Raw genomic sequence first — 115,343 nt, 5'->3', positions numbered from 1 at the left:
CGAATCATCTGCGGACGATTATTCGCGAAGAGTTATTACCTTATGTAGATAACAAGTTTGCGGCGTATAAAGTGATCGGTAAAGAGCTGAAAAATACAACGCCATCACAACGAGATCGTTTTGTTTCAGCATTTACCGATTACATCGTAGCGACTTACGCCGATGCACTGGGAAAATATGATAAACAGACTATCAAGGTAGAACAGAGCCAGCCGCTGGATACCAAGAAAGAGGTCTCTGTAAAAGTGACGGTCATTGATCCGGGTAAACCTGAAATTAATGTGGTTTTTCAGCTACGGAAGAACAGCAAAACCGGCGAATGGAAAGTGTTTGATATGGTTGCTGAAGGTGTAAGTCTGCTTTCTTCCAAACAGTCTGAGCTGGGTGGTTCTATCCGTCAGAAAGGGATTGATAGTGTCAGCAATATGCTGGAACAACATAATTTAAAACCGGCTACTTTACCGGGTAAACAGTCATGAAACTGACTGGCAATCTTGATGCCGTCCAGGTGACACAATTGTGGCCGGGAAGGGAGGAGCTGTTCCGACAGAATGAGCTTGATGTCAGTTCCGTCAATAAGATTGACTCGGCGGGCGTCGCTTTTCTGGTCAAGTGGGCTCAGGCTTGTCAGGCAACCAATCAGCGTCTGTTAGTACAGGGCGCATCACCCGAATTAGTGCAGCTGATTTCATTATATGGCGTCAGTGCATTATTCGATCTGGCCTCATCGCAATAAACGAGAAATGATTATGCATCCAACCGAGATTGAGAGTATTCTTCGGGCCGCTCTCGCGCTGGACGAGTTATATGTACAGGGTGAAAACGGTCACTATAAAGTCATTGCCGTTTCTTCCCTGTTTGCCGGTATGAGCCGGGTGAAAAAACAGCAAACCGTTTATGCTCCGCTGAAGGAACATATTGCCAGCAATGCCATCCACGCCCTGAGTATCAAGGCGTTCACTCCGGAAGAGTGGCAACGTGATCGTAAACTGAACGGTTATTGAGTCAGCGCGGATTGCCGCGCTATGAAGTCTGAATATTGAGAAATCGTCATTATGGATAAATTTCGTGTGCAGGGGCCAACCCAGCTCACCGGAGAGGTTATTATTTCCGGTGCCAAAAATGCTGCTCTGCCCATCCTGTTTGCTGCTTTGCTGGCCGAAGAACCAGTAGAAATCCAGAACGTGCCTAAGCTTCGTGATATCGACACCACCATGAAACTGCTGAGCCAGTTGGGTGCCCGTGTCGAACGAAATGGCTCCGTACATGTTGATGCCGGTCCGGTAAATGTGTTCTGTGCGCCATATGATCTGGTGAAAACCATGCGTGCATCCATTTGGGCGCTGGGACCTCTCGTTGCCCGCTTTGGTCAGGGACAGGTATCTCTGCCGGGTGGCTGTGCTATCGGTGCCCGTCCTGTTGATTTACATATCAATGGACTGGAGCAACTCGGTGCCAAGATCACGCTGGAAGAAGGTTACGTTAAAGCATCGGTGAATGGTCGGCTGAAAGGCGCTCACATTGTCATGGACAAAGTGAGTGTCGGCGCTACCGTGACTATCATGTGTGCCGCAACGCTGGCTGAAGGCAAGACCATTATTGAAAACGCGGCCCGCGAACCGGAGATTGTTGATACAGCAAATTTCCTGAATACCATGGGTGCGAAAATCAGTGGTGCCGGCAGTGATAAAATTATCATTGAAGGTGTTAAACGACTGGGTGGCGGTGTCTACCGCGTGTTGCCGGATCGTATTGAAACCGGAACATTCCTGGTTGCGGCTGCAGTTACTGGCGGTAAAATTGTCTGCCGGAATACGCGTCCGGATACACTGGATGCGGTACTGGCTAAACTGACCGATGCCGGCGCTGATATTGAAGTCGGCGAGGACTGGATCAGTCTGGACATGCAGGGCCGTCGGCCGAAAGCCGTGAATATCCGCACTGCTCCGCATCCCGGCTTTCCTACCGATATGCAGGCTCAGTTTAGTCTGCTGAATATGGTTGCCGAAGGAACAGGGGTTATCACGGAAACTATCTTTGAAAACCGCTTCATGCATATTCCGGAGCTCATCCGTATGGGTGGTCATGCCGAAATAGAAAGCAATACTGTCATCTGTCAGGGTGTTGCCCGTTTATCCGGGGCTCAGGTCATGGCGACCGATCTGCGAGCTTCAGCCAGTCTGGTGATTGCCGGTTTTGTGGCGCAAGGTACGACAATAGTGGATCGTATCTACCACATTGATCGTGGTTATGAGAGCATCGAAGAGAAATTCCGCGCTCTGGGTGGCCAGATCGACCGTATTAAGGGTGAGTAAAGTCACTCCTTAGTGAAAACAAAGGCACCGTCGGGTGCCTTTTGTTTAACTGTTTCCTGATTCACTGAAACGCACGTCTTCTTCTACGGTAATGGTACAGACCAACTGTTTGCCATTGCGCAGCACGGTGAATTTAGCCTTCGTTCCGGGTGGCATCTCAGCAATGATATCCATGGCATCCCTGACATTATTGATGGGTTTATCATTGATCCGGAGCAGCAAATCACCCCGTTGCAGACCGCCTTTGACTGCCGGGCCATCACTGTCCATATTCTCAATGATTAATCCTTTAGAAAGTTGGGCGTCCTGTAATTTGGCAGTGACGGAATCAATCTGTACGCTGGAAATCCCGACATAGCCACGCTTAACCCGCCCGTGAGAGATCAGTTCATCCATAATCCGCTTCGCCAGCTGGTAGGGGATAGCAAAGCTGATACCGTAACCTTCCTGAGATGTCCCCATATGATAGGCTCCGGCATTGATACCGACCAGTTCACCGCGGGTGTTGACCAGTGCACCGCCAGAGTTACCGGAGTTAATGGCTGCATCGGTTTGCAGCAGATCCTGCCGACCGTTGCTGTCTGGTCCCATGGTGCTCAAACCAATGCGGCCGGTGGCACTGATAATGCCTTGGGTAATGGTTTGCCCAACGTTATACGGGTTGCCAATGGCCAGAACCACATCACCGACCAACGGAGAAAGTTGAGGATCCTGCGGGATCTCCGGCAGATTGTCGGCAGAGATAGAGAGCACCGCCAGATCCGTGGGAACATCGGCACCTACCAGCTCAGCAGTGAGTACCCGGCCATCCTGTAGTGCGACAATGATCTGGTCGGCATCAGAGATCACATGAAAATTCGTCAGCACATAACCTTTCCGGCTCATGATCACACCGGAGCCCAGATTCTGGGGTAACAGCTCTTTGCTGTCATTTAAGGCGGAGTGCTGAAAACTGCGGGTATAGATATTAACGACCGCCGGACCGGCCCGGCTGGCAGCATAGGCATAACTCAGCGGCGGCGCCTCTCTGGGATCATAGCTGTCGGAAGTAAACTGGCGTAAATGGGGAGCCCAGATGAGCAGACCTGCAAGCAACAGCCCTAACAATACGGCTTTGCCGATGTAACGTAAGGCTGCAATCCACATAAGTCCTCTCTCCATTCAAAACGAATGAAAAGAATAGCATATCTTTCAGAAGGATGGCCTGCTGACAGAACGCCAGCAGGCGTATTTGTTAACGCAGTACCAGATACAGGGTTGCGTCACCACGGCGGATATTCAATGCCAGAATATCGGCCCGGTTCTTCATTGCAGTCCGCAGCTCCTGCAGATTATTGATGCGGGTCCGGTTGACGCCGACAATCACATCATCTTTCTGCAACCCGGCTTGTGCGGCCGGAGAGCGTTGTTCCAGTTTGGTAATGACGACGCCGGTAACCTTTGAGCCGGGCTCACTGTTACCTAAAGTGGCGCCTTCCAAAGCCGGATGCAGCACACTGGCTTTGGTTTCGGAAAGATCAGCTTGTTTCAGTGTGACACTGACTTCCTGCTCTTTTCCATCCCGGATCACACCTAAGATGACCGTTTTCCCGGCGCCCATGGTGGCAATATTGGCGCGTAATTCACCGAATGAACGCACTGCTTTGCCATTCAGTTTCACGATAATGTCTCCGGCTTTTATACCGGCCACATCCGCGGCGGAATTTGGCATGACCTGATTAACAAAAGCACCCTGCTGTTTATCGGTACCAAAGGCTTTTGCCAGATCCGAGGTCAGTTCGCCACCCATAATGCCGAGTACACCGCGACGCACTTCACCATATTTCAGGATCTGCTCTGACAGGTCACGTACCATATTGGATGGGATCGCAAAGCCGATACCGATATTACCGCCGTTGGGTCCCAGAATTGCGGTGTTGATACCAATCAGCTCGCCTCTCAGGTTAACCAGCGCACCACCGGAGTTTCCGGAGTTAATCGCGGCATCCGTCTGAATGAAGTTTTCAATATTTTCGATATTCAGCCCGCTTCGTCCCAGCGCACTGATAATACCGGAGGTAACCGTTTGTCCCAGACCAAACGGGTTCCCGATCGCGATAGCAAAATCACCGACCCGCAGCTGTTCTGAGTTCGCCAGTTTAATTTCGGTTAAACCATCCGCTTTAATCTGCAGTAATGCGATATCGGATTGCTGATCCTCACCAATCTTTTTCGCTTTGACTTCCCGACCATCCTTGAGGGTAACTTTGATTTCATCTGCACCATCTATGACGTGATGGTTCGTGATCACATAACCTTTAGCGGCATCAATGATGACACCGGAACCCAGAGCCTGAAACGGCTGCTCCTGAACCTGAGCATCAGGCATATCCGGTCCGAAGAAGAAACGGAATTGCTCCGGGATCTCCTGTCGGGTGACCTTTTTACCTGAAACCAGAATGTTCACCACGGCCGGGGTAACCTGTTCGACTACCGGGGCCAGACTCGGCATATCCTGTCCGTCGACGCTCAACGGCAAGGCTGCCTGGGCAGGTAATACAGATAAAGCCATACTCAAACTTAATGCTAAAACACTCAACATGTGTCGGGTATTGCTCATGCGCTACAGCTCCTTACAACAAGACCAGGTAATTACCAACTCATTGTTATATGACAAGAATCATAGAGAAGAGTTCACGACGATTTGTGATCATTTAACAAACCAGATGGTTCACCGGAATAATCACGTGGCTGATGTACGCCTTCATTAACCGGTGCTGTCTGTTCGGTTTCTTCTGCCGGCACATCCGGCTGGATGCTATAAATCGTCTGACTGTTAGTCAGTTTTTCGCTCTGTTCGGACATATGCTGTGACATCCGCTGATATTGCGTACCCAATTGCTCCATCAGACCGGAGAAGCCAATAAAGTGATCCTGCACATCACGTTTATATTGTTCAAATTCTTTGCGTGTTTTGGTCAGTTCTTTGTGTAACTTGGCCGCATCACCGGCTCGGGAGGTGGAACGTCCTGCGACAAAGCCAACAATCAGGCCAATCAGTACAAACAGGATCATGGTGAATTCAGTCGTCATAACAACACCTTATACATTTCAGGACACGGCCTCACTATAGCCGCAGACTTTGAGTAAGTGTATCGCTTTTGCTCAGTGGACACTACGGAGTGTGACTTCGCAATAAAAACCTGGAAATCAGCTGAAACGAAGAGAATATTTATCCACAGATAAAATGAAAATCAAGATGCTTTTCTCGTCAGCTTCTCCTATAATCTTGCGGCCCACGTTACAGGCCACCTCCGTAGACGGTGCCCACGCCGCTACGCGTGGACTAGCAACTCCTGCAGGTCTTGTATTCGAAGGGGTACAAGCGAAAGCATTCACAGATTGCGTCTCAAGATAGACGTGATTGTTTTTTTTATTTAGGTAATTTGGGTTTACTCGATGAAAACTTTCGTTGCCAAGCCAGAAACCGTAAAGCGTGACTGGTACGTTGTTGACGCAGAAGGCAAAACTTTAGGCCGTCTGGCTACTGAAATCGCTTCCCGTTTACGTGGTAAGCATAAAGCAGAATTTACTCCGCATGTTGATACCGGTGATTATATCGTTGTTATCAATGCAGAGAAAATCACTGTGACAGGTAATAAAGCTGCGGCTAAAACTTACTACTCCTACTCTGGTTTTCCAGGTGGTTTGAAGTCTATTACTTTTGACAAACTGATCGTTCGCAAGCCAGAAATGATTCTTGAGATCGCAGTCAAAGGTATGTTGCCAAAGGGCCCGCTGGGTCGTGCCATGCTTCGTAAACTGAAAGTTTACGCAGGTACCGAGCACAATCACGCTGCTCAACAACCTCAAGTACTGGACATCTAATCGGGAGCTGGCAAATGGCTGACAATCAATACTACGGCACTGGCCGTCGCAAAAGCGCTACCGCTCGTGTGTTTGCTAAAGTAGGTAGCGGCGATATCGTTATCAACAAGCGTTCACTGCAGGACTACTTCAGTCGTCCTACCGCTCGTATGGTGGTTATGCAGGCTCTGGAACTGGTCGATATGACTGGTAAACTGGATCTGTATATCACTGTAGCTGGTGGTGGTATCACTGGTCAGGCTGGCGCTATCCGTCACGGTATTACCCGTGCACTGATGCAATATGACGAATCACTGCGTCCTACTCTGCGTAAAGCAGGCTTTGTTACTCGTGACGCTCGTCGCGTTGAACGTAAGAAAGTGGGTCTGCACAAAGCGCGTAAGCGTCCACAATACTCCAAACGTTAATTTTTACGTTATACAGTATTTGTGTTGCGAAAAACCGTCTGGCGAAAGCCGGACGGTTTTTTTTTATCCGGGAAAAAGCGGATCCTGTGCTATAACGAATGTTAATTGTTATCAGATCGTGTCACAGTACAATCCTCGGAAAAGCTCGGGTAGTAGAAATTATCAGCGACAGGTATCATGCTGATAACAGGATATGATTTGGCAGGAGAACAGTAAAAATGAAAAAAATTGAAGCAATCATTAAACCGTTCAAACTGGATGATGTGCGTGAAGCATTGGGTGAAATCGGTATCAGCGGCATGACCGTTTCTGAAGTAAAAGGCTTTGGCCGTCAGAAAGGGCATACCGAGTTATACCGTGGCGCTGAATATGTTGTTGATTTTCTGCCAAAGGTAAAACTGGAGCTGGTAGTCAATGACGAGGATGTTGAAAACTGTATTGAAGCCATCAATCGCAGTGCCAAGACCGGCAAGATCGGTGATGGTAAGATTTTTGTCACTGCGGTAGAACGCGTCATTCGTATTCGTACCGGCGAAGAGAACGAAGAAGCCATTTAATCTCTTCCTGCGACCACATCGTTGCTGTTTTCAATAACAGATGGCGGTGTGGTTTTGTTTTTATGGATAGTTGTACCATGTTAAAACCGTTTTTCCTGCTGACGCTGTTATTGCTGACAGCCTGTAGTTCCACCACAACCAACCGTCCGGATAATCCGGAGAATATCTGTGATATTTTCCGGCAAAACAGTGACTGGTATGAAGCTGCGCTGGATATGCAGACGCGGTGGCGAGTGCCGCTCACGGTATCGATGGCGATGATGTATCAGGAATCGAGCTTCAGGCATGATGCCAAGCCGCCGATGGATTATTTCCTGTTTATTCCGCTGGGTCGTCGCAGCTCGGCTTATGGTTATGCTCAGGTCAAAGATGAGACCTGGGGCGATTATAAAGATCAGACCGGAAACAGCTGGGCGGATCGCGATGATTTTGCCGATGCCATCGATTTTATGGGTTGGTATTCGTACAAAACCAGCCGGGTGAACAAGGTGGCTCCGTCTGATGCGTATAATCAGTATCTTAATTACCATGAAGGCTGGGGCGGTTTTCGCCGTGGTACCCATTATCAGAAACGCTGGTTGCTGAAAACCTCACGGGTTGTGGACGCACGGGCAAAGCGGTATGCGGTACAGTTTCAGCAATGTCGCAGTTCGCTGTGAGCTTAGAATTTTAAAGGAGGCAGCATGCCGTTATTAGATAGTTTTACTGTGGATCATACCCGGATGCAGGCGCCTGCTGTACGTGTGGCCAAACAGATGCGGACACCACATGGTGATCCGATTACCGTGTTTGATCTGCGTTTCTGTGTGCCGAATCAGGAGATCCTGCCGGAACGTGGCATTCATACGCTGGAGCATCTGTTTGCCGGCTTTATGCGTGATCATCTGAATGGCAGCGATGTGGAAATCATTGATATTTCCCCGATGGGCTGCCGAACCGGTTTTTACATGTGCCTGATTGGTACGCCGGATGAGGCCCGCGTTGCGGCTGCCTGGAGTGCTGCCATGGAAGACGTACTGAAAGTCGTGGATCAGGCGAAGATCCCGGAGCTGAATGAATATCAGTGCGGTACCTATCAGATGCATTCGCTGGAAGAGGCGCATGAGATCGCGCGCGCGATTCTGGCGCATGGTGTTGGTGTTAATAAAAATGCGGAACTGGCATTGCCATCCGATAAACTGGCTAGTCTGTAACTATGAAACATGAAAAATCAGCGCCGGCGAAGCAGGAAGTCTCGCGGCATAATGGTTCGGGGCAAGGAGCAGAAATGAATCAGGAATTACAGGAATGGCAGGAAGAGACGGCCGAGATTATTGCTGAACTGGTCGAGGACGGCAGTAATCCGGATGCGGAATATCCTATCGAACATCATTTCGCGGCAGTGGATTTTGACAGTCTGGAAAAGCTGGCGGTGGATCTGTACAAAGCCGGTTTTGAAGTCGAAGATGCGGAAGAGGTTGAGCTGGATGACGGCGCGATCGTGTTCTGCTTCGATGCCACGAAAGAAGGTTCGCTGGACGTTGAGCGTATCACTGCCGAGATCTCGACGCTGTTACCGTTGTGTAAGAAGTACCACGTTGATTATGACGGCTGGGGCACTTACTTCGCGGAATAACCCTATTTCAGTATCATGAAAATCAGAAGGCGGCTAACTTGAAACTAGCCGCCTTTTTTGATCTCAGGTGAATTAAAGCTGCCCAGACTGATAATCGCTGATCGCTTGCTCGATTTCGCTGCGGGTGTTCATGACAAACGGTCCCCACTGGACGATCGGTTCACCTAACGGCTGCCCGGATAACACCAGCAGCTGATCACCGGCTTGCCCCTGCAATAAAACCCCAGTCGCTTGCGAGTCATTGCTCAGAATAGCCATCCGTCGTGGAGCAATAGTCTGACCGGCTACGTGCGGTTGGCCCTGTACCACATACACAAACGCATTATGCCCGGCAGGGATCGGAACAAACAGTGGCTGCGCGCTGGTCAGCTGAATATCCAGATATACAGGGTTCGTATCCGGGCGTTGCAGTGGCCCGACAATGTCATTCCACGACCCGGCAACCACTTTCACCCGATGACCTTCGTCAGTCGTGACAACCGGAATTTGTGCCGCAGGTACTTCGGCATAGCTGGGTTTCGCCAGTTTGTTTTTTGCCGGCAGGTTGATCCATAACTGAAAACCATGCATCAGACCGGCCACCTGCTCCGGTGTTTCGGAATGCAAAATGCCTTTGCCTGCGGTCATCCATTGCACATCGCCGGGACCGACAACACCTTCATGGCCGGCATTGTCTTTATGCCGCATCTGGCCAGCCAGCATGTAGGTGACGGTTTCAAAGCCGCGGTGTGGATGCTCTGGGAAGCCGGCAATATAGTCATTCGGATCGTCGGAGCGGAATTCATCCAGCATCAGGAATGGATCAAGACGACGTTGCCATTGCTGGGTTAGTACACGGATCAGATTTACACCAGCACCATCGCGGGTTGGCTGACCTTGTACGATATGTTCTGTTTTACGGCTGCTCTGAGACATACTTCCACCTGTTGCTACATTTTGTTTACAACTACAGTATGGCTTCAACTCAGTCGAAAAATAAGCGGATTATTTGGCTTGGTTTGTTCGATTTAATCGAATGATTTAACGCTATTGCCGATCGGAGAGAGTGAGCCAGCGCCAGCTGGTGGACGAGGCTCAGTCAGACAAGAAAGCGACGGATTAATCTTTTTTACTGCTTCAGTGCGGCAAGGATTTGTGCGGTATTGTAACGCATCATCTCCAGATAGGTTGGCGCGGGACCTTTGTCATCTGACAACGCATCAGAGAACAGAGGTTGTCCCGGTTTCACACTGGTTTCTTTGCTGATTTGCTGCATCAGTCGCGGATCAGAGATGTTTTCCACAAACAGTGCTTTGATATTTTCCTTGCGGATCTGTTTGATAATCTTGGCAATGTCACTGGCAGAGGCTTCAGATTCGGTGCTGACACCCTGAGGTGCAATCGTGGTGATCTGATAGCGGGCTGACAGATAACCAAAAGCATCATGACTGGTGATCATCTTGCGTTTTTCCGCCGGAATGGCAGCAAATTCCTGCAGCAGTGATTTATCCAGCTGTTCCAGTTGCTGAATATAGTTGCCGGCATTCGTCTGATAATCAGCTTTATGCGCCGGATCAATCTGGCTTAAGCCATCGGCAATGTTGCGGACATACTGAATGGTATTCGGAATGCTGTGCCAGGCATGAGGATTCTGACTGCCGTGCTGATGCTCATCTGCTTCGTCATGATGCTCATCGGCATCATCAGGCTGGTTTTGCTCTTCGTCACCAAAGGCTAAAACGTGAATACCGGCACTGGCGGTGATCACTTTGCCTTTGTAGTGACTGGCAGAGACCAGACGCTCCATCCAGCCTTCAAAGCCCAGACCATTGACCACAAACAGCTGTGATTTGGTCAGGCGGATAGTGTCCTGTGGCGTTGGCTGATAAACGTGAGCATCGCCATTCGGGCTTACCAGGGTCGAGACGGTGACATGTTCGCCGCCAACCTGTTGCACCAGATCGCCCAGAATAGAAAAACTGGCGATAACCGGAATTTTATCGTCGGCCAGTACGAACGGCGAGCAGAGGCTGCTGCTGAGCAATACCGATGTGAGGCAATGAGAAAAACGCATGAAGACTCCTTAAGCTTGCAGATGAGCGCGTCGCACATAACGCCAGAGCAGACCACTGCGGTGACCGGCAATGATAGACAGAAAATAGCAGACCCCCAGCGTCAGAATGATCGCCGGACTGGTTGGCCATCCCAGATGATAGGAAACCAGCAAACCAGCCAGACTGCTGAACATTGCCAGCACCACCGAAATCATCAGCAGATGACTGAGACGGTTGGTCCAGTAGCGGGCGGTGATCGCCGGCAGGATCATGATCCCGACCGCCATCAGCGTGCCAATGGCGTGGAATCCGGCAATCAGGTTCAGTACTGCCAGCAGCAGGAAGGCGATATGCGCGACCGGCCCCATGCGGCTGACGCTGCCAAGGAAGTCGGGGTCGAGACATTCCATGACCAGCGGACGATACAGGAGTGCCAGCAGCAACAAGGTCAGTGATGTCACGCTGCCGAGCAGCCACAGTGCGGCATCGTTCAGCGCCAGTGCCGAACCAAACAGCACGTGCAGCAGATCGACGCTGCTGCCATTGACGGAGATGATCATCACCCCGAGGGCCATCGAAATCAGATAAAAGGCAGCCAGACTGCTGTCTTCACCGCTTTCGGTCAGGCGGGCCACGAAACCGGAGAGGATCACCACCAGTCCGCCAGCCAGCAGACCGCCGATGGTCATGGCTTCAACCGATAATCCGGCGACCAGATAACCCAGTGCCGCACCTGGCAGAATGGCATGTGCCATGGCATCCCCGGTCAGGCTCATGCGACGCAGCATCAGGAAGACGCCGACCAGCGGCGCACTCAGTGACAGGGCAATACAGCCGGCCAGTGCCCGCAGCATAAAATCAAATTCGGCGAATGGCTCGATCAGCCATTGCCAGAGCAAAGCTAACATCAGGCAACATCCTTTTCTGATTGGTGACAGACCGGTGCATGTTCATCGAACGACTCGATCTGGTGACGGGCGCGTTGCCAGTTTTCTGGTGTGAGCACCTCGGTGGTTGCACCATATGCGACTAACTGGCGAGCCAGCAGCAGACTGTACGGAAAATGGTGACGCACCTGTTCACTGTCATGCAGTACCGCCAGAATGGTCCGGCCCTGCTGATGCCAGTGTTGCAGCAGTTGCAGCAGATCCTGGCAGGTCCGGCTGTCGATGGCATTAAACGGCTCATCCAGCAGGATCAGTTCGGCATTCTGCAGATAGAGACGGGCAAACAGGGTGCGTTGCATTTGTCCGCCGGAAAGCGACGCTATCGGCCGGTTAGCAAAACCCTGCATACCGACAGCCTGCAGTGCATGTTCGATCTGATGCCGGTGCGCTTTGGTGAGACGGCCAAAACTCCCCAGTTTATGCCACAATCCCATACCGACCAGCTCGGTAACACTGATAGGGAACTGTCGATCAATCCGCGATTGTTGCGGCAGATAGGCGATCTGTTCGCGCTCTATTCCGTTCAGCTGCAGGTGTCCCTGTAGTGGCTTGAGTTGTCCCATAATGCCTTTCAGCAACGTGGATTTGCCGGCACCATTAGGGCCGACGATTGCCAGCAACTGCCCGGCCGGGACATCCAGATTCAGATGATGGATTGCCGGATGGCGGTCATAGCCCAGTGTCAGATTTTCACAGTGCAACATATCAGCTCATGCTCCATAACAGTAAAGCCCAGATGGGCAATAACACGATGGCAGCCACGAATAAGCGTTGCCAGACCGACCAGAACAGACTGGCCGCCGGACGTACGGTGGAAGAGTGATGAGAATGCGGCATAAACAATAACCGGAGGTTACAAATTGCTGCGGATGTTATAACATAACACCCGAGATGAAAAGGGTTATCAATAAGACTTTTTGCTGCTGAACAGGCAATGATTCGGTATCCTTAGTGAGTATCAGGTTATTCAGGAGAGTTGGGTTCATGCAGCATGCCTCACCACATTGTGAACACAATCAGGCGGGATTAACGACCAATCGCAAGCTGGTGCTGGATGCGTTATTACAGGCTGATCGTGCGGTCAGTGCCTATGATGTGCTGCAATTGTTGCGGGCAAGAGAAGTGCACTGGCAGCCACCGACGGTTTACCGCGCACTGGGGTTTCTGGTGGAAGCCGGCATGGTGCATTATATCCAGTCGATCCAGAAATACATGGTTTGTCATCATCAGCACTGCGGCCATGTCACTCAGCTGCTGATTTGTCACCAGTGCGGGCTGGTGCAGGAAGTGCCGATTGCGGAAAGTCTGGTGGCTGAGCTGGAGCAGCAGGCCGCGACACATCAGTTTGAACTGATCCCGCAATTTCTGGAATTGCAGGGTATTTGCAAGACCTGCAAAGACGCAAAAGCCAGCTAATCATCCCATCAGCAGCAGAGTCAGTTGAGGGCGTTCAGGTAGCAGAACGCCGACACGCCATAAATACATCCCTGTAGGCTCGGGCGGCGGCATCCTTGCCGCCAACGGTCGCTTATCTGTTACCTGAATGCCCTCACGGCAGCATGATTTAAAAGTCACAGATTGACTATCCCATCATCCCGCAGTCGTATGGATGCTGTTATGCTTTAGGTATTCACTGTCAACGGATTGCCTGAAAATGACTTCATCTACTGCCATTCCTTTACCTGCATTACTGTCTGAACTGGCGGCAAAACAGTGGCGACGTCTGCTGGAGCGCGCTGATGCACAGCAGCAAGCGCTGTTTTTATCTCATCAGCCGATGTTGCTGCGTTTGCTGGCGTTATCTGATTTTGTCGCCGAGTCATTTATTTATTCTCCGGCCATGCTGGCTGAACTGCTTACCAGTGAGCGATATTTGCAGGCAGAACGCAGTGCGGCGTATCCGGCTCTGCTGCAAACCGCCTTACAACACGTGGACAGTGAGGATAGTCTGAAGCGGGTGCTGCGCCAGTTCCGTCGGGAGCATATGGTGCTGATTGCCTGGCGTGAGTTGCTGGGCTTATCCGAAGTAGAAGAAAGCTTTAAACATCTCTCAGTGCTGGCGGAAAGCCTGATCATGGCAGCCTATGACTGGCTGTATACCAAAATGTGCCGTGAAGCCGGTACGCCGATCGGCAGGGAAAGTGGCGAACCACAACGCATGCTGATCTTTGGTATGGGTAAGCTGGGCGGAGGGGAGCTGAACTTTTCGTCCGATATTGATCTGATTTTTGCTTATCCGGAACGGGGCTTCACGCAGGGCGGACGACGGGAACTGGATAATCAGTCCTTCTTCACCCGTCTGGGCCAGCAACTGATTAATGCGCTGCATCAGCAGACCGCGGATGGTCAGGTGTACCGGGTCGATATGCGGCTGCGGCCATTCGGCGATTCCGGTCCGCTGGTGGCAAGTTTTGCGGCGCTGGAAGAGTATTACCAGCAGCACGGCCGTAACTGGGAACGTTATGCGATGGTGAAGGCGCGTATCATGGGACCGGAAAATGATGACAGCCGCTACCTGATGCAGATGCTGAAACCGTTTATTTACCGCCGCTATGTGGATTTCGGGGCGATTGATGCGCTGCGGAAAATGAAAGGCATGATCGTCGCTGAAATACGGCGCAAAGGGTTAAAAAATGACATCAAGCTGGGGGCCGGTGGTATCCGTGATGTCGAGTTTATTGTCCAGGCTCATCAGCTGATCCGGGGTGGCCGTGAACCAGAGCTGCAGGTGCGGCATATGCCGGCGGCACTCCGGGCGTTACAGCAGCATCATGTGCTGACGGATGAGGAATATCAGACACTCTCGTCCGGTTATCACTATCTGCGGCGGGTAGAAAATATCCTGCAGGAGATCGCCGATCAGCAAACCCAGACATTACCGGATAATGACCGGGATCGGCTGCGGGTGACGGTCGCCATGGGATATCACTCCTGGGAAGAATTCGCTCAGGCCTTACAGCAGGTACACGCGGCGATTCACCAGTTATTCAGTCAGGTGATTGGTGAGCAGGAAGAGCAGGAATCGGATGTGCCTACTGCCTGGCAGGATATGTGGCACAGCCATTTACCGGCGGAAGATCTGGTGCCGTTATTGCAGCAGCAAAATGTGGCGGAAGCAGAGAAACTGGCAACGGAGCTGACACACTTACGCGATGAATGTCTGCACCGGCCGATCGGCCCGCAGGGACGGGAAGCATTGGGGAAACTCATGCCGCGTCTGCTGAGCCTGCTGGTGCAGGATGCCGCCCCGACGGAGCTGCTGAACCGGATCCGCAAAGTGCTGCTGCATATTGCTACCCGTTCCGCCTATCTGCAGTTGCTGGCTGAAAATCCGGGCGCACTGAAACAGTTACTGAAACTGTGTGCGGCCACACCGCTGGTGGCTGAGCAGCTGGCGCGATATCCGGTGTTGCTGGATGAACTGCTCGATCCGGCACAGTTGTACAACCCGACCCCCCTCAATCAGTATCGGGATGAACTGCGTCAGTATCTGCTGCGGGTACCGGAAGATGATGTCGAGCAGCAGATGGAAGCGTTGCGCCAGTTCAAACAGATCCAGTTACTGAAAATTGTCGCGGCGGATATCGCGGGTGCCTTACCGCTGATGAAAGTCAGTGATCACCTGACCTGGCTGGCGGAAGCGTTGCTGACGGAAGCAGTCAATCAGGCATGGGGTCAGCTCACGGCCAGACACGGTTTACCACCGCTTTCCGTAAAAAACGGCGAGAAAAATTTTGCGGTGATTGCCTATGGCAAACTGGGTGGTATTGAGCTGGGTTATGGTTCGGATCTGGATGTTGTGTTTATCCACGCGACCGAAGGGGAAGGGTATACCAACGGGGATAAACCGCTGAGTGTACGGCAGTTTTATGTGCGTCTGGCACAGAAAATCATTCATCTATGTGAGACCCGTACGACGTCCGGCATTCTGTATGAAATTGATATGGAACTGCGCCCGTCCGGTGCTTCCGGCATGCTGGTTTCTACGCTGAATGCTTATGAGCATTATCTGCAACATGAAGCCTGGGTCTGGGAACATCAAGCGCTGGTGCGTTCGCGGGCCGTGTATGGCGATGCTGCGCTGCTGGCCGGTTTTGAGCGGGTGCGGGCTGAGATCCTGAGTCAGCCGCGGGAAATCCACTCACTGGCGAAATCGGTGGCGGATATGCGCAATAAGATGCGCAAACATTTGTTGCGCGGTACGGCGGATCAGTTTGATCTGAAACAGAGCGCGGGCGGCATGATAGAAATTGAGTTTATTGCTCAGTTTATGGTGCTGGCCTATGCGGCGCAGAATCCGGCATTACTGACCCGCTGGTCGGATAACGTGCGTATCTTTGAATCTTGTGTGGAAGCCGGATTACTCACAGAAGAGGAATCGATTACACTGAAAAAAGCCTATCTGGCAATCCGGGATCGGGCGCATCGTTGTACTTTGTCCGGCGTAACCCGGATTATTGATGGTCAGGAATTACAGGAAGAACGCGCAGCAGTAGTGGCTTTGTGGCATAAGCTGATTGATCGGCAGTTACCTGCACCGGATCAGCCGATCCAGTAAATATGACCAACAGGGGGATGATACCCCCTTTAATTCCCTCTAAAAATGTAATCGTTTACATTCATTTTATGACGGGAATCACGCCATGAATAAAATCTGACAGTCAGTTTCATATCTGCTCTTTATGATGAAATTTATAACCCATCATTTCTGCTGAATAAGGAGGAATGATGTATGAAAATAGTCATCAAGAGGAGTGTCTATGCAACTGGCTCAGTGTCTGGCGCGTCGTGATTGGGAAAATCCGGCGGTTACCTCTCTGCATCGTCTGGCGGCTCATACGCCGCAATCCAGTTGGCGTGATTTGGATGCAGCCCGCAAGGAATTACCATCGGACTCAGTTGTCAGCCTGAATGGTGACTGGCAGTTCAGTTACTTTGCTGCGCCGGAAATGGTGCCGGAGGCATGGTTACAGGCGGATTTGCCTGACAGCAACGTGCTGCCGGTGCCATCGAACTGGCAGATGCATGGCTATGACATTCCTATCTACACCAATATTAAATACCCGTTTCCCTGCACTCCGCCGTTTGTGCCGAAAGAAAATCCGACCGGTTGTTATTCCACAACCTTTGATGTTTCCGCGGAATGGCTGAGTGCTGGCCAGACCCGCGTTATTTTTGATGGTGTCAATTCAGCGTTCTATCTCTGGTGTAATGGTCACTGGGTAGGGTATTCGCAGGATAGCCGTTTACCGGCGGAATTTGATTTAACCCCTTATCTGCAGGCGGGAAGTAACCGGCTGGCCGCGCTGGTATTGCGCTGGTCTGATGGCAATTATCTTGAAGATCAGGATATGTGGCGCATGAGCGGGATTTTCCGCGATGTGTCACTGCTGCATAAACCGGCGACCCGGCTGGCCAATGTATCTGCCCGTCCGGAGCTGGATGCCTGTTACCGTGATGCACAATTACATCTGCAGGTGGATGTCAGCGGCGAATGTGCGGCACATCAGGTGGCAGTCTGGTTGTATGACGGTGACGAAGCACTGGTGTGCGAGCGCCGGGCGATCGGCACCGCCGCGATCGACGAAAAAGGGGTCTATCACGATCGGTTGTTACTGTCGCTGCCGGTAAAAGCACCGCGTTTATGGTCGGCGGAGGAGCCGAATCTGTACCGGTTGGTGGTCGCCCTGGAAACAAACGATGGCGTGCTGGTGGAGGCCGAAGCCTGTGATGTCGGTTTCCGCAGTGTGGAAATCAAGAACGGTTTGCTGCTGGTCAATGGCAAGGCAGTACTGATCCGTGGTGCCAACCGGCATGAGTTTCATCCGGAGCGCGGACAGGCGGTACGTCCGGAGGATATGCTGCAGGATTTGCTGCTGATGAAGCGCTATAACTTCAATGCGGTACGCACTTCGCATTACCCGAATCATCCTTACTGGTATCAGCTCTGTGACCGCCTCGGTTTGTATGTGGTGGATGAAGCCAATATCGAAACGCATGGCATGACGCCGATGAGCCGTCTGTCGGACGATCCGCTCTGGGTGGGCGCGTTTACCGAACGTGTCACCCGCATGGTGCAGCGCGATTTTAACCATCCGTCGATCATCATCTGGTCGCTGGGGAATGAATCCGGTCATGGCGCAGTGCAGGACAGCATGTACAGCTGGGTGAAATCACGTGATCCGAGCCGTCCGGTACAGTATGAAGGCGGTGGTTCAGATACCGCCGCAACCGACATTGTCTGCCCGATGTATGCGCGGGTGGATGAGGATCAGCCATTCCCGGCCGTGCCGAAATGGGCGATTAAAAAGTGGATCGGTATGCCGGGTGAAGCGCGGCCGCTGATCCTCTGCGAATACGCACATGCGATGAATAACAGCCTCGGTGGCTTTGCCCGTTACTGGCAGGCATTCCGCCAGTATCCGCGTCTGCAGGGCGGCTTTGTCTGGGATTTTGTCGATCAGGGCATCAGCCGCATCAGTGCGGACGGTAAGCCTTACTGGGCCTATGGCGGTGATTTCGGTGATACCCCGAATGATCGTCAGTTCTGCCTGAACGGCGTGTTCTTCCCGGATCGCACCCCGCATCCGTCGCTATACGAAGTACAGAAGGCGCAGCAATTCTTCCAGTTTAAACTGCTTTCCACTTCACCACTGAAAATAGAGGTCAGTAGCGAATATCTGTTCCGTCATTCCGATAATGAACAGTTGCGCTGGCAAATCATGCAGCAGGGAGAGCGGAAGGCCTCCGGCGAGCAGGCATTATCAGTCGGGCCGGAAGGCACAATCATGCTGACCCTGAGCGAGCAGTTACCACCGCTGACCGCAGGCATCGAAGCCTGGCTGGATGTTTCGGTGCATATGCTGCACGATACGCCGTGGGCAGAAGCCGGCTTTGCGGTAGCCAAAGAGCAGTGGCCATTACCGGTGGCGCTGGCTGCTCCGGTCTGCGAACACCATGCTGCAGAGATTACACCGCTGCTGGAAGACAAAGGCGATAAATGGCAGATCTCGGCTGGTGAACAGTGCTGGTGGCTGGATAAACAGTCCGGTCTGCTGACCGACTGGCAGCAAGCCGGACGCGCGTTGTTGCTGTCACCGCTGCAGGAGCAGTTTGTCCGGGCGCCGATTGATAATGATATCGGTGCCAGTGAAGCGGATCATGTTGATCCGAATGCCTATATTGCCCGCTGGCAGGCAGCCGGACTGAATCAGCTGCAGGATCGTTGTTTCTCCGTACAGACGTATCAGAGTTCCGATGGTGTGGTTATTCAGGTGGAGCGCGGGCATTTTCATGCAGAACGATTATTGCTCCGCTCTCTCTGGCAATATCATTTTACGGCACGGGGTGAGTTGCAGCTGAACATTACCACCCAGGTGGCAGAAGGTTTGCCATCACTGGCGCGTATCGGCATGGTGCTGCATCTGGATGAGCAAAGTGATCAGGTGAACTGGTTTGGTCGCGGCCCGCATGAGAACTATCCGGATCGTCAGACATCCGCGCACATTGGCTACTGGCAATTGCCATTAGCCGAACTGCATACGCCGTATATTTTCCCGTGTGAGAATGGTCTGCGTTGCGACACGCGTGAACTGCAACTGGGCGGCCTGCAGGTCAGCGGCCAGTTCCATTTCCGGGTCAGCCCGTTCAGTACCCGACAGCTGGCGGATACGCGTTATCAGTATCAGCTACAGGCAGAAGACGGTTTGTTCCTGCATCTGGACGGCTTCCATATGGGGATCGGCGGTGATGACTCCTGGAGCCCGAGTGTACATCCCGATTATCAGCTGGGGGCGGGGACGTATCGCTATCAGGTGACGCTGAAATATCAGGCGTAACCATAAAAAGAAGGCCGCAAAAGCGGCCTTCTTTGTCTCGGCAGAGCAGGATTATTTATTGTTATCCCAGATCCCCGGTTCGATTTTCGCTTTCATTTCCGGGAACTGATTCACATCAAAAGTCGGTAATTTACCGGCTTTACGTTGTGCGTTGTAATCTTTCGCCAGTTTGGATGCGGTACCGGACAACAAAATGATGGCAATCAGGTTGGTCACAATCATGAATGCCATGGAGATATCAGCCAGTGTCCAGACAACCGGCAACTCAGCCACCGCGCCAAACATCACCATCCCCAGTACACACAGACGGAAAAGTGCCAGACGGGCCGGGTGATTGTGTTCCAGGAACACCAGGTTGTTTTCGGCGTACGCGTAGTTAGCGACAATCGAAGTAAAGGCAAAGAAGAACACCGCAAACGCGATGAAATAATTGCCAGCACTGCCGATGTGCTCCGACAATGCCGCCTGCGTGAGTTGGATCCCGGTCAGGTTATTACCCGGCACATACTGATTGGAAAGCAATACGATTGCCGCAGTACAGGTACAGATCACGATGGTATCGATAAATACCCCCATCATCTGCACATAACCTTGTGATGCTGGATGCGGCGGATAAGGACTGGCGGTTGCAGCAGTATTTGGAGCTGAACCCATCCCTGCTTCGTTAGAGAACAGACCACGCTTGATGCCATTCATCATTGCCTGGGCGATGGTATAACCCAGCGCACCGGCGCCCGCCTGTTCCAGACCAAAGGCAGAATTGATAATGGTCATGAACACATCTGGTAACTTCTCCAGATTCATGCCGACAATAACAACAGCCAGAAGCAGATAAGCGATAGCCATAAATGGCACGACCAGCTCGGAAAAACGCGCGATGCTGCGTAGGCCACCGAAAATAACGATGCCACTCAGAACGGCTAATACAACGCCGGTGATCCAGTTTGGAATACCGAATGCAGACTGCATGGCGCCACTGATCGAGTTGGCCTGCACCGAGTTAAAGGCCAGACCAAACGAGATGATCAGGAAAATGGAGAACAGCACGCCCATCCAGCGCTGACCCAAGCCTTTTTCCATGTAATAGGCCGGACCACCACGGTAGCTGCCATTATCGTCTTTCACTTTGTAGAGCTGCGCCAGCGTACTTTCTACAAAAGCGGATGCCATTCCAATCATCGCGATCAGCCACATCCAGAAAATAGCACCCGGACCGCCGAGGTAAATGGCGACTGCGACACCGGCCAGATTACCGGTACCGACGCGTGCTGCCAGACCGGTACACAGTGCCTGAAAGGAGGAGATCCCGGCGGCATCACTGACGGTACTGTGTTTCAGTACGGTGAACATGTGACCGAAATGACGGAATTGAATGAAACCTGTACGGATAGTGAAAAAAATCCCTACGGCCAGCAGCACATAGACGAGCTGGCCCCATAAGAGGTCACTCAGTGCATTAATTATATTTTCCATTTCTGGCTTCCTTGTTTGACATGAACCGCGTTTAAATCTGCCCATTAATTATAATGGCCATATGAATTCTTATGCGTATGTGGCGGTGAATTATATAAAAATTGAGCAGAAGGCATAGTAAAAATACTACTTAGGATCATTTTAGCGGATTTACGGATGGATTTTTGTCCTGTTTGCAGAATAACAGCCTGATATTCTGCCGGATAAAAAAGCCCTCAGCTTAGAGGGCTTTTTCAGAGATAACGGAATTATTTACTCATCATCATGCAACGCTAATGGCGCAACGGATTCATCAAATTCCTGTAATGGTTTATGTGTTTTACCGACATAGGTATAAATCACCGGCAGCACAAACAGCGTAAAGAACGTACCGATGGTCAGACCGGCGACGATCACGATACCGATACTGAAACGACTGAGCGCCCCGGCGCCCATCGCCCCCAACAGTGGTAACAAACCGGTCACCATCGCCGCGGTAGTCATCAGGATCGGACGCAGACGCACGCGGGCCGCGATCTTCACCGCATCCATCTTGCTCAGGCCTTTCAGCAATTGCTGTTCACGGGCTACTTCGCAGATCAGGATACCGTGTTTACTAATCAGCCCGACCAGCGTGATGATCCCCACCTGGGTGTAGATGTTCATGGTCGAGAGCCCCCACGCCAGCGCGACCAATGCACCGCTGATGGCCAGCGGTACCGACATCATGATCACCAGCGGGTCGCGCCAGCTTTCAAACTGTGCGGCCAGCACCAGGAAGATCACACACAGTGCCAATAGGAAGGTGTACATCAGTGCACTGCCTTCCTGCACATACTGACGCGCTTCGCCCATATAATCATGCTGATAACCCAGTGGCAGTTCCGAGACCACATTCTCTTCCAGCCATGTCACCGCATCGCCCATCGGCATGATCGGCACAATACCGATCGTGGCCGAGTTCAGCTGGTTGAAATGGGGCAGGGCGCGGATTTCGCTTTTCAGATCAACCGTGACCAGATTACTCAGCGGGATCGACTGACCGTTTGCTGCGGTCACATAGTAGTGTTTGATCGATTCCGGATTGAGACGGAACTGACGCTCCACCTGCGGGATCACTTCGTAGCTGCGGCCATTCAGTGACACCCGGTTGACGTTGCCATCGCCCATCAGCGTGCTCAGTGTCTCCGCAATAGCCAGCATCGAAACACCATAGGCACCGGCTTTATCGCGGTTGATCGCGATATGCATGGTGGCCGAATCAAAGGCCAGATCCAGATCGGTATACACGAACTGACGGTTGGTTTTGATTTTTGCCAGCGCATCGCTGGCCACTTCAAACAGACTGCGGAACTCGTTTGGTGTAGTGATCACCAGCTGTAACGGCAGACCACCGCCGGCGCCCGGCAGTTCCGGGAACTGGAACGAACTGATCGCCACGCCCGGCATATCCTGCAGGGCAGCGTTAGTCCGTTGCACGATCACCGGTGCTTTCTCACGTTCACTCCATGGTTTCAGGATCGCAATCGCCAGCCCCTGGTTATTGTTCGGAATACCCGCCAGCGCCAGATTGGTCGACATGGCCGGATCTTTCATCAGCGTTTCACCCGCCGCGGCCATATTGTTCTGTATGTAGTCGAGGTTCGCCGTATTCGGCGCCTTCGCCATCATCAGATACGCACCGCGGTCTTCTGAGGGTGCCAGTTCGGCCGGGATCAGTTTAAACAGCAGCGGCATCACGGCCAGCACGATAATACCAAAGATAATAATCACTGGCCGGCGGGTCATCACCTTATCCAGCATCCGGCTATAACCGGAGGTAATGCTGTTCAGGGTGTTTTCTACCCCGCGCTCAAAGCGGTTCGGGTTGATGTGAGGTTTTAACATTACCGAACACATCATCGGCGACAGTGTCAGTGCGATAACCCCGGAGATAAATACCGCGCCAGCCAGCGTCAGCGCGAACTCCTTGAAGATCGAACCGGTCACGCCGCCCATCAGTGCAATCGGGGTATATACCGCCGCCAGCGTGATGGTCATCGTGATAACCGGGCTGGCAATTTCGCGTGTCCCGATGATCGCGGCACGGAACGGTGGCTCCCCGGCCTTGATGTGCCGGTCGACGTTTTCTACCACCACGATAGCGTCATCCACCACCAGACCAATCGCCAGCACCATGGCCAGCAGGGTGATCAGGTTGATGGAAAAGCCAAACATCTGCATCAGCATGACCACACCAATCAATGACAATGGAATGGTCACAATCGGGATCACCACCGCGCGCATCGAGCCGAGGAACAGCGCTATCACCACCAGTACGATCGCCGCCGCTTCTACGATGGTTTTCAGCACTTCATGGATGGATTCGTTGATCGCCTGCGTCGAGTCATACAGCAGTTTCATGTTCATGGTATTCGGCAGGTTACGCTCAAAATCCGGCAATAACTTGCGTACATTGGCCGCAATTTCCAGCGGATTCGCCGACGGAGCGGAGTCGACAGCCGCGATCACGGCTTCTTTACCATTTGCCAGCGCACGATATTGGTCGTGGTTTTTCTCCAGCGAGACTTTCGCGATATCCCGCAAGCGGATCACCGCGCCGTCATGGCTGGCGACGACCAGCTCCTCCAGTTGTTCGGTACTGTTAACCTGCGTATCCGCTTCGGCGTTATACAGCACAAAATAGCCGGTCGCCTGACCGGGTGCGGATTGGTAGTTATTCGACTGCAACACAGACAATACCTGCGTTGATGAGAGGTTATACGCGCCCATTTTCAACGGGTCTAACCAGACACGCATCGCGAACTGAGTACCGCCGTACAGGTTAACTTTAGCCACACCGGGAACCGTAAACAGCTGCGGTTTGATCACCCGTTCCAGATAATCGGTGATTTGGGATGAATTCAGTTCGGCACTGGAGAACGCGATATAGACGATGGAAGTATTACTACCGGTGGAGGAGGTGATACTCGGATCATCCGCTTCTCTCGGCAGCTGTGAACGTACCGAGTTCACCTTGGCCAGTACATCCGCCAGCGCCGCGTTCGGATCGGTATTCAGACGCATATTCACCGTAATGGTGGAACGCCCCAGCTGACTGCGCGAGGTCATGTAGTCAATGTTTTCCGCCTGCGCGATAGCCTGTTCGACCGGCTGGGAGATGAAGCCCTGAATAACGTCAGCACTGGCACCGTAATAGTTGGTGGTGACCGTGATCACCGTATTGGTGACTTTCGGATATTCGCGGATCGCCATGCCACGCAAGGCTTCCAGTCCGAATAACACCATCATCAGACTGATAGTCACGGCCAACACGGGCCGCCTGATAAAGAGATCAGTAAAACGCATATTCGGCTCCGTTACAGTGCAGGAACAGTAGCCGGTTTCGCCAGTGTGTTATCTTCCACTGCCTTGACCTGACTGCCGTTGGATAAACGGATTTGGCCGGAAGTGACCACCACGTCACCGGCTTTCAGACCACTCAGTACATGAGCGACCTCCGCTTCACGTTCACCGACATTCACGACGACCTGTTTCGCGATGTTCACCGGCTGACCCTTGGCGTCTTTACCCTGTTCCACGACATACACGGTCTGGCCGTAGAGGGTAAAGTTAATGGCCGTCTGAGGAACAATGATCTGCTCTCGGATCACCGGCAGCAGCACCTGAACTTTGGCGTACATACCGGAACGCAGCAGCCCTTCCGCATTCGGGATCGCAGCCTGGACTTCGATCACACCGGAGAGCTGTTTTACCGCCGGTTCAATCGCGGCAATCGTGCCTTTGAACGGACGTTGCGGATAGGCATCGACCATGATGTCCAGTTGCTGGCCGACTTTGATTTTTGCCAGTTCGGTCTGCGCAACCGTAAAGCGGATCTTCATCACTGAGGTGTCTTCCAGTCGTACGATGTTATCGCCCGCTTTCAGATACTGACCCAGAAACACATTGCGTAAACCGACCTGACCATTGAACGGTGCGCGGATGGTCATACGATCAATCGTGGCCTGCAGCGCATCAATCTGCCCTTGCAGTGCCAGATACTCGGCCTGCGCATCATCCAGATTGCCTTTGGAGACTCCGCCTTTGGTATACAGGCTGCGCATGCGTTCATAATTGGCCTTTGCTGCCGGCAGCTTGCCTTGCGAACTCTTCAGATTGGCTCGTTCGACATCGGTATTCAGTGACAGCAGCAGTGTGCCTTTTTTCACCTGCTCACCCGATTCAAAAGAAAGCTTATCCACGGTGCCGGCAATCTGCGTGCTGATATCCAGCCCCTGATTGGGTTCAATAAAGCCAATCGCCTCCAGTGTTGGCGACCAGTCGCTGCCTTCCACGGTCAGCGTCGTTACCGGAAAGACCGGTGCCGGCTTGCTGGCCATCTCTTTACCCTTCTGGGCAAAGTTATAGAAGTTAAAACCGATGACACTGCCGAACAGCAACAGCGCAACCAGTATCATAATGACCATCCACTTTTTCATTCTGCTCTCCGTTATTGTGTTTTCTGATGGGACGGCAGGGATCATTCCGCCAGAATGGCACGCCAGCTGGCCCGGATCAGTTGCTCTTCCAGTTCCGGCGTCATCTCAAAAGGGGTTACCCTTTGAGTTTGTGAAATACTTAATACGGAACCCAGGCTCAAATAGCCCAACATACACGGCGGCATGTTGCGTAAAAGACCGCTTTCAATGCCATCCTGATAGAACTGTTCTACCGGTTTCCATTGTTCATCCGCCCAGAGGCGGTCATCTTCGTTATAAAACGGCGAACGTTCATAGAGATCTTTAAAGTGCACCAGATTCTGTTTTTCTTTCAGCTCGTGATACGCGTTTAGCCAGAAACTCCGATACCGTTCGAAAGGTGCCAGCGCCGGGTCATAACCTTTCAGCAGACAACCCAGCATATCGGTGACGGCCCGGCGATAGATGGTGCGGATAAGCCCCTCTTTGCTGGCGAAGTGCAGATAGACGGTGCCTGCCGCGATACCGGCTGCCTTGGCAATCATCTGCATTGAGGTGCCATGAAAGCCATGGCTAATAAATAACTGCTCAGCATGAGCCATGATTAATTCAGGTTTTTCCAGCGCCATATTCACACCCATAAAAAATGAATGAACGTTCATTCAGTTAATTGAGTGTAAATTGATTTACGGTCAGATCAAGCTTTGCCGACCGAAAACTGAGCAACAAATATCCGGATTGCGCGGGGATTGGACAGAGTTGCAGCAACTGAACATTTTTTTATTAAAATTGCTGGACATGTTTTTCATCAGACCTTAATATTCGCCCCGTCTTGAGGACAAGGCGCCCGTAGCTCAGCTGGATAGAGCGTTGGCCTCCGGAGCCAAAGGTCTCAGGTTCGAATCCTGTCGGGCGCACCAAGCGTTGATAGATTCAACTGAGAAGTTCCAAGATAGCAATGGTGGCTATAGCTCAGTTGGTAGAGCCCTGGATTGTGATTCCAGTTGTCGTGGGTTCGAGCCCCATTAGCCACCCCAGATTTAAAAGTAAAGAATAGTGATGCGAAGGTGGCGGAATTGGTAGACGCGCTAGCTTCAGGTGTTAGTGCCTTCGGGTGTGAGGGTTCGAGTCCCTCCTTTCGCACCAATCTTTACTAAAGAGTTACAAAATCGGTGATTAGCGCAGCCCGGTAGCGCATCTGGTTTGGGACCAGAGGGTCAAAGGTTCGAATCCTTTATCACCGACCACATTCAGAAAACCCCGCTTCGGCGGGGTTTTTGCTTTTCTGCGTTTTGAAATATTTCCTCTCCAATTTTTATCGCATCTCAGACGACGAAACTCTCCGTAGCTATGCTTTAATTAGCTATATCTTATTAATCCCGCTGGAGATATGAGTGCATGAATACATCGGCTGGACGTAAGCCGCTGAAGGCGATCTTCTTTGATTTTGACGGCACGCTGGTGAATTCGGAGCCGTTGCATTTTCAGATGTGGCAGCAGGTGTTAGCGGCCTATGGGGTTGGCTTAACCGTTGAGCAGTATAAAGAGCATTACGCGGGTGTGCCGACCACATTAAATGCCGAAGATATGGTAAGGCGGTTTGCTTTGCCGGTGCCGTACAATGTCATCTCGGATGCGAAAAAATCACTCACCCGGGCGGTCGTTGCGAGTGCGGGGTTTCCGTTAATGCCGGCGGTGCGGGACATACTGGCGCATTTTTCCGGCCATGATCTGAAGCTGGGAATTGTGACGGGGGCCGCCAGACGCAATGTGGATGTGACATTACGGGTGCATGCCTTGCATGACTATTTTTCGGTGATTGTGTCCGGGGAGGATATCAGCCGGAACAAACCGGCGCCGGATTGTTACCTGCTGGCCATGGCGCAACTGGGGATTACCCCGGCCGAATGTCTGACGTTTGAAGATACGGAATCTGGTGTCAGGGCGGCTGCTTCGGCGGGCGTGGCGTGTCTGGCGGTACCGACTCCCATGTCTGCGCACCACGATTTTTCGACTGCCGAGGGCGTCTTTGCCTCATTACAGGAGGCCTCGGCCTGGGTGGATACAACGTTTCTGACCGGCACCAAATAACGGCCACACGTCCGTGGCGATGGATAAATTGCCGCATTCTATGGTCATCATATGATAATAAAGTGTGCATTGAATGGTAAATGCACGCGAATTGGTGTCAAATTGAGCAATCAGTCAGAACGGCGTTATCTTTGATTTCCCTTTTATAGTGTTGGTGGCATAATGCACGCATTCGGTGATTAGCGCAGCCCGGTAGCGCATCTGGTTTGGGACCAGAGGGTCAAAGGTTCGAATCCTTTATCACCGACCATCTTCAGAAAACCCCGCTTCGGCGGGGTTTTTGCTTTTCCGGCGTCCGGAAAATTTCATCATCTATTCCCTGAGCGAAGCGGGTCAGCGATGCCTGTGCCGATAATCGTTCTATCTTTCTTTGCCGTATGACTTTGCTTGCCTGGTGGTCCTTTCTGGGGCCCAGAATTGGTGCGATTCGGGTCAATTAATCCTTACTTTTGTCAGTAATGATCCAAAAAGGGATTTGTTTGGGTGTTTTTTGTCGAAAAAATCATTTTCCGGAATTGGCGCATGACTTGCATCATTGTTAACCGAATACCGCACTTGATGATGATGGCGTGTTTGCGCTGACTTCTGTGCCACAACTTGTTAATGGATGACTAGGGTTCCGGCTTGGCAAACAATGCTTAAGTGACTGGTCCGAGAGTTATCGACCTTCCTGAAGGTTACACGGCGGGACAAAAACCCGGGAGACAGCGGCGCACAGCCATGATCTCTCGTATTTGACCAACGTGCTCCCAGGGAGGGAAACATGAAAAAATCTTCATTTGGCTCGTCATTCCGCAAATGGCTGTGTGTTGGCCTGTTGCCGGTCTTTTTATTCGGTTCTGTTCCTGCGTTTGCGAAAGAAAAATTCAAAGTTGCCTGGACGATTTATGCCGGCTGGATGCCCTGGGACTATGCGGCGCAAAGCGGTATTGTCAAAAAATGGGCGGATAAATACGACATTGAGATTGATGTCGTACAGGTCAACGACTACGTCGAATCGATCAACCAATATACCGCGGGTGGCTTTGATGGTTGCGTGATGACCAACATGGATGCGCTGACGATCCCGGCGGCCGGTGGCGTTGATTCTACCGCGCTGATCGTGGGTGATTATTCCAACGGCAATGACGGTATCGTACTGAAAGACAAAACCTCACTGAAAGATATTCAGGGTCAGTCGGTGAATCTGGTTGAACTGAGTGTGTCGCATTATCTGCTGGCGCGTGCGCTGGAAACGCAGGGGCTGAGCGAGAAGGATGTGACGGTCGTGAATACCTCGGATGCCGATCTGGTTTCCGCTTTTACTACACCGGATGTCACTGCAACAGTGACCTGGAACCCGCTGTTATCTGAAATCATGAAACAGCCGAATGCGAACAAAGTATTCGATTCCAGCCAGATCCCCGGTGAAATTCTTGATTTGATGGTGGTGAAAACCGACAAGCTGAAAGCGCACCCTGAGTTGGGTAAAGCGCTGACCGGTGCCTGGTATGAAATCATGGGTGTGATGTCGGGTTCGGATGCCAAAGCCAAAGAGGCGCGCACGCTGATGGCGAAAGCGGCCGGCACGGATCTGGCGGACTATGACTCGCAGCTGAAAGCGACGTTCATGTTCTATAAACCAGCGGATGCGGTGGCGCAGACTCAGAGCCCGAATCTGAAGCTGACCATGCAGCAGGTAGCGGAGTTTTCCTACAAGCACGGCCTGTTAGGTGACAGTGCACCGAATGCCGGTTTTGTCGGGGTGCAGACGCCAACCGGGATTTACGGTGACGCCAACAACGTGAAGCTGCGTTTTGATCCGACTTATATGCAGATGGCTGCCGACGGCAAGCTGTGATCTCAGGTTTTAAGGAGATAGGCGATGGCCCGACTCATTAATCGACAACCGGATCGCTTAGGTCGCTGGTTACTGGCACTGCTGCCGTTTGTGATTGTGCTGGTGCTTTATTTGCTGAATTCAGAAGCGCGTCTGGCGGTGAACCCGAATGACAAGCTGCTGCCTTCTTTTCCGGCGATCTTTGATTCGATTGCAAAAATGGCGTTCGAGCCGAGCCGTCGTACCGGGGAATACCTGCTGTGGGCCGATACGCTGTCCAGCCTGCGTCTGCTGCTGATGGGGGTCGGCATCAGTGCGCTGCTGGGGCTGAGTGTCGGCTTGCTGAATGGCGGCATTCCGCTGATCCGGATCCCTTTTTCACCGCTGGTCACGACTGTGTCGTTGATCCCGCCGATGGCGATCCTGCCGATTCTGTTCATTGTATTCGGACTCGGCGATCTGGCGAAGGTGATGCTGATTGTGATTGGCATCTGCCCGATCCTGATCCGTGATTTGCAGTTAAAAACACTGAGTCTGCCGGAAGAACAACTGATCAAGGCGCAGACACTGGGGGCGACCAGCTGGCAGATTTTGCTGCGCATGATGTTGCCGCAGGTGTTACCGCGTCTGTTTGAGGCGGTCCGTCTGACACTCGGCAGTGCCTGGCTGTTCCTGATTGCAGCGGAGGCGATTGCCGCGACGCAGGGGCTGGGCTACCGGATTTTCCTGGTGCGGCGTTACCTCGATATGTCGGTGATCCTGCCGTATGTGGTCTGGATCACGCTGCTGGCGTTTGCGATGGACTGGTTATTAAAAGTGACGGCCCGGAAAGCGTTCCCCTGGTATTTCGGTCGTAACGGGGAGGCACAGGGATGAGTATGCCAATCCTGCAGGCGAAAAACGTCTGGAAAGAATACGGCGATGTGTGTGTGCTGGAGCGCATCAACGTCTCCATCAATGCCGGTGAGTTTGTCACGGTGGTCGGTGCATCCGGTTGTGGCAAAAGCACCTTCCTGAAACTGGTGCTGGGCACCGAGAGTGTGTCGCGCGGCGAGTTGTTGCTGGATGGCAAACCGATCCCGCAGGAACCGGACGAGCATCGCGGCATCGTGTTCCAGAAGTATTCGGTGTTTCCGCATTTAACCGCACTCGGCAATGTGCTGCTGGCGGATGAGTTCGCGCAATCCAGATGGCTGGGCAAGTTGTTCGGTGCTGCAAAAAAGCAGGCGGAAGAGCGCGCGGTAGCGATGCTGGAACGGGTGGGCTTAGGTCATGCGTTACAGCGTTATCCGAGTGAACTGTCCGGCGGCATGCAACAACGGCTGGCGATTGCGCAGGCACTGATGAAAAAGCCGCGCATTCTGCTGCTGGATGAACCGTTCGGGGCGCTGGATCCCGGTATCCGCGCGGATATGCATCAGCTGATCCGTGAACTGTGGTTACAGCAGGGCTTAACCATTTTCATGGTGACGCACGATTTGAAAGAGGGATTTGCGCTGGGCAGCCGGTTGTGGGTGTTTGATAAAGCACGGCATGACCCGCAATCGCCGCAACGCTATGGCGCGCAAATTACCTATGACATTCCTTTACACGGTGGAAAGCTGAAAGCCGAAGATGCGCAACGCTTTTCACCGGAAGCACTCTTATCCTCAGAAAAAACAGAAGGGGAGCAATAACATGGCCGAATTACTGTATGAAGATGCACTGCCGGGTGGCAGTCACTGGTCGATGGTGATGCCGGCAGGGTCGCTGCTGAAAATCACCGATGTGGAAGGTGGCGCCAATGTCGGGATGCTGTTTTACAACCCGCGCAACCTGCTGGAGCGTTATAACGCGCCGGATACGCTGAAATGTCAGCACACCTTTAAACTGACGACCGGGCATTGTCTGTATTCCGATATGGGCCGCATTTTTTGCTCGGTTATTCAGGATGATACCGGCTGGATCGATACCGTGGCCGGTACCACCAACAAAGCCAAAATCGCGGCGCGCTGGGGCGATCGTGATTATCAGCATGAGCGCAATCTGTGGAAGCAGAACGGCTACGACAGCTTTCTGGTGGAAGTGGCGAAATACGGGCTAGGCGCGCGCGATCTGGCGGCGAACCTCAATCTGTTCAGCAAAGTGTTTACCGATGATGAAGGTAATCTGCAGTTTGCCGAAGGGCATTCCCAGGCTGGCAACACGATAACCCTGCGCTTTGAAATGGAAACGCTGGTGGTGTTTAACACCTGTCCGCATCCGATGAACCCGGCTGCTGACTATCCGCGCAAACCCATTCAGTACGGGGTGTATAAGGCGGATCCGGTGGCGGCGGATGATATCTGCCGCATGTCCCGTCCGGAAAATGGCCGTGGTTTTGAAAATACCCGTCGTTATGTTTGCTGTGCCGGTCACTAAGGAGCCATTCATGATCAAGGAAAGTCTGTTAAACCCGGTTGATGTTGCCTATCGCGAAACGGTGCGGGCGGGGGATTACTGGATGAAAGTGGTAAAAGCCGGCCAGACCATCCGCATTGTCGATTCGGAAGGTAATCAGGCGGCGGACACACTGTTTTACTCAGCGGCTAACCCGGCCGAGCGTTACAGCGCGGTGGATACCATCCGTGAGCAGGGCAATGTCTATCTGACGACAGGTTCTGTATTGATGACCAACGAAGGCCATCCGATGCTGGAGATTGTCGCCGATACCTGCGGTCGTCACGACACACTGGGCGGTGCCTGTGCCACCGAGAGTAATCAGGTGCGTTACGATCTGGGCAAAAAACACATGCATGCCTGCCGCGACAGCTGGTTGCTGGCGGTGACCGAAAATCCGGAATTCGGCATGAGCAAACGCGACATCACCCATAACATCAACTTCTTCATGAACGTGCCGATCACCGCGGATGGTGGTTTGAGCTTTGCCGACGGTATCAGTGCGCCGGGTAAATATGTCGAGCTGAAAGCATTGATGGATGTGATTGTGCTGATTTCCAACTGTCCGCAGCTGAACAACCCGTGTAATGCCTACAACCCGACCCCGGTTGACGTGCTGGTCTGGAATTAACTAGCCAAAAGATTTGAGCGCAAGGACGACCTTGAGCCGCTCCCTGATTTTTTGCGGGACGACCCGAAGTCTGACGGAAGATACCTTCCGGCAGCATTGAACAGAGTTAAACTTATGTTCAGTAAAGTATTGATTGCCAACCGCGGCGCGATTGCCTGCCGAATTATCCGCACCCTGAAAAGCATGGGTGTTACCTCTGTAGCGGTATATAGCGAAGCCGATGCGGACAGCCGTCATGTGTTAGACGCTGACGAAGCCTGGTCACTCGGTGAAGGTGCTGCCGCACAAACCTATCTCGCGCAAAACAAACTCATCGCCATTGCCAGACAGACCGGCGCGCAGGCCATTCATCCCGGTTATGGTTTCCTCAGTGAAAACCCGGATTTTGCCCGTCGTTGTGTCGAGGAAGGGCTGGTGTTTTTAGGCCCGACCCCGGAGCAGATGGTGGCGTTTGGTCTGAAACACGAAGCGCGGGCGCTGGCGGAAGCGGCACAGGTGCCGTTATTGCCGGGCACCGGTTTGTTGTCATCATTGGATGATGCGTTAGTTGAAGCGGCACGCATTGGTTATCCGGTGATGCTGAAAAGTACCGCCGGTGGTGGTGGTATTGGTATGCAGCGCTGCTTTTCTGCGGAAGAGCTGACGTCAGCGTATGCATCGGTCAAACGGCTGTCGGAAAACAACTTCAGCAACGGCGGCATGTTCCTCGAAAAGTTTATCGAAAATGCCCGTCATATCGAAGTACAGATGTTTGGTGATGGTCAGGGTAAGGTGATTGCCATTGGTGAACGTGACTGCTCCGCCCAGCGCCGTAACCAGAAAGTGATTGAAGAGTGTCCGGCGCCGAACCTCTCCGACGACGTGCGTCAGGCATTACAAGCGACCGCGGTGCAACTGGGTCAGCAGGTGTGCTACCGCAGTGCCGGTACCGTGGAATATGTCTATGACGACCTCAGTGGCCAGTTCTATTTTCTCGAAGTAAACACCCGCTTGCAGGTCGAGCACGGTGTTACCGAGCAGGTGTATGGCGTGGATCTGGTGCGCTGGATGATTGAACTGGGCGCCGGTGAACTGGCACCACTGGATAGTCTGGCGAAAGATCTGACGCCGAAAGGGCATGCCATTCAGGTGCGGTTGTATGCCGAAGATCCGGCGAAGAATTTCCGTCCGAGTGCCGGGCTGATCAGTCATGTCAGCTTTCCAGAGCAGGATCGCAAAACCTGCCGTATCGATCACTGGCTGGATGCCGGTCTGGAAGTGCCGCCGTTCTTTGATCCAATGCTGGCAAAACTGATTGCCTGGTCGGCAGATCGTGAGCAGACCATTCAGCAACTGAGCGCTATGCTGCAGCACAGCGAAGTTTACGGCATCGAAACCAACCGTGATTATCTGCTGGCGCTGCTGAGCAGTGAGGTGGTGCAGCAGGGCAAAGTGCTGACCCGCACCTTGAATGAATTCAGTTACACCCCGGCAACGATTGATGTGCTCTCCGGTGGCACGCAGACCACCATTCAGGATTTCCCCGGCCGCGTTGGTTACTGGGATATCGGCGTGCCGCCGTCCGGTCCGATGGATAACTGGTCGTTCCGTCTGGGCAACCGTTTACTGAAGAATGACGAAACCTGTGCCGGACTGGAAATTACCCTGTCCGGGCCGACACTGAAATTCAATACCGCCCGTCAGATCGTGCTCAGTGGTGCCGCTATCGACGCAAAACTTGATGGTGCACCTGTGCCGATGTGGCAGGTGGTCACGGTGCCGGCGGGCAGCACGTTGCAGCTGGGCAAAGTGGCGACTGCCGGGGCGCGCAGCTATCTGCTGCTGGCGGGCGGCATTGATTGTCCGGAATATCTGGGCAGCCGTTCCACCTTTACGCTGGGGCAGTTTGGCGGTCATGTCGGCCGCTCGCTTCAGGCCGGGGATGTGTTGCATCTGCCGGAACAGTCTGTACTGGTAGCAGAACAAAGCTTACCGACTGAACTGCAACCCGCGATTGCCAATCAGTGGGAACTCCGCGTCATTTACGGCCCGCACGGTGCGCCGGATTTTTTCACCGATAACGATATTACCGCCTTCTTCGCCACCGACTACGAGGTGCATTACAACTCCAGCCGGACCGGGGTGCGTCTGATTGGCCCGAAACCGGAGTGGGCACGCGCCGATGGTGGCGAGGCGGGATTACATCCGTCCAACCTGCACGACAACGCGTATGCCATCGGGACGGTGGATTTTACCGGCGATATGCCGGTTATCTTAGGGCCGGATGGCCCGAGTCTGGGCGGCTTTGTCTGTCCGGCCACCATTGTTAAAGCCGACCTGTGGAAGATGGGCCAGCTGAAAGCGGGCGATAAAGTGCGTTTCGTGCCGGTGTCGATTGCCGATGCCGAAAGACTGGAACGCGCCCAGCTGGCAGAACTGGACTCATTAACCGCACAACCGGTTACTGTTGAAATTGCACCGCCCACCACGCCGGTGCTGAAAATCCTGGCGGCGGAAAAATACGGTGAAAAAGTAGTGTATCGCCCGAGTGGTGATGATTATCTGCTGGTGGAATACGGCACGCAGGTGCTGGATATTCGCCTGCGTTTCCGTGCCCATGCGCTGATGCTGTGGCTGCAGGAAGCCGGTATTGCCGGGGTGCTGGAACTCACGCCGGGCATCCGTTCGCTGCAGATCCATTACGATAATCTGCAGTTACCATTGACGCGGTTACTGGAATTACTGGAACAGGCGGAAAGCGAGCTGACCGATATCGAGCAGATCAAAGTGCCGGCGCGTATCGTGCATCTGCCACTGTCGTGGGATGACGAAGCGACCCGGCTGGCGATCCGCAAATACGATGAGCTGGTGCGTAAAGATGCGCCGTGGTGCCCGTCGAATATCGAGTTTATCCGCCGCATTAACGGGCTCGACTCCATCGAACAGGTCAAAGAGATTGTCTTTAATGCCAACTATCTGGTGATGGGCTTGGGTGATGTCTATCTCGGTGCGCCGGTGGCAACACCACTCGATCCGCGGCATCGGCTGGTGACCACCAAATACAACCCGGCACGCACTTGGACCCCGGAAAATGCGGTCGGCATCGGCGGCGCGTACCTTTGCGTGTATGGCATGGAAGGGCCGGGCGGTTATCAGTTTGTCGGTCGCACGCTGCAGATGTGGAACCGCTATCGCCAGACTGCCGAATTCAGCCAGCCATGGCTGCTGCGCTTCTTCGATCAAATCAAATTCTATGAAGTCTCTGCGGAAGAGTTACTGAAAATCCGCCGTGATTTCCCGCGCGGGCGTTATCCGCTGAAGATAGAAGAAATCGAGTTCTCACTGGCCGATTATAACCAGCTGCTGGATGAACATGCGGATGAAATCCGGGTGGCGAAAGAACGCCAGCAAACCGCGTTTGAAGCCGAGCGTCAGCGCTGGATTGAAAGCGGTCAGGCCAACTTCAGTGCCGACGGCGACATGATGCTGGAAACCGGCGAAGAGGAAGAGCTGCCGGATCATCACAAGGCGGTGGAAAGTCTGGTCTCCGGTAACGTCTGGCAGATGCTGGTCAACGAAGGTGAGCAGGTCAAGGCCGGCCAGCCGTTGCTGATCATCGAATCGATGAAGATGGAAATTGAGGTGCTGGCACCGCATGCCGGTCTGGTGGTCAATGTCTGTCGTGAAGCCGGACAGCAGGTGCGCGCCGGACAACGTTTACTGGTACTGGAGGAATAAGCATGACGCAACCGATGACCATCAGTGCCATTCATGACGCATATCGCCGCGGGGAACTGACCCCGCATCAGTTAGTACACCGCTGTCTGCAGCAGGCGCAGGCGGACGAACGCCATGTCTGGATCTCGCTGCTTTCCAGCGAACAGCTACAATCGTATCTTGACGGGCTGGAAGGACATTCGCCGGACGATCTGCCCCTGTTCGGCATTCCGTTTGCGATCAAGGACAACATCGATCTGGCCGGGCTGCCGACGACCGCGGCGTGTCCGGATTTTGCCTATCAGCCGCCGGCATCAGCCTTTGTGGTGCAGCAATTGATTGCAGCCGGTGCCATTCCGCTGGGTAAAACCAACCTCGATCAGTTTGCAACCGGGCTGGTGGGCGTGCGCAGCCCATATGGTGCATGTCAGAACAGTATTGATCCGGACTATATCTCCGGTGGCTCCAGCTCCGGTTCGGCGGTGGCGGTGGCGACCAGTCAGGTCTGTTTTTCACTGGGCACCGATACCGCCGGTTCAGGTCGGGTACCGGCAGCGTTTAACAATATTCTCGGCTTAAAAGGCACCAAAGGGCGCATCAGTTGTTCTGGCGTGGTGCCGGCCTGCAAGAGCCTGGATTGCGTGACCATCTTTGCACAGACCGCGGCGGATCTGGCGGCGGTCTGGCCGATTGCGGCGCAGTTTGATCCGCAGGATCCGTTTGCACGGGAAGCGCAGACGGCAAAACCAATTCCAGCTCAGTTCCGCTTTGGTGTTCCGGCGCAAGACCAACTGAAGTTTTTCGGCGATGAAGCAGCGGAAGTCCTGTTTTGGCAATCCGTCAGAACATTGGAGGCTTTGGGTGGCAAGGCCATCACCGTTGATCTTGAACCTTTCCTACAGGCCGCGCGTCTGCTGTATGAAGGTCCGTGGGTGGCGGAGCGGTTGGCGGCGATTAAGGATTTCTTCCGCGCCGATCCCGGCCGTTGTCTGCCGGTGATTCAGACCATTGTCGGGGGTGCTGAGTCGCGCAGTGCCGTGGAGGCCTATGAAGCATTGTATGAGTTGCAACGCCTGAAACGAATTGCCGATGCCGAGCTGGCGAAGGTAGATCTGATTGTCACGCCGACCACCGGTACGATTTATAAAATTCAGGATGTGAAAGTGGATCCGATCCAGCTCAACAGCAATCTCGGTTATTACACCAACTTTATGAATCTGCTGGATTACAGCGCGATCGCCTTACCTGCCGGTTTCCGTACCGGTGGCGACAAGCAGAATTTACCGTTCGGGATCACGCTGTTTGCACCGGCCTTTCAGGATGACGTACTGCTGGCATTGGGCGATCAGTGGCAACGACAGCTGGCATTACCGCTGGGCGCGGGTCATCAGCCATTACCTGCCAATACCCCCGTGGTTGTCATGCCGCAGGCAGATACGATTGATGTGGTGGTGTGCGGAGCGCATCTTTCCGGTCTGCCGCTGAACTGGCAGCTGACGGAACGCCATGCAGTCTTGGTGCAGACCACCACCACGGCAGCTTGTTACCGCATGTATGCACTGGCGGGCGGGCCGCCGTATCGTCCGGGGCTGATCCGTGATGAACAAGTCGGCAAGGCGATTGAGGTGGAAGTGTGGCGTGTACCGGCAGCAGAGTTCGGCTCCTTTGTCGCCGGCATTCCGGCACCACTGGGTATTGGCAAGGTACAACTGGCTGATGGCAGCCGGGTGTCCGGATTTATTTGTGAACCGTACGGCATTGCCGGCGCCGAAGAGATCACCGCGCTGGGTGGCTGGCGGCATTATATGCGCCGGAAAAACGCATAACGAAATGGGATCAGGAAGAATAGCGCCGGGGCGGTGAACCCGGCGTTATTTCCCCGAATCATGCCTGAACTGAAATACTCTCCCGCAACATCCGTTCATTCTCCCGGCGATACTCGTGCACCACCTGCAGCAGTTCGCGCAGCAGCGGGGATGCTTCATCTTTCAGATAGAAGCAGTTCAGTTCCATAAAGATTTCGCGGGTCTCTTTCAGCGGACGGAACACCAGCCCCGGGATCTGCAGGGTGGCTACGGATGCCGGAATGAGTGCCACGCCATGCTGACTGCTGGCGAGGGTGACCAGTCCGGTAATGACATCGGTTGCTTCGTTCACCAGCCGGGGTTCAAAGCCATGTGCCCGGCAGAGGTTGAGCGCGGCATTCACGGTCAGGGTGTTCAGCGCAGCCGGCATCGACATTGGTTCATTTCTCAGATCTTCTATCGAAACAATTTCTTTTGCCGCCAGCGGATGATTCTGTTTAAAGGCAACGATCAGCGGCTCCTGCGAGACCAGTTCGACCGCCAGGTCGGTATCTTCCGGCCGGTAGCGATCGAACGCGATCAGGACACGCCGCTGGCGTAACGCCTCGAGCTGAATCGAACGGTGCGCGTTATGCAGGCGGATCTCCACATCCGGATGTTTTTCGGAAAAGATCGACAGCAGTGCGGGGATGGTATTCAGCGAGGCCGAGCCATAGACCCCGACATCAAGAATGCCGATTTGTCCTTTCGCGGCAAGCTGTGCCCGCTCGGTCGCCTGTTTCACCAGTGCCAGAATATTCATCGCATCGCGTTGCAGCGTTTCGCCGGCCTGGGTCAGTTCCACCCCCTTGGCGGTACGCCGGAACAGCAGGACACCCAGCTCTTCTTCCAGCGTCTGGATCTGGCGGGTCAGCGGCGGTTGCGAGCGGTGCAGGCGCTCTGCAGCACGGCCAAAATTCTGTTCTTCTGCTACTGCAATGAAGTATTTCAGCTGCCGGATATCCATGGCGACTCCCATATAAAAAAGGTATTACAGCTAACGAATAATGAATTGGAAAGTATGGCTCAGCTGGGCGAATCTTACACAAACGGGCGGGGTAAGAAAGTATGACGTTATCTGGCCTATAGTTATTTGAGACGTATATCACTAAGGAGCCTAAAGTGCTGAAGCCTGTAGAGAATCAGTTCCGGGAGCGCAAATCACTGAACGGTTTGTGGCAATTTGCTGTTGATCGTGCGGCGGAAGGGCGTCAGCAACAGTGGTGGCTGCAACCATTGCCGGCGGCGCGGGAGATCCCGGTGCCTGCCAGCTATAACGACATTTTTCCGGAAGCCGAAATCCGCGATCACGTCGGTGATGTCTGGTATCAGACCGAAACCTTTATTCCGGCCGGCTGGAAAGATCAGCGCATTGTGCTGCGCTTTGATGCCGCTACCCATCGTGGCACCGTGTGGGTGAACGATGTGCTGGTGATGGATCATCAGGGTGGTTATACCCCGTTTGAAGCGGATATCAGCGCCTATGTACAGGCCGGTAAATCCTGCCGTCTGACCGTCTGCGTCAACAACGTACTGAGCTGGGACACCATCCCGCCGGGACAGGTGCTGACACAGCCGGATGGCCGTCTGAAACAGCAGTATTTCCATGATTTCTTTAACTATGCCGGTCTGCACCGTTCCGTCTGGTTATATGCCACGGCGAAAGCCCACATCCAGGACGTTACCGTGGTCACCGAATACGATGGCCGTGACGGGGTAGTGGACTATTCGGTGGTAACCACCGGTACCGGTTCGGTCAGCGTGCGTTTGACCGACGCGGCCGGCAAAGAAGTTGCTTCCGCGAGCGGCGACAGCGGCCGTCTGAATGTCGGGAATGCAACCCCGTGGCAGCCGGGCAAAGCCTATCTGTACACCCTGACGGTCCAGTTCACCGGTGAACAGGGTACCGGCGATGCCTATTCACTGGCGGTGGGTATCCGTTCTGTGAAGGTGGAAGGTAAACGCTTCCTGATCAACGGCGAGCCGTTCTATTTCACCGGGTTCGGTAAACACGAGGACAGCGACCTGCGCGGTAAAGCGCATGACGACGTGATGATGGTGCATGATTTCGAGCTGATGAACTGGATCGGCGCCAACTCGTTCCGTACCTCGCATTATCCGTATGCCGAAGAGGTGCTCGACTATGCGGATCGTCACGGCATCGTGGTGATCAACGAAACTGCCGCCGTGGGCCTGAACATGGTGATCGGCAAGACCCTGAATCCGCAGGTGGTGGAACCGAAAGAGCTGTATTCGGAAGAAGGGATCTCCAACGCGACCCAACAGGCGCATCTGGCCGCGATCAGCGAACTGATTGCCCGCGATAAAAACCATCCGTGTGTGGTGGCGTGGAGTATCACCAACGAACCTGACAGCAGCCCGGACAACGCCTATGCTTACTTTAAGCCGCTGGTGGATGAGACCCGCCGTCTGGATCCGAGCCGTCCGGTGACCTATGCCAGCGTGATGTTCGTGAATGCGGAAAAAGACAAGATCGCGGCGCTGTTTGATGTGATCTGTCTGAACCGTTATTTCGGCTGGTACACCGATGCCGGTGATCTGAAAGCAGCGGAACGCATGCTGGAAGCCGATCTGCGAGCCTGGGAAGAAAAATACGGCGTACCGCTGATCATCACCGAATACGGTGCAGATACCATGAATGGCCTGCGCTCTGTGGTGCCGTCCATGTGGACCGAGGAATTCCAGATCGAGTTCCTCAATATGTATCACCGGGTATTTGATCGTGTGGAAGCGGTGGTAGGTGAGCAGGTATGGAACTTTGCTGACTTTGCGACCTCACAAGGCATCATTCGTGTCGGTGGCAACAAGAAAGGGATCTTCACCCGTGATCGTCGTCCGAAATCCAGTGCCTATGCGTTGCGTAAACGCTGGACCGCGATGTCAGCGACACATAAGAAGGATCTCTTCGGAGGTTAAAAATGAACGAGGTGCGTCCGTTAACCTGGAGAAACGTGATTGGTTTCGGTCTCGGTGATGTGGCGAATAACTTTGCGTTCGCAATGGGCGCATTGTTCCTGCTGAACTACTACACCGATGTCGCCGGGATCAGCGCCGCTGCCGCCGGCACCATGCTGGCCGCGGTACGTATCTACGATGCCGTCATGGATATCGTGGCCGGTCGTGTTATCGACCGCACATCAACTCGTTGGGGGCGTTTTCGCCCCTTTCTTCTATGGGGCTCCCTGCCACTGATGCTGCTGAGCGTCGCGGTGTTCTCGGTGCCGGCCAGCTGGGATGCGACCGACAAGCTGATCTATGCCTATGTCACCTACGCTTTGCTCGGTACCGCCTATTCCTTTGTCAATATTCCGTATGGTTCACTGGCCACCGTGATGACGCAGCAGCCGCGTGAGCGTGCCATGCTGGGCGCATCGCGGACCATCATGGCCGCACTGACCTTCTCGTTTCTGGCGCTGGTGCTGGGGCCGGTGGTGCGCAGTGTGTCTGGTGCCGAATTACAGACCCGGCTGACGCAATTCACGCTGATTCTGGCGGTGATGGGGCTGGGATTTTATTTCTTCTGTTTCCGTAGCACCCGCGAAGTAGTCGAACGCGATGTGGAACGTCCGGCGCTGAAAGAAAGCGTCGGCACCCTGTTCAGTAACCAGCCACTGCTGATCCTGTGTCTGATTGCGCTGTGTGTGCTGATTGGCTATTTTTCGATGAGTGCCTCGGCGATGTATTTCGCCCGCTATGTCCTCGGTGATCCGAAACAGTTCGTCAGTATTATCGTGATCACCAGTCTGTTCGGTACCTTGGTCTCGGCCCCGCTGGTGCCGATGATGGTGGGCCGGATTGGCAAGAAGAAGACCTTTCTGTTCGGGCTCAGCATGGGTGTGCTGGGCTTTCTGTCGCTGTATTTTGCGCCGGCCAGCAGCAAGATCTGGATCTTCTTCTCCCTGTCGGTAGCGGCGGTGGGGGTGATGATCCCGATGACGGTAATGTGGGCGCTGGAAGCCGATACCGTGGAATACGGGGAATGGAAAACCGGCATCCGTATCGAAGGGCTGACCTACTCCTTCTTCTCCTTTACCCGCAAATGCGGTCAGGCACTGGGCGGTTCGATCCCAGCGTTCCTGCTGGCGGCCAGTGGTTATATTCCGAATGCGGCGGAACAGAGTGCCGGTGCGTTACTCAGTATTCAGCAGGGCATTGCGCTGGTGCCGGCCATTGCCTTTATGCTGGCGTTTATTCTGATGCTGTTTTATCCGCTGACCGATCAACGCCATGCGGAACTGGTGCAGGAAATCAAAGATCGGCGTCTGCGCAGATAACCGGTAAATCCATGGGTAAAGCACCAAACGGTGCCAGCCTCAGAACATGAGACTGGCACTGTAGCTATCAGAGTACGCGCTTGATGTTTGCGTATTCGCCTTGTGTTTTAAGCGTAATGGTGACGGTTTTATCAGAGCGATTACGCCAGAACCAACCATGCTTACCATCAAACTCCGCAATTAAAGTGCCGGAATCATCGCCAATAGAGCGCCCTTTTCCGTAACCATAGTAGAACCCTTTCGGCGCATTGATTGGATCGCCGTGAGCATCGTAGTTCACTTTACCGCCGTTAGCTGTCCAGTAATATTTCACTGTCTGGCCTTTTTGCATCTGCATTTTCACTTCAGCACCCTGGTTGGGCTTCAGCTCGATCACTTGCTGATCACGGCGGATAGCAAGCGCACTGTTATCTGAAACGGAAACCGGCGTATCAATAACCGTTGCCGGGACAACTTGTACTGATTCTGATGATGAAGCTATTTCTGAACCGGATTTCAGAGCATCTTCCGGCTCCTGTTCGGCCTTTATCTGCGCTTTCACTTCCCCCACCTGAGTCAGACCCAGCAGGCGTCCGGCACCAGTAATATCAATCGCAAACTCAGCGGGCATCACGACCGTTACTAATAAGAAAATAGCAGAGATAAATGCAAGCGCTGTAGAACGCAGCAGTTGCTGATGCGTTGGTAAATCATCGAGCGATGGCTGTTTTGAGTTAAACATGAAAATAATTCCTTACGATGTGACAATCAGACCGGTAATTTGATAAGCCATGAGCAGAAAACCAGCACTCATCATGACCACGTTGGTTGAGTAGGCAAATCGCCAGAATGAAGCGGTTTTCCGCCAGTATCCCATCAGAATGAGGATCAGGCTCAACGCAATCAACTGACCGAACTCGACACCAACATTGAACGCAATCAGGTTGGTGACGAGACCATCCGGAGATATTTCGTAATCAAGAATTTTGGTTGCCAGACCAAAACCGTGGATCAGCCCGAACAGCAGCGTGGCCACTTTGGTATTCGGCTGATAACCAAACCAGCGCTGGAATGCCCCGATGTTATCCAGTGCCTTATAAACGACCGACAGTCCAATGATGGCATCGATGATATAGGCGTTGATGCTGATTTGGGTGAGTACGCCCAGCAGCAACGTGACTGAATGCCCGAGGGCAAAGAGGGAAACGTAGAGCCCGACATCCTTGAGCCGGTAAAGAAAGAAAATAACGCCAAACAGAAACAGTAAATGGTCATAGCCCGTTACCATGTGCTTTGCGCCAAGGTAGATAAAGGGAATGATCATGACGCCACTACTTTCCTGAATAAAACCTTTATCGCCTTCTGCAACACCATGGGCGAATGCATCTGGCAGGAACATAAAAATAAAGGCAAACAGCAGACACAGGCTTAATTTTCGTACAGAAATGTTGTACGAACAGCCAGATAACAGCATTTGAATCATGCTTATCCTCGTTGTAACAATGTAGTTTTCGCTAAAAGCGAGCCAAAACCTGACGCTAAGAGTTCAGTGTCAGTTAAGCAGTTACATCACGCGGAGGTTTGTCGTGCGGGAATACAGGGGCTTCAGGAATAAAATACTGGGAACGATCTCGTTTTTTATCGAGTAATTCCAGTGACTGAAAACCAGCTTGATCAGGCATAAAGAAGGATTCATGCCAATGATCTTTCGTATGGTGATTATGAGAGTGTTCGGTAAGAGACTCGGCTAACGTACTCTTCATATCGTCGCTGGACGATCTGGGATCATTAGCGGTCTGAGCAGTATCTGCAGGGGTAATAAAGTCGGTATTGGTGAGTGGGGACAGCGCATGCCCATGGAAAGCCCAGGACAGCAACATCATCAGCAAGAGCGTTTTCAGGGCAAAAACGTTGCGCTTCATGAATACAGGCATTCCACTCAAAAACGATGAACGATAAAAGAAGAGCGCGGATGATAAACGAATGAAAAATCAATGTCACGCTGTTGCAGATCTGTCTGGCGTAAAATAACGGCCCAATAAAAAGCCCCGATGGTATGGCTACCTATCGGGGCGCTGCGTGAAGAATTTTTTCTTTTTAGCGGGTATCAGGCAATTTCCGTTGCCGCCTGACCGACAGAAACCCCGGCTTTGCTGGTGGCTTTCGCGCTACCGGTACCGTTAGCACGACGCTCCTGAATTTCTTTTACCAGCTCGGCGTGACGTTTGTCCGTCAGTGGATAGAACAGCATCAGGATAAAGGCGATGGCGAAAGCAGCAGCCGGAACCAGCGCGATAGCCTGCTGAATACCCTGTAAGGCGTTTTCACTCTGCGTTGCAGCATTCGGGATATAACCGCTGCCTGCCAGCAGGAAGGCCGGAATTGAACCCCCCAGTGCCTGTCCGCATTTGCGGGTAAAGGAGAAAAAGGAGTAGGTCAGCCCTTCGATACGGATACCGGTTTTCCATTCGCCGTATTCCACAGTATCGGCTTCCAGGGCCCACATCACGGTCATGGACATCATCACGCCGACAGAACCCAGGCCCAGTGAGAAGTAAATCATGCCAAGGCTGGTAGTCGGTGACAGGAACAGCGAGGTGAAACCAGCCGCCCCCAGACCCAGACCCAGCAGGAACGCGTTTTTCTTGCCGAAGCGGCCAACCAGTGCCGGTACCAGTGGTGCAGCAATCAGTGTACCGACCAGAGAGATGATGACGATCATGGTCACAAACAGTTTGGCATCACCCAGCACATAACGGGCGTAGTACATGGCAGAAGCCGCCAGGGCGAAGTAACCGATCAGCACACACAGTGCCACCAGACACAGCATCATCAGCGGACGGTTGCCAAACAGCGTGCCCACGCTTTCTTTCAGCGCCGGGCTTTCAATATCGCGTTGTACAACTTCGCGGGTGCTCTTGAAGCAGAGGAAATACAGTACCAGACCGGCGACGGCCAGGATCAGCGTGAACTGCGTCAGCTGCGCCTGCAGCTCGGCACCGGAAACACTGCGCACTACCGGGCCCAGCACCAGTGCCAGGAAAACGAAGGTCAGCGACGCCATGATGGTACGGGAAGCGCCGAGACGGGCACGTTCACGCGGCTGCTGTGTCATCACCGTGGCCAGCGAACCGTAAGGAATATTGACGAACGAATACGCGGTACCCAGCAGGGCATAGGTGACATAGGCGTAGATCAGCTTTTCAGTCGCATCCCAGCCGGCCGGTACGGAAAATACCGCCACACTCAGCAACATCAGCGGAATCGCACCCCAGATCAGGAACGGACGGAAGCGGCCCCAGCGGGTGGACGTGCGGTCGATAACACGGCCGGCCACGATATCCATCACCGCATCGTAAATACGTACGGCGGCCAGCATGGTGCCCGCAGCGGCGGCACTGATACCGGCGACATCGGTGTAGTAGTTCAGCAGAAACAGTGCACCCATCGCGAACGCAAAGTTATTGGCGACATCACCGAGGCCGAAGCCAAGGACGTTTCTCCAGGTTAAAGGGCGGACGTTACTCATGTTTACCTCTCGGGATCTGAATTTTGTATGTTGTCGTGTTGGTATTTATTTCACGTTCTTTAATTCTTTTAATTAGAATTCAGCGTTTGTTTTGAATCCCCCCGGAAAAAACAAACGCTGAACTCTACACACATTAAAATTCGCTTATTAACGTTATATTTGCCAATTCAATATTTATTAGCCTCAATACGTTTTTTGTATAGCGAATCATGAGATGGCGTATTTATGTTTCCTTTGAATCTTTTTGTGGGGCTGCGTGGATTTACAATCTGAAAAAATCAATATTTTTGGTGTTAAATTTTGGTACAATAAGAAATAAAAGTATTATATTTTTTAGTGAGGGTTATTTCCCTGGTTTTGATGATCACGCTCACAAATATATAAACAGTCTTTAGTCAGCATATTGACTGTACAGAGATATAACAGGTAATTTTTGACTCGTATTCACGTTCTTAAATTCTATCCCCCCATTATGAAATGCGTGTGACATCTTTATTTCGCACTCATTTTGTACCTGTGTGTTAAAACAAAATCAACATTGGCTCCGGATGAGGTTTGTCGCTGACGAATCGGCTCCAACGTTAATTTTTTATATTTTTTCTAATAAAGATTCATGCACATTTCTGATGCGGAACCTCATCAGAAATGTCTGTGATATCGCGCACTCACAAAAAACAACAACTGAGGTTTATATGTCTCATAAGAAAAAAACAGCTCTGCTATTAGGTGTATTGCCTCTGGCACTGATGGCGGCACAGGCAACCGCGGCGGAAGTTAAATCTGAATCAGCCGCGTCAAAATTAATTGCCGATTCCTCACTGAATCTGAAATTGGTGAATGAATACCGTAATGCGGATAAACCCAGTGCCAAAGCGCCTTTCGGGCCGGAAATAGATGCCTGGACCCAGGGTTTTATGTTTGATTTCAAATCCGGAAAAATTGCCGATGTGGTTGGCGTGGAAAGTAATCTCTACCGCATTCAGAAATTAAGCGCCGATCCGGATAAATCAACACGCTGGTATCTGGATGATCACGACAGTTTTAATATCGCCGGTGCGGCTGCAGTATTTGATTTTGCCAGCTGGGCACAATTTAAAGTCGGCCGGTTTGGTACCGATGCCGGTTATGGCAGCCTGAAATATCCGGTTCCGCTGATTCACTCCGCTTCACAACGCGTTGTACCTCGCATGGCGGAAGGTGCTTTGTGGCAGGGTGATTTTGATAAGCTGCATCTGTACGCCATGTATGCCAAGGCCTATGCCGGTGGTTTTTATACCGACTGGCTCGATGAATATGCCTACAACAAAGAAGAAGAACCGCGCTATAACCTGGCCGGAGTCTGGGATACCGGCCCGCTGCAGTTAATGCTGGGTGCACAGCATCAGCAAGACACCATGAACCAGTATATGGGCCGCGGCAGCTATACCTGGGATGCCGGCAGTAATGCCAAAATGAAAGCCGAAGCGTTAGGTCTGTATGCCAATACGATTGGCGCAGCCAAGGATGCTCTCGATGTCAAAGGGCTGGATGATACCTATCTGGCGACCGCAAAACTCTCTTATATCTTTGATAAAACGACATTATTTGCATCGGCTGGTCAGACTGGCGATAAGCTGCCGCTCAACGCACTGCGTCTGGATACCGATTATACTTTCCCGTTTGATCTGAGTATCGATCGTAACCATCAGGACATGTTATCCCTGCAGGCCGGGGTGAACTACAACATTCTGCCGACCACCACACTGGGTGTGGCACTGCTGACCACCGACGGTTATGAAGACTACACCAAAGCCGTGGCGATTGAAGGCAAGTCGGTGAACTTCTCGGTGATGCACGCAGTGGATTCAGGTCCGTTAAAAGGCCTGAAAGCACTGGCGATTCTGAATAAAGCGAAAGAATACCGTGAAGGCAGTGCGCTGGGTGACACGTTAAATTATTACGACGTCAAACTGAAAGTAAGTTATGACATTCCCGTGTTCTGATTAATGGCGAGAAATTAATTATTACCATCCCGCATTATTTATTAATGCGGGATTTTTTATTATTGGAGTTGTAACTATGTTATATCCTGTTAATACAGAAAGTCGTGGTGTTATTGATCTTAATGGAATGTGGAAATTTAAATTAGACCATGGAAATGGTATTGAAGATAAATGGTATGAGAGCGGATTGAGCGATGCGTTAAATATGGCCGTACCGGCTTCCTATAATGATATCGGTGTCTCAGGTGAAATCCGGAATCATGTTGGCTGGGTCTGGTATGAGCGTGAATTTACCATTCCGACGTATTTAACCAATCAGCGGATCATGTTGCGTTTCGGGTCAGTGACACATATGGCCAAAGTCTACGTGAACGGTGTAATGGTTACTGAACATAAAGGGGGTTTTTTACCGTTTGAAGCCGAAATTAACCGTTATCTGAGCGGCGGGAAAAACCGCATCACCGTCGCGGCGAATAATATTGTCGATGAAACGACGTTACCGGTGGGTATTTATAAAGAGGAAGAAGTTGCCGGACTGGGCAAGGTCGTGCGTAACAGCCCTAATTTTGACTTCTTCAACTATGCGGGTATCCATCGTCCGGTGAAGATCTACACCACCCCGTATACCTATATCAGCGATGTTACCGTGGTCACCGATTACGACGGCACGACAGGCCGCGTGGATTATCAGATCAAGCACACCGGTGAACAGGTTCAGATCCAGGTCAGCGTGCTGGATGAAAACAACCAGGTGGTTGCCAGCGGGGAAGGGGCGGCCGGGATGCTGCTGATCGACAATGTCCGCTTGTGGCAGCCACGGAATGCGTATCTCTACACACTGCGTGTTGTCCTGATCCGGGATGCGGTGTTTATTGATGCCTATGAACAGCCCTTCGGTGTCAGAACTGTTGCGGTCAAAAACGGCCAGTTTCTTATTAATAATCAGCCTTTTTATTTTAAAGGCTTTGGCAAACACGAAGATTCCGCCATTCATGGACGGGGTTTCGATGAAGCGGCCAACGTCATGGATTTCCAGCTGATGCGCTGGATTGGTGCCAACTCATTCCGCACTGCCCATTATCCTTATTCCGAAGAACTGATGCGTCTGGCTGATCGTGAAGGGATCGTTGTCATTGACGAGACACCGGCGGTGGGTCTGCACCTTAATTTTGCTGCCACGTTCTTTGGCGGCGGTGAAAAGCGCAATACCTGGGAACATATCGGTACTTATGAGCACCACTATGAAGTGGTCAGAGATCTGATTGCCCGTGATAAAAACCATCCCTGTGTGGTGATGTGGTCGATTGCCAACGAAGCAGCGTCAGAAGAAGAGGGCGCTTATGAATATTTCAAACCTCTGGTGGCATTAGCGAAAGACCTTGATCCGCAATCACGCCCAATCACGATAGTGGTACACCTGTTTGCCACACCGGAGACCGATAAAGTCGCGGAGCTGGTCGATGTGCTGGCTCTGAACCGTTACTACGGCTGGTATCTGCAAAGCGGCGATCTGGCCGTAGCAAAAGTGAAACTGCGTGAAGAGCTGCAGGGCTGGACGAAACGCTGCCCTGGTAAACCAATTATGACGACCGAATATGGTGCCGATACCGTGGCGGGTTTGCATGATGTTGATCCGGTGATGTTTACCGAAGAATTTCAGGTGGAATATCTGCGCGCCAATCACGAAGTGTTCGATGAATTTGCGCATTTCGTTGGTGAACAGGTATGGAACTTTGCGGATTTCGCGACCAGCTAAGGCATTCTGCGGGTGCAGGGTAACAAGAAAGGGGTATTCACCCGTGATCGCAAGCCAAAAATGGCGGCGCATGCGCTGCGTAAACGCTGGCTGAACATACCTGATTTCGGCTACAAAGGTTAATCCGGTTACCGTCTCTTTCCATCTTTTGACCCGCTTCCTGTAAGCGGGTTTTTTATGCACGGGATTTCTCGTTCATAAAAAAACCGGGAGCACTGGCTCCCGGTCTGGTATGGAACGTCTGGTCTGATTAGCCAAGCAGCAGGTTCGGCAGGAACAGACTGAGTTGCGGAATGTACGTTACCAGCATCAGCGTAATGAACAGCACCACAAAGAACGGGATCAACTGCACGATGACTTTATCGATGGAAACTTTACCGACAGAACAACCGATAAACAGCGCACTACCGACCGGTGGTGTCAGAATACCGATACACAGGTTGAATACCATCATGATACCGAAGTGCACCGGATCCATGCCCATTTCCTGCGCGATAGGCCAGAAGATTGGGGTGAAGATCAGTACCGCCGGGGTCATATCCATGAAGATACCGACGATCAGCAGGGTGATGTTGATAATCAGCAGAATCACCAGCGGATTCTCAGACACGCCCAGAATGGCATCGCTGATCATATAAGGAATATCCGCATTCGCCATGGCCCAGGACATACCCATCGAGCAGCCGATCAGCAGCAGCACTACCGAGGTCGTCACCGCAGAATCCAGGATGATTTTCGGCAGATCGCGGAGTTTCACCTGACGGTAAACAATCACCGCGAGGAACAGGGTATACACAATCGCAATGGCAGATGCTTCAGTGGCAGTGAAAAGACCAGAGATGATGCCACCCATGATGATCACGATCAGAAACAGTGATGGTACTGCATCCCAGGCGGTTTTCATGATCTGAGCCCAGGTTGTACGTTCTGCTACCGGATAACCGCGACGTTTCGCGATCAGACCGGCCACTACCATCACGCCAATACCCATCAGAATGCCGGGTACATGGCAACGCCCCAGTGCTGGTTATACCGGGGCGTATAATATCTAGCTGGTGGTTAAGTCTATTTCAGTGACAGCAAGCAATCTAAAACTCAATTATGCTGTAACAGGATAGGATGCGAATAGGTAACCATCGAACTCTGGCGAATCAATATCCGATAGAGCCATGAGTTTTTGTTTCACATTCTCCAAATGTGTCCACATGGCGCGTTTTGCTGCTAGAGAGTCTTTTTTCTGGAGTGCGCTCAGTATCGCTAAATGGTCTTGAAGCCAAGCTTCGCGATATTCGAGACCTGAAATGCGTTCATGTAATTGCTGCCACATTGGGTTGTTTTCGCGACTGGTCCAAGAAAGTGACCATAGTTCGACGAGCATATTATTGTGTGTGGCTTCTGCTATTGCTTTATGGAATAACATATCGCCATTTTCACCTTCACCACTGGCTAGTTCTTTCTTTTCCGTTTCGAGTGCTGCACGCATTTTATGAATATCTGTAGGCGTCACTTGTAATGCTGCAAATTCTGCAATATTACTTTCAAGCAATTGACGTGCTTGTAATAACTCGAACGGACCCATCACGATTTTAGGTTCAGTTTCCGATTCGATTTCAGGCAAGGCAATCACATAAATACCTGAACCCTTACGCACCTCAACATAACCCTCTATTTCGAGCATAATCAATGCTTCACGGACGACAGAACGGCCCACACCAATTTGTTCACAAATGTCGCGTTCCGGCGGTAATCTTGTGCCAATAGCGTATTTTCCAGAGGCTAATTCCTCTTTTAGATATTCACCGACTTCGCGATACTGACGTTTTACTTCAACATTCATAACAAACGACTCAAAGTTAGATTGTTAGTCATAGTAGGAAACACACCAGAATTGGTCAACCAAAAAAGATGTGTTTCCTTAGTATCACGCGATTAGCTTAACATCCACTGATGTTGTTGCTGACCGTTGATATACAGTTTTCGGTGTTCGTTTTCCGGTAAAATCACTTCGACAGACTTCCAAGCTGGGCGGTAATCCCCTCGTTTGGTTAAATCGATGCGGATGCTGTCACTGTCTGTTTTGATGGTCCAATTCAACCAAATGGCCTGGTTCTGTTGCCATTGGTTTGTTTCACCATCGTCATCAAACAAATGGCCTGTTTGTTCCCCTATGCCTAGTGTCGGGAATAAATGAAGCTGTCTTTCATTATCTAATTGAATATCAACATATTTTTCCCGACTAGACATAGGGATGATTGCGCCTGCTCTGACAAATAGAGGCAATTTTTCCAGAGGGGCATCGGTAGTAATCGTTTGCCCGCCGTTAAACCAAGTGCCGCTATAGAAATCATACCAACCGGTTTCGTTTTCAGGTAAATAGACGCAGCGTTCGCGTTGTTCCGGTTCAACGACACTGGCAACAAGTAAATCTTTCCCTAAGAGGAAGTCATCTGTTTCTTCGAATGTGTTTAGGTCATGTTCATGATCGAGGAAAGTAGGGCGAAGCATTGGTTCGTCTTCTGAAGCGGCTTGCCATAATAGCGTATAGAAGTAAGGCATCAGACGATAACGCAAGCCAATAGCCTGACGAATCGCTGGTAATACTTCGGGATACATCCACGGTTCATTCACGGTGTGGTCATCATTCCAGGAGTGAATGGTAAAGCGAGGGTGCATGACACCATTTTGAATCCAACGAACAAACAATTCTGGCTCAGGCTTGTTGCCCGAAAAGCCACCTACATCATGCCCAACGTTATATAAGCCCGATAAGCTCATGCCGATGCCCATTCGGGTGTTATAGCGCAACGTTTGCCAGTTGGTTCGGTTATCCCCACTCCAAGTTTGCACGTAGCGTTGCATACCAGCACAGCCAGAGCGGGAAATCAGATAAGGTCGAATGTTTGGATGGTATTCTTGTTGTGCCTCCATCGAAGCTCGCATCATTAGTAACGGCATCACGGGACGGATCAGCTTGATTGGGATTGGCTGACCAAAGCCATGACAACGTGCTTCACCATCCCAAATTTCATATTCATTGTTGTCGTTCCAAGTGGAATCAATGCCATATGCCATCAATTGCTGTTTGACATTGGTTTGCCACCATTTCACGGTTGCAGGGTTGGTAAAATCAAGATGGGAACCTTCATCATCCCAAAAAACAGAGCGTTCTGGTTGGTCTGCTTCAGAGTCTTGAATAAACAACCCTTGTTCCCGCACTTCGTCATAGCGTGGGTGATCTTGCAACAAACAGGGCTTGATGTTGGCGGCTAGTTTTAGCCCTGCCTGATGAAATGCTTTGGATAAATCGAGCGGTGTTGGAACCTTTTCATAGTTCCAGTTAAAGACATACCGTTTGTTCCCAATCGATGTATAACCTGATGACAGCTGAAATGAATCGCAAGGGATGTCATGTTTTTCACACAGTTCGATGAATTTCATCAGTTGATTTTGTGCATCGGGCGCATCAGTGTAGTGCATGGTCGAGCCGCTATAACCTAAGCTCCATTTCGGCGGCAATATGGTTTTTCCTGTCAGTCGTACAAACTGCTTAGTGACATCTAAAACCTTCGGCCCAAAGAATAAATAGTAATCTAGATCACCGGCTTCAGCCTGATAACGGCGATAAGGTGCATGATAGTTGTCCAGCTCATTGCCCAAATCTAAAACCGTATTACTCAAGTTGTCATAAAACAAACCGAAGCTAATTTGGTCACGATGCGTGATCGTGAATGGAATATGCTTATATAAAGGATCGGTTGATGCTGCGTTATAACCCATGGCATCAAGATTGCGCATTTCATAGCGTTTGCCTTTACGATTCAGATCGCCACTTTTTTCACCTAAACCATAATAATCATCGGCTGGGAAACGTCGCTGATAATGAGCTATGCCATCGCCATGCGGGTTCAATTGATAGGCGGTTGTCGAACGGTCAGCTGCAAATGTAGTCCAATTCCCTTCATGATCTGGATATTGCCATTCTAAGCACAATGGTTGATGAACAATCACTTTCAATGAATCAGTTGCAATTGAAAGACTATTTTCCTGTGCTTCAAGTTTGTATTTTGGGAGTGCAAAACCACTAAGATCTTCACGGAGACGCCCCACCCAAGGGACGTCTTGATCCGGTGCAATACTCCAAGTTCTATTAAGTGCCAGTTGGCCTTCTTTTTTTACCAGAACACGAAACAGTGAATCATCCAGAACATAAATACGGAACAGATGTTTGTTGTCGACTTCGAGCTCCACAAAATTTTGATGCTGTTGATTTAGTTTCCAGTTTTTTAAAGGTTTCATAATTAACTCTTAATGTTAATGACCGCAAATTAAGCAGTTTGGTTTTTGCGTTCAGCAATGAAATAAATGAGGAACATGGCACCGATTAAGTCGAAGAAGCCCATCGCAACAAAGAGCGGGCTGTAACCAATCGTGTCTGCGGTGGCACCGATAATCAGTGAGAAAATGAAGCTAGCGATCCAGGCGAAGGAGCCACGCATCCCGTTAACGGTGGCCATCTGCCCCTTATCAAAAGATTCAACAACCAGAGCGCTTAGCATACAAGAAATAATCTGATGACCGAAACCGCCAATAGAAATCAAAAAGATAGTGACATAAGGGCTCTCAGTAACAGCGACAAGAGTCAGGGATATCATTAAAAATGCACCGCTGACAGAGCTTGCAATTACTGAATTCACTCGTGTGCAGCCAAAGAGTTTCGCGTAAACCTTGGTCAGATAACCACTTGCAATACTCCCTAAATCGGCAGCTAAAAATGGTAACCAAGCAAACATGGCGATTTGCTTCAGATCCATGCCTTTATCGTGGGCAAGATAAAGCGGAACCCAGAAGCTCAAAACAGCCCATGCTGGTTCTGCCATGAATGCCGGAATAGCAATCCCGTAGAACTTTTTGTTTTTAGAGATATTTTTTAGTGCGGTAAAGAACGGAACTTTAACTGGGATCGGTTCATTGTCTTGTTTGATGAATGCGAGTTCCTCTTTTGACAGACGAGGATGTTTATCAGGATCGTAATAGAATAACCACCACAACGCGATCCATGCAAAACTAATGATACCCGAGAAAATGAATGCGCCTTGCCAGCCTAGCCAAGAGTGTGCCATCACGATAATCGGCGGCGCTAACATCGCGCCAACTGAGAAACCGACGCCCGCCCAACCTGCGGCAACGGGGCGTTCTTTTTTCGGAAACCATTCACCTAATGTTTTTGCGTTCGCAGGTGTTGCAGCTGCTTCTGTCGCTCCCATCAAGAAACGTAAAATTGCCAGATGTAACCAGCTACCAGCACCAGCATGTAACATAGTGACGAAAGCCCAAATGGTAGCACAAATTAAAAAGCCGACTTTCAGGCCAATAACATCAATTAACCAGCCGCAGAGCGGTTGAAAGATGGTGTACGCCAGCTGAAAGGAGCCAACAATCCAAGAATACTGCTCTGTCGACATTCCTAATGTTGTTTTTAACTCAGGAGCCAAAATACCCAATGAATTACGGGTGATGTAATTCACTGTCACGCCGAATAAAAATAGCCCTAGCATCCACCATCGTACATTTCCCTTTTTAGTCTTTATCTCGTCCGTAACGGACGCGTTTTCTAACATTAGGCTCATATTAATTCTCCGTGTATTGGAATGTAAATTGGCAACTCGGACTGCTGGTCAACCAATTGCTTGATTTGGTTGCTTGGATGTTGCGGTGAAATCCGTTTATTGGTCAATATGTGGATTCTTGTTTAGTGATAACGATCATGTTTAGCGAAAAAATTTCTGTTTTCTGTTTGAAATGACACTATGTCGAGTTAGATTGAGCAGGAAATTAATATTGGTCGACCAGTTGTTAAGATTGGTCAATGAGATAACTAAGATAAGACTGTAGTTGATAAACCGGAGAAGAGAATGGAACAAACATGGCGTTGGTATGGCCCGAATGACCCGGTGTCATTATCTGATGTAAGACAGGCTGGTGCGACCGGTGTAGTAAACGCGCTGCATCATATTCCGAACGGTCAGGTGTGGCCGGTGGAAGAAATTCTGGCGCGCAAAGCCATCATTGAAGCCGCAGGCCTGACCTGGTCCGTAGTGGAAAGTGTACCGATTCACGAAGATATCAAAACGCAGACCGGCGACTATCTGAAATATATCGAAAACTACAAACAGACCCTGCGCAATCTGGCGCAATGCGGCATTCATACTGTTTGTTACAACTTCATGCCTGTTCTGGACTGGACCCGTACCGATCTGGAATACGTGATGCCGGATGGTTCCAAAGCACTGCGCTTTGACCAGATCGAATTCGCTGCTTTCGAACTGCACATCCTGAAACGTCCGGGTGCAGAAGCGGATTACACCGCAGAAGAAGTGGAACAGGCCAATGCCCGTTTCGCGGCAATGACTGACGCAGAAAAAGCCCGTCTGACCCGCAACATCATTGCCGGTCTGCCAGGTGCAGAAGAAGGCTATACCATTGAACAGTTCCGTGCCCGTCTGGCCGATTACGATGGTATCGACAAAGCGAAACTGCGTGAACATTTCGCCTTCTTCCTGAAAAACATTATTCCGGTGGCGGAACAGGTTGGCCTGCGTATGGCGGTACACCCTGATGATCCACCACGTCCGATCCTGGGTCTGCCACGCATTGTTTCCACCATTGAAGACATGCAGTGGATGGTGGAAACCGTCGACAGTATCGCCAACGGCTTCACCATGTGTACCGGTTCTTACGGCGTACGCGGCGACAACGATCTGGTCGCGATGATCAAACGTTTCGGCAACCGTATCTACTTCACGCACCTGCGCTCTACCTGCCGTGAAGAGAACCCGAAAACGTTCCACGAAGCAGCCCATCTGGGTGGTGATGTGGATATGTACAACGTCGTAAAAGCGATTCTGGAAGAAGAATACCGTCGTAAACAGGAAGGTCACCCGCTGCTGATCCCGATGCGTCCTGACCATGGTCACCAGATGCTGGATGATCTGAAAAAGAAAACCAACCCGGGTTATTCCGCCATCGGCCGCTTAAAAGGTCTGGCAGAAGTCCGTGGTGTTGAGTTGGCACTCAAACGCGCATTCTTTGAGTAATGTAGCCGCTATAACTTAATGACTTATAAGAGCTTTTGAGAATATTTTTAATCAGACCCGTGGTTAGAAGTATTTTTAAAAAGCTCTTAATTCCTGACCTTTTCTGAATATGTAGGGATTCAAGATGACTTCTATCAGCAAAAATATTTCCAATACCGAACTTAATAGTGGAATTGAGACTGCTCAATACGATCGCAGTCGCTTGAAATCCCGCATCGCGCATATCGGTTTTGGTGCTTTCCACCGTGCCCACCAGGCCTTATTCACCAATGAAGTTGCTGCTAAAACTGACAGCGACTGGGGCGAATGTGCGGTTGAACTGTTTGGTGACGGCGCGCTGATCAAAACACTGCGTGAACAAAATCATTTATATACCGTGGTGGAAAAAAGTGCCGATAAGAATGACGTTAAAATTATCGGCTCAGTGATTGAATCTGTGCACTCTCAGCTGGACGGTACCGACGCGGTGCTGGAAAAACTGGCGGAACCACAGATCGCCATTGTTTCCCTGACCATCACGGAAAAAGGGTATTGCAGCGACCCGGCCACGGGGCAGTTAGACAAGAACAATGCACTGATCGTGCATGATCTGGCTAACCCTGAGACCCCGAAATCTGCCATCGGCTATCTGGTTCAGGCTCTTAAACTGCGCCGTGACCGTGGTCTGCCTGCATTCTCAGTGCTGTCCTGCGATAACGTACCGGAAAACGGTCATGTCGCCCGTCGTGCAGTGCTGGGTTATGTCAATCTGCTGGATAAAAAACTGGCTGACTGGATCGAAACCAACGTGACTTTCCCTTGCACCATGGTTGACCGTATCGTGCCGGCTGCCACTCCGGAAACACTGGCTGACGTGGAAAAACTGCTGGGTGTGGCCGACAGCTGCGGTATCGCGACCGAATCTTTCCGTCAGTGGGTTATCGAAGATAACTTCGTTGCCGGTCACCCTGACTGGGCGGTTGCCGGTGCACAACTGGTGAAAGACGTGATCCCTTACGAAGATATGAAACTGCGTATGCTGAACGGCAGTCACTCCTTCCTGGCCTACCTCGGTTATCTGGGCGGTTACCAGCACATCGACGAAACCATGACCGATGCCAACTACCGTAACGCGGCCTTCACCCTGATGACCCGTGAACAGGCACCAACGCTGAACATGCCGGAAAAAACCGATCTGGTCGGTTACGCCAATCTGCTGATCACCCGTTTCTGCAACCCGAGCCTGAAACACCGTACCTGGCAGATCGCGATGGATGGCACCCAGAAGCTGCCGCAGCGTATGCTGAACTCCATCCGTTTCCACCTGAAAAACGGTAACGATTTCTCTCATCTGGCACTGGGCGTAGCGGGCTGGATGCGCTATGTCAGCGGTGTGGATGAACAGGGTAACGTCATTGACGTGCGTGACCCGATGGCGGAACAGCTGAAAGCCATCTGTGATCAGCATGGTCTGAATGTTTCTGTTGTTCCTGCGCTGGCCGGTGTGGAAGCGATTTTCGGCACCGATTTAGCGGCTAACCCGCTGTTTATCCAGGCGGTAACTGATGCTTATGCCCGTCTGCTCGCTGTGGGCGCCCGTCAGGCTGTTGCGGCGCTGTAATCACAGATTAAGAGGAGAGGAAGAATGAGAGCATTTTTAGACGAAGATTTTCTGCTCAGTAACCAGACGGCACAGCGTCTGTACCATGAGTATGCGGCATCGCAGCCGATTTATGATTACCACTGCCATCTGAACCCGCGTGCCGTGGCTGAAAACAAGCCATTCGCGAATCTGGCCGAGATCTGGCTGGCCGGTGATCACTACAAATGGCGAGGCATGCGTTCCGCCGGTATTGAAGAGCGCTTTATCACCGGTGATGCGTCGGATTATGAAAAATTCCAGGCCTGGGCGAAAACAGTGCCAATGTGCCTGGGTAACCCGCTGTACCACTGGACACACCTGGAATTGCGTCGTCCGTTCGGTATCACCAATACCGTACTGAACCCGGATACGGCTGAAGGGATCTGGACCCAGTGCAACGACCTGCTGGCAACGCCGGAATTCACCCCGCGCGGCATCATGCAGCAGATGAACGTGAAAATGGTGGGTACCACCGATGATCCGCTAGATACGTTGGAATACCACAAGGCGATTGCCGCTGACCAAAGCTTTGATATCGAAGTGGCACCAAGCTGGCGTCCGGACAAAGCCTTCAAGATCGAGCTGGAAGGTTTCGCGGCCTACATCGACAAACTGGGTCGCGCGGCGGATATCGAAATCGAACGCTTCAGCGATCTGCTGACCGCGCTGGATCGTCGTCTGGATCATTTCGCGGCGCATGGTTGCCGTGCGGCTGACCATGGTATCGAAGTGGTGCGTTTTGCCGCAGTGCCTGCCGAAGCCGAACTCGACAAGCTGCTGCATCGCCGGATGAACGGCGGCGTGCTGAGCGAGTTGGAAGTAGCGCAATACACCACCGCAGTACAGGTCTGGCTGGGCCGTCAATATGCCAAACGTGGCTGGGTGATGCAGCTGCACATCGGCGCGCAGCGTAACAACAACAGCCGGATGTTCAAGCTGTTAGGCGCAGATGCCGGTTTTGATTCCATCGGTGACAAGAGCTTCGCGTTCGAGCTGTCGTCACTGCTGGATGCCATGGATATCACCAACGAACTGCCGAAAACCATTCTGTATTGCCTGAACCCACGCGATAACGAAATGCTCGGCACCATGATTGGTAACTTCCAGGGCGGTGGTATTGCCGGTAAGGTTCAGTTCGGTTCCGGCTGGTGGTTCAACGATCAGAAAGACGGCATGCAACGCCAGATGGAACAGCTGTCACAGCTGGGTCTGCTGAGCCAGTTTGTCGGCATGCTGACCGACTCCCGCAGCTTCCTGTCGTATACCCGCCATGAATACTTCCGTCGTATTCTGTGTAATATGATTGGCGGTTGGGCAGAAAACGGCGAAGTGCCGAACGACATGAGTTTACTGGGCGAAATGGTGAAGAACATCAGTTTCAATAATGCCAAAAACTATTTCCGTCTGCCGGGAGAGAAGGCATAAGTGGTAAGATAAGTACCGAATGAGAGAGTAAGGCAGCAGGCAGGGTCATAGATCCTGCCTGCTTTTTGCTATTTCCGCAGCAGCGGCTTGCTGACGTTTGATACCTCTCCACAACTGAAAAAACAGGATTAATGCATGAATCATCGCTGGATGGTGTTATGGGGCGCAACGTTGGGTGCCACGGGCGTTGCCGCCGGAGCATTCGGTGCTCACGGACTGAAAAATATTCTGCTGCCGTCTTCACTCAATGTCTGGGAAATCGGCGTTCGTTATCAGCTGATCCACGCCATGATGCTGCTGATCCTGTTCGCGCTGGCGCAACTGCTGGACAGCCGGCTGATACCGCGGGCGGCACAACTGATGGCGGCGGGTACCCTCTGTTTCAGTGGCAGCCTCTATCTGCTGGCCTGCACCGGTAGCAAATGGCTTGGCCCGGTCACCCCGTTTGGCGGTCTTTTGCTGATCGCCGGCTGGCTGACCCTCTTGTATGTCGGCTTAAAAATCAGAAAAATGGCATAACCGGATTCCGCGTCTCAGTATCCCGCCTGTCAGCGTCTTTTAAACTATACTTTTAATATAGGCAGTATCGGTAACAGAATGGAGGCGCTGATGAAATCACTCGAATTGCGTAACTACAACAAAGCTCTGCAGGCTGCTACCGAGTTTTTTGAAGGCGATATGGAAACCGCCGAGCTCTGGATGAAAGAGCCCGCCAGTTCGCTTGGTGGTAAATGCCCGGTTGAGATGTTGTCGACAGAAGAAGGATTACATACCGTGCTGGAAGTAATCAGCCGTATGGAAGATGGTTCATTTCAGTGATCTGAACAGCTCTGCAGAACCCGGAACTCTGCAGAGCTTTGTTATTTCAGCCTATTGCAATTGTGCCAGCTGCCGGTCGTGATAACGGCTCAGCGTCAGCAGCGCCGTGACTGCTCCAATCAGCGCATAAAACATATCTGACTGCGTATCCCAGACATACCCCTGCGTGCCGAGAAACGCTTCTGATTCGGCACCGGAGGCAAGCGCCACCGCCCATTCCAGCAATTCATATACGGAACTTATCGCCAGACAGGTACAGACACAGAAAAAGTTCTGCCAGCCCCGGCCGCGGATGATCTGCTTGCGGATCACCAGCTCCCGTGCAACCAGCGCCGGTACAAATCCCTGCGCCAGATGGCCGAGCTTGTCGTAATTATTGCGCGCCGAACCGGTCCACTCCTGGATCCAGTCAAACAGCGGCACCTCGGCGTAAGTGTAATGACCGCCCACCATCAGAATAATGGCGTGCAGCAGGATCAGGCTATACAGCAACGGCGTCAGCGGGAACGTCCGCTCGGTTTTCGCCAGCACCAGCAGCGCGATCAGGGCGGGGAAAACCTCCAGCAGCCAGGTAAACAGATCTTTCGGCGCAATCGCCGACCAAATCAGCACGGCAAAAAAGATAATCAGCCACAGATTCCGTAGCATAACGGCAGCCTCATCAGGATCAGCAATACTTTCAGTATAATGACCCCAGCCGGATTTGATTGAGTAAGCGATGATTTCTCTTCACCAAAGTGAATAAATCTATACTACTATCTATTAAAGTATCTATTAGTCTATCTATAAGCCGGATCACGCGCATGCAAGATAATCCGATTTAAATCAAAGATATATAGATTAATGAACCCCTCGGTCAGGGCGGAATTATCGTAAGTATCTAATTATCTGCGAAACAATATCTCATCATTTCTGAGAACCGGCACTGGCCGCCCAACCTGATTTAAGCCGCCACTTCCCACGCGCCGCGTTCATCAGTGCAAAGATTCATTTCTCGGGTCATAACAGCTTCTGCTTCGGCGCTGGCTATCGCTTTCAGGAAAAAACTAATTTTGCTATCCGAGTCGATGTATTCGCAATAAAGATCACGGATAACCGCATCTTCCGAACGGGATGGTTTGCTTTCGTCTTTTTCCCATCGGGCTATCGTTTGTTCAGACAAGCCGATCTGTTCACCGATAGCTTTTTGCGACAGGTTCATCGTTTTGCGCAAATAACGAAGTTCTTCACCTGATAGAGGTCTTTGTAAATTAATAATATTTTTAGCAATGGTGACTTCCAGTGCCGCACGATTGTTGATGCTGACACACTCACCATATTCTTCATCGTTAATGATCGTAAACCCGTTTAACAGGTAGACGTTACTCAAACCACATTCTTTGTAGTGATATTTTTCCATATGATCCCCCTGTATTACAGGCTTTCCCCTCAGTTGGGGATTTTCACCGTCATCACGAAGGCATGCGGATCTGATGTTTTTAAAGTATATGGTATAAGCATTAACCTATCAAGTTGATAGGTTGTAGTGCTGTCACGCGCGCGCCCCCAGCTTCTTCACCAGAAAATCAACCAGCAGTTTTACTTTCGGCGACAGATGCCGGTTATGCGGATAAACCACCCAGATGCCATCATCCGGCAGCCGGTATTCCTCCAGCAGACTCACCAGCAAACCCTGCTTCAGTTCTTCCTGCACGTAATAATCCGGCAACTGCACAATGCCTAAGCCTTTTAAGGCGGCATCTTTTAACGCCAGACCTGAATTACAGCTCCAGGCCGACCCTATGCGCCAGTTCCGCAGTTTGCCGTTTTCCAGAAACCGCCAGTGATCGATACTGCCGCCCAGACAGCGGTGATTGGCTAAATCCGTGAGCGTGTGCGGTGTGCCTTTCGCGGCCAGATACGCTGGCGAAGCGCATAGATATTGGGTTCTGCGTGCCAGCTTGCGGCACATCAGGCTGGAAGAATCGAGCGTGCCAAGCCGGATCGCCAGATCGTAACCTTCCTCCACCAAATCAATGGTTTCATTGGTGAGTTTCAGTTCCAGATCAAGTTGCGGATATTGCAGCAGAAAATCATTCACCAGTGGCGCCAGAAAATATTCCCCGTAATACACCGGTGCAGTGATACGCAGTTTGCCGGTGGGTTTGCCTTCCATTTCCATCACGGCACGATCGGCTTCCTGTAACTCATTCAGCACTTTGCGCGCATGCTGATAATAGACTTCACCGACCTCGGTCAGGCGTAGTTTTCGGGTGGTGCGATACAGTAATTTTGCTCCAAGGCGATCTTCCAACTGATTCACATGGCGACTGATATGCGCCACAGAGACATCCAGTCGTTTCGCGGCAGCGGTGAAACTCTCCGTCTCAACCACGCAGATGAACTCATTAATGCCATCCCAGATAGTCATTATTACTCTACGGTAAAAATTATTTGCAGTATGCATTGATTATCAACCGTATTGATCTGAATACAATGAGGTATCGCTGATTTTTAAAGAGACGGGGAAGAACAGCTAAGCCGACCGTACGCGGCATGGACGCCGCGTCCGAGCGTACAAGGATGTATTTACAGCGCGTCGGTGTGCTGTTTTTTCTCGTCGATAAACCATACTTCGAATATGCCACCCTTAGTCAGGAGCTCAACATGAATATGATCAAAACCCGCGCCGCCGTCGCCTGGGAAGCCGGTAAACCCCTGTCAATTGAAGAAGTGGATCTGATGCCGCCGCAAAAAGGCGAAGTGCTGGTACGTATCGTGGCCACCGGGGTATGTCATACCGATGCTTACACCCTGTCCGGTGCCGATCCGGAAGGCGTTTTCCCGGCTATTCTCGGCCATGAAGGGGCCGGTATCGTGGAAGCGATCGGCGAGGGCGTCACCAGCGTAGCGGTCGGCGATCACGTGATCCCGCTGTACACCCCGGAATGCGGTGAATGCAAATTCTGTAAATCCGGGAAAACCAACCTCTGTCAGGCCATTCGTGCCACGCAGGGCAAAGGCCTGATGCCGGACGGTACCACCCGTTTCTTCAAAGACGGCAAGCCGATCTTCCACTACATGGGCACATCAACCTTCGCCGAGCACACCGTGGTGCCGGAAATTTCGCTGGCGAAAATCAGTAAAGACGCGCCGCTGGAAAAAGTCTGTCTGCTGGGTTGTGGCGTGACTACCGGCATGGGGGCGGTGAAAAACACCGCTAAAGTACAGCCGGGTGACACCGTAGCTGTGTTCGGTCTGGGCGGTATCGGTCTGTCCGTCATCATCGGTGCCGTAATGGCCAAAGCCAGCCGCATCATCGCGATTGATATCAACGAAGACAAATTTGATATCGCGAAGAAACTCGGTGCCACCGATGTGGTCAATCCGAAGAACTTCGACAAGCCAATTCAGGACGTGATCGTCGAAATGACTGACGGCGGTGTCGATTTCTCGTTTGAATGTATCGGTAACGTCAAAGTGATGCGTTCCGCGCTGGAATGCTGCCATAAGGGCTGGGGCGAATCGGTGATCATCGGCGTCGCGGCGGCAGGGCAGGAGATCTCCACCCGTCCGTTCCAGCTGGTGACCGGCCGGATCTGGAAAGGCAGCGCCTTCGGTGGCGTCAAAGGCCGCTCACAACTGCCAGGCATCGTGGAACAATATATGAACGGCGAGTTCGAGCTGGATACCTTCATCACCCACACCATGGGGCTGGATGACATCAATCATGCGTTTGATCTGATGCACGAAGGCAAATCCATCCGTACCGTGATCCTGTTCGATAAATAAGGAGCGTCGATGAGCGCACTGACATTAGTACAGGAACAAAAATGCTTTGGCGGACGACAAGTCCGCTATAAGCACAACTCGGCGGTGCTGAACTGTGAGATGCAGTTTTCGGTCTTTCTGCCACCACAGGCGGCTGAGCACAAAGTCCCGGCGCTGTACTGGCTGTCCGGACTCACCTGCAGCGATGAAAACTTCTCGGTCAAAGCCGGAGCGCAGCGCGTGGCGGCGGAACTGGGGATTGCGCTGATCATCCCCGATACCAGCCCGCGCGGTGACGGCGTGGCCGACGATCCGGCGTACGATCTGGGGCAGGGCGCTGGCTTTTATGTCAATGCCACGCAGGCACCGTGGACGCAGCATTATCAGATGTATGACTACATCCTGACCGAACTGCCAACCCTGCTGGAAGCGCAACTGCCGTTATCCGATCAACGTGCCATCAGCGGCCACTCCATGGGCGGACACGGCGCACTGGTGCTGGCACTGCGCAATCCGCAGCGTTTTACCTCCGTCTCGGCGTTTGCACCGATAGCCAATCCGCTGAATTGTCCGTGGGGGCAAAAAGCGTTTACCGCCTATCTGGGGGACGATCGCACCGCGTGGGAAGAGTACGATGCCAGCCTGCTGTTAGCTCAATACCGTGGTGATTTGCCGATGCTGGTGGATCAGGGCGATGCCGATAATTTCCTGGCAGAACAGCTGAAGCCGCAGGCACTCTACACCGCAGGCATGCAGGTGAAAGCCAACCTGCTGCTACGCATGCAACCGGGCTACGACCACAGCTACTACTTCATCGCCAGCTTCATCGAAGAACACCTGCGATTTCATGCCGGCTATTTGCAGGATTAATAATTCAGAAATTGATACCGATATGACGACCATCAGGCAACTGAACATCAACAGTCAGTTTTCCACCCATCGCTTCAACATAGCGTTTCAGTGAGGACAGTTTGATTTCCTGACCACGCTTTTCCAGATTAGCTACAGATGGTTTAAAAATTCTTGTTCAGCTATCGGTATCATCGTTTCATAAAACCGTTTGTCCCCGGTTTTATCTCCGCCAGAGAGCAGGAACCCGCCGATGCGAATCAGGCGCTCGCGATCAAATACCGGTAATTAGAAAATCAATCGCAGCAATAATTTCATCTCTGAACGTGCTTAAATCATGTGTTGGCTCAACCAGGATTCTGGTTGGCACAGAGGTAGTTTGTTGTGTCAGGATCACGAAGTCACCTTCATCCAAATGAATGATTGGACATAAATGACTTGGTACTTTCTTTTCTAATAACGCAACTGGCGTTAATGGAATGACCAGGCGTGTATTCAGGTTTTCTAATAGGTCACTCTGCACATCCACGAAGAACGGATACGTTGTGGCTGTGGCTTCATCGGGATTTCTATATAGCGTAAATTGCGACATCAGAATGCTCGGAATGAATCAGAAAATAGTCCATGTTTTTCAGTGAGTTCGTTACAAGCACTTATGGCCTCGACATTTTGCTGTAGCCATTCTGCTTTCTTCTTTTCATGTACTTCCTGAACGAGCGCTTTTTCCATAGTCGCAGACAGATTGATGTTCAAGCGTTTAGCTTCAGCAAGTAGTTCGCTATTCAAGCTAAGGTTGGTCGCTTTTTTCGGTGCTTGTGCATTGTATGCGTTTCTCATAATTCACCATTTAAAATGCGTATAGATAATGCGCATAAAGTGTAGTTACAAACCAAGCATTAGACAAGACGTTTAACCATTCTCCTTCAGCAACCCCCCCCCCGATCCAAAGGCAAAAACATCCATCGCCAGCGTGCCGAGTGCGACATCTTTATGCAGACGTACTACCTCGGTGCTATCAGCCGCACCCAGCGCCACAAACAGCGGCAGCAGATGCTCATCGGTCGGATGGGCACGGCGGGCATGCGGAGCCAGCTTGCGATAATCATTCAGCGCATCGATATCATGTGCCTCAATCCTGGCGATCACCCAGTCGCGGAACTGATCGACATACGGATCACCGGCTTCCGGTAACTCTTCCGGGCTGTCCCAGTGCAGCTCACCCAGATTATGGGTAAAACTGCCGGACGCCAGAATCAGCACACCTTCATCACTCAAACCCCGCAGCAACTGCCCCAGCGCAAACTGCAATTTTGGTGACACCGACGGATTCAGCGACAACTGCACCACCGGCACATCGGTATCCGGATACAGATACCGCAGCGGCACCCAGGCGCCGTGATCGAGGCCGCGCTGGGCATCCAGGCCGACCTGCTGCAGCATTGCCTGCACCTGTTCAGCCAGCGCCGGTGAACCGGGGGCCGGATACTGCAGCGCATACAGCGCGCGCGGGAAACCGCCGAAGTCATGAATTGTTTCCGGGGTAAGACTGCTGGTCAGCGTCGGCTGCTGGGTTAACCAGTGCGCCGAGATCACCAGAACTGCTTTGGGTTTCGGCAACTGTTGCCCGATCCGGGTCAGCACCGGCCCGGTCGTGCCCGGCTCCAGCGCCAGCATCGGCGAACCGTGCGAAATAAAGAGGGTAGGTAAGCGGCTCATGGCTGTCTCCTGCGTCATACGCCTAACGATGCAGACAGCTTATGCCTTTCTCTGTTGCTGAAATACTGGCTAATCAGCAAATGACTGTTGCGGATTTTGCAAAAAAAACTTATATGACTCAGAAAATTTTCTTCAGATCGCGGTAAAAGTTTTCATGCGACCCCAAAGCCATCAACTCTAAAGTGACAGTTCCATCTTCATAGCTATAACCAAGTAAAGTTAACTGCTTTACCATATTGAATTTGTAAACGCGTAGAAAGGCGAGATCACCCTTCTTTTGTTCACCGAGAAGAGGATCTGCCATCAGCTGTTTGATCGCTTCATCCAGATCCTCCTTTTGGTTTTTATGCAGTTTTTTGACAGCTTTTTTAAAGGTCGGTGTTTGAAGAACCTGGGTTATTTTAGCCAAAGCTGTAGGTCTCCAGCTTACCTGCTTCTTTTTCAGCTTTAGCGATGATCGCTTGCTTGACGAACTCGTAAGGTAAGTCAGGATTATCTTCCATCATTTCGCCAATTTTTGCCCAATGTTCAATTTGTTTAGGCGTTGTACGATTGAGTGCCTTAGCCATAATGGCAGCCTTATCGACAAGCTCTTGATCAAGTCTGATGCTCGCTGTAGACATATCATTCTCCGCTGTGAGTTACGCTATTATTGTAGCAATGCGCTACAAATGTGGCAATGTGCGTCGACTGACCATGCCCCCCTTGCAACCCCCATTCCCAATTGCATCAATTTTTGTAAAACACCTTTACTGAAATTCCGTTTTTTGATCCAAGACTCATCCTTGATGTGATCGGCGTCATGTATTATCCTGCTTCTCAGTTGAATGCAGGGATCGCACGTCACAATTTGGAAGGAATCTTTCTCCTCCTGCCTCCCTCGTTCCATAAATTCCGGTGCCGCAAAGCCGACATCTGAAAAAAGCCATTTAAATCAGATAACTGTAAAAATTATCAGCGCAGTGGCAGCTGCAAGCCACTGGCGGTAGCCATATCTGATGGCTGGCGAGCCGGCTGGCAGCACTGTGGCGCACCATGAACCACCAGTTCATCCTCTGTACAAAAATTATCCATCCAAATCAAAAACAACAAAAAATCACGCAGGATATATGAACAAAAAACTGCTTCTTTCCATGCTGGCAACAACCCTGTTGCTGAGTGGTTGTACCATCGTTCCGGGCTCTCATCTTTCGGTCAGCGGTAAAAATCAGGTCACCGATTCTGATGAATCCGCCGATATCGATAAGCTGGTCGATGTCTACCCGATGACCCCGCGTCTGGTGGAAAAATTGCGTCCTGCCATGCCGCAGGCCCGCGTTAATCCCGCGCTGGAAACCGCGCTGCAAAAGTATGAATACCGCGTCGGTGTCGGTGACGTGCTGAATATCACCGTGTGGGATCACCCCGAGCTGACCATTCCGGCCGGTTCCTACCGCAGTGCCAGCGATGCCGGCAACTGGGTGCACAGCGACGGCAAAATCTTCTATCCCTACATTGGCCGGGTGAAAGTCACCGGCAAAACCGTCACCGAAATCCGTGATGATGTCGCCGCGCGCCTCGCCGAATATGTCGAAAGCCCGCAGGTGGATGTCAGCATCGCCTCTTTCCGCTCACAGAAAGTCTATGTCACCGGTGAAGTCGGTAAACAGGGCGAACTGGCCATCACCAACGTGCCACTGACGCTGCTGGATGCCATCAACCAGGCCGGCGGGCTCTCAGCCGATGCCGACTGGCGCAACGTGGTGCTGACCCGCCAGGGCAAAGAACAGGCGCTGTCGCTGCAGGATCTGATGCAATACGGCGATCTCAGCCAGAACAACCTGCTGGCTCCGGGTGACATCATCCATGTGCCGCGCAACGATGCGCTGAAAGTGTTTGTCATGGGCGAAGTCACCAAACAAAGCACCCTGAAGATGGATCGCACCGGTATGACCCTCACCGAGGCGCTGGGGCAGGCGGGCGGTATCGATCAGCTGGCATCCGACGCCACCGGGGTGTTCGTGATCCGCGCCAAACACGATAACGCTGCCAAAGACAAAAAGCTGGCCAGCATCTATCAGCTGAATATCAAAGACGCCACCGCACTGGTGCTGGGCACCGAATTCCAGCTGCAGCCGTATGATGTGGTGTATGTCACCGCCGCACCAATCACCCGCTGGAACCGCGTTATCTCGCAACTGGTGCCGACCATCAGTGGCTTCAATGAGCTAAGCGAAGGCACCCTGCGGATCAGAACCTGGCCGTAATCATGATGCATTTCGACGCAATTCTTATCGTGTGTGTCGGCAATGTCTGCCGCTCACCGACCGCCGAACGCCTGCTGCAGCAGGCGTTGCCGCATAAAACTGTTTCTTCCGCCGGGATCGCCGCCCTGACCGGGCAAAGTGCCGATGTCTCCGCCACAGCTGTCGCGCAGCATCACGGCCTGTCTCTCGACGGGCACAGCGCCCGGCAACTGACCCGTGCTCTGTGTCAGCAGCACGACCTGATCCTGGTGATGGAACAACAACATATCGAGGCTGTCACGCGCATTGCGCCGGAAGTCCGCGGGAAAACCATGCTCTACGGCCACTGGCTGAAACGCGATATCCCCGACCCGTACCGGCAGAGCCGTGAAGCTTTTGAATTTACTTTCGATCTGATCGCCGAGGCCACCCAGGCCTGGGCGCAACGTCTGAACAAATAAAATAACAGGGAACAGCATGGCAACCACGACCCCCCCGCAGCAGCAAAACCGTAACACGGCTGAGGTCATCGATCTCGGGCGTCTTCTGGGGCTGATGCTGGATAACAAATGGCTGATCATTGGCATCACCTGCCTGTTTGCACTGACCGGCGTGATTTACGCGCTGTGTGCTACCCCGGTTTATCAGGCCGATGCACTGGTGCAGGTGGAACAAAAGAAAGCTGGCATCCCCGGTTTATCCGATGTCTCTGACATGCTCGGCAGCAGCGATTCTGAAGCCGCCACTGAAATCGAACTGATCAAATCCCGCATGATCATCGGCCAGACGGTCGATGAGCTGAATCTGAATGTACAGATCACCCCTGATTTTCCGTACGGTGCCGGTAAAGGGCTGGCCGCGCGGTTAGGCTGGCAGGCCGGTAAATTGCTGGTCAGCCGTTTTCAGGTGCCGGCCGCCTATGAAGGGCTGCCGTTTGCACTGGAACTGCTGGAAAACGGCGCTTACCGCCTGAGCCATGGCGGTGAAGAACTGCTGCAGGGCAAAGCCGGGGAACTGGCGCAGAGCAAAGACGGCATTTCGTTGCTGGTGGCTGATCTGCAGGGCGAGGCGGGTCAGCGTTTTACCCTGACCAAACTGCCAACCCTGCAGGTGATCAACGATCTGCAGCAGGATCTGATAGTCAGCGAGAAAGGCAAAAAAACCGGCATGCTGGCACTGAGCCTGAACGGCGATGATCGTGACGCGATCCGCTCCGTGCTGGAAAGTGTCGCCCGCAACTATGTGCTGAAAAACATCGAGCGTAATGCGGCGGAAGCGGAAAAGAGCCTGGAGTTTCTGCAATCGCATCTGCCCGGTGTACGCAGTTCGCTGGAAGAGTCGGAACAGAAGCTGAACAGCTACCGGCAGAAGAATGAATCGGTCGATCTCAACCTTGAAGCCAAAGCTGCGCTGGATACCATGGTGTCGCTGGAAACCCAGCTCAACGAACTGACCTTTAAAGAATCGGATATTGCCCAGCAATTTACCAAATCGCACCCGGCCTATATTTCGCTGCTGGAAAAACGCCACACACTGCTGAAAGAAAAAGAGCGCATCAACCAGCAGGTGCAGAAACTGCCGAAAGTGCAGCAGGACGTCTTGCGGTTAACCCGCGATGTGGAAGTCGGCCAGCAAATCTACCTGCAACTGCTGAACAAGGTGCAGGAGCTGAACATCCTCAAGGCCGGCACTGTGGGTAACGTGCGCATCATCGACCATGCGGCGGTGAAAATTCAGCCGGTGAAACCGAAAAAACCGTTAATAGTGGTGATCGCCACGCTGCTCGGCGGCATGCTGGCAGTCGCGCTGGTGCTGATCCGCGCCGCCTTTAACCGTGGGGTGGAAGGGCCGGATGAGCTGGAAAAACTGGGCATCAATGTCTACGCCTCGGTGCCGTTATCCGACTGGCAGCACGAGCAGAGCAAGAAGCAGCAGAAGAGTAAAAAACTGACCCTGCTGGCACAGCATAACCCGGCGGATCTCTCCATTGAAGCGCTGCGTAACCTGCGCACCAGCCTGCATTTCGCCATGATGGAAGCGCGCAACAACGTGCTGATGATCACCGGCCCGGGCCCGTCGATCGGTAAAACCTTTGTTTCTGTCAATCTGGCTTCGGTGATCGCCCAGGGCGAACAAAAAGTACTGCTGATCGATGCCGATATGCGTAAAGGCCACCTGCATCACTATTCGTCGGCTACCGGTAAAACCGGGCTTTCCGATTACCTCTCCGGCCAGAAAGATCTGGCGCAAATCATCACCCACGGCGGACAACCGGGGCTGGATTTTATCGGCCGTGGTCAGGTGCCGCCGAACCCGAGTGAACTGCTGATGCATCCGCGCTTTGCCGCGCTGCTGGAGTGGGCCAGTGCGCATTACGATCTGGTGCTGGTCGATACCCCGCCGCTGCTGGCGGTCACCGATGCCGCGATTGTCGGCCGTCTGGCCGGCACCACCTTCCTGGTGGCCCGTTTTGCCGTCACCGCCGCCAAAGAAGTGGAACTGACGCTGCGCCGTCTGGAACAGAACGGCATTGAAGCAAAAGGCGTGATCCTCAATGCGATGGAAAGACGCGCGGCCGGCTATTACGGCGGCAGTTACGGTTATTACCAGTACAGCTATCAAAGTGCGAAAAACTAAAAAATAACAAGGCAAAAAAACTGAATTCCCCCGCCTGCCGGGGGGCAGACATTTCTGGGATAAGCGGAGATAGAACGTTATGGAAGATGAACTGGAAACCATCATTTCCTCATTTGTCTTCACTTTAATGGCAATAAAAGGTTTAAAACCAGTTGCTGATAAAGTGGGTTTACTGGATGTACCGAATCATCGTAAACAGCATAAAGGGGCAGTGCCGCTGATTGGCGGGGTATCTATTTTCATCGGGGTGGCAATTTCAGCGCTGCTGTTTATGTCATTAGATGCACAGCAAAAGGTGCTGCTTGCGGCATCGCTGGTTATCGTGGTGATGGGGGTGTTTGATGATCTGTATGATTTGTCCGTGCGCCTGCGATTAGGCATTCAGGCCGTCTGCACCCTGATTTTATGTTTCTCGCTGCATGTGTCGCTGGCACACCTGGGCTATATGCTCGGCTTTATCAATCTCAATATTGGTGTGGCGGGCTATGTGCTGGCGATATTCGCCGTCATTGGCGGCATCAATGCCTATAACATGATGGATGGCATCGACGGCCTGGCCGGTTCTATGGCACTGGTTTCGCTGACTGCACTGATTATTCTGTTCGCGGCGGCAGGTGCCACCGTCTATATGAACTGGGCATTAATATTTGCGGTGGCAATCGTGCCTTATCTGTTTGCCAACCTGAAACTGTTCGGCTTTAAACGCAAAATCTTTATGGGCGATGCCGGCTCCATGCTGCTGGGCTTTGTCATTGTCTGGCTGCTGATTCTGGGCACCCAGCAGCAGGAAAAATATTTCCGCACCGTCACCGCACTCTGGATCATCGCTATTCCGCTGATGGACATGGCCGCCATCATGATCCGTCGTATCCGCAAGGGCAACAGCCCGTTCAAGCCGGATCGTAACCACCTGCATCATATCTTCCTGCGCGCCGGGCTCAATTCCCGTCAGGCACTGATGGTGATTGTGGCTGCAGCATTACTGTTCACATCATTCGGTTTAGCTGGGGAATTCTGGCAGGTGCCGGAATGGATCATGCTGGCTGGGTTTCTGGGCTTGTTTGCCGGGTATTATTATTCACTGCACCGGATTTGGAAGATTGTTAGGTGGGTGAAGGCTAAGATTTATAGGTAAGAAATATACCTATTAACGGCGTGACTTATTGATTTTATAAGTTGTATCTTCTTGTTGTTCTATCTTGTTTGAAATCGATTTTTCCTAAGTTAGATAGTAATGACCAACGATGGTTACCTGAAACTCTGATTTTGTTTATAAAACTCAAAACTAAGTTTGTACGTTTATTTTTTCAACATACTCAGTTTCATAAAGCATATTGGTGATCTCAATATATGAGAAGATTTCTGTTCCATATCACATCGGTATTGGCATATTGCGATCAATTTACTGACGGGGAATAAGAATTTTAATATGCTTATAAAGCAGAAACAAAAAATGGCTGCATGAAATAATAAGGCCTCTAGCAAATTGTTATGGACATCGGGGGCATTAATTCGCTCTGAAAGCATTAATGAGTAATATAATTGCAGGACGTCGAATTTTTTTCTGTATCCCTGCAAAATCTACCCGAGTAAAATATGTATTTTATTTTTACCCAAACAAAAGATTAATAAAATGAAGATAAAAAATATTTTTTGGAATTTTCTAGGCTTAGGTTTGCCGCTTTTTGTCGCATTGTTAACTATACCTCCATTAATTAAAAATGTAGGGAATGAAATATTCGGTTTTATTTCATTATCATGGGGTTTAATTGGGTATGCTAGTTTATTTGATTTTGGCATTGGAAGAGCAACAACACAATTAGTAGCCAAGGCATTAGGAAATAGTAATTATCAAACAACGTATAATATATTTAAAATATCGAGAAATTTATCTTTGGTATTTGGTGCTGCTGGTGGGGTTTTTATATATATAGTAGGTTATGCATTTGGTCTAGATTATATAAATTATTCCAATGTACACCATGATGAAGTGCAATATTCATTAGTTATCATTGCTATTGCTATCCCATTGCACTCAATATCAGGAATGTATCGTGGCTTTAGTGAAGCATATGAGAATTTCAAAGCAGTAAGTATTTTGCGATGTCTCCTTGGACTCATGAACTTCATTTTTCCATATTTTGTCTCTATATACACAACAAGATTAGATATATTAATTTTCTCTATTTTATGTTCAAAGTTGGTCGGATTAATACTTTATTCTTTAATTGCAAACAAGACTATCAAGCATCACCCGATCGAAAAAGGATTATCAAATAAAGAGTTAGATACTGTTATAAAGCGTGAATTGCTATCATTCGGTGGTTGGTACAGTGTTAGCTGTATTATAAATCCATTTTTAACTCAAATAGATAGATTTATTATTGGTGGTATGCTCTCAGTAGCAGCTATTGCAGTATATGCAATACCATTTGAGCTAGTCACAAAGTTAACTATATTCGCTAGTGCAATATCTACTGTTGCGTTTCCGCGCTACTCGAAACTAATTGTTGAAAGTCATGCTAAAGCGAAAGATGAATTCAATAAATGGCTAAAACTAGTATCTATATTGATGGCTACAGTTTGCTTACTATTTTTGATACTGTTACCACTTTTCTTAGAGGTGTGGATTGGTGACTCATTAAATAGAGACTCCGTGATAATTGGTCAAATCCTTTGTATAGGAGTATTTTTAAATGCAGTGGGTATTATGTATTTCACTTGGATACATGCCAGGGGCAAATCGAATATTACGGCAAAGTTTCATCTTGTAGAGTTGCCTATATACATAACTCTTCTTTATTTTTTAGTTGATAAGCATGGGGTTATAGGTGCATCAATAGCGTGGACAATAAGAACGTTCATAGACACAACTTTGTTGGCTTGGTATTTTCATAAAAAATGATTGAATTTCTTATATTGATAAATCTAATTGGCTATTTTATTAATATGAAATTTATTGCCAATCCATTTAAAATTTTTTTCATGTTATGGTTTTTTGTTTTTTTAACATTATATTTAACAATAGATGATTGGGTTGAAATTAGTAATGAGTTTATTGTGGTTAACATTACGACATCATTGTCTGTTTTGTTGCTGAGTTATATATTGAAAGGTAAAACAGAATGTTTGCATTCATGGCGAGATGAAAATGCATTAAATGAATTATTTATCAATCGTTATCTATGCTTTGTCTTCCAGATTATATGTTTTATCGGTCTTTTTCTTGCTTATTATAGAGTAAGTCTGTTAATTCCTGATAATATTTTTTCGCCAGTTGGATACACTAAATTGAGGATGTCCATAGGAGATGATACAGTTGATTATGGCATTCTTGCATATTTTTTTACACTTTCATTTATAGTGACATCTTTAACTATAATATTAAGGGTTAGAGGTGAGGTTGGCAGTATTAGATTGATTTTATCAATTATATCATCGTTGTCGTATTGTTATTTATCAACAGGACGAACTTTTTTCTTGATGTTTTTTTGTTTCTCATTTGCACCATTGTTTGTATTAGGGGTAGTTAGACGTCAGCACATAGTTCTCATCAGTATAGTAATTGTACTGTTATTTATCTTGGTTGCATACTTAACAGGAAAAGGTATTAGTGAGGAACAGTCATTCATAGAAAATATTAATAGTTTTCTCGAGAATTTAAGGTCTTATACTATCGCCCCAGTTGTTGCAATGAATATGCTTATAGAACAGATCTCAAACAGCAGTATTTTTTATGGTGAATATTCATTTCGTTTTATTTTCGTATTCTTAAGTAAGTTAGGAGTATATGACGGATCAGTTATGCCGTTAATTAAAGATTTTGTAGATACACCATATCCAACTAATGTATATACAGTATATGACATCTATGTTAGAGACTTTGGTTATTTTGGCTTCGCAAGTGTTTTTTTTATAATGTTTTTTCATTTTGTGTTATATGAGAAATGCATGTTGAAAGGTGGTTTCTATGTTTTTTTGTATAGTGCTTCATTATATCCATTGATAATGCAGTTTTTTCAAGATCAGTACCTTTCACTATTATCAACTTGGATTCAGGTTTCTGTTATTTACTATATTTTAACTAGTTCATCACATCAGGATAATTGCAGGTCTAGAGTGTAACTATTTTTAAGCATGCTACGATTTCAAGGGGTGAACCCCATGTTTTTGCTTTGTCTGCAATTCCCTTTTTACTGATTAAAAATATAAACGATAGATAGTGGCATTAAATTTTGAATCTAGATAGGCTTGTTTGAGTAGTTAGTCTAGCTATCAATGATATTCATTTAGCTAGAAAGGTAAATGCCTCCTCGTGCGGATTTGTAAAACAATGATGCGTTAATCCAATGAGGATTACTTTGTTACCCCATTATCGTGAATTTGACTAATGACCCGAGTTGTTATCTCTGCAAATACCAGTTGGTATCTATACAATTTCCGAAAAGGAACTATTAAAGCCTTGTTGGAAAAAAAATGTGAAGTCATCGCGGTTGCGCCAATTGATGCTTACTCGAAAAAGCTAAGTGAACTTGGCTGCCGGTTTGAGCCGTTGTATATGGATAGGGGTAGTACAAATCCTATAAAGGACTTGTATACCACTTGGAATTACTACTTTATCTATCGTCGTATCAAACCGACCGTAGTATTTAACTTTACTCCAAAAGTAAATATCTACAGCACTCTGGCAGCCAAACTTGTCAAGGCAAAAGTAGTTAATAACATTGCGGGACTGGGTTCGTTGTTTGTTAGTGAATCAATAGCCTCACGTATTGCTAAGTTGCTTTATCGTTTTAGCCAACCTTTCGCAGATTTTGTATTTTTTCAGAATGAGGACGACCGGCAAATGTTTCTTGATGCTGGTGTAGTCAAGCCTTTGTCTACAGGCAGGCTCCCTGGTTCAGGGGTGGATTTGTCCAATTTTGTTCTGACTCCCGCCTTGGATGATGGAGTGGTACGATTCATTCTGGTTGCGCGATTATTACGCGAAAAGGGGGTGGAACTTTATGTCGAAGCTGCACGCCAATTGAAGCAAAAATACTGCAATCTTCAATTTAACCTGCTTGGCTTTATTGATGAAGATAATCCAAGTGGCATTTCTTCCTCGCAAATTGAGCAGTGGCAGCAGCAGGGCGTGATTAATTACTTAGGCACAACAGATGATGTAGCACCGATTCTCGGTGCTCATGATTGTGTGGTGCTGCCTTCATATTATAGAGAAGGAGTACCAAAATCACTGCTTGAAGCAGCAGCCATGGGCAAACCTATCGTCACTACAAATAATGTCGGTTGTAGAGAGACAGTAGAACATGGTCGCAATGGCTTTTTGTGTGTTCCTAAGGATTTGGTTTCACTTATTGATTCTTTAGATAAGATGATTACCATGGGACACGCAGAGCGTTTGAGTTTTGGCTTGGCTGGTAGACGTAAAATGGAAAATGAATTCAATGAAAATATTATCATATTGGCGTATTTAAATCAGTTGTAAATTTGTTAATGCTAATAAATTTATAGAGATTAAATATCTATTTAGCACGCAATGCATGAATTAATTTGCAGGGCTAATTTAAGTTAAAATGATGGTGGTATTGTTTTTTATAAATTGCGAATTATGAAAGTTAGATTTTAGTTGGCTTTTGTTTTTTTCACTACTCTGATTTTGTTAACTATTGAAAGAAGCATCTCTTCCATTAGTTAGTGAAATTGATGTGATGGGGTTTAATATAATTCATGTATTGTAAAAATATTAAAATTTAACGCTGCTATTGGTTTGTTTATTCATTGATAACTCTCTGGTAGAAATGTTGAATATTGATATCAAGCAAAATAAATTACAGAGCGAAGAGAGTTATGCGTAAAAAAAATATTCACTCTATTGTTGTTGTTTATAAGCCGGATGTTTTTCATCTTGAAAAGTTAATATGTGAACTGCTTAAGCAAACAAATTATGTGTACATTTGTAATAATTCAGATGAGGATATTGAGTTTAATGTAGAAAGAGTAGAAGTACTAAATTTTAAACAGAATTTAGGAATTGCAAAAGCTCAATCCATAGGGATGGAAAAAGCTTTTTCTAATAATGCAGACTTCATTATTCAGTTTGATCAAGATAGTTTCCCAGAAAAAAATATGACTGATAAACTTCTTGTTTCATTTGAGTTGCTATTAAATCTTGGCTATAAGATCGGAATAATTGCACCTCAGGATTATAGTTCTATAACACTGGATCCAAGTAAGTCTGCAAGTGGGGATAAAATTGAAATACCTCATTCGGAATCCAATTGCTATTTTGTAGATACTGTTATAAGTAGTGGTTGTATGATATCAAAAGAAACATATCAAATAGTCGGTTCGATGAAAGATGAGCTATTCATTGATTTGGTAGATCATGAGTATTGTTGGCGGACAAAATATAACAAACTTAAAATAGTTAAGAATTTTGATTGTAAATTATATCATCAGTTAGGCAATGGTATAATTAATTTTACTCCACTATTTTCAGTATGCGATTGTGCGCCATTTCGCCATTATTATTCATATAGGAATGCGATTTATTTATATGGTTTTTCATATGTGCCATTAAAGTGGAAGCTAAAATCAATTTTAAAAAACATAATGTTGTTTTCGGTTATTCTTCTTACCATGAATCAAAAAAAACAAAGAATAAAATATGCCATTAAAGGTATTTTTCATGGTTTTAAACGGAAAATGGATTATTAATTTATTTTTGTTGGGTTATATAATATGAAAAAAGTATACTCAATTCTGGTTGCTTACAATCCAGATTTGGATGATTTATATCTTTCAGTTGAAAAATTGCTTAAACAAACTGATATTGTTGTTATATCAAATAACTCTAATTTTAATTTGAATTTTGAAAATGTAGAAAGAATAAAGGTCTTTAACTTTGGTGAAAACTTAGGGATCGCTGCAGCTCAATCTATAGGTATGAAATGGGCTTTTGAACATGGTGCTGATTTTATCATTCAAATGGACCAAGATAGTGTTCTAGATGATTTAACTGTTCCTCGTTTAATAGATAGCTATGCTGAATTGACTGGTAAAGGCTATAACATTGGAGTGATCGGGCCAAGACATTTCGATAAGGTGAATAATCAATTTGATGAATCTCGTTTAGTTAAAGGTATCTTGATACCAGATACTAATTGTGAAATTGTTAATGCAACTATTAGCTCTGCCAGTTTAATTTCAAAGTCAGCATATCAGGTGGCTGGGCTAATGGAAGATTCACTATTTATTGATCTTGTTGATTGGGAGTATTGTTGGCGGTTAAAAAAACTTGGATTCTTAACGGTCAGAAATAATGATATATTTCTCGGTCACCGTGTTGGGAATGGAAATAAAAAAATAATTGGAAAAGTTGATGCTCGTATGCCTTCCCCAGTCAGACATTATTATCATACTAGAAATATGATTCATATGCTTTTTCGTAATTATGTTCCGCTAAAGTTTAAGATATCAAATATTGTTAAACTGATCATGAAGCTATTTATTTATCCATTCGCTTTTGAGGATGGAAAAGAAAGATTTTCATATTTAGTTAAGGGCGTTTGGCATGGGTTTAATGGAAAGTTTGGCAGAATTGATAAAACATATAAAAGCTGAGTAAATTTATTGTAATGTTCCAGATTGATTTTTTTGCTCTAATACTAGAAGAGAGTGATTATGAAGGTTGCATTATTAGGTGATATTGCATTTTTTGGTAAATTCTGTTTATCAAACAACCCTAATGCATTTGAAGTTTTTCGTGATGTAAAATCATATTTATCAAGATTTGATTTTGTGGTTGCGAATTTGGAAGCTCCTTTTGTTGTTAAAGGGAATAAAACTGTTGGCCATAAATCAGCTTATATCTTTTCAGATGGAATAAATGTTGAGTTGCTGAAATTTATAGGGGTTAATGTTGTTAATCTCTCAAATAATCATATATATGATTACGGTGATGCAGGTCTCGAAAATACAATAAAAACATTAGATGAAAATAATATTCAATGGTTCGGAGTAAAAGGAAAAAGTTTATTAATTGATAGTGGTGGAAAGGTTGCTCTACATGGATATTGTGCTTACAACACGAACTCGCTAGGTTTGAAAAAAGACAATGGTGTTAATCCATTGCGTATTCATGATGTCGAAAATACATTAAAAGAAAATCACGACGCCGGTTTTTATAATATTGTTAGTATTCATTCGGGTGATGAGCAAGTAAATTATCCTTCTGTTGAAGATATTAAATTGGCAAGACACTTAGCTTGTGTTTGTCCATTTACTTATTATGGTCACCATCCTCATGTTGCTCAAGGTATCGAATTTTATAAAAATAGTTTAATTGCTTATAGTTTAGGGAATTTTTGTTTTGACGATGTATTCGACCCTAATGGTAATTTGTTAGTTAAACAATCAGCTAACAATAAAACATCTTTTATTCTTGAGGTGGAAATATTCGATTGTGAACTTGCACGCTATGATTTTACTAGCATTTATACCAATGATGATAAAATTCATATTTGTGATAAGATCGAAAATGAAAAAATACATAAATATTCACGTGCCTTACATGTCAACCAAAAGGAATATTTAAGCTTTCGAAAGGAGCTTTTATCTAAAGCTATATGTAATAGAAACTCTAATAGGAGTTTTAAATGGTTTATTAACAGAATTAGAATCTCAACTCTAATTAGATTATTGCTAGTATTTAAAAATAAATATCTACAAAAAAAATATGTAACAAAATATCTTTCCATATAAGGAATACTATGTATTATGGCAAGTTTTCAATATAGACTATTTTCTAAGGTTATTAGATATATTCCATTAAATATTCGTCTGCAAATTTTATATTTTAGACGTTTCCATCATTTTTTTGATAAATCCAAACCAATTTGCTTTTCAGAAAAGTTGCAAATTAGGAAAATAAAAGATAGGAGAAAGCTTCTAGTTGTTGCGGCGGATAAATTGGAATCAAAAAAGTATGTAAAAGGAAAGGTTCCTGAGATATATATCCCTAAAACACTTTGGGAGGGAAATTCTCTAGCAGATGTAAAATTAATTGAATTTAATTCATTGCCATCAAATTATGTTTTTAAAGCTAACCACACAAGTCAAACTATTGAGTTTATTCGTGACGCTAAACATTTATCCATGCCGAGAATGTTAGAACTTGCTTCAAAGTGGTTTAACCATGATCAGTCTGGCTCTTTAGGTGAATGGGCCTATCAAGATATCCCGAAAAAAGTATTTATTGAGGAGTTTCTTGATTTTTCTGGTAATGCTCCTGATGACTATAAGTTTTTCGTATATCACGGCAAAGTAAAATATATCCAACTTGATTCTGATCGTTTCAATCAGCATAGAAGGAATATGTTTGATGTGGCTTGGAATGATCTTGGGTTTGAATTCAGTCATCCGCGAAAGTTACCTTCTCCCCCGAGACCGGAAATCTTAGATAAAATGATCCAATTCGCAGAGAAGATTGGCGAAGATTTCGATTTTATACGTGTGGATTTTTATATTTATAAAGGTTTTGTTACTTTTGGTGAGTTAACCGTTTATCCTGGGGCTGGATTTGAGAAATTCCCAATAAGGTATTGGGATGTTGAGTTTGGTAAATATTGGGAACAATCATATGATTAATTATCTTGGAAAAGATAAATCTATTTTTGTTTGATTTGTAATGTGAATGAGAAAAGGCTTGTTTATTAGGTTTTGATTGGTTATTAGATGATTTGCTCGGTGTATTTATGTTTTGGCTTGTTATTTTTTTTGTGAAATCTAGATAGTTTTTTCTGTCACTTTATTAATTATTGAGAATTTCACTTTATACCTTCAGTATCTTAAATGTAACAATAAGTGTGATGAGGTCGTGTCAAAAAGTATTAATAACCGAGCATAAAGGTTAGGTAGGAAGTTTTTTGGCTAGGTATGCTGGTAATTGGAATATATTAGCTGATCGGGATGAACTGGGTATTATCGATCCGCAGGCAGTTATCGTACGGGTTAAAGAATATCAGCCTGATGTCATCATTAATGCGGTGGTGCATACCGTAGCGGATAAAGCTGAAACAGAAATTGATGCCTCTTATGCTATCAATCGCGATGGCCCGAAATACCTCGCTGAGGCGGCTGTTTCTGTCGGTACAGCAATCATACATATTTCTAAGACACGTTTTTCCAGTGATAAAGATAGGATCTATAGCGAAGCTGATCCGGTAGTGCCACAGGGCATTTACGGCACCAGCAAATTAGCAGCAGGAAACCTTCCAAATCGGTATTGCCAAGACCATCAAATGGTATCTGACCAATAAAAGTTGGTGGCGTCCGCTGGAGAAATAATAACTCTGTCAGGGGCGTCTTTTTAGAGAATTTATTATAGGTGGGATAAAAATTGAAATATCTTGTCACCGGTGCTACCGGTTTTATCGGCTCTAACGTTGTTCAACGCCTTTGCAATGCGGGTCATGATGTTATTGGTATTGATAACCTTAATGATTATTACGAAGTTAGCCTGAAAGAAGCGCGTCTTGATTTACTGTCAAAATTTAAAAATTTCCGTTTTATTAAATTAGATCTGGCAGATCGTGCCGGTATCGCTGAATTATTTGCCAAAGAGAAGTTTCAGCGGGTTATTCATCTGGCTGCTCAGGCAGGGGTTCGTTATTCCTTGGATAACCCAATGGCCTATGCCGACAGTAACATGATTGGTCATCTCACCATTCTTGAAGGCTGCCGTCATAATAGCGTTGAACATTTGGTTTACGCCTCTTCCAGTTCTGTTTACGGTTTAAACAGTAAATTGCCATTCTCTACTGCTGATTCGGTTGATCATCCTGTTTCTCTTTATGCGGCTACCAAGAAAGCCAATGAGTTAATGGCGCATACTTATTCGCATTTGTATGGCATTCCAACCACTGGGCTGCGGTTCTTTACTGTGTATGGTCCATGGGGCCGACCGGATATGGCGTTGTTTAAGTTCACCAAAGCGATACTAGCCGGTAAAGCGATTGATGTTTATAACAACGGAAATCTGAGCCGCGATTTCACCTACATCGACGATATTGTGGAAGGCATCATCCGTATTGCAGACGTGGTGCCAAAAGCGCAGGAAGGCTGGACACCGGAAACCGGCTCTCCGGCCAACAGCTCGGCTCCTTACCGCGTATACAACATCGGTAACGGTAGCCCGGTAAAATTGCTCGATTTTATTGAAGCACTCGAAACTTCACTTGGTATGGTTGCCGAGAAAAACATGCTGCCAATGCAACCCGGTGATGTGCATGCCACTTGGGCCGAAACCGAAGATTTCTTTGCCGCTACCGGCTATCGTCCGCAGGTAGGCGTGCAGGAAGGCGTTGCCCGGTTTGTTGAGTGGTACAAAAGCTACTACCGATAGGCAGTTTAACTCTATCAGTCGTTGTAGCAGAAAATTGCTACAACATAAAAATCAATTCCCGGTAAGCAATAATTCCTACTTTCATGAACAGAAAATATTTTGGCACCGACGGCGTTCGCGGTCTGGTCGGTCAGTTTCCTATTACTCCCGATTTTGCCCTGAAACTGGGCTGGGCGGCTGGCAAGGTGCTGGCTGCCAGCGGCACCCGTGAAGTCATCATCGGCAAGGATACCCGCATCTCCGGTTATATGCTGGAATCAGCGATGGCCTCCGGCTTTGCTGCTGCGGGTGTCAATGTGGCTCTGACCGGCCCACTGCCAACCCCTGCCATCGCTTATCTGGCCCGGACGTTCCGTGCGGATGCCGGTGTCGTGATCAGTGCTTCGCATAATCCCTATCATGATAACGGTATCAAGTTTTTCTCTGGGGCAGGGGTGAAGCTGAACGATGAAGTGGAGTTGGCGCTCGAAGCCCAGCTGACGCAGGATCTGCAGTGCGTCGATTCGGCTCATCTCGGCAAAGCTCGTCGTATCACGGATGCGATTGGCCGTTATGTCGAATTCTGCAAAAGCCAGTTTCCGGCACATTTAAGCCTGGAAGGGCTGCGGGTGGTGGTGGATTGTGCGCATGGTGCGACTTATCAGATCGCCCCGGCCGTATTGCGCGAACTGGGTGCCGAGGTGTTTACCATTGGCGTTGAGCCTTCCGGCGTAAACATCAATGAACATTGTGGTGCGACGGATCTGGTTGCGTTGTCGGCGAAAGTACAAGAATTGCGTGCCGATGTTGGTTTTGCGCTGGATGGCGATGGTGATCGGATCATGCTGGTCGATCATCTTGGCCGGGTAGTAGACGGTGATCAGATCCTGTTCATCCTCGCCCGTCACTGGCATGAACGCGGTGAACTGCGCGGCGGTGTGGTCGGCACACAGATGGCGAACCTCGGTCTGGAAAAGGCGCTGAATGGTCTGGGTATTCCGTTTGCCCGCAGCAAGGTTGGCGACCGTTATGTGGTTGAACTGTTGCACGAACTGGGCTGGCAGTTAGGTGGTGAAAATTCCGGTCATATCCTGTCACTCAGTCATACCACCACTGGTGATGGCATCATCGCCGGCCTGCAGGTATTGCGCACCATGGTTGAACGCGGACAAAATCTGGCAACCTGTTGTGAAGGCATGACCCTGATGCCGCAGGTGTTAATCAACATCCGCTATCAGGGACAACATGACCCGCTGACCAGCGACGCCGTCCGCCAGGCAATGGCACAAGCCGAAGCTGTTTTCGCCGGTCAGGGCCGCATCCTGCTGCGTAAATCCGGCACCGAACCGCTCCTCCGCGTCATGGCCGAAGGCGAAAACGAAACACAGGTTCGTGAAATGGCTGAGCAGATTGCCGCCAGTATCAGAACGGTGACGGCTTGAATGTGGAATCCCGCGCCGCCACAGCACTGATGGCCCGGAAAACCGAAGAGATATTATCGTTGTTAAGGCAGTAACGGAGTGGGATCGCTGAGGCGATCCTGCTGATAGTTAGCGCGGAAATACGAATAAATTCCGGTAAATAGCTGATTGGGGGAGGAGTGCAGAATAAATCCGTATAATAAATTGTTAAACAGTTCCGTCTTACACGCATCCGATTACAGAAAAATTTGCTGTTAATGTGATCAAGTGCAATAATGCATTTGAAGTTTACATATATGTTAACTATCAACCATTGGTAAACAGATTGACTACTGAACTAAGTAAGAAGCACGTTGGGACTCGATTTACAGTTGAACACTGTGATGGAGCAATTGAAAGCTTTGAAGACGCGTTGCTGAGCGTTACGCCTCACGCAAAAAAAGCATCAATCACACGAGCCATTAGACAGTTAATTGTACGTTTATCCGATGGACATCCAATGTCTAAGGAGAACTTTCCTACAGAAGGCGACTTGCCAAAATCCTCAGGAAAGTTTCATGCGTTTAAGAAGGTTCCAATCAGAGCATATTGCTGGTTATCCAAAAAGTATCCAAATACGTATTTCATTAGCCATTACACATATAAAGATAAGCAAAAACTTGACGAAAGAGACACTGAAAAAGTGCGCCGAAACTGGAGAGATAAAGAGGAATAAGTATGAATGCTAAAGACATGTTCCATCCAAAAGATACTTGTTTCAGTGATGCTGAAGAAAGAGCCTATGCACGTGAAGATTTAGTCTTCAACGTTACAGAAGATCTTTTAGTAAAAATGGAAGAGTTAAATATTAGTAAAGTTGATTTAGCCAAAAGACTCGGTAAATCAAAATCATATGTCACTCAAATGTTGAGTGGTTCCAGAAATATGACTCTTTCTACACTTTCAGATATCTGTTTTGCATTAGGCTTTAAACCAGAGGTCAAAATTCCAGTAAAACCTGTTGAGCCAACAACAACCTGGGTTTCTATCGGAAGACCTAAAATTGTTAAGAGTGCCCCTAAAGCTCAACCGGTGAAAAATATTTCTTTAGTCTATAATTCTGAATGGACAAAGGTAGCCTGATTTATGACTCCTGAGTTAAAAAAATGTGTCGATAACCTTTTAATTCAATCAGTAGTTTTAAAAAAACTATTGGTTGAGTTAAATGATGACATAGACGCAGAAGATTTTAGTGACTCCCTATTGGGTCACCCCCAAGAATTGCGTTTTGTTAAGCAAATCAGACAATTTAAAAGTGAAGAAGGCGAGCACTGGATCTATAAATTAAATACAGTCATTGGTATTAGATTTATTGCTGAAGATAACATCGACAAAGACCCTAACGATACAACTATCGATCCAATTTTAGAAATAAAAAGTGAGTTCATCGCACAATACGAATCTGCGTGTGAATTAACTCAAGATGAAATCAACCAATTCAGTGAAAAACATGTTTATTTTCATGTTTGGCCTTATTGGCGTGAAGTAATCCAATCATCCTGTGCAAGACTTGGTATATCGCCACTTATTATCCCTCCTTTAAGAGTTTAACCAACTGTTTAACATGGATGGCACTCCGTGCCGCCATTTAAGTAAAAGCTAAAGAAACCGGCACTAAACATGGCACATTTCCAACCACCAAAGACAATCTGAAAACAAAGTAACTTGCGACTCAAATACAAACAGCAAGGTGAGTTATGAATAGCCGTACCAAAAAATATCTGATTGCCGCTGGGTCTATCCTTGATTTATCGCCAACTGTTCATGTGTTTTCTACAACAGTTAAAAAAGCATATATACCGGTTGATGACGCTGAATCTCTCTATGATGACTGGTCATCTGTTGGTGACGAAATAAAAGGTGCAATAAGAAAGCATGAAAGATCAACAATACAACCAGTTACTGCCGGAAAATAACTCCGGGCAGAAGCAGTCTGCCGCAATGGCTGAGCAGATTGCCGCGAGTATCAGAGCGGTGACGGCTTGAATGTGGAATCCCACGCTGCCACCGCACTAATGACCCGGAAAACCGAAGAGATATTATCGTTGTTAAGGCAGTAACGGAGTAGGGGAGCTGAGGCGATCCTGCTTGAAGTCAGCTGATTTCAGCTTGGTAGTTGCCTGCGGATAAATCGCAAAATCTATTGGTCAATTCGGTGTATCGCGGCTTTATAAACTTCGCTTCTTTCGCGTTTTCCGACCGATAGCACAATAACTGTAATAATGCCGTCTTCGACTTGATACACCAACCGATAACCTGACTGGCGCAATTTGATTTTATAGAGATTTTCAGCTCCTGATAGCTTAGCTGCTGGTACATGCGGATTTTCCAACCGCTCAAGCAGTTTCTTTTTCAACTGCTCCCGAACAGTTGAACCTAGCTTGCTCCACTCTTTTTGGGCTGATTTTTTAAATTCTAATTTATAGGTCATTGATGTCTACCGCGATACTCGGCTCATCCTGACGCTCTCTGGCTATTGCCAACAACTCCAGATCTTCAAGACGATCCATCAAGAGTTCATAAGCTTCAGCGGGTACACAGTAGAATGCGGGTTCGTTTCTATTTAATACGGCAACGGGTTCGCCATAACCACTACCAACCACTTTCATTGGATTTGCCTTGAGTTCGGTTATGCTAGCTGCAACATCAGCAAGAATTCTGGCTGTCATGATAAAACCTCTTAAGCAGTCTTTTATCAGGTCATTATAGAGGTCTTAGTGATGATTTTCCATACAGTAACCTCACTCACGTCGTCACTTACGAGAAAATCGTTTAACAAAATTTTCATGTCGGATGGCACTATGTGCCGCCGCATAAAACGAAGTTATGAGCTTTTTGTACGTATGCTCTCCGTACATTGTGAATGATGATTATTTAGCCTATACTCTGTACGGAGTCTTTCCGTACAACCGAGGTATTTATGGCTACTGCCCGATTAGATTTACGCATTGATGAAGAAGTCAAAGCTAAGGCCGAAAAAGCATCTGCTTTGCTTGGTCTTAAAAGCTTAACTGAATATGTTGTTCGCCTTATGGATGAAAACGCCAGTAAAGTCATTTCCGAACACGAAAGCATTACAGTTAATGATGACATTTTTGATCAATTCATGGCTGCATGTGAAACAGCTAAAGAGCCTAATGCCGCATTGAAAAATGCCCTCTCCTTTACTCGGGAGCAAGGGATCAAGTGAACTGGTCTGATCAATTTGTTGAACTCGATAAATCGACTCACGACAGAGACTCTTTTGATTGTGGCGAAACCGAATTAAATGAGCTCATTCAAAAATTTGCCGCGAAGCATATGCATGCGGGTATCAGCAGAACCATGGTGTTACCCGCAACAACGGCGTTACCTGACAACAAAAATCCGATTTGTGCTTTTTATACTATTGCGCCAAGTTCCATTCGTCGTGAATCATTACCCGAGATGTTGGCTAAAAAATTACCACGTTATCCGATCCCTGTATTTTTACTGGCACAACTGGCTGTGCACGAACGTTATCAGGGCAGTGGTTTAGGTAAAATTGCGCTCATCAAAGCGCTCGAATACTTGTGGCAGGTTAATGGCTATCTACGAGCCTATGCGGTAGTTGTTGATTGCTTAAATGAGAAAGCTGCACAGTTTTACTGCAAATATGGTTTTGAATTGCTGTGTGAAAATAACGGCAGAAAACGCATGTATCTTTCCATGAAAACCATCGGCCAACTGTTCAGCTCATAACAAAATTTTCATGTCGGAGATGTGGACCTCAATGGCACTATGTGCCGCCGCATAAAACGAAGTTAGCTGCTGATTTGTTGCAACCCTCCGAGTGATAGAATAGTATCACTTTTGTATTGTGACAGGAGTAGCCACATGAAAGTTGAATTAGTAACTTCATTGAAACGACAGGCCACGAAGATCCTTGCTGATCTACACGAGTCTAAAGAACCCATTTTGATCACTGAGCATGGCAAACCATCTGCTTATCTCATTGATGTGCAAGATTATGAATATATGCAGAATCGCCTGGCTATTCTTGAGGGGATCGCCAGAGGCGAACGCTCACTTTCTGAAGGTAGAACGCTTACTCACAATGAAGCCAGGGGCAAAATGTCAAAATGGCTCAAATAATCTGGACTGAATCTGCACTACAAGACTTAAATGATATCGCTGAATATATTGCCATAGAAAATGTTGTTGCAGCCGAACAGTTAGTCGAAACTGTTTTTGCTAAAGTTGAACGTCTCGAACTTTTCCCTGATTCAGGGCGCATCCCCCCTGAACTACCGCACTTGAGCTATCGCGAAGTAGTTGTTAGCCCTTGTCGCGTATTTTACAAACAAGATGAATCACAGGTGTTTATCTTATTCGTCATGCGAGAAGAAAAAGATTTCCGACGGTTTATTTTAAGCAAGCAATAGGCAGCTAATTAAAAGTTAACCTGCTTAAAAGCGGTGCATAAATCCACTTGCAAAGTGTACGACATTACGTACGATTACCCTCTGCATTACGGAGGTCATATTATGAAAACTTTAACTGCGACTGAAGCCAGAACGAATCTCTATCGTCTTATCGATCAGACAGCCGAATCTCATCAGCCTATTGCTATTTCCGGCAAGCGAGCCAGTGCCATTTTGATTTCCGCCGATGACTGGGAGTCAATTCAGGAAACACTTTATCTTCTGTCCGTCCCTGGCATGCGTGAATCCATCAAAGAAGGCATGAACGAATCTATTGATTCCTGTTCCAGGGAGCTGGATTGGTGAGCTGGCAACTGGTTTATACAAAACAAGCTCAAAAAGATGCCAAAAAACTGGCCGCAGCGGGTTTAAAAGAGAAAGCCCAAGCATTACTTAAAGTGCTCGAAAATAACCCTTATCAGAATCCCCCGCCCTATGAAAAACCGGTTGGCGATTTACAGGGGGCGCTTTCAAGACGCATCAATATTCAGCACCGATTGGTTTATGAAGTTTTTGAAGTTGAAAAAACGGTGAAAGTTATGCGTATGTGGACGCATTACGAATAATTTCATCCGCCCTACCGCATTGTTTATCTGCTGAAAACTGATGAAGTACAAGTCATCAGGGTTTGGCGAAGCGAACGATTATTAAAACTGATGTAATGATCGATAAGGTCAAAAGCGAACTTAACAAAATTTTCAGTCGGATGGCACTACGCGCCGCCGTTCACTCTCCTGATTCTGCTATGATCCTGCTCATCGCTGCACGTCTGATGCAGAGCACAGATATAAACTACCGTATTTGAATAAGGACTATAACAATGAAAATTGCCGTTGCCGGGACCGGTTATGTCGGTTTGTCCAATGCCATTCTGATGGCGCAGCACCATGAAGTGGTGGCGCTGGATGTGGTGCCGGAAAAGGTGCGTCAGCTCAATGATCGCGTGTCGCCGATTGTTGATACTGAAATCGAAGATTATCTGAAAAACAAAAAACTCAACCTGCGCGCGACGCTGGATAAACACGATGCCTATCAGGGCGCGCAGTTTGTCATTATCGCCACGCCGACTGACTACGATCCGGAAACCAACTATTTCAACACTTCGTCGGTGGAGTCGGTGATCCGTGATGTGCTGGCGATCAATCCGCAGGCGGTGATGGTGGTTAAATCCACGGTGCCGGTTGGCTTTACCGCGCGCGTCAAACAGCAGTTCGGTTGCGATAACATTCTGTTCTCACCGGAGTTTTTACGCGAAGGCCGCGCGCTGTACGATAACCTGCATCCTTCCCGCATTATTGTTGGTGAACGTTCCGAACGGGCCGAAACCTTTGCCAAACTGCTGCTGGAAGGGGCGATCAAGCTGGATATCCCGGTATTATTTACCGATTCCACCGAAGCCGAAGCCATCAAGCTGTTCGCCAATACCTATCTGGCGATGCGGGTAGCCTATTTCAACGAGCTGGATACTTACGCGCAGAGTCTGGGCCTCGACAGCAAGCAGATCATCGAAGGGGTAGGGCTCGATCCACGCATCGGCACGCATTACAACAACCCTTCCTTTGGTTACGGCGGTTATTGCCTGCCGAAAGACACCAAGCAGCTGCTGGCGAACTACAATCAGGTGCCGAACACCCTGATCCGCGCGATTGTGGATTCCAACACCACGCGGAAAGATTTCATTGCCGATGCCATCATCAAGCGTAAGCCGAAAGTGGTGGGTGTTTATCGTCTGATCATGAAAGCCGGCTCGGATAACTTCCGCGCCTCCGCCGTGCAGGGCGTAATGAAACGCATCAAGGCCAAGGGCATTGAAGTAGTGGTGTATGAGCCGGTGCTGAAAGAAGACGAGTTCTTCAAATCCCGCGTCATCCGCGATCTGAACGAGTTCAAGGCGATGTCCGATGTGATTATTTCCAACCGGATGGTGCCGGAACTGAGTGATGTAGCGGAAAAAATCTTTACCCGCGATTTGTTTGGTAAAGATTAGTTAAAAAATCGGGTATAAAATTCAAGGCATAGCCATTTGGTTATGCCTTTTTAGTGTTAAGATGCTGTTAATTATCATCGCAGGTAAGCGTTGGTGGTTGTTCTGACCGCCGCATAAAAAATGAGGGATATTCCATGAAATTAAAACAGTTAGTGGTTGCAGTGAGCTTGTCTCTGGGTCTGGTTGCATGTGGCGGCGGCGGTTCGTCATCATCTTCATCTTCCGATTCATCTTATGATTTTAAAGTGACCGCGGTAGATGGTTATCTGAACAACGCCATTGTGACCGCGACTTGTGGTACTCAGACCTTCACCGGTGTTACCGATGAAAACGGTGAAGTACAGCTGGATACCAATGGTATCGACAGCAAAGATTGCTCTGTGGTGATCACGGCCAATCCGGATGGTTCCACCACCGATATGGATACCGGTGAAACCTATGCCGCCGGTGAGCTGTATCTGGTGAGCCCGGCCGGTCAGGACAAAACTGACCTGATTGCCAGCCCATTCACCACTATGGTCGCGCTGCTGATGGAAAGTTCAGGCGATCTGGATGCGGCGATTGCCGAAGTGGCGCTACAGTTCGGCATTGCTCCATCGCTTGTTACCGGTGACTTTATTGCTGCGCAGGCTGCGGATACGGAGCTGAAAGAAGAAGCACAGAAAGCCGCACTGAAAGCGACAGCACTGCTGGCATCACTGCCGCAAACCGCGGATGAATTTGCCGCTGATGTAGCTGATACATCGACAACGCAGACCCTGATTGCCAAGCTGCTGAAAATCAATGATGCAGTAGAAGCGGAGATCGCCGAGCTGGAAAACAGCGGTACTGATTTATCTTCGGTGATCATCACCGTTGAAGTCGCGGCTGATGGCAGTGTGACCACTGTTGTGGAAGATAAACCGCAGGCGACCGGTGCAACCGATTCTTCTGTTGGCGGCGGTACCGGCAGCTAACCCTCCCGGGTTTCATGCATTGTTTTCATGTTTTCATAAGGCAGCTTCGGCTGCCTTTTTTCGCTTACGGAGAGACGATTTTGCGTTTACAGCAGATCAGCTGGGGTACCGCGCTGTTATTAGGCTGCCTGCCTGTCATGGCTGAGGATTTTCAGCACAGTCTGGCACAGGAGCCGTATACCGGCCTGCTTAAAACCCCGAACGCGCAGGTGGCCGACTATGGCCTGGCACAGTTTGATTTTTCCAATGCTATCGAGCGTAATTCCGGTTACATCGATGGCTATAACTACATGGCGACCGCCGGTCTGTTTCCGGGGCTGGAAGTGACGGGGCGCATCGCCACACAGGAGCATGACAGCCACTGTTTTACCGAAAACTGCGGTATCCGTGATCTGTCGGCATCTGCCAAATATCAGCTGCCGTTTATTCCGAAAGAGTGGTTTGACGTGGCTATCGGCGCCCGTGATATGGGTGGGGCGGCGAATAATTTCCGGGCCTATTACGGTGTGATCAGTAAGCAGTGGCAGCAGTTGCGTTTCACGGCCGGGGCCGGCACCTCGGAGAGTCCGCTGGGGCAGCTGGATGGTCCGTTCGGCGGGGTGGAATGGCAGCCGTTCGGCTGGCTGCAGTTGCTGGCAGAATACGACGCTAATTCGGTGAATCTCGGTGCCAAGCTGTTTACCCCGCAGCAGTGGTCACCGAACGGCTGGCAGGCGTACACCTCGGTGCAGGCTTATCAGCAGGAAGACCGCGCGGAACGTGATTACTGGTTCGGCGTCGGGGTGAAAGTGCCGATGTGGCTGGGCAGCAAACACAGCGCCGCCGCCGTGCAGTCAAACCGGGTTACGCCGGAAGAAATCGCCGAGGTAAATCAGCGGATTGCCAGCGTGAGTCAGCAGGCGACAACCGCATCTTCTGCTACAGCCGTTTCCGCACCCGCCACGGTGACACCGGCACCGGTATCAGCCAATTTTGAGCAGACGGCATCGGCAGTGACTAAACCCGTGATTGCTGACACGCAGCCGCTGGTGGCACAGTTACAGCAGGCCGGCTTTGAAAGCATTCAGGCCGCTGTCATTGATAATCAGCTGGTGGTGGCACTGGAGAACAACCGCTACAACTGGAACGAGCTGGATGCTCTGGGCGTTGCGCTGGGCCTGATGGCGGACTATGCGCCGGAACAGACCCGCGATCTGCAGCTGATCCTGCTCAATCAGAAACTGCCGGTGCTCTCGGTGAGCACAACCCGTAGCTGTGCGCTGGCTTATCTGCAGCAGACAGGCAACTGTGACAACCGGACGACCTTCTTCGACGTTTCCACCCGTGATCTGACGAAGCAGCTGGCGAAGCTGAAAGCGCCGCCGGAAACCAATAATGCCTCATTCCGCCCGCGTCTGGTGGTGGCCCCGGCGATCCGCTCCAATATCGCGACCGAATACGGTGTGGTGGACTATTCGCTGGCGCTGAGCAGTAACCTGCAACTGCCGCTGTGGCAGGGCGCGATGTTCGATACCCGCCATTTTGCGCCGCTGTCGGAAAGCGATGACTATGAGGATGGCGCGCTCTGGGCGAACAGCCGTTACGAAAGCGAGTTCGACCGCGTGCTGGTGCATCAGGCGTTCCGTCTGCCGGTGGATCTGTTCACCAAGTTCTCCGCTGGCCGCATCATGTCGGATTACGAAGGTGTGCAGAACGAAACCCGCTGGGAATCCGCGCAGGGCGTTCATCGCGTTAAACTGGAAACCGCCCGCTTTACCAATGATGAGCGCGATCATACTGCCACGCCGATCCTCGGTTCTTACCGCTATTACAAGGCAGACTGGGACTGGGCCGGTGAGCTGACGGTGGGTGAGTTCTGGGAAGGCGATAAAGGTTACAAACTGGTATCGAAACACTGGTTTGGCGACACCGAGATCCGCCTGTTCCTGCGCGACACCCGCGAGCAGATCGCCGGCATCGAGTTCGCCATCCCGCTGACGCTGCGTCAGGATATGAAACCGATCCGCTTCGGCCAGATCCGCGGCACCGAGCAGTTTGCCTACGGCATCGAATCGCTGGTCGGCAAGGATCACAACCGCCTCACCAGCGGCATCGGCATCACCCCGGCACTGACGCACAACGTCGATCAGGTCTACTTCAACCGCGACCGCCTGAACCCGGTCTACGTGGAGTCGCACCTCATCCGCCTGCGCGAAGCGTATCAGAAGTACGTAGTGGCCGCGAAATAAGCCATCCCGCTCCGGCATAAAAACGAAACCCCGCGAAAGCGGGGTTTTTGTTTTCAAATTCAGGACTGAGTTCTATGAAGCCAGTTTCGACTCCTGAAAGTGTGCTTTTACGTTTTTCTCAGCCAGCAGTTCCTGAAATACATGCGGATGTTTTAAGCAAATACGAATCAGGGTATCCATGGCAACACTTATCATAAGATAAAGAAAGGGCTTGTTTGTCGTGAATCTATTCACATCAAACTGGTTTTATCCGCTGCGTTTTTCTCAAACAGCGCAAACACTTCTTCAGCCGGCATCGGGCGGTAATAATAAAAGCCCTGGATCTCACTGACGCCCAGCGCTTTGATTTTCAGCATCTGTTCGTACGTTTCCACACCTTCTGCCACCATCGGCAGGTTCAGGTCTTTCGCCATATTGATGATGGCGCGCACCAGTGCTTCACCCTGCTGACCATCCATCAGCCGCAGCACAAAGCTGCGATCGAGCTTCACCACATCCAGCGGATACTGACACAGCGTGTTCAGCGCCGAATAGCCGGTACCAAAATCATCCAGTGCCAGATTAACGCCCAGTTGTTTGATCTGCTCCATCCGTTTGACGGATTCGGCCGGACGTTCAATCAGCATGCTTTCGGTAATCTCAATCACCAGCTGTTCCGGGCTCAGTTTGGTTTTTTCCAGTGTGCTGACCAGATTATCCAGCAGTGCGGTGCTCGAGAAATGGTGCGCAGAAAAGTTAACATGCACCGAGAGGGCCGGCTTTTGCTGGTCACTGCGCATCTGGTTCAGGTGCTGAATAAACTGGCAGGCCTGTGTCAGTACCTGTTCGCCGAGTTCCACAATCAGGTTGCTTTCTTCTGCCATCGGGATAAAACGGCACGGAGAGATCGCCCCCCGTTCCTTATGCTGCCAGCGGGCCAGCGCCTCAAAACCGACGATCTCGCCACTGTCGCAGCAGACTATGGGCTGGAAGACCGGCTTGATCTGTCCGTTACGGATCGCAGATGGCAGATCGCGCTGGATGGCGAGCGTTTCCAGTGCTTCCTGATACATCCGGTGGCTGAACACCTGAATACGCTTACTCTGTTTTTTGCTGGCTTTGCTCATCGCAAAATCGGCGCAGCGTAATACATCCTCGACCGTTTTGTACTCTTTGCCACCGATGATCACGCTGATGGTCGTAGAGATTTCCAGTGACACGCCATCAATAATCAGTGGTTGCAGCAAGCGGTGCTGGATCTTGTGGCTCAGCCGCACCGGCTGATAGACGGTGGCGATCTGCGGAATGAAGATCACAAATTCATCACCGCCAATGCGGGCCAGTGTTGCCGGGCCGGATGCGGCATATTCCTGTTCCAGACGTAACGCGATGGTCTTGATCACCCCGTCGCCGATCTCATGGCCAAAGGTGTCATTAATGGCGCGGAAACGGGTCAGGTTGATGTACAGCAGCGCGAAGCGGTGGTTGTCAGTCAGCTGTTTCAGTACCGGCTGCATGCGCTGGATCAGCGCATACCGGTTCGACAACCCGGTCAGACTGTCGTTGAACACCAGCTGACGGATTTTAGTCTCCTGCAGGCGGCGCTCAGAGATATCGTTCATCGAAATCAGCAGCGCCTGCCGACCCTGATGATCAATCGGCGTGATATGCAGTTCGCAGGGCACCAGCCGGCCGGAATGACCGGCAATATTCCACTCAAAGTTATATTCTTTTGCTGCGATCTGCTGATAAAACCGCGCACAGTCAGCCGAGGGAGTCCCGGCCGTGTACAGCAGATTATCCAGATGACGGCCAATCAGATCCCCCATGCTGTCATTGCCCAGCATGGTTGCCGCCGCCTGATTGGCACTTAACACCCGTTTTTCATGTGTGATGAGCATGGGCTGGCGGGCATTTTCATAGACGGCCTGCAGTTTGTTCTCAACTTCTTCCAGCGCGTCATGGGTTTCCAGTTTGGTTGTCAGCAAGTTATTCACGACCCGGCTGATCATGGAAATCTCATCCTGCGCATCGTCCTGGCGCAATGGCTGCGTGTAATCATTTTGCGCCAGGCGTTTCAGACCCTCTTCCAGAATATGCAGCCGCGTGCCCAGACTCCGGCGCAATTCCCGGAAAAACAACAGACTGATCAGGATGCCACCCAGCAGGCAGAAGATGGCCAGCAGGAGTAACGCGCTTTTGCTGCTCTGATAATATTCTCTGGGAGCGGTAATTTTGAGGATAGCGGCCGGTTGCTGGTGGAGGTCCGGCAGAATACTGAACACGGTGATCTGTTCATCGGAAAGCTGTTCTGCGTAACTCAGCTTTTGCCGGAATAAGGCATCCGCAATCGTCTGCGGTAACGCCCCCGGCATAATGCTGAGCAACTGAGTGTCATGCTGCAGCACTGTTTCATAGCGTTGCGGGAAAAAGTGATGGATGCTTTTGGCCCAAATCATCCAGCCACCGACATCCGAGCTCATGTTACCGGCGGTGACCGGCGTTAAGGTCGTCAGCATCGGGTTGCCGCGTAAAGAGATAATACCAGCCACCGATTTAAGCACTGGCTGGGGCGTCTTCAGCAGTTGTTGCAACGAGGGGCCCATCCCCTGTGCGGACAGCAATTCAGTCAGCAATGCCGGACTGAGCGGATCGGATCTGTCCGCAGTGGCATTAAGCTGTGCGCCTTCCACGTAATCCCCGTTCCGGGATAAAAACACCATTAAATCAACGTCATTGATCTTTAATGAGTCCGCATTGAGGTTGCGCTCGTAATAATCCGCATCACCGAGTGTGAGCAGTTCAAACGTTTCATCCCAGAACGCCCAGTCACCGGAGCGTCGCGCCATGTCATCCAGTTTGATCTGGATCGTCTGCTGTGCCTGACGATTAGCCGCAATGGTCGCTTTCAGTTCCAGAGCGTTAATTTCATGCAGGAAAAAGAACCGGGTCAGCAAAATGCTCATACCGAGGATCATCAGAAGGCCACTGCCGAACAGCAGTGCGGTACGAGTGGAAAGCTTGATATTTTTTAGCGACAGCAACGGCGAACTCCATTCAGATGATTAACATACCGCTGGACTGTTATAAAAATATTACATTTGGCATGTTTTTGCGTAATGCGTGCCGGCAACGTTGCCCCCGGACTTGCGTTACAGTGTGCCTTTTTCATCTGACATTGCACAGTGTTTAATAGTAAAAGACTGATTAAACACACTTTATTCCGAGCCTTTGTGCCAGCCGGTTAAGATTGGCCCGGTCAGTTTTAAGCTGGCGGGCGGTGGCTGACCAGTTCCCCTGATTGGCTTCCAGACTCTGCAGGATCAACTCCTTCTGGTAGCTGTCCACCGCGTCACGTAAGCCTTGCTCTGCCGACAGGGCGATAACCGGGGTACTGCTCTCTTCTGCTGCAACTGATTCGGTTAGCTGCTGCACCGGTACCGGCAGATCCAGATGTTCCGCCAGAATCAGCGGGCGACCTTCTTTGTGTCGGGTCGCTTTCAGACTGGCCCGCATCAGCAGATGCTCCAGTTCGCGGACGTTGCCCGGCCAGTCATACGCCTGCATGGCCAGCAATGCCTGCGGGTGCAGACCGATCTGACGTAAACCCAGACGGGTTCTGGCCTGATCGAGAAAATAACTGCTGAGGGTATCCAGATCCGCGATATGTTCACGCAGCGGGGGAACCGCGATCGGGTAGACTTTCAGCCGGTGGTAGAGATCGCTGCGGAAACGGCCATCGGCCACTTCCTGCTCTAAATCACGGTTAGTGGCGGCAATCAGACGGACATTCACGCGCAGCAATTTATCCGAGCCGACCCGCTGGATCTCGCCCTGTTGCAGGGCGCGCAGCAGTTTGGCCTGCAGGCTTAACGGTAATTCACCAATCTCATCCAGAAACAGCGTGCCGCCATCGGCCAGTTCAAATTTACCGGCCCGGTTGCTGGTGGCTCCGGTAAATGCACCTTTCACATGACCGAACAGTTCACTTTCTGCGATCTGTTCCGGCAGCGCGGCACAGTTCACATGCACCAGCGCCTGTTCGCTGCGGCGGGAGCGGGCATGCAGTGTCCGTGCGACCAGCTCTTTGCCGGTGCCGGTTTCACCGGTGATCAGCACCGCCAGATCGGTGCTGGCCACCATATCGATCTCTTCGCGCAGCTTCCGCATCAGCGGGCTGTTGCCGATCAGTTCGCCTTCGCGGCGACGGGCATCGCGGACCAGCTCCTGTGCCAGTTCCTGTTGCTGTGCCCGGCCATGTTCCAGTGCCCGGATCAGGGCTACATTGCGTAACGTGGCGGCGGCCAGTGCGGCAAACGCGGCCACCGTCATATCATCCACATCGTCAAACCGCCCCGGTGCCAGAGCATCAAGCGTCAGAACGCCAACCAGTTGCCGATCCACATACAGACTGCAACCCATGCAGGAGTGCACATCTGCCGTGCGTTCGCGGTCGACTGCCAGCCAGCCGTCAAACGGGTCGGGGAGTTCGGCATCGGCCGGAAAACGCACCGGCTCCCGTTCCTGCAGGATCGCCTGCAAGCGCGGATGTTCTGCCGGCAGAAAACGCTGACCAATGAGTTCCGGCGCCAGTCCCATGGCGGCAACAGGCACCAGCTCGCCTTCATTCAGCTGCATCAGCGCAACCGCATCGCAGGGCAGAACGTCACAGATGGCCTGAACCAGACGCTGAAATTGCAATTCGCCGGGCATGGAAGTGGAGAGACCGACCGCGATTTGTAACCAGGCATGATCAAGTGTGGGTTGTGACATTACATATACTCAAAATGCATCATTAGAACGGCGAGTATCAATACCCTTTTTTCCGTATTTATTCCACTTCAATTTGTTCACCCATGAAGCGGGGCTCACGTTCCCAGATATACACATCAAACAGGCACCACAAGCGGGCAAAAATTTCTCTGGTCCGGGTTTTAAAACCGGTATAGGCATCCACATCGCGGGCATTAAATCCGATCACATCCAGTTTATGGTGGCGGGCAAGATAGATGGCCCGTTCATTCTGGAAACGCTGCGAGACGACGGTAAAACGGGTCTGGCCAAACACGCCATGCGCCCGCAGGATCGAATCCAGCGTCCGGAAACCGGCGTAGTCACTGTAGATGGCCCGTGCCGGAATGCCGCGTTTCAGCAGTTCACGGCGCATTTCCCGCGGCTCGTTGTAGCTCATGTGGGCGTTATCGCCGGAAACGATGATTTGACTGATTTTGCCGCTGAACCAGAGATCTGCCGTGGCATCAATCCGGTTCTGAAAATACTGATTCAGGCCACCGCTGATCAGATACTTGGAGGTGCCCAGCACCACGGCAACTTTATTGTAGGGGACCTTTTCCACATTATCGTAGGTATATTGCCGCTCATGGCTGATCACCTGATTGGCGAGCCACAGCAGAAGAAACAGGGTCACTGACAGTGTTATGACCGTCCGGCGGATGATCCGGCGCAGACGCGGCGTAAAGATTGTCGTGACGAATTGAATAAAGCGAGTCAGCAAAACCGGGATATTCCTGCAAATCGAAAGTGGAACACCGATATGATACTGGATTGAAGTAGGAAATACACGGGTCGGATAAGCAGGTCAGTATCCATATGAAGATACTGACCCGGAAGGTTATTTGACCTCTTGGCCCTGCGCCTGCAGGTCGGCGTGATAAGACGAACGGACAAACGGGCCGCAGGCGGCATGCGTGAATCCGAGATCCAGCGCGATCGCTTTCAGCTCATCAAATTCCTGTGGCGGCACATACCGTTTTACCGGCAGATGGTGGCGGCTCGGCTGCAGATACTGGCCCAGTGTCAGCATGGTTACACCGTGGGCCCGCAGATCTTTCAGCACCTGTACGATCTCGTCGTTAGTTTCCCCCAACCCCATCATCAGACCGGATTTGGTCGGCAGATCTGGGTGCAGCTCTTTCATCTTCTGCAGTAACTTCAGTGACCAGGCATAGTCAGCGCCCGGGCGCGCCATGCTGTACAGTCGCGGGGCAGTTTCCAGATTATGGTTAAACACATCCGGTGGTGTCTCACGGAAGACATCCAGCGCCTTGTCCATCCGGCCACGGAAATCCGGGGTCAGCGTTTCAATGCGGGTATTCGGTGAAGCGAGGCGGATCTCCCGAATACAATCAGCGAAATGCTGAGCACCACCATCGCGCAGATCGTCACGATCCACGGAAGTGATTACCACATATTTCAGTGCCATTTCGCGAATGGTATTCGCCAGTTTTTTCGGTTCATCTGCATCCGGCGCCAGCGGTTTGCCGTGGGCCACATCGCAGAACGGGCAGTGCCGGGTACAAATCGCACCCAGGATCATGAAGGTCGCGGTGCCGTGGTTAAAGCATTCTGACAGGTTAGGGCAGGAGGCTTCTTCACACACCGAATGCAGATTGTTCTTCCGCATGATGTTTTTGACGTTCTGGATCTTCTCGTCTGTTTTTGGCAGACGAATGCGCATCCAGTCAGGCTTTTTCAGCTGTTCCCCTTCCTGTTCCGGCAGAAATTTTACCGGGATCAGTGCCATTTTATCAGCATCGCGCAATTGCACGCCGGGTTGAACAGTAATTGGTTTAGTCATGAGTTTCCTCGCAAGCGGGGGCATAAATAACGGCATCGCCGTCCTGCCACTGAGTGATCCCTAACTGCTGGGTAAAAGCGTGCAACAAGCCCTCTGCTGCTTCGGCCACGTTGGCGGGGCCACCCAGACTACTGCACTGCGTCATTGCCAGACCGGCATAGCCGCACGGGTTAATGTGCTGAAATGGCGTTAAATCCATCGCCACGTTGAGTGCCAGACCGTGAAAGGAACGACCATGGCGGATTCGTAAACCTAAAGACGCTATTTTGGCGTTATTAACATACACCCCCGGCGCATCGGCACGGGCAACGGCTTCAATATCATAATTTGCTAACAAACGGATAACAGATTGTTCCAGTGTAGTGATCAGTTCACGCACCCCGACACCCAGACGGCGGACATCCAGCAACGGATAAAACACCAGCTGGCCGGGGCCATGATAGGTGACTTGTCCGCCACGATCGCTTTGTACAACCGGAATAGAAGTGTTATGCAACAGATGTTCGGGCTTGCCGGCTTGCCCCTGGGTATAAACCGGGGGATGTTCGACCAGCCAGATCTCATCCGCGGTATCAGGTGTCCGCTGATTGGTGAAGGCCTGCATGGCATGCCAGATTGTTTCGTAGGGCTGTAACCCTAACCGCCGGACAATCAGAGAGGAATGCTGCAAAATTGTTTCCGCTTTGTTGCAATTTTGCTTAATTATAATGAGGTCGCTGGCAAATACCAGCGACTTGTGTCGTATAAAAGCACAACTTTTGTAGTGTTATAGCACAACCCGGACCAGTTCGATCGCGCCCAGTGCGGAGTACATGGTTTCCAGGTGTTCTTTGCTCTGTGCAGTGACCGTGACGGTTACGGACAGGTAGTTACCCTTACTGCTGGGTTTGATGCTGGGCAGATAGTCACCCGGTGCATGTTGCTGTAATACGGCAACCACCTGATCGGCCAGCGTTTCATCGGCTACGCCCAGAACTTTAAACGGGAATTGGCAGGGAAAATCCAGCAACTCATCAAATTTGGTATTCAAGCCCATATTCATACCTCAAGCTTGTGAATTAAAACGAAGAAGGCCCGTCTCAGCGGGCCTTCAGGGGAACTGGTTACAGTACCTGTCAGCCGATCAGCTGCTGGAACAGCAAGACCAGATAATCCCACAGACGACTGAAAATGCCGCCTTCTTCCACGGTATCCAGTGCTACCAGCGGATACTGTGCCACATCTTTACCATCGATGCGCAGGAAAATGGTCCCTACGGTTTCACCCTTCTGGATCGGAGCATGCAGATCACGGGTCAGCTGGAAATCAGCTTTCATTTTCGCGGCTGAACCACGTGGTGCCAACAGATTGATGTCACGGTCAGTACCGAGACGGATCTCGCTCTTGTCGCCCATCCAGATGCGTTGGGTAGCCAGTTCCGCACCCTGTTTGTACGGCTGGATGTTCTGGTAGAAACGGAAACCATAGGTCAGCAGTTTCTTGCTTTCTTCCGCACGTTGCTGTTCGCTGTTCGAGCCGATGATCACGGAAATCAGACGCATGCCTTCCGGGCCGGTGGCTGAAGCTACCAGGTTATAGCCGACTTCACTGACGTGACCGGTTTTGATGCCATCAACGACCAGTGTTTTATCCCACAGCAGACGGTTACGGTTGTGCTGGGTGATACCATTGAAGGTGAAATCTTTCTGTGAATAGATGGCATATTCATTTGGCAAATCGCGGATCAGTGCCTGACCCATACGTGCCATGTCATGTGCGGTGGAGTAGTGATCCACGTTATGCAGACCATGCGCATTCACAAAGTGGGAATTGCTCATGCCCAGCTTTGCCGCCCACTGGTTCATCAGGCTGGCAAATGAATCTTCCGAGCCGGCAATATGTTCGGCCATCGCGATACAGGCATCGTTACCGGACTGAATGATGATGCCTTTGTTCAGGTTATCAACACTGACCTGTTTACCGACTTCGATAAACATTTTGGATGAATCACCGTAGTTTTTGGCCCAGGCATTCTGGCTGATGGTCACCATATCCGTTGGCTTGATACGTCCGGACTTCAGCTCCTGACCAATGACATACGAGGTCATCATTTTGGTCAGGCTGGCAGGTGGCAGACGTTCTTCGGTATTTTCGCCAACCAGGATCTGGCCACTGTTATAGTCCATCAGCAGATGTGCTTTTGCCGAAATCTGCGGCGGGCTTGGCAGAGCCACTGGTGCCGGTGCCGGCATCGGTTTCGGATCAGGCGTTGGCATCGGGTTTGGTGTCGGGGTTGGGGTTGCAGTTTCTGCGAAGGTGGCAGCACTGATACCGAATGCGGCTGTCAACAGAACAAGTTTCGCCAGTTTCAACTTCATGATCCTTATCTATCCGGAGGTGGTCTGATCCGGGTGATCAGACCTAGCCAGTTTGAAATCGCGGTCACTATAACAAAACCCGACCGGAGGAGGCACTCAAAACTGACTACAAAAAACAGAAATGAGGGCTTTTTATGTTAGCGGCTTCAGTTGCGGGAGGAAAGCAGCAGCGGGGAGGCGGCATTGATTAATTCTATTTTTACCCGGACGACACCATCTTCCACGATGCCCAGACGGGCAGCGGCACCATACGAGAGATCCAGCAAACGATCGCCGACAAACGGACCGCGATCATTGACCCGGACGACCAGCGTGCGGCCATTGTCCAGATTGGTGACATGAATAAAACTGGGTAGCGGCAGGCTCTGGTGTGCGGCAGAAATTGCATATTGATCATACACTTCACCATTGGCAGTCAGACGGCCATGAAAGCCGGGACCATACCAGGAAGCCAGTCCTTCAGCGGTGTATTCCTTAATATCCTTCCAGATAGGATAGTATTTGCCATCGATTTCATAACCGTTATTGCCTCGCTGACTGGGGGCTTCATACACCGGGGACAGCAACCCCATTTTCCGGCGCTGGCGGGGAGTCATCCGTGCATATTCTTCATCGTTCACGATGGGCCCGGCATACTCTTTGAACTGAAAGCCGGAATAACTGCCAATGTCAGTCCGCACCGTCATTTTGGTCGGCCGCATCCGATAGCTCACTTCCTGTGACGTGCAGGCGGAGAACAGCGCGGCCAGCAGCAGAACGCGGCTGCAACGGTAAAGTACGGTTGTTGTGACTGAAAAACGCATGCTCATCCCTGTGAGTTGGTATCGGATCAGTTAAGAAAAAAAGCCCCGCCGAAACCGGATCCCTTTAGCTTAGATAATAGTTGTTCTGCCTGCGGTTTTTCCAATGGCCCCACATGTAATTTATACATGTTGTTGACGGTAACCAGACGGGGCGGAACGCCATAGCGGTGCTCGACATCGGAAGCCACCTGTCTGGCTTGCTTTAAATTGTTGGTTGCCAGCAGCTGGATCGTGCGGGATTGATGCTGCGCAATCAGTTGGTCGGCGTTGGCCGGCCGGGGCGGATGGATCAGTTCAACATTCACCCGGGCAGTACCGGAACCGATGATCCCCAGGCGGGAGGCGGCACCGTGTGACAGATCGAGAATACGATCACCATGGAACGGCCCCCGATCATTCACCCGGACAATCAGCCGGCGGCCATTTTCCAGATTGGTGACCCGCAGATAACTGGGTAACGGTAAATTCTTGTGTGCGGCGGAGATATCTTCCTGATTATACAGCTCGCCATTCGAGGTGTATTTACCATGAAATCCCGGGCCATACCACGAGGCGGTGCCTTCGGTGGAGTATTGCTGAATACCATTCCACACCTTGTAGGGCTGACCGAACACTTCATAGTCTTTGTTGCCAATCCGGCTGGGCGGTTCGAAACGGGGAACGGCTCCATTGACATCGATCAGTGGTTTTTTCGGTTTAACCGGCGTGGAGGGTGTGGATGGTTGCTGACTGCTGCAGGCAGCCAGCAAGAGTAACGAGAGAAAACAAGCAACAAAGTTATACGGTTTAACGACCATAGTATTGTTTCGCGATCTGCTGACTCAGGTTATGAACCGCCATGGCATACAGCGGACTTTTATTATAGCGGGTAATGACATAAAAATTCTGACGCGCGACCCAGTATTCAGAATAGTCCGGTTGTGCATATTGCAGTAATGTGACCGGTGTATCTGCTTGCAGTGGCGTCTTCACCCGGACACCGGCATTCTGCAGTTCCTGCCAGCGCTGTTTCAGTTCGACCCGATCCTGAACTTTACCGGCTGCGGTTGGCCGGGTCAGCTGAGCTGCTTCCACCACCGCATCACCCATTTTCCAGCCGTGTTTATGGAAATAGTTGGCCACACTGCCAATGGCATCGGTCGGGTTGCTGAACAGGTCTTTATGACCATCACCATCAAAATCAACGGCATAGGTGAGGTAACTGGACGGCATAAACTGACCCATTCCCATGGCACCGGCATAGGAACCCTGCCGGGCTTTCAGATCCCAGCCCTGCTGATTGCCCAGCCGGATATAGTTGACGAATTCCTTGCTGAAAAACTCGGTGCGCGTTGGATGATAGAACGCCAGCGTATACAGCGAATCAAGCACCGGATGTTTGCCCATATTGCCGCCGTAGAAGGTTTCCACACCGATGATGGCCACAATCACACTGGCCGGCACGTTGAAGGTTCGCTCGGCACGGGCCAGATCCGCCGCGTGGGTACGCCAGAAATCAACCCCTTGCCGGATCCGTTTTTCTGTCAGAAACAGCGCTTCGTATTCATACCAGGGTTTGCTTTCTGCCGGACGTTTATACGCATCCAGCACGGCTTGACGAAAATCCGCCAGTCCGGTGGCGCGGGAAATCTGTGACATCGGTACGCCGGTCTGCTGGCTGAGTTCCTGCATCCGGGCAAGATCCTGCGGACGTAATGTTGCTGCCGCGGCGTCCGCAGCCATAAAGAGAGAAAGTCCCAGTGCGAGTAAACGTTTCATATTATTCCTGCTCAGGCTAAAAGTCGGCGATGGGTATGGATCGACATCAGAATACCAAAACCGGCACACAGCGTTATCATAGCGGTTCCGCCATAACTGACCAGTGGCAGGGGAACACCCACCACCGGCAGGATGCCACTGACCATCCCGATATTGATAAAGACATAAAAGAAAAAGGTCAGGGACAACGCACCGCCGAGCAAACGGTCGAAACAATTCTGCGCCTGCAGACTGATATGCAGGCAGCGGTACAGGATCAGCAGATACAGCACCATCAGCACGATAAAGCCCATCAGGCCAAACTCTTCGCCGATGACGGCAAAGATAAAGTCAGTATGCCGTTCCGGTAAAAAATCGAGCTGCGACTGCGTACCATTCAGCCAGCCTTTACCAAACAGACCGCCGGAACCAATCGCAATCTTGGATTGAATAATATGGTAACCGGTACCCAGCGGGTCGCTTTCCGGATTCAGGAAGGTCAGTACCCGCTGGCGCTGATAATCATGCATCAGGAAAAACCACATCACCGGCATAAAGGCGCACAGCAACACGCCGGCGCTGATGATCAGCCACCAGTTAATCCCGCCCAGAAAAATGACAAAGATGCCGGATACCGCCACCAGGATCGCGGTACCGAGATCCGGCTGTTCCGCGATCAGTAATGTCGGGATCAGCACCAGCGCCAGTGCAATGCTGACATGTGCCAGCCGTGGCGGCAGCGGATGCCGATCCATGTAGGCAGCAACGGTCATCGGCATCACGATTTTCAGAAATTCAGACGGCTGAAACTTGATGAAGCCGAGATCCAGCCAGCGCTGAGCACCTTTGCCGACATGACCGAAGATCATCACGCAGAGCAATAAAACGATACAGGCCAGAAATGCCGGCGGGGCCCAGCGGGCATAGAATGCCGGTGAAAACTGCGCCATTACCAGCATGACGGTGAATGCCAGTGCGGTATGTACCAGCTTATTGAACAGCATATCCGGATGCTGACCGGAGGCGGAATAAAGCACCACCATACTGAAGGCAATTAGGGCGATGATGGCAAACAGCAATGGCAGATCGACATGGATCTTCTGCCACAGCTGATATTTATTATTTTCTTCGTTCAATGTGCCGTCGCCTCATCATCTTTGATGCCATCGTCATATTTGCCAAGCAGGTAAGCGTCCATCATGGCGCGGGCAATCGGTGCTGCATTTTTGCCACCACCACCGGCATTTTCCAGAATAATGGCACAAACCACGGTGGGGTTATCATACGGTGCAAAACTGACGAACAATGCGTTATCCCGGTGTTCTGCTTTCAGTTTTTTGGCATCATAACGCTGGTTTTCTTTCATCCCCACGACCTGTGCCGTGCCTGATTTACCGGCTGCTTTATACGGTGTACCGGCAAAGGCATGACGACCGGAGCCTTCCGGTCCGTTATTAACCAGATACATCCCTTCCAGTGCGACACCCCAGTAACTGTCATCTTTTACCTGAATCGGTTCCTGTTCGGCGGGGATGATCCGCTGTTGTTTGTCGCCATTGCCAAACGCCATACCAATATGCGGCGTAATGATCCGGCCATGCTGTGTCAGAATACTGTGTGCCCGCGCCAGCTGGATCAGGGTTGAGGTCCAGTAACCCTGACCGATGCCCACGGAAATCGTATCACCCTGGAACCAGGGTTGGCGGTGCCGCTTCTGCTTCCATTCCCGGGATGGCATGATGCCGGTGCTTTCTTCAAAAACATCCAGACCGGAATAATTGCCGAAACCAAAGCGGGTCATGTATTCATTGATCTTGTCGATCCCCACGCGGTACGCCAGATCGTAGAAATAGGTATCCGCAGAGACTTCAATCGCGCGGTATACGTCCAGCCAGCCATGTCCGCCACGGCGCCAGTCACGGAACTTGCGTGCGGTCCCCGGGATCTGGAACGTCGCGCCACCGAAGTAGCGATAATAAGGGGTAATCGCGCCTTCATTCAGGCCCATAATGGCCAGCAGAGGCTTAACGGTTGAAGCGGGCGCATAGCCGCCCTGTGAAATCCGGTTGATCAACGGACGGTCCGGATCTTTCAGTAATGCGGCATACTCTTTGCCCGTGACACCACGGACGAAGATATTCGGGTCGTAGCTGGGGGCGGAGACAAACGCCAGTATCGAACCGTCACGCGGATCCATCATGACGATACCGCCCTTGCGGCCCTGCATGAGTTCGTAAGCGCGTTTCTGCAGCTTGATATCAATACCGAGGTAGAGATCCTGTCCGGCCTGCGGTGGCTGGAATTTCAGCGTACGTAACACCCGGCCTTTATTATTGACCTCGACTTCCTGATAACCTGCCTGACCATGTAATTGATCTTCATAGTATTTTTCGACACCTTGCTTACCGATATCGTGGGTCGCGGCATAGTTGGGCAATTTGCCGTCTTTATCCAGCCGTTGCAGATCTTTGGTATTGATCCGGGCAACATAACCCAGGGCATGTGTCAGTACATCGGCATACGGATAGTGCCGTTTCAGGTAGGCTTCAATGCTGCTGCCGGGAAAACGGTACTGATTGACAGAGAAGATCGCGACCTGCTCTTCGTTAAGCTGTTCTGCCACGGTGACCGGATTAAATTTCCGGTTATGCCGCGCTTCAGCCAGGATCCGCGGGATATTCTCAGGATCCAGTCCCAGCAGATCGGTCAGTTCCTGCACGGTCTGTTTCAGATTGGTCGTTTGTTCCGGGATCAGTTCCAGACTGAACTCCGGCTGGTTCTCCGCCAGTAATACGCCGTTGCGATCGAAGATCAAACCGCGCGGCGGAGCACTGGGGATCACTTTGATCCGGTTGCTGTTGGAACGGGTCTGATAATTCTGATACTGCTCTACCTGTAAATAATAGAGGTTGCCAAGCAGCATCGAGATCATCAGCGCAATGACGAATACAGAAAACCATACCCGTCGTGCAAACAGTGCACTTTCCTGCGCTTTGTTCTTAAAGGCAATCCGGGTCATGAGTTATTCGCGATGATAAGGATGGTTGGTGGTCAGACTCCATGCACGATAGAGGCTTTCTGCGACCACAATACGAACCAGCGGATGCGGCATGGTGAGCGCGGATAAACACCAGCTCTGTTCCGCTGCGGCTTTACAGGCCGGCGACAGACCTTCCGGGCCACCGATTAACAAAGCGACATCACGGCCATCCTGTTTCCAGCTTTCCAGTTGCTGTGCCAGCTGTGGCGTGGTCCAGTTTTTTCCGGGCAGATCGAGTGTCACAATGCGGCTTGATTTACCTACTGCGGCCAGTGCCTGTTCACCCTCTTTTTCCAGTATCCGGGCAATATCCGCGTTCTTCCCGCGTTTACCGGCAGGAATTTCGAGCAGCTCCAGCGGCATATCCTTCGGGAAACGTCGCTGGTATTCATTAAAGCCGGTGGTTACCCAGTCAGGCATTTTGGTGCCAACGGCAATAAGCTGGATCTTCATCGATCAGGCAGCCTTGCTATTACGGTTCCACAGTTTTTCCAGCTGATAGAGATGGCGTGCATCGTTTTGCATGACATGCACCATCACTTCACCCAAATCGACCATTACCCATTCGCCGTCACTGTTGTTATCCACACCAAACGGCATCATGCCGGCATGACGAATTTCTTCGGCAAGGTTTTCAGCGATTGAGCGTACATGGCGGTTAGAGTTACCGGTACAGATGATCATGCAGTCGGTAATGTCCGAAATGCCGTGTACGTCCAGCACCATAATATCGCTGGCTTTCATGTCGTCGAGCTTGTCTACGACGAAGTCTTGTAGTTGTTTACCTTGCAAGAAGATGTTCCTCCGGTTAATGAGCGCGCGATTATAGCATGCAGCTGTGCGGGATCAGCATTCGCTTTTTCAGAGTTGTACCGGTAAGGTAAAACGTAATGAAGTGCTGCCGCGAAATGCCAGTGAAAGGGTCTGCAGCCATTGCCAGGCTGTGGCACTGTCGAAGGTGCGGTTACTGCGATCCAGTTCGCTCATCATCCGTAACATGTCGCGTAACTGGTCCGCCGGCAGGCGTTGCATGGCCTGCTGTACCAGCGTTTGCCGGCTTGGCCATATTTTGGCCGCCTGCAGTAACGAGGTGAGTGGTTGGCGGGCATCCTGTGCCAGGCGTAATGACCAGAGCAGCTCCAGATCTTTGGCCAGCGCCCAGGTCAGCATACCGGGTTCAACCCCTTCATCCCGCAGCTGTGCCAGCATGCGCAGGGCGCGCTGACTCTTACCTTCCAGCAAGGTATCCAGCCATTTGAAGGGGTCAAAGACATTGTGCCGGGTGATGTTGTGCTGCAATACCGCCACGGTCAGTGGCTGGGGGAGTGCCAGCAGCGCGAGTTTTTCCAGCTCTTGGGCGGCTGCCAGCAAGTTACCTTCGAAGGCATGACACAGAAAGGTAATGCCATCATTGTCGATACGTAAGCCATTCTGCTGGCTGCGCAGTTTCATCCAGCGCGGGAAATAGCGGGCATCCGGCAAGGCGACCGGGATATAAATCCCTTGTTTATCCAGTGTCGTGAACCAGCCGCTTTTGCTCTGACTGCTGTTCAGTCGCGGGCCAAGAATAATCAGCAGCAGATCCGGGTGCAGTTGCTGCTGTAATTCGCTGATCCGTTCTGCCCACTCTTTTGGCAGTTTGTCACCCAGCTCGATCTCAATAATTTGCCGGCTGGAAAACAGACTCAGACTTTGACTGCAGGCATGAATATGATCCCATGGCAGCGGTTCTTCGCTGGCGCTGAAGCGGTAAACATCGGTAAAACCCTGTTCCCGGGCGACATGACGGATTTGCTGCAACGCTTCCATTTTCTGTAATGGTTCGTCGCCAAAAATAAGATAGCAGGCACGAAGGCCTGCTTGTAACTGTTCAGCTAATTGTTCGCTGAAGACCCGCATCAGAAGACGACACGGCTGAGCTGGATCAGGATCAGATCTGCGGTCTGAACTTCCATCTCATTGCGCAGTTGTGCCTGTTCGCGGGAAGAGGCCAGCGCCTGTGAGGATTTGTTCAGGAACACCCGGCTGAAGCGGGCACTGAATTTCTGCAGTGGTTTATGCGGCAGGGTGATGCTGTAATCGGTATTAAACAGCATCACATATTCCACGACCTGGCTGCGGTTATCCAGCGAGGCAGCACTGTTACTGACACTGATATTACCCAGATTCAGCACCGGAACCTCGTCGCTGCTGTCAACCAGCTTTACACCGGAATGACGCAGACGTGTGGTGACCAGGCGATAGATATCGCTGCGGTCATCACCTTCCACATGGATCGCTTTCAGCTGCGATGGCAGTAATTTTTCATCCATACTGCCCCGCATATGAAAACCACAACCGGTGAGCACGAGGCTCACCAGTATCATCACACCACAAACCAGTCGTTTCATAGATTAGCCAACCACGATATTGAGCAGTTTGCCCGGGACATAGATCACTTTACGCACGGTCAGATCAGCAGTGAACTTCGCCACAGTGTGATCCTGCATCGCCAGTGCCTGTACCTGTTCCTGGGTGGCATCGGCAGCCACGGTCAGCTTACCGCGCACTTTACCATTGACCTGTACCACCACCAGTTTTTCGTCTTCCACCATCGCGGCGGCATCGGCTACCGGCCAGGCGGCCTGATCGATATCCGCATTACCCAGCGCCTGCCACAGATGGAAGCAGACATGCGGGGTGATTGGATAGAGCATCAGTACGACGTTGGTCAGCACTTCCTGTACCAGTGCGCGATCCTGGTCTGACTCTTGTGGTGCTTTCGCGACACGGTTCATCAGCTCCATTACAGCAGCAATGGCGGTGTTGAAGGTCTGACGACGACCAATGTCATCGCTGAACTTGGCAATGGTCTTATGCAGTTCACGGCGCAGTGTTTTCTGCTCATTGCTCAGGCTCGCCACGTCCAGTTCTGGTGCGGCACCTTTCGCAGTATGTTCGGCCACCGCTTTCCACAGACGTTTCAGGAAACGTTGTGCACCATCGACACCTGATTCCTGCCATTCCAGCGTCATATCGGCTGGTGAGGCAAACATCATGAACAGACGTACGGTGTCGGCACCGTAACGTTCCACCATCAGTTGCGGGTCGATACCGTTGTTCTTCGATTTCGACATCTTGGTCATGCCGGCGTGGATCACTTCACGGCCTTCATTATCCACTGCTTTGATGATACGGCCTTTTTCGTCACGCTCTACTTTGACATCGGTCGGGCTGACCCAGACGCGGGCACCGTGTTCGGTGTAGTAGAAGGCATCAGCCAGCACCATGCCCTGACACAGCAGGCGAGTGAACGGTTCATCGCTCTTCACCATGCCGGAGTCACGCAGCAGTTTGTGGAAGAAACGCGCATACAGCAGGTGCATACAGGCGTGTTCGATACCACCGATATATTGATCTACCGGCAACCAGTGGTTAGCACGATCGGTATCCAGCATGCCTTGTTCGTAATCCGGGCAGCAGTAACGGGCGAAATACCAGGACGATTCCATGAAGGTATCGAAGGTATCGGTTTCGCGCAGCGCAGGCTGACCGTTGTAGGTCGTTTTTGCCCACTCCGGATCGGCCTTGATCGGGCTCTGCACGCCGTCCATCACTACGTCTTCCGGCAGAATCACCGGCAGCTGGTCAGCTGGTGCTGGTACCACGGTGCCGTCTTCCAGCGTCAGCATCGGGATTGGTGCACCCCAGTAACGCTGACGGGAGACACCCCAGTCACGCAGACGGAAGTTAACGGTGCGTTTACCTAAACCCTGCGATTCCAGTTTGGTACAGATGGCATCAAAGGCTTGTTTGAAGTCCAGACCATCAAATTCACCGGAATTAAACAGCACACCTTTCTCGGTGTAAGCAGCGGCAGAGATATCCGGAGCAGAACCATCTTCAGCCGCGATCACGGCACGAATTTCCAGACCGTATTTATGGGCAAATTCAAAGTCACGCTGGTCGTGCGCAGGTACGGCCATGACTGCACCAGTACCGTAGTCCATCAGTACGAAGTTAGCGACCATGATTGGTACGCGACGGCCATCCAGCGGGTGCAGGGCATACAGGCCGGTGGCCATGCCTTTTTTCTCCATCGTCGCCAGTTCAGCTTCGGCAACTTTGGTGTTTTTGCACTCTTCAAGGAAGTCAGCCAGCGCGGCGTTGTTTTCTGCAGCCTGTTTTGCCAGCGGATGTGCCGCAGCCACGGCGACATACGTCACGCCCATCAGGGTGTCCGGACGGGTGGTGTAGATATCAAACGATTGTTCGCTGTTTTCTACATGGAAAGTCATGGTCAGACCTTCAGAGCGGCCAATCCAGTTGCGCTGCATGGTTTTCACCATTTCCGGCCAGCCATCCAGCTTGTCCAGATCGGTCAGCAGCTCTTCAGCGTACGCGGTGATTTTTACAAACCACTGCGGAATTTCTTTCTGTTCTACCGGCGTATCACAACGCCAGCAGCAACCATCCTGCACCTGTTCGTTGGCCAGTACGGTCTGGTCATTCGGACACCAGTTCACGGAAGAGGTCTTCTTATATACCAGACCTTTTTTATATAGTTCGGTGAAGAACCATTGTTCCCAGCGGTAATATTGCGGGGTACAGGTCGCCAGTTCACGATCCCAGTCGTAAGAAAGACCCAGCATCTTCAGCTGACCTTTCATGTACTCGATGTTCTCGTAGGTCCATTTGGCTGGTGCAGAGTTGTTTTTGATCGCCGCGTTTTCTGCCGGCAGACCGAACGCATCCCAACCGATCGGTTGCAGTACGTTTTTGCCATTCAGGCGCTGGTAACGGGAGATCACGTCACCGATGGTGTAGTTACGCACATGACCCATGTGCAGACGGCCTGAAGGATAAGGAAACATAGACAGGCAGTAGAATTTTTCTTTATCTACTTTCTCGAAGGCTTTGAATGTCTGCTGTTTATCCCAATGCCGTTGAACTTCCGGCTCCAGGGACTGGGGATTATATTGTTCTTGCATAACTGACATGGGTATATCCGACTCGACAGAGGTGGAGGGTGATCCGTTAGAAAATCACTATAGGATACTTGTATTGCCGGATCGCAACAATAGCTGCGCGGGCTCACAGGCTTTTTCCGTAACACCCGCTATGCTTAAAACAGGTAAGATCGGGAGGATTTCATCATGTCAGAACTCAACACCCCGGATAAAAAACCGAAAGGGTATGAACAGTTTATGAGCCATGTGCGTGCTTTATGGAGTGAAAAAGGCGCGCCAACCACAGAAAATCTGCAGCACTGGTTGCAGGAGGTCGAAGACTTCGTCAGTGCCGCCGAAGACATGACCAAAGATGAACTGGCATTGACCCGCGCTTACGTGAATGAAGAGTTAAGTGAGTTTCTGGATGCGCCGGGCGGCTATCAGGATTCTGCGTTTTACAATGCATTGCAGAATACCGCGTGGGAATGGTTACTGGCGGTCAGTGATCGTACGCAGATAGAGCAGGTAGCGGTAGAAAATGACCTGCATCATGCGAGTGGTTACAAGGTGGGTGAATGGATGGCGCCGGGGCAGAAAATTTGTAAACAGTGCGGTTATCAGGAAACGCTAACCCATGCCGTACCGCTGACACCATGTCCGCACTGCGGCGGTGAACATTTTCAGCGGCAGTCACTCTCGCCGTAATGTCTGATCAATGCAGAAAGCAAAACAGCGCCAATGGCGCTGTTTTTGTTTTAAGGCATGGACTAGCCTAACTGCTTCACCGGCTGACGTTCCAGCCAGCTTTTCAGATTCCGGGCATCATTGATACGGCCGGACGGAGCACCGGCATTCAGGAATACCATCACCATCGGTTTATTCTGCACATCAGCCACCATCACCAGACAACGCCCGGCTTCCTTGATATAGCCGGTTTTTGACAGTTCGATATCCCAGGCACCTTCGCGCACCAGCGCATTACTGTTCTGATAGTGCAGCTGACGACCGGAAGCACTGATAATGTCATGTTCCGTGGAAGTGCTTAACTGACGGATCTGCGGATAACGGTAAGCCGCCTGCACCATCAGAGCCAGATCAGCTGCGGTGGAGGTGTTGTTCTTGTTCAGTCCGGTTGAATCATAAAATACGGTATTACGCATGCCGAGCGCGCGTGCTTTACGGTTCATCGCGGCAATGAATGCGCCTTTACCACCCGGATAGGTACGGGCCAGCGAATGTGCGGCACGGTTTTCCGATGACATCAGTGCCAGCCACATCGTGTCATAACGGGATAAGGTGGTGCCAATCTCCAGACGGGAGCTGGATCTCTTCACCCGGTCAACATCGGCATTGGTGATGGTGATCGGTTGATCCATGGATAATTTGGCATCCAGCACGACCATCGCGGTCATCAGTTTGGTAATCGATGCGATAGGCGTACGACGCGCCGCATTTTTGCCATACACCATGCGGCCGGTATTGGCATTCATGATCAGTGCGGCATTGGAGTCCAGAAACGGACTGCCGCTGGTCATCGGAATAGTATTCACCCGGGCTGGCGGCGTATTCGCAGCCAGACTGGATTTGACCGGCGCATGTGCACGGGAAGAGATACTCGCTGACTTATGGCCGGCATTTTTGGCTAACTGACGCGATTTGACCTTTTTCTGCGTCCGGCTGTATTTATTCAGTCGCTGTGTGGAGTTCAGCGCAAGTTTGGTGGCTGGTTTGGTCGTTTTTGTTGCGGACAGCGGTTTAACCTTACCGGCTTT

109 protein-coding genes, 5 tRNA genes and 1 riboswitch (2 of these 115 running past the window's edge) are annotated in these 115,343 nt (G+C 50.4%); of the genes, 65 read left to right on the top strand and 49 right to left on the bottom strand.

Features of this window, described 5'->3' with window-relative positions; all coding sequences use genetic code 11:
* The 4 genes in view from mlaC to murA are tightly spaced (at most 51 nt apart) and all read left to right on the top strand, a layout consistent with a single transcriptional unit that may run on beyond the window.
* A protein-coding gene (gene mlaC, locus TOLA_RS15025) for a phospholipid-binding protein MlaC (RefSeq protein WP_015879967.1) crosses the window boundary here: on the top strand, positions 1-479 show its 3' portion. The gene continues 160 nt to the left of window position 1, outside the view; the window shows 479 of its 639 coding nt (coding positions 161-639); its start codon lies off the left edge, out of view; its stop codon occupies positions 477-479.
* Positions 476-736: an STAS domain-containing protein gene (locus TOLA_RS15020; RefSeq protein ID WP_015879966.1), complete on the top strand. Its 261-nt coding sequence runs from the start codon at positions 476-478 to the stop codon at positions 734-736. The genes mlaC and TOLA_RS15020 overlap by 4 nt, the downstream gene beginning before the upstream one ends.
* A 13-nt stretch (positions 737-749) precedes the next feature.
* Complete coding sequence (locus TOLA_RS15015; protein WP_015879965.1) at positions 750-1,004, top strand: BolA family protein; 255 nt, start codon at positions 750-752, stop codon at positions 1,002-1,004.
* Positions 1,005-1,055: 51 nt separating this feature from the next.
* Entirely contained in the window at positions 1,056-2,315 is a 1,260-nt protein-coding gene (gene murA / locus TOLA_RS15010; RefSeq protein WP_015879964.1) for a UDP-N-acetylglucosamine 1-carboxyvinyltransferase, read from the top strand.
* 45 nt (positions 2,316-2,360) lie between these two features.
* On the opposite strand, the gene degS is transcribed toward murA, so the two are convergent.
* The 3 genes from degS to TOLA_RS14995 all read right to left on the bottom strand — a co-directional run bounded on the left by degS (position 2,361) and on the right by TOLA_RS14995 (position 5,387).
* Positions 2,361-3,461, bottom strand: a complete 1,101-nt coding sequence (degS, locus tag TOLA_RS15005) for an outer membrane-stress sensor serine endopeptidase DegS (protein WP_015879963.1) — start codon at positions 3,459-3,461, stop codon at positions 2,361-2,363.
* 88 nt (positions 3,462-3,549) lie between these two features.
* Positions 3,550-4,914 (bottom strand): Do family serine endopeptidase, encoded by a 1,365-nt coding sequence (locus TOLA_RS15000; protein WP_015879962.1) that lies wholly within the window; start codon positions 4,912-4,914, stop codon positions 3,550-3,552.
* 74 nt (positions 4,915-4,988) lie between these two features.
* Positions 4,989-5,387, bottom strand: coding sequence for a Z-ring associated ZapG family protein (locus tag TOLA_RS14995; RefSeq protein ID WP_015879961.1), 399 nt, complete (start codon positions 5,385-5,387; stop codon positions 4,989-4,991).
* A gap of 366 nt (positions 5,388-5,753) precedes the next feature.
* Between TOLA_RS14995 and rplM the strand changes: the two genes are divergently transcribed.
* From rplM to rraB, 6 genes are all read left to right on the top strand, one after another.
* On the top strand, positions 5,754-6,182 hold the full coding sequence (gene rplM, locus TOLA_RS14990; RefSeq protein ID WP_015879960.1) for a 50S ribosomal protein L13: 429 nt from the start codon (positions 5,754-5,756) through the stop codon (positions 6,180-6,182).
* A gap of 14 nt (positions 6,183-6,196) precedes the next feature.
* A complete protein-coding gene (gene rpsI / locus TOLA_RS14985; RefSeq protein WP_015879959.1) occupies positions 6,197-6,589 on the top strand; it encodes a 30S ribosomal protein S9 in 393 nt (130 codons plus the stop codon).
* Positions 6,590-6,807: 218 nt separating this feature from the next.
* Entirely contained in the window at positions 6,808-7,146 is a 339-nt protein-coding gene (locus TOLA_RS14980) for a P-II family nitrogen regulator (protein WP_015879958.1), read from the top strand.
* A 77-nt stretch (positions 7,147-7,223) separates the two neighbouring features.
* Complete coding sequence (locus TOLA_RS14975; protein ID WP_015879957.1) at positions 7,224-7,805, top strand: transglycosylase SLT domain-containing protein; 582 nt, start codon at positions 7,224-7,226, stop codon at positions 7,803-7,805.
* A 24-nt stretch (positions 7,806-7,829) separates the two neighbouring features.
* The gene (gene luxS, locus TOLA_RS14970; RefSeq protein ID WP_015879956.1) at positions 7,830-8,339 is read left to right on the top strand and encodes an S-ribosylhomocysteine lyase; all 510 of its coding nucleotides are present in this window, start codon (positions 7,830-7,832) and stop codon (positions 8,337-8,339) included.
* Positions 8,340-8,413: 74 nt separating this feature from the next.
* Positions 8,414-8,761, top strand: coding sequence for a ribonuclease E inhibitor RraB (gene rraB / locus TOLA_RS14965; RefSeq protein WP_015879955.1), 348 nt, complete (start codon positions 8,414-8,416; stop codon positions 8,759-8,761).
* 72 nt (positions 8,762-8,833) lie between these two features.
* Here the strand turns inward: rraB and TOLA_RS14960 are convergent, their stop codons facing one another.
* The 5 genes from TOLA_RS14960 to TOLA_RS16990 form a co-directional block, all read right to left on the bottom strand.
* A complete protein-coding gene (locus TOLA_RS14960; RefSeq protein ID WP_015879954.1) occupies positions 8,834-9,676 on the bottom strand; it encodes a pirin family protein in 843 nt (280 codons plus the stop codon).
* Between the two features lie 193 nt (positions 9,677-9,869).
* Entirely contained in the window at positions 9,870-10,814 is a 945-nt protein-coding gene (locus TOLA_RS14955) for a metal ABC transporter substrate-binding protein (RefSeq protein WP_015879953.1), read from the bottom strand.
* Between the two features lie 9 nt (positions 10,815-10,823).
* Positions 10,824-11,702: a metal ABC transporter permease gene (locus TOLA_RS14950; protein WP_015879952.1), complete on the bottom strand. Its 879-nt coding sequence runs from the start codon at positions 11,700-11,702 to the stop codon at positions 10,824-10,826.
* Positions 11,702-12,445 (bottom strand): zinc ABC transporter ATP-binding protein AztA, encoded by a 744-nt coding sequence (gene aztA, locus TOLA_RS14945; protein WP_015879951.1) that lies wholly within the window; start codon positions 12,443-12,445, stop codon positions 11,702-11,704. The genes TOLA_RS14950 and aztA overlap by 1 nt, the downstream gene beginning before the upstream one ends.
* 1 nt (position 12,446) lies before the next feature.
* Positions 12,447-12,578, bottom strand: coding sequence for a hypothetical protein (locus tag TOLA_RS16990; RefSeq protein WP_281054810.1), 132 nt, complete (start codon positions 12,576-12,578; stop codon positions 12,447-12,449).
* A 147-nt stretch (positions 12,579-12,725) separates the two neighbouring features.
* Between TOLA_RS16990 and TOLA_RS14940 the strand changes: the two genes are divergently transcribed.
* The 3 genes from TOLA_RS14940 to TOLA_RS14930 all read left to right on the top strand — a co-directional run bounded on the left by TOLA_RS14940 (position 12,726) and on the right by TOLA_RS14930 (position 19,579).
* Positions 12,726-13,157 (top strand): Fur family transcriptional regulator, encoded by a 432-nt coding sequence (locus tag TOLA_RS14940; protein WP_015879950.1) that lies wholly within the window; start codon positions 12,726-12,728, stop codon positions 13,155-13,157.
* A gap of 238 nt (positions 13,158-13,395) precedes the next feature.
* Positions 13,396-16,299 carry a bifunctional [glutamate--ammonia ligase]-adenylyl-L-tyrosine phosphorylase/[glutamate--ammonia-ligase] adenylyltransferase gene (gene glnE / locus TOLA_RS14935; RefSeq protein ID WP_015879949.1) on the top strand — a complete coding sequence of 968 codons (2,904 nt, stop codon included), beginning with the start codon at positions 13,396-13,398 and terminating at the stop codon, positions 16,297-16,299.
* A gap of 202 nt (positions 16,300-16,501) precedes the next feature.
* Positions 16,502-19,579, top strand: a complete 3,078-nt coding sequence (locus TOLA_RS14930) for a beta-galactosidase (RefSeq protein WP_015879948.1) — start codon at positions 16,502-16,504, stop codon at positions 19,577-19,579.
* A 51-nt stretch (positions 19,580-19,630) separates the two neighbouring features.
* Here the strand turns inward: TOLA_RS14930 and TOLA_RS14925 are convergent, their stop codons facing one another.
* The 4 genes from TOLA_RS14925 to TOLA_RS14910 form a co-directional block, all read right to left on the bottom strand.
* The gene (locus TOLA_RS14925) at positions 19,631-21,052 is read right to left on the bottom strand and encodes an alanine/glycine:cation symporter family protein (RefSeq protein ID WP_015879947.1); all 1,422 of its coding nucleotides are present in this window, start codon (positions 21,050-21,052) and stop codon (positions 19,631-19,633) included.
* Between the two features lie 252 nt (positions 21,053-21,304).
* The gene (locus tag TOLA_RS14920; protein ID WP_015879946.1) at positions 21,305-24,379 is read right to left on the bottom strand and encodes a multidrug efflux RND transporter permease subunit; all 3,075 of its coding nucleotides are present in this window, start codon (positions 24,377-24,379) and stop codon (positions 21,305-21,307) included.
* A gap of 11 nt (positions 24,380-24,390) precedes the next feature.
* Positions 24,391-25,512: an efflux RND transporter periplasmic adaptor subunit gene (locus TOLA_RS14915; protein ID WP_015879945.1), complete on the bottom strand. Its 1,122-nt coding sequence runs from the start codon at positions 25,510-25,512 to the stop codon at positions 24,391-24,393.
* Between the two features lie 41 nt (positions 25,513-25,553).
* Positions 25,554-26,120, bottom strand: a complete 567-nt coding sequence (locus tag TOLA_RS14910) for a TetR/AcrR family transcriptional regulator (RefSeq protein WP_171804919.1) — start codon at positions 26,118-26,120, stop codon at positions 25,554-25,556.
* Between the two features lie 214 nt (positions 26,121-26,334).
* On the opposite strand from TOLA_RS14910, the gene TOLA_RS14905 reads away from it, so the two are divergent.
* From TOLA_RS14905 to atzF, 13 genes are all read left to right on the top strand, one after another.
* Positions 26,335-26,411 (top strand) — tRNA-Arg (locus TOLA_RS14905).
* A gap of 41 nt (positions 26,412-26,452) precedes the next feature.
* A tRNA-His gene (locus tag TOLA_RS14900) sits at positions 26,453-26,528 on the top strand.
* Positions 26,529-26,552: 24 nt separating this feature from the next.
* A tRNA-Leu gene (locus TOLA_RS14895) sits at positions 26,553-26,637 on the top strand.
* 24 nt (positions 26,638-26,661) lie between these two features.
* Positions 26,662-26,738, top strand: a tRNA-Pro gene (locus tag TOLA_RS14890).
* A gap of 151 nt (positions 26,739-26,889) precedes the next feature.
* Positions 26,890-27,582, top strand: a complete 693-nt coding sequence (locus TOLA_RS14885) for an HAD family hydrolase (protein ID WP_015879943.1) — start codon at positions 26,890-26,892, stop codon at positions 27,580-27,582.
* Between the two features lie 173 nt (positions 27,583-27,755).
* Positions 27,756-27,832: transfer RNA gene (locus TOLA_RS14880), tRNA-Pro, on the top strand.
* A gap of 350 nt (positions 27,833-28,182) precedes the next feature.
* Positions 28,183-28,288, top strand: a riboswitch (guanidine-I (ykkC/yxkD leader).
* A gap of 57 nt (positions 28,289-28,345) precedes the next feature.
* The gene (locus TOLA_RS14875; protein WP_015879942.1) at positions 28,346-29,422 is read left to right on the top strand and encodes a putative urea ABC transporter substrate-binding protein; all 1,077 of its coding nucleotides are present in this window, start codon (positions 28,346-28,348) and stop codon (positions 29,420-29,422) included.
* Between the two features lie 24 nt (positions 29,423-29,446).
* The gene (locus tag TOLA_RS14870) at positions 29,447-30,277 is read left to right on the top strand and encodes an ABC transporter permease (protein WP_015879941.1); all 831 of its coding nucleotides are present in this window, start codon (positions 29,447-29,449) and stop codon (positions 30,275-30,277) included.
* Positions 30,274-31,077 (top strand): ABC transporter ATP-binding protein, encoded by an 804-nt coding sequence (locus TOLA_RS14865; RefSeq protein ID WP_015879940.1) that lies wholly within the window; start codon positions 30,274-30,276, stop codon positions 31,075-31,077. The genes TOLA_RS14870 and TOLA_RS14865 overlap by 4 nt, the downstream gene beginning before the upstream one ends.
* A 1-nt stretch (position 31,078) precedes the next feature.
* Positions 31,079-31,801 carry an urea amidolyase associated protein UAAP1 gene (locus tag TOLA_RS14860; protein WP_015879939.1) on the top strand — a complete coding sequence of 241 codons (723 nt, stop codon included), beginning with the start codon at positions 31,079-31,081 and terminating at the stop codon, positions 31,799-31,801.
* A 10-nt stretch (positions 31,802-31,811) separates the two neighbouring features.
* Positions 31,812-32,450: an urea amidolyase associated protein UAAP2 gene (locus TOLA_RS14855; protein WP_015879938.1), complete on the top strand. Its 639-nt coding sequence runs from the start codon at positions 31,812-31,814 to the stop codon at positions 32,448-32,450.
* A 114-nt stretch (positions 32,451-32,564) separates the two neighbouring features.
* Positions 32,565-36,167, top strand: coding sequence for an urea carboxylase (uca, locus tag TOLA_RS14850; RefSeq protein ID WP_015879937.1), 3,603 nt, complete (start codon positions 32,565-32,567; stop codon positions 36,165-36,167).
* 2 nt (positions 36,168-36,169) lie between these two features.
* Positions 36,170-37,972 carry an allophanate hydrolase gene (gene atzF / locus TOLA_RS14845; RefSeq protein WP_015879936.1) on the top strand — a complete coding sequence of 601 codons (1,803 nt, stop codon included), beginning with the start codon at positions 36,170-36,172 and terminating at the stop codon, positions 37,970-37,972.
* A 58-nt stretch (positions 37,973-38,030) separates the two neighbouring features.
* Here the strand turns inward: atzF and TOLA_RS14840 are convergent, their stop codons facing one another.
* Complete coding sequence (locus TOLA_RS14840; RefSeq protein WP_015879935.1) at positions 38,031-38,957, bottom strand: LysR family transcriptional regulator; 927 nt, start codon at positions 38,955-38,957, stop codon at positions 38,031-38,033.
* Positions 38,958-39,112: 155 nt separating this feature from the next.
* Between TOLA_RS14840 and uidA (TOLA_RS14835) the strand changes: the two genes are divergently transcribed.
* Both uidA (TOLA_RS14835) and uidB (TOLA_RS14830) read left to right on the top strand, forming a co-directional pair.
* Positions 39,113-40,927 (top strand): beta-glucuronidase, encoded by a 1,815-nt coding sequence (uidA, locus tag TOLA_RS14835; protein ID WP_015879934.1) that lies wholly within the window; start codon positions 39,113-39,115, stop codon positions 40,925-40,927.
* Positions 40,928-40,929: 2 nt separating this feature from the next.
* Positions 40,930-42,285 (top strand): glucuronide transporter, encoded by a 1,356-nt coding sequence (gene uidB / locus TOLA_RS14830; RefSeq protein WP_015879933.1) that lies wholly within the window; start codon positions 40,930-40,932, stop codon positions 42,283-42,285.
* A gap of 67 nt (positions 42,286-42,352) precedes the next feature.
* Here uidB (TOLA_RS14830) and TOLA_RS14825 read toward each other — a convergent pair whose 3' ends face one another.
* The 4 genes from TOLA_RS14825 to uidB (TOLA_RS14810) all read right to left on the bottom strand — a co-directional run bounded on the left by TOLA_RS14825 (position 42,353) and on the right by uidB (TOLA_RS14810) (position 45,793).
* Positions 42,353-43,006, bottom strand: a complete 654-nt coding sequence (locus tag TOLA_RS14825; protein ID WP_015879932.1) for a hypothetical protein — start codon at positions 43,004-43,006, stop codon at positions 42,353-42,355.
* A 12-nt stretch (positions 43,007-43,018) separates the two neighbouring features.
* Positions 43,019-43,747, bottom strand: a complete 729-nt coding sequence (locus TOLA_RS14820) for a HupE/UreJ family protein (RefSeq protein ID WP_015879931.1) — start codon at positions 43,745-43,747, stop codon at positions 43,019-43,021.
* Between the two features lie 73 nt (positions 43,748-43,820).
* Positions 43,821-44,186 carry a hypothetical protein gene (locus TOLA_RS14815; protein WP_015879930.1) on the bottom strand — a complete coding sequence of 122 codons (366 nt, stop codon included), beginning with the start codon at positions 44,184-44,186 and terminating at the stop codon, positions 43,821-43,823.
* 185 nt (positions 44,187-44,371) lie between these two features.
* A complete protein-coding gene (gene uidB, locus TOLA_RS14810; RefSeq protein ID WP_015879929.1) occupies positions 44,372-45,793 on the bottom strand; it encodes a glucuronide transporter in 1,422 nt (473 codons plus the stop codon).
* A gap of 692 nt (positions 45,794-46,485) precedes the next feature.
* Between uidB (TOLA_RS14810) and uidC the strand changes: the two genes are divergently transcribed.
* Entirely contained in the window at positions 46,486-47,775 is a 1,290-nt protein-coding gene (gene uidC / locus TOLA_RS14805) for a glucuronide uptake porin UidC (RefSeq protein WP_015879928.1), read from the top strand.
* A 76-nt stretch (positions 47,776-47,851) separates the two neighbouring features.
* Complete coding sequence (uidA, locus tag TOLA_RS14800) at positions 47,852-49,531, top strand: beta-glucuronidase (protein WP_245534217.1); 1,680 nt, start codon at positions 47,852-47,854, stop codon at positions 49,529-49,531.
* A 250-nt stretch (positions 49,532-49,781) separates the two neighbouring features.
* Here uidA (TOLA_RS14800) and TOLA_RS14795 read toward each other — a convergent pair whose 3' ends face one another.
* From TOLA_RS14795 to TOLA_RS14780, 4 genes are all read right to left on the bottom strand, one after another.
* Positions 49,782-50,525 (bottom strand): TRAP transporter large permease, encoded by a 744-nt coding sequence (locus tag TOLA_RS14795; RefSeq protein WP_281054829.1) that lies wholly within the window; start codon positions 50,523-50,525, stop codon positions 49,782-49,784.
* Positions 50,526-50,630: 105 nt separating this feature from the next.
* Entirely contained in the window at positions 50,631-51,368 is a 738-nt protein-coding gene (locus TOLA_RS14790) for an FCD domain-containing protein (protein ID WP_015879927.1), read from the bottom strand.
* Between the two features lie 92 nt (positions 51,369-51,460).
* The gene (locus tag TOLA_RS14785; RefSeq protein WP_015879926.1) at positions 51,461-53,827 is read right to left on the bottom strand and encodes a glycoside hydrolase family 31 protein; all 2,367 of its coding nucleotides are present in this window, start codon (positions 53,825-53,827) and stop codon (positions 51,461-51,463) included.
* Positions 53,828-53,856: 29 nt separating this feature from the next.
* The gene (locus tag TOLA_RS14780; protein WP_015879925.1) at positions 53,857-55,158 is read right to left on the bottom strand and encodes an MFS transporter; all 1,302 of its coding nucleotides are present in this window, start codon (positions 55,156-55,158) and stop codon (positions 53,857-53,859) included.
* Between the two features lie 285 nt (positions 55,159-55,443).
* On the opposite strand from TOLA_RS14780, the gene uxuA reads away from it, so the two are divergent.
* The 5 genes from uxuA (at position 55,444) to TOLA_RS14755 (ending at position 60,490) form a co-directional block, all read left to right on the top strand.
* Positions 55,444-56,625: a mannonate dehydratase gene (gene uxuA, locus TOLA_RS14775; RefSeq protein WP_015879924.1), complete on the top strand. Its 1,182-nt coding sequence runs from the start codon at positions 55,444-55,446 to the stop codon at positions 56,623-56,625.
* A gap of 124 nt (positions 56,626-56,749) precedes the next feature.
* Entirely contained in the window at positions 56,750-58,225 is a 1,476-nt protein-coding gene (locus tag TOLA_RS14770) for a mannitol dehydrogenase family protein (protein ID WP_015879923.1), read from the top strand.
* Positions 58,226-58,249: 24 nt separating this feature from the next.
* Positions 58,250-59,671, top strand: coding sequence for a glucuronate isomerase (gene uxaC / locus TOLA_RS14765; RefSeq protein ID WP_015879922.1), 1,422 nt, complete (start codon positions 58,250-58,252; stop codon positions 59,669-59,671).
* Between the two features lie 135 nt (positions 59,672-59,806).
* Positions 59,807-60,190, top strand: a complete 384-nt coding sequence (locus tag TOLA_RS14760; protein ID WP_015879921.1) for a DUF423 domain-containing protein — start codon at positions 59,807-59,809, stop codon at positions 60,188-60,190.
* A gap of 90 nt (positions 60,191-60,280) precedes the next feature.
* Positions 60,281-60,490, top strand: coding sequence for an MbcA/ParS/Xre antitoxin family protein (locus TOLA_RS14755; protein ID WP_015879920.1), 210 nt, complete (start codon positions 60,281-60,283; stop codon positions 60,488-60,490).
* A gap of 51 nt (positions 60,491-60,541) precedes the next feature.
* On the opposite strand, the gene TOLA_RS14750 is transcribed toward TOLA_RS14755, so the two are convergent.
* The 3 genes from TOLA_RS14750 to TOLA_RS14740 all read right to left on the bottom strand — a co-directional run bounded on the left by TOLA_RS14750 (position 60,542) and on the right by TOLA_RS14740 (position 62,900).
* Positions 60,542-61,138: a DUF2238 domain-containing protein gene (locus tag TOLA_RS14750; RefSeq protein ID WP_015879919.1), complete on the bottom strand. Its 597-nt coding sequence runs from the start codon at positions 61,136-61,138 to the stop codon at positions 60,542-60,544.
* Positions 61,139-61,433: 295 nt separating this feature from the next.
* Positions 61,434-61,889, bottom strand: coding sequence for a helix-turn-helix domain-containing protein (locus TOLA_RS14745; protein WP_015879918.1), 456 nt, complete (start codon positions 61,887-61,889; stop codon positions 61,434-61,436).
* A 132-nt stretch (positions 61,890-62,021) separates the two neighbouring features.
* Positions 62,022-62,900 (bottom strand): LysR family transcriptional regulator, encoded by an 879-nt coding sequence (locus TOLA_RS14740; RefSeq protein ID WP_015879917.1) that lies wholly within the window; start codon positions 62,898-62,900, stop codon positions 62,022-62,024.
* 236 nt (positions 62,901-63,136) lie between these two features.
* On the opposite strand from TOLA_RS14740, the gene TOLA_RS14735 reads away from it, so the two are divergent.
* Positions 63,137-64,261, top strand: a complete 1,125-nt coding sequence (locus TOLA_RS14735; protein WP_015879916.1) for an S-(hydroxymethyl)glutathione dehydrogenase/class III alcohol dehydrogenase — start codon at positions 63,137-63,139, stop codon at positions 64,259-64,261.
* Between the two features lie 9 nt (positions 64,262-64,270).
* Complete coding sequence (fghA, locus tag TOLA_RS14730) at positions 64,271-65,110, top strand: S-formylglutathione hydrolase (protein ID WP_015879915.1); 840 nt, start codon at positions 64,271-64,273, stop codon at positions 65,108-65,110.
* Positions 65,111-65,363: 253 nt separating this feature from the next.
* Here the strand turns inward: fghA and TOLA_RS14725 are convergent, their stop codons facing one another.
* The 5 genes from TOLA_RS14725 to TOLA_RS14705 all read right to left on the bottom strand — a co-directional run bounded on the left by TOLA_RS14725 (position 65,364) and on the right by TOLA_RS14705 (position 67,428).
* On the bottom strand, positions 65,364-65,681 hold the full coding sequence (locus tag TOLA_RS14725) for a CcdB family protein (RefSeq protein WP_015879914.1): 318 nt from the start codon (positions 65,679-65,681) through the stop codon (positions 65,364-65,366).
* The gene (locus tag TOLA_RS14720; RefSeq protein WP_015879913.1) at positions 65,681-65,926 is read right to left on the bottom strand and encodes a type II toxin-antitoxin system CcdA family antitoxin; all 246 of its coding nucleotides are present in this window, start codon (positions 65,924-65,926) and stop codon (positions 65,681-65,683) included. Before TOLA_RS14720 ends, TOLA_RS14725 begins: the two co-directional genes overlap by 1 nt.
* A gap of 72 nt (positions 65,927-65,998) precedes the next feature.
* On the bottom strand, positions 65,999-66,805 hold the full coding sequence (locus TOLA_RS14715; RefSeq protein ID WP_015879912.1) for a DODA-type extradiol aromatic ring-opening family dioxygenase: 807 nt from the start codon (positions 66,803-66,805) through the stop codon (positions 65,999-66,001).
* Between the two features lie 118 nt (positions 66,806-66,923).
* Positions 66,924-67,214, bottom strand: a complete 291-nt coding sequence (locus tag TOLA_RS14710; RefSeq protein WP_015879911.1) for a type II toxin-antitoxin system RelE/ParE family toxin — start codon at positions 67,212-67,214, stop codon at positions 66,924-66,926.
* The gene (locus tag TOLA_RS14705; RefSeq protein WP_015879910.1) at positions 67,207-67,428 is read right to left on the bottom strand and encodes a TA system antitoxin ParD family protein; all 222 of its coding nucleotides are present in this window, start codon (positions 67,426-67,428) and stop codon (positions 67,207-67,209) included. Before TOLA_RS14705 ends, TOLA_RS14710 begins: the two co-directional genes overlap by 8 nt.
* Before the next feature lie 486 nt (positions 67,429-67,914).
* On the opposite strand from TOLA_RS14705, the gene TOLA_RS14695 reads away from it, so the two are divergent.
* From TOLA_RS14695 to TOLA_RS16720, 18 genes are all read left to right on the top strand, one after another.
* Complete coding sequence (locus tag TOLA_RS14695) at positions 67,915-69,051, top strand: polysaccharide export protein (RefSeq protein WP_041609945.1); 1,137 nt, start codon at positions 67,915-67,917, stop codon at positions 69,049-69,051.
* A gap of 29 nt (positions 69,052-69,080) precedes the next feature.
* Entirely contained in the window at positions 69,081-69,491 is a 411-nt protein-coding gene (locus TOLA_RS14690) for an arsenate reductase/protein-tyrosine-phosphatase family protein (protein ID WP_245534216.1), read from the top strand.
* A gap of 16 nt (positions 69,492-69,507) precedes the next feature.
* Complete coding sequence (locus tag TOLA_RS14685) at positions 69,508-71,667, top strand: polysaccharide biosynthesis tyrosine autokinase (RefSeq protein ID WP_015879907.1); 2,160 nt, start codon at positions 69,508-69,510, stop codon at positions 71,665-71,667.
* A 79-nt stretch (positions 71,668-71,746) separates the two neighbouring features.
* Entirely contained in the window at positions 71,747-72,802 is a 1,056-nt protein-coding gene (gene wecA, locus TOLA_RS14680) for a UDP-N-acetylglucosamine--undecaprenyl-phosphate N-acetylglucosaminephosphotransferase (protein ID WP_015879906.1), read from the top strand.
* A gap of 498 nt (positions 72,803-73,300) precedes the next feature.
* Positions 73,301-74,572 carry a flippase gene (locus tag TOLA_RS14675; RefSeq protein ID WP_015879905.1) on the top strand — a complete coding sequence of 424 codons (1,272 nt, stop codon included), beginning with the start codon at positions 73,301-73,303 and terminating at the stop codon, positions 74,570-74,572.
* A 44-nt stretch (positions 74,573-74,616) separates the two neighbouring features.
* Entirely contained in the window at positions 74,617-75,792 is a 1,176-nt protein-coding gene (locus tag TOLA_RS14670; protein ID WP_171804918.1) for an O-antigen polymerase, read from the top strand.
* A 265-nt stretch (positions 75,793-76,057) separates the two neighbouring features.
* A complete protein-coding gene (locus TOLA_RS14665; protein ID WP_015879903.1) occupies positions 76,058-77,155 on the top strand; it encodes a glycosyltransferase family 4 protein in 1,098 nt (365 codons plus the stop codon).
* A 362-nt stretch (positions 77,156-77,517) separates the two neighbouring features.
* Positions 77,518-78,387 (top strand): glycosyltransferase family 2 protein, encoded by an 870-nt coding sequence (locus tag TOLA_RS14660; RefSeq protein WP_015879902.1) that lies wholly within the window; start codon positions 77,518-77,520, stop codon positions 78,385-78,387.
* 24 nt (positions 78,388-78,411) lie between these two features.
* The gene (locus TOLA_RS14655) at positions 78,412-79,293 is read left to right on the top strand and encodes a glycosyltransferase family 2 protein (protein ID WP_015879901.1); all 882 of its coding nucleotides are present in this window, start codon (positions 78,412-78,414) and stop codon (positions 79,291-79,293) included.
* Between the two features lie 60 nt (positions 79,294-79,353).
* A complete protein-coding gene (locus TOLA_RS14650) occupies positions 79,354-80,433 on the top strand; it encodes a CapA family protein (protein ID WP_015879900.1) in 1,080 nt (359 codons plus the stop codon).
* 15 nt (positions 80,434-80,448) lie between these two features.
* Positions 80,449-81,318, top strand: coding sequence for an ATP-grasp fold amidoligase family protein (locus tag TOLA_RS14645; protein ID WP_015879899.1), 870 nt, complete (start codon positions 80,449-80,451; stop codon positions 81,316-81,318).
* Positions 81,319-81,596: 278 nt separating this feature from the next.
* Positions 81,597-81,989, top strand: a complete 393-nt coding sequence (locus TOLA_RS14640; protein ID WP_015879898.1) for a sugar nucleotide-binding protein — start codon at positions 81,597-81,599, stop codon at positions 81,987-81,989.
* A gap of 80 nt (positions 81,990-82,069) precedes the next feature.
* The gene (locus tag TOLA_RS14635) at positions 82,070-83,074 is read left to right on the top strand and encodes an NAD-dependent epimerase (RefSeq protein ID WP_015879897.1); all 1,005 of its coding nucleotides are present in this window, start codon (positions 82,070-82,072) and stop codon (positions 83,072-83,074) included.
* An 83-nt stretch (positions 83,075-83,157) separates the two neighbouring features.
* On the top strand, positions 83,158-84,495 hold the full coding sequence (gene glmM, locus TOLA_RS14630) for a phosphoglucosamine mutase (RefSeq protein WP_015879896.1): 1,338 nt from the start codon (positions 83,158-83,160) through the stop codon (positions 84,493-84,495).
* 304 nt (positions 84,496-84,799) lie between these two features.
* A complete protein-coding gene (locus tag TOLA_RS16725; protein WP_148210457.1) occupies positions 84,800-85,189 on the top strand; it encodes a hypothetical protein in 390 nt (129 codons plus the stop codon).
* A 2-nt stretch (positions 85,190-85,191) separates the two neighbouring features.
* On the top strand, positions 85,192-85,596 hold the full coding sequence (locus TOLA_RS14620; protein ID WP_015879895.1) for a helix-turn-helix domain-containing protein: 405 nt from the start codon (positions 85,192-85,194) through the stop codon (positions 85,594-85,596).
* 3 nt (positions 85,597-85,599) lie between these two features.
* The gene (locus tag TOLA_RS14615) at positions 85,600-86,064 is read left to right on the top strand and encodes a hypothetical protein (RefSeq protein ID WP_015879894.1); all 465 of its coding nucleotides are present in this window, start codon (positions 85,600-85,602) and stop codon (positions 86,062-86,064) included.
* A gap of 146 nt (positions 86,065-86,210) precedes the next feature.
* The gene (locus TOLA_RS16720) at positions 86,211-86,429 is read left to right on the top strand and encodes a hypothetical protein (protein WP_015879893.1); all 219 of its coding nucleotides are present in this window, start codon (positions 86,211-86,213) and stop codon (positions 86,427-86,429) included.
* A 224-nt stretch (positions 86,430-86,653) separates the two neighbouring features.
* Here TOLA_RS16720 and TOLA_RS14610 read toward each other — a convergent pair whose 3' ends face one another.
* Both TOLA_RS14610 and TOLA_RS14605 read right to left on the bottom strand, forming a co-directional pair.
* Positions 86,654-86,944 carry a type II toxin-antitoxin system RelE family toxin gene (locus tag TOLA_RS14610; RefSeq protein WP_015879892.1) on the bottom strand — a complete coding sequence of 97 codons (291 nt, stop codon included), beginning with the start codon at positions 86,942-86,944 and terminating at the stop codon, positions 86,654-86,656.
* Entirely contained in the window at positions 86,934-87,182 is a 249-nt protein-coding gene (locus TOLA_RS14605; protein WP_015879891.1) for a type II toxin-antitoxin system Phd/YefM family antitoxin, read from the bottom strand. The genes TOLA_RS14610 and TOLA_RS14605 overlap by 11 nt, the downstream gene beginning before the upstream one ends.
* 251 nt (positions 87,183-87,433) lie before the next feature.
* Between TOLA_RS14605 and TOLA_RS14600 the strand changes: the two genes are divergently transcribed.
* From TOLA_RS14600 to TOLA_RS16400, 9 genes are all read left to right on the top strand, one after another.
* On the top strand, positions 87,434-87,703 hold the full coding sequence (locus TOLA_RS14600; protein WP_015879890.1) for a type II toxin-antitoxin system TacA family antitoxin: 270 nt from the start codon (positions 87,434-87,436) through the stop codon (positions 87,701-87,703).
* Positions 87,700-88,233, top strand: a complete 534-nt coding sequence (locus TOLA_RS14595) for a GNAT family N-acetyltransferase (protein WP_015879889.1) — start codon at positions 87,700-87,702, stop codon at positions 88,231-88,233. The genes TOLA_RS14600 and TOLA_RS14595 overlap by 4 nt, the downstream gene beginning before the upstream one ends.
* Before the next feature lie 135 nt (positions 88,234-88,368).
* Positions 88,369-88,626 (top strand): type II toxin-antitoxin system Phd/YefM family antitoxin, encoded by a 258-nt coding sequence (locus TOLA_RS14590; RefSeq protein WP_015879888.1) that lies wholly within the window; start codon positions 88,369-88,371, stop codon positions 88,624-88,626.
* Positions 88,614-88,916, top strand: coding sequence for a type II toxin-antitoxin system RelE/ParE family toxin (locus TOLA_RS14585; RefSeq protein ID WP_015879887.1), 303 nt, complete (start codon positions 88,614-88,616; stop codon positions 88,914-88,916). The genes TOLA_RS14590 and TOLA_RS14585 overlap by 13 nt, the downstream gene beginning before the upstream one ends.
* A gap of 102 nt (positions 88,917-89,018) precedes the next feature.
* Positions 89,019-89,261, top strand: coding sequence for a type II toxin-antitoxin system Phd/YefM family antitoxin (locus tag TOLA_RS14580; protein ID WP_015879886.1), 243 nt, complete (start codon positions 89,019-89,021; stop codon positions 89,259-89,261).
* Entirely contained in the window at positions 89,258-89,521 is a 264-nt protein-coding gene (locus TOLA_RS14575) for a Txe/YoeB family addiction module toxin (RefSeq protein WP_015879885.1), read from the top strand. Before TOLA_RS14580 ends, TOLA_RS14575 begins: the two co-directional genes overlap by 4 nt.
* 254 nt (positions 89,522-89,775) lie before the next feature.
* A complete protein-coding gene (locus tag TOLA_RS14570) occupies positions 89,776-90,942 on the top strand; it encodes a nucleotide sugar dehydrogenase (RefSeq protein ID WP_015879884.1) in 1,167 nt (388 codons plus the stop codon).
* Between the two features lie 134 nt (positions 90,943-91,076).
* Entirely contained in the window at positions 91,077-91,898 is an 822-nt protein-coding gene (locus TOLA_RS14565; protein ID WP_015879883.1) for a hypothetical protein, read from the top strand.
* A gap of 80 nt (positions 91,899-91,978) precedes the next feature.
* On the top strand, positions 91,979-94,126 hold the full coding sequence (locus tag TOLA_RS16400; protein ID WP_015879882.1) for a YjbH domain-containing protein: 2,148 nt from the start codon (positions 91,979-91,981) through the stop codon (positions 94,124-94,126).
* 230 nt (positions 94,127-94,356) lie between these two features.
* Here TOLA_RS16400 and TOLA_RS14550 read toward each other — a convergent pair whose 3' ends face one another.
* The 17 genes from TOLA_RS14550 to leuS form a co-directional block, all read right to left on the bottom strand.
* Positions 94,357-97,149 (bottom strand): bifunctional diguanylate cyclase/phosphodiesterase, encoded by a 2,793-nt coding sequence (locus TOLA_RS14550; RefSeq protein WP_015879881.1) that lies wholly within the window; start codon positions 97,147-97,149, stop codon positions 94,357-94,359.
* 163 nt (positions 97,150-97,312) lie between these two features.
* Entirely contained in the window at positions 97,313-98,878 is a 1,566-nt protein-coding gene (norR, locus tag TOLA_RS14545; RefSeq protein ID WP_015879880.1) for a nitric oxide reductase transcriptional regulator NorR, read from the bottom strand.
* 58 nt (positions 98,879-98,936) lie between these two features.
* Complete coding sequence (locus TOLA_RS14540; protein WP_015879879.1) at positions 98,937-99,620, bottom strand: SanA/YdcF family protein; 684 nt, start codon at positions 99,618-99,620, stop codon at positions 98,937-98,939.
* 117 nt (positions 99,621-99,737) lie between these two features.
* Positions 99,738-100,703: a lipoyl synthase gene (gene lipA, locus TOLA_RS14535; RefSeq protein WP_015879878.1), complete on the bottom strand. Its 966-nt coding sequence runs from the start codon at positions 100,701-100,703 to the stop codon at positions 99,738-99,740.
* Complete coding sequence (lipB, locus tag TOLA_RS14530) at positions 100,696-101,373, bottom strand: lipoyl(octanoyl) transferase LipB (RefSeq protein WP_015879877.1); 678 nt, start codon at positions 101,371-101,373, stop codon at positions 100,696-100,698. Before lipB ends, lipA begins: the two co-directional genes overlap by 8 nt.
* Before the next feature lie 96 nt (positions 101,374-101,469).
* On the bottom strand, positions 101,470-101,733 hold the full coding sequence (gene ybeD, locus TOLA_RS14525) for a DUF493 family protein YbeD (protein ID WP_041609937.1): 264 nt from the start codon (positions 101,731-101,733) through the stop codon (positions 101,470-101,472).
* 85 nt (positions 101,734-101,818) lie between these two features.
* Positions 101,819-103,060, bottom strand: coding sequence for a D-alanyl-D-alanine carboxypeptidase family protein (locus TOLA_RS14520; RefSeq protein WP_015879875.1), 1,242 nt, complete (start codon positions 103,058-103,060; stop codon positions 101,819-101,821).
* Positions 103,061-103,206: 146 nt separating this feature from the next.
* Positions 103,207-103,863 (bottom strand): septal ring lytic transglycosylase RlpA family protein, encoded by a 657-nt coding sequence (locus tag TOLA_RS16395; RefSeq protein WP_015879874.1) that lies wholly within the window; start codon positions 103,861-103,863, stop codon positions 103,207-103,209.
* Positions 103,864-103,889: 26 nt separating this feature from the next.
* On the bottom strand, positions 103,890-104,660 hold the full coding sequence (locus tag TOLA_RS14510) for a septal ring lytic transglycosylase RlpA family protein (RefSeq protein ID WP_015879873.1): 771 nt from the start codon (positions 104,658-104,660) through the stop codon (positions 103,890-103,892).
* Entirely contained in the window at positions 104,650-105,621 is a 972-nt protein-coding gene (mltB, locus tag TOLA_RS14505) for a lytic murein transglycosylase B (protein ID WP_015879872.1), read from the bottom strand. The genes TOLA_RS14510 and mltB overlap by 11 nt, the downstream gene beginning before the upstream one ends.
* A gap of 11 nt (positions 105,622-105,632) precedes the next feature.
* On the bottom strand, positions 105,633-106,736 hold the full coding sequence (rodA, locus tag TOLA_RS14500) for a rod shape-determining protein RodA (RefSeq protein ID WP_015879871.1): 1,104 nt from the start codon (positions 106,734-106,736) through the stop codon (positions 105,633-105,635).
* Entirely contained in the window at positions 106,733-108,619 is a 1,887-nt protein-coding gene (gene mrdA / locus TOLA_RS14495; RefSeq protein ID WP_015879870.1) for a penicillin-binding protein 2, read from the bottom strand. The genes rodA and mrdA overlap by 4 nt, the downstream gene beginning before the upstream one ends.
* A 3-nt stretch (positions 108,620-108,622) precedes the next feature.
* Entirely contained in the window at positions 108,623-109,093 is a 471-nt protein-coding gene (gene rlmH / locus TOLA_RS14490; RefSeq protein WP_015879869.1) for a 23S rRNA (pseudouridine(1915)-N(3))-methyltransferase RlmH, read from the bottom strand.
* Between the two features lie 3 nt (positions 109,094-109,096).
* Complete coding sequence (gene rsfS, locus TOLA_RS14485) at positions 109,097-109,432, bottom strand: ribosome silencing factor (RefSeq protein WP_015879868.1); 336 nt, start codon at positions 109,430-109,432, stop codon at positions 109,097-109,099.
* Positions 109,433-109,501: 69 nt separating this feature from the next.
* Positions 109,502-110,539: a DNA polymerase III subunit delta gene (gene holA, locus TOLA_RS14480; protein WP_015879867.1), complete on the bottom strand. Its 1,038-nt coding sequence runs from the start codon at positions 110,537-110,539 to the stop codon at positions 109,502-109,504.
* A complete protein-coding gene (locus tag TOLA_RS14475; protein WP_015879866.1) occupies positions 110,539-111,030 on the bottom strand; it encodes an LPS-assembly lipoprotein LptE in 492 nt (163 codons plus the stop codon). Before TOLA_RS14475 ends, holA begins: the two co-directional genes overlap by 1 nt.
* A gap of 3 nt (positions 111,031-111,033) precedes the next feature.
* Complete coding sequence (gene leuS, locus TOLA_RS14470) at positions 111,034-113,610, bottom strand: leucine--tRNA ligase (protein ID WP_041609935.1); 2,577 nt, start codon at positions 113,608-113,610, stop codon at positions 111,034-111,036.
* Positions 113,611-113,775: 165 nt separating this feature from the next.
* On the opposite strand from leuS, the gene TOLA_RS14465 reads away from it, so the two are divergent.
* Entirely contained in the window at positions 113,776-114,276 is a 501-nt protein-coding gene (locus TOLA_RS14465) for a zinc ribbon-containing protein (protein WP_015879864.1), read from the top strand.
* A gap of 62 nt (positions 114,277-114,338) precedes the next feature.
* Here the strand turns inward: TOLA_RS14465 and TOLA_RS16920 are convergent, their stop codons facing one another.
* Positions 114,339-115,343: the 3' portion of a serine hydrolase gene (locus TOLA_RS16920; RefSeq protein WP_015879863.1), read on the bottom strand. Its footprint extends 237 nt past the window's final position; only the last 1,005 of its 1,242 coding nucleotides appear in the window; its start codon lies off the right edge, out of view; it ends in the stop codon at positions 114,339-114,341.

The sequence above is a fragment of the Tolumonas auensis DSM 9187 genome (assembly GCF_000023065.1).
Lineage (GTDB): Bacteria > Pseudomonadota > Gammaproteobacteria > Enterobacterales > Aeromonadaceae > Tolumonas > Tolumonas auensis.
The sequence above is the reverse complement of the archived record's forward strand: the minus strand, read 5'-3'. Positions and strand labels throughout refer to the sequence as shown.

Coding starts and splice junctions, on each gene's coding strand:
- TOLA_RS15020 (WP_015879966.1), top strand. CDS start 476: ATGAAACTGACTGGCAATCTTGATGCCGTCCAGGTGACACAATTGTGG.
- TOLA_RS15015 (WP_015879965.1), top strand. CDS start 750: ATGCATCCAACCGAGATTGAGAGTATTCTTCGGGCCGCTCTCGCGCTG.
- murA (WP_015879964.1), top strand. CDS start 1,056: ATGGATAAATTTCGTGTGCAGGGGCCAACCCAGCTCACCGGAGAGGTT.
- degS (WP_015879963.1), bottom strand. CDS start 3,461: ATGTGGATTGCAGCCTTACGTTACATCGGCAAAGCCGTATTGTTAGGG.
- TOLA_RS15000 (WP_015879962.1), bottom strand. CDS start 4,914: ATGAGCAATACCCGACACATGTTGAGTGTTTTAGCATTAAGTTTGAGT.
- TOLA_RS14995 (WP_015879961.1), bottom strand. CDS start 5,387: ATGACGACTGAATTCACCATGATCCTGTTTGTACTGATTGGCCTGATT.
- rplM (WP_015879960.1), top strand. CDS start 5,754: ATGAAAACTTTCGTTGCCAAGCCAGAAACCGTAAAGCGTGACTGGTAC.
- rpsI (WP_015879959.1), top strand. CDS start 6,197: ATGGCTGACAATCAATACTACGGCACTGGCCGTCGCAAAAGCGCTACC.
- TOLA_RS14980 (WP_015879958.1), top strand. CDS start 6,808: ATGAAAAAAATTGAAGCAATCATTAAACCGTTCAAACTGGATGATGTG.
- TOLA_RS14975 (WP_015879957.1), top strand. CDS start 7,224: ATGTTAAAACCGTTTTTCCTGCTGACGCTGTTATTGCTGACAGCCTGT.
- luxS (WP_015879956.1), top strand. CDS start 7,830: ATGCCGTTATTAGATAGTTTTACTGTGGATCATACCCGGATGCAGGCG.
- rraB (WP_015879955.1), top strand. CDS start 8,414: ATGAATCAGGAATTACAGGAATGGCAGGAAGAGACGGCCGAGATTATT.
- TOLA_RS14960 (WP_015879954.1), bottom strand. CDS start 9,676: ATGTCTCAGAGCAGCCGTAAAACAGAACATATCGTACAAGGTCAGCCA.
- TOLA_RS14955 (WP_015879953.1), bottom strand. CDS start 10,814: ATGCGTTTTTCTCATTGCCTCACATCGGTATTGCTCAGCAGCAGCCTC.
- TOLA_RS14950 (WP_015879952.1), bottom strand. CDS start 11,702: ATGTTAGCTTTGCTCTGGCAATGGCTGATCGAGCCATTCGCCGAATTT.
- aztA (WP_015879951.1), bottom strand. CDS start 12,445: ATGTTGCACTGTGAAAATCTGACACTGGGCTATGACCGCCATCCGGCA.
- TOLA_RS16990 (WP_281054810.1), bottom strand. CDS start 12,578: ATGCCGCATTCTCATCACTCTTCCACCGTACGTCCGGCGGCCAGTCTG.
- TOLA_RS14940 (WP_015879950.1), top strand. CDS start 12,726: ATGCAGCATGCCTCACCACATTGTGAACACAATCAGGCGGGATTAACG.
- glnE (WP_015879949.1), top strand. CDS start 13,396: ATGACTTCATCTACTGCCATTCCTTTACCTGCATTACTGTCTGAACTG.
- TOLA_RS14930 (WP_015879948.1), top strand. CDS start 16,502: ATGCAACTGGCTCAGTGTCTGGCGCGTCGTGATTGGGAAAATCCGGCG.
- TOLA_RS14925 (WP_015879947.1), bottom strand. CDS start 21,052: ATGGAAAATATAATTAATGCACTGAGTGACCTCTTATGGGGCCAGCTC.
- TOLA_RS14920 (WP_015879946.1), bottom strand. CDS start 24,379: ATGCGTTTTACTGATCTCTTTATCAGGCGGCCCGTGTTGGCCGTGACT.
- TOLA_RS14915 (WP_015879945.1), bottom strand. CDS start 25,512: ATGAAAAAGTGGATGGTCATTATGATACTGGTTGCGCTGTTGCTGTTC.
- TOLA_RS14910 (WP_171804919.1), bottom strand. CDS start 26,120: ATGGCGCTGGAAAAACCTGAATTAATCATGGCTCATGCTGAGCAGTTA.
- TOLA_RS14885 (WP_015879943.1), top strand. CDS start 26,890: ATGAATACATCGGCTGGACGTAAGCCGCTGAAGGCGATCTTCTTTGAT.
- TOLA_RS14875 (WP_015879942.1), top strand. CDS start 28,346: ATGAAAAAATCTTCATTTGGCTCGTCATTCCGCAAATGGCTGTGTGTT.
- TOLA_RS14870 (WP_015879941.1), top strand. CDS start 29,447: ATGGCCCGACTCATTAATCGACAACCGGATCGCTTAGGTCGCTGGTTA.
- TOLA_RS14865 (WP_015879940.1), top strand. CDS start 30,274: ATGAGTATGCCAATCCTGCAGGCGAAAAACGTCTGGAAAGAATACGGC.
- TOLA_RS14860 (WP_015879939.1), top strand. CDS start 31,079: ATGGCCGAATTACTGTATGAAGATGCACTGCCGGGTGGCAGTCACTGG.
- TOLA_RS14855 (WP_015879938.1), top strand. CDS start 31,812: ATGATCAAGGAAAGTCTGTTAAACCCGGTTGATGTTGCCTATCGCGAA.
- uca (WP_015879937.1), top strand. CDS start 32,565: ATGTTCAGTAAAGTATTGATTGCCAACCGCGGCGCGATTGCCTGCCGA.
- atzF (WP_015879936.1), top strand. CDS start 36,170: ATGACGCAACCGATGACCATCAGTGCCATTCATGACGCATATCGCCGC.
- TOLA_RS14840 (WP_015879935.1), bottom strand. CDS start 38,957: ATGGATATCCGGCAGCTGAAATACTTCATTGCAGTAGCAGAAGAACAG.
- uidB (WP_015879933.1), top strand. CDS start 40,930: ATGAACGAGGTGCGTCCGTTAACCTGGAGAAACGTGATTGGTTTCGGT.
- TOLA_RS14825 (WP_015879932.1), bottom strand. CDS start 43,006: ATGTTTAACTCAAAACAGCCATCGCTCGATGATTTACCAACGCATCAG.
- TOLA_RS14820 (WP_015879931.1), bottom strand. CDS start 43,747: ATGATTCAAATGCTGTTATCTGGCTGTTCGTACAACATTTCTGTACGA.
- TOLA_RS14815 (WP_015879930.1), bottom strand. CDS start 44,186: ATGAAGCGCAACGTTTTTGCCCTGAAAACGCTCTTGCTGATGATGTTG.
- uidB (WP_015879929.1), bottom strand. CDS start 45,793: ATGAGTAACGTCCGCCCTTTAACCTGGAGAAACGTCCTTGGCTTCGGC.
- uidC (WP_015879928.1), top strand. CDS start 46,486: ATGTCTCATAAGAAAAAAACAGCTCTGCTATTAGGTGTATTGCCTCTG.
- uidA (WP_245534217.1), top strand. CDS start 47,852: ATGTTATATCCTGTTAATACAGAAAGTCGTGGTGTTATTGATCTTAAT.
- TOLA_RS14790 (WP_015879927.1), bottom strand. CDS start 51,368: ATGAATGTTGAAGTAAAACGTCAGTATCGCGAAGTCGGTGAATATCTA.
- TOLA_RS14785 (WP_015879926.1), bottom strand. CDS start 53,827: ATGAAACCTTTAAAAAACTGGAAACTAAATCAACAGCATCAAAATTTT.
- TOLA_RS14780 (WP_015879925.1), bottom strand. CDS start 55,158: ATGAGCCTAATGTTAGAAAACGCGTCCGTTACGGACGAGATAAAGACT.
- uxuA (WP_015879924.1), top strand. CDS start 55,444: ATGGAACAAACATGGCGTTGGTATGGCCCGAATGACCCGGTGTCATTA.
- TOLA_RS14770 (WP_015879923.1), top strand. CDS start 56,750: ATGACTTCTATCAGCAAAAATATTTCCAATACCGAACTTAATAGTGGA.
- uxaC (WP_015879922.1), top strand. CDS start 58,250: ATGAGAGCATTTTTAGACGAAGATTTTCTGCTCAGTAACCAGACGGCA.
- TOLA_RS14760 (WP_015879921.1), top strand. CDS start 59,807: ATGAATCATCGCTGGATGGTGTTATGGGGCGCAACGTTGGGTGCCACG.
- TOLA_RS14755 (WP_015879920.1), top strand. CDS start 60,281: ATGAAATCACTCGAATTGCGTAACTACAACAAAGCTCTGCAGGCTGCT.
- TOLA_RS14750 (WP_015879919.1), bottom strand. CDS start 61,138: ATGCTACGGAATCTGTGGCTGATTATCTTTTTTGCCGTGCTGATTTGG.
- TOLA_RS14745 (WP_015879918.1), bottom strand. CDS start 61,889: ATGGAAAAATATCACTACAAAGAATGTGGTTTGAGTAACGTCTACCTG.
- TOLA_RS14740 (WP_015879917.1), bottom strand. CDS start 62,900: ATGACTATCTGGGATGGCATTAATGAGTTCATCTGCGTGGTTGAGACG.
- TOLA_RS14735 (WP_015879916.1), top strand. CDS start 63,137: ATGAATATGATCAAAACCCGCGCCGCCGTCGCCTGGGAAGCCGGTAAA.
- fghA (WP_015879915.1), top strand. CDS start 64,271: ATGAGCGCACTGACATTAGTACAGGAACAAAAATGCTTTGGCGGACGA.
- TOLA_RS14725 (WP_015879914.1), bottom strand. CDS start 65,681: ATGTCGCAATTTACGCTATATAGAAATCCCGATGAAGCCACAGCCACA.
- TOLA_RS14720 (WP_015879913.1), bottom strand. CDS start 65,926: ATGAGAAACGCATACAATGCACAAGCACCGAAAAAAGCGACCAACCTT.
- TOLA_RS14715 (WP_015879912.1), bottom strand. CDS start 66,805: ATGAGCCGCTTACCTACCCTCTTTATTTCGCACGGTTCGCCGATGCTG.
- TOLA_RS14705 (WP_015879910.1), bottom strand. CDS start 67,428: ATGTCTACAGCGAGCATCAGACTTGATCAAGAGCTTGTCGATAAGGCT.
- TOLA_RS14695 (WP_041609945.1), top strand. CDS start 67,915: ATGAACAAAAAACTGCTTCTTTCCATGCTGGCAACAACCCTGTTGCTG.
- TOLA_RS14685 (WP_015879907.1), top strand. CDS start 69,508: ATGGCAACCACGACCCCCCCGCAGCAGCAAAACCGTAACACGGCTGAG.
- wecA (WP_015879906.1), top strand. CDS start 71,747: ATGGAAGATGAACTGGAAACCATCATTTCCTCATTTGTCTTCACTTTA.
- TOLA_RS14675 (WP_015879905.1), top strand. CDS start 73,301: ATGAAGATAAAAAATATTTTTTGGAATTTTCTAGGCTTAGGTTTGCCG.
- TOLA_RS14670 (WP_171804918.1), top strand. CDS start 74,617: ATGAAATTTATTGCCAATCCATTTAAAATTTTTTTCATGTTATGGTTT.
- TOLA_RS14665 (WP_015879903.1), top strand. CDS start 76,058: ATGACCCGAGTTGTTATCTCTGCAAATACCAGTTGGTATCTATACAAT.
- TOLA_RS14660 (WP_015879902.1), top strand. CDS start 77,518: ATGCGTAAAAAAAATATTCACTCTATTGTTGTTGTTTATAAGCCGGAT.
- TOLA_RS14655 (WP_015879901.1), top strand. CDS start 78,412: ATGAAAAAAGTATACTCAATTCTGGTTGCTTACAATCCAGATTTGGAT.
- TOLA_RS14650 (WP_015879900.1), top strand. CDS start 79,354: ATGAAGGTTGCATTATTAGGTGATATTGCATTTTTTGGTAAATTCTGT.
- TOLA_RS14645 (WP_015879899.1), top strand. CDS start 80,449: ATGGCAAGTTTTCAATATAGACTATTTTCTAAGGTTATTAGATATATT.
- glmM (WP_015879896.1), top strand. CDS start 83,158: ATGAACAGAAAATATTTTGGCACCGACGGCGTTCGCGGTCTGGTCGGT.
- TOLA_RS14620 (WP_015879895.1), top strand. CDS start 85,192: ATGAATGCTAAAGACATGTTCCATCCAAAAGATACTTGTTTCAGTGAT.
- TOLA_RS14615 (WP_015879894.1), top strand. CDS start 85,600: ATGACTCCTGAGTTAAAAAAATGTGTCGATAACCTTTTAATTCAATCA.
- TOLA_RS16720 (WP_015879893.1), top strand. CDS start 86,211: ATGAATAGCCGTACCAAAAAATATCTGATTGCCGCTGGGTCTATCCTT.
- TOLA_RS14610 (WP_015879892.1), bottom strand. CDS start 86,944: ATGACCTATAAATTAGAATTTAAAAAATCAGCCCAAAAAGAGTGGAGC.
- TOLA_RS14605 (WP_015879891.1), bottom strand. CDS start 87,182: ATGACAGCCAGAATTCTTGCTGATGTTGCAGCTAGCATAACCGAACTC.
- TOLA_RS14600 (WP_015879890.1), top strand. CDS start 87,434: ATGGCTACTGCCCGATTAGATTTACGCATTGATGAAGAAGTCAAAGCT.
- TOLA_RS14590 (WP_015879888.1), top strand. CDS start 88,369: ATGAAAGTTGAATTAGTAACTTCATTGAAACGACAGGCCACGAAGATC.
- TOLA_RS14585 (WP_015879887.1), top strand. CDS start 88,614: ATGGCTCAAATAATCTGGACTGAATCTGCACTACAAGACTTAAATGAT.
- TOLA_RS14580 (WP_015879886.1), top strand. CDS start 89,019: ATGAAAACTTTAACTGCGACTGAAGCCAGAACGAATCTCTATCGTCTT.
- TOLA_RS14570 (WP_015879884.1), top strand. CDS start 89,776: ATGAAAATTGCCGTTGCCGGGACCGGTTATGTCGGTTTGTCCAATGCC.
- TOLA_RS14565 (WP_015879883.1), top strand. CDS start 91,077: ATGAAATTAAAACAGTTAGTGGTTGCAGTGAGCTTGTCTCTGGGTCTG.
- norR (WP_015879880.1), bottom strand. CDS start 98,878: ATGTCACAACCCACACTTGATCATGCCTGGTTACAAATCGCGGTCGGT.
- lipA (WP_015879878.1), bottom strand. CDS start 100,703: ATGACTAAACCAATTACTGTTCAACCCGGCGTGCAATTGCGCGATGCT.
- TOLA_RS14520 (WP_015879875.1), bottom strand. CDS start 103,060: ATGAAGTTGAAACTGGCGAAACTTGTTCTGTTGACAGCCGCATTCGGT.
- TOLA_RS16395 (WP_015879874.1), bottom strand. CDS start 103,863: ATGCGTTTTTCAGTCACAACAACCGTACTTTACCGTTGCAGCCGCGTT.
- TOLA_RS14510 (WP_015879873.1), bottom strand. CDS start 104,660: ATGGTCGTTAAACCGTATAACTTTGTTGCTTGTTTTCTCTCGTTACTC.
- mltB (WP_015879872.1), bottom strand. CDS start 105,621: ATGAAACGTTTACTCGCACTGGGACTTTCTCTCTTTATGGCTGCGGAC.
- mrdA (WP_015879870.1), bottom strand. CDS start 108,619: ATGACCCGGATTGCCTTTAAGAACAAAGCGCAGGAAAGTGCACTGTTT.
- rlmH (WP_015879869.1), bottom strand. CDS start 109,093: ATGAAGATCCAGCTTATTGCCGTTGGCACCAAAATGCCTGACTGGGTA.
- holA (WP_015879867.1), bottom strand. CDS start 110,539: ATGCGGGTCTTCAGCGAACAATTAGCTGAACAGTTACAAGCAGGCCTT.
- TOLA_RS14475 (WP_015879866.1), bottom strand. CDS start 111,030: ATGAAACGACTGGTTTGTGGTGTGATGATACTGGTGAGCCTCGTGCTC.
- leuS (WP_041609935.1), bottom strand. CDS start 113,610: ATGCAAGAACAATATAATCCCCAGTCCCTGGAGCCGGAAGTTCAACGG.
- TOLA_RS14465 (WP_015879864.1), top strand. CDS start 113,776: ATGTCAGAACTCAACACCCCGGATAAAAAACCGAAAGGGTATGAACAG.